This window comes from Streptomyces sp. NPDC057424, assembly GCF_042803315.1.
Classification (GTDB): Bacteria; Actinomycetota; Actinomycetes; order Streptomycetales; family Streptomycetaceae; genus Streptomyces.
Map to the genome: position 1 here is coordinate 1 of NZ_JBHVCP010000038.1, position 81132 is coordinate 81132.

The 81132-nt window shown below is 72.4% G+C and carries 77 protein-coding genes and 4 pseudogenes; 41 read left to right on the plus strand and 40 right to left on the minus strand.

Annotated elements, in window-relative coordinates:
* Positions 1-94: 94 nt before the first annotated feature.
* A complete protein-coding gene (locus ACFU3E_RS26105) occupies positions 95-544 on the minus strand; it encodes a hypothetical protein (RefSeq protein ID WP_384162895.1) in 450 nt (149 codons plus the stop codon).
* A gap of 264 nt (positions 545-808) precedes the next feature.
* Between ACFU3E_RS26105 and ACFU3E_RS26110 the strand changes: the two genes are divergently transcribed.
* Complete coding sequence (locus ACFU3E_RS26110) at positions 809-2005, plus strand: hypothetical protein (RefSeq protein WP_384162898.1); 1197 nt, start codon at positions 809-811, stop codon at positions 2003-2005.
* Between the two features lie 63 nt (positions 2006-2068).
* On the opposite strand, the gene ACFU3E_RS26115 is transcribed toward ACFU3E_RS26110, so the two are convergent.
* The 3 genes and pseudogenes from ACFU3E_RS26115 to ACFU3E_RS26125 all read right to left on the minus strand — a co-directional run.
* Positions 2069-3622, minus strand: a complete 1554-nt coding sequence (locus ACFU3E_RS26115; protein ID WP_384162901.1) for a serine/threonine-protein kinase — start codon at positions 3620-3622, stop codon at positions 2069-2071.
* A complete protein-coding gene (locus ACFU3E_RS26120; RefSeq protein WP_384162904.1) occupies positions 3619-4416 on the minus strand; it encodes a serine/threonine protein kinase in 798 nt (265 codons plus the stop codon). Before ACFU3E_RS26120 ends, ACFU3E_RS26115 begins: the two co-directional genes overlap by 4 nt.
* 103 nt (positions 4417-4519) lie before the next feature.
* Positions 4520-4965 (minus strand): annotated as a pseudogene (locus ACFU3E_RS26125) (SAM-dependent methyltransferase); the annotation flags it as partial.
* A gap of 22 nt (positions 4966-4987) precedes the next feature.
* On the opposite strand from ACFU3E_RS26125, the pseudogene ACFU3E_RS26130 reads away from it, so the two are divergent.
* Positions 4988-5113 (plus strand): annotated as a pseudogene (locus tag ACFU3E_RS26130) (class I SAM-dependent methyltransferase); the annotation flags it as partial.
* Positions 5114-5173: 60 nt separating this feature from the next.
* Here the strand turns inward: ACFU3E_RS26130 and ACFU3E_RS26135 are convergent.
* Entirely contained in the window at positions 5174-6076 is a 903-nt protein-coding gene (locus ACFU3E_RS26135; protein WP_384162907.1) for a hypothetical protein, read from the minus strand.
* A gap of 345 nt (positions 6077-6421) precedes the next feature.
* Between ACFU3E_RS26135 and ACFU3E_RS26140 the strand changes: the two genes are divergently transcribed.
* Both ACFU3E_RS26140 and ACFU3E_RS26145 read left to right on the plus strand, forming a co-directional pair.
* The gene (locus ACFU3E_RS26140; protein WP_384162910.1) at positions 6422-6871 is read left to right on the plus strand and encodes a spore-associated protein; all 450 of its coding nucleotides are present in this window, start codon (positions 6422-6424) and stop codon (positions 6869-6871) included.
* A 197-nt stretch (positions 6872-7068) separates the two neighbouring features.
* Positions 7069-8835 (plus strand): FAD-dependent oxidoreductase, encoded by a 1767-nt coding sequence (locus tag ACFU3E_RS26145; protein WP_384162913.1) that lies wholly within the window; start codon positions 7069-7071, stop codon positions 8833-8835.
* Positions 8836-8857: 22 nt separating this feature from the next.
* Here ACFU3E_RS26145 and ACFU3E_RS26150 read toward each other — a convergent pair whose 3' ends face one another.
* On the minus strand, positions 8858-10246 hold the full coding sequence (locus tag ACFU3E_RS26150) for a glycoside hydrolase family 43 protein (RefSeq protein ID WP_384162916.1): 1389 nt from the start codon (positions 10244-10246) through the stop codon (positions 8858-8860).
* Positions 10247-10487: 241 nt separating this feature from the next.
* Here ACFU3E_RS26150 and ACFU3E_RS26155 point away from each other — a divergent pair, with 241 nt between their 5' ends.
* Together ACFU3E_RS26155 and ACFU3E_RS26160 are read left to right on the plus strand one after the other, a co-directional pair.
* A complete protein-coding gene (locus ACFU3E_RS26155; protein WP_384162919.1) occupies positions 10488-11915 on the plus strand; it encodes an amidase in 1428 nt (475 codons plus the stop codon).
* Between the two features lie 59 nt (positions 11916-11974).
* Complete coding sequence (locus ACFU3E_RS26160; RefSeq protein WP_384162922.1) at positions 11975-12421, plus strand: type II toxin-antitoxin system PemK/MazF family toxin; 447 nt, start codon at positions 11975-11977, stop codon at positions 12419-12421.
* On the opposite strand, the pseudogene ACFU3E_RS26165 reads toward ACFU3E_RS26160, so the two are convergent.
* A pseudogene (locus ACFU3E_RS26165) lies at positions 12384-13231 on the minus strand (TIGR02452 family protein). The gene ACFU3E_RS26160 and the pseudogene ACFU3E_RS26165 sit on opposite strands and share 38 nt — an antisense overlap.
* Before the next feature lie 291 nt (positions 13232-13522).
* Here ACFU3E_RS26165 and egtA point away from each other — a divergent pair.
* The 5 genes from egtA to ACFU3E_RS26190 all read left to right on the plus strand — a co-directional run bounded on the left by egtA (position 13523) and on the right by ACFU3E_RS26190 (position 18273).
* Positions 13523-14824 (plus strand): ergothioneine biosynthesis glutamate--cysteine ligase EgtA, encoded by a 1302-nt coding sequence (gene egtA, locus ACFU3E_RS26170; protein ID WP_384162925.1) that lies wholly within the window; start codon positions 13523-13525, stop codon positions 14822-14824.
* A complete protein-coding gene (egtB, locus tag ACFU3E_RS26175) occupies positions 14821-16158 on the plus strand; it encodes an ergothioneine biosynthesis protein EgtB (protein ID WP_384162928.1) in 1338 nt (445 codons plus the stop codon). The genes egtA and egtB overlap by 4 nt, the downstream gene beginning before the upstream one ends.
* A complete protein-coding gene (gene egtC, locus ACFU3E_RS26180) occupies positions 16158-16985 on the plus strand; it encodes an ergothioneine biosynthesis protein EgtC (RefSeq protein WP_384162931.1) in 828 nt (275 codons plus the stop codon). Before egtB ends, egtC begins: the two co-directional genes overlap by 1 nt.
* Entirely contained in the window at positions 16982-17944 is a 963-nt protein-coding gene (gene egtD / locus ACFU3E_RS26185) for an L-histidine N(alpha)-methyltransferase (protein WP_384162934.1), read from the plus strand. The genes egtC and egtD overlap by 4 nt, the downstream gene beginning before the upstream one ends.
* Positions 17945-18057: 113 nt before the next feature.
* Positions 18058-18273 carry a dodecin gene (locus ACFU3E_RS26190; protein ID WP_384162937.1) on the plus strand — a complete coding sequence of 72 codons (216 nt, stop codon included), beginning with the start codon at positions 18058-18060 and terminating at the stop codon, positions 18271-18273.
* 33 nt (positions 18274-18306) lie between these two features.
* Here ACFU3E_RS26190 and ACFU3E_RS26195 read toward each other — a convergent pair whose 3' ends face one another.
* Positions 18307-18825: a hypothetical protein gene (locus ACFU3E_RS26195; protein WP_384162940.1), complete on the minus strand. Its 519-nt coding sequence runs from the start codon at positions 18823-18825 to the stop codon at positions 18307-18309.
* Between the two features lie 415 nt (positions 18826-19240).
* On the opposite strand from ACFU3E_RS26195, the gene ACFU3E_RS26200 reads away from it, so the two are divergent.
* The 3 genes from ACFU3E_RS26200 (at position 19241) to rpmF (ending at position 21551) form a co-directional block, all read left to right on the plus strand.
* The gene (locus ACFU3E_RS26200; protein WP_384162943.1) at positions 19241-19687 is read left to right on the plus strand and encodes a DUF485 domain-containing protein; all 447 of its coding nucleotides are present in this window, start codon (positions 19241-19243) and stop codon (positions 19685-19687) included.
* Entirely contained in the window at positions 19681-21276 is a 1596-nt protein-coding gene (locus ACFU3E_RS26205) for a cation acetate symporter (protein WP_384162946.1), read from the plus strand. The genes ACFU3E_RS26200 and ACFU3E_RS26205 overlap by 7 nt, the downstream gene beginning before the upstream one ends.
* A gap of 104 nt (positions 21277-21380) precedes the next feature.
* Positions 21381-21551 (plus strand): 50S ribosomal protein L32, encoded by a 171-nt coding sequence (gene rpmF / locus ACFU3E_RS26210; RefSeq protein WP_384162949.1) that lies wholly within the window; start codon positions 21381-21383, stop codon positions 21549-21551.
* On the opposite strand, the gene ACFU3E_RS26215 is transcribed toward rpmF, so the two are convergent.
* Positions 21534-22244: a DNA polymerase beta superfamily protein gene (locus ACFU3E_RS26215; RefSeq protein WP_384162952.1), complete on the minus strand. Its 711-nt coding sequence runs from the start codon at positions 22242-22244 to the stop codon at positions 21534-21536. The two genes, rpmF and ACFU3E_RS26215, sit on opposite strands and share 18 nt — an antisense overlap.
* 134 nt (positions 22245-22378) lie before the next feature.
* On the opposite strand from ACFU3E_RS26215, the gene ACFU3E_RS26220 reads away from it, so the two are divergent.
* Positions 22379-23365, plus strand: coding sequence for an LLM class flavin-dependent oxidoreductase (locus ACFU3E_RS26220; RefSeq protein ID WP_384162955.1), 987 nt, complete (start codon positions 22379-22381; stop codon positions 23363-23365).
* Between the two features lie 11 nt (positions 23366-23376).
* On the plus strand, positions 23377-25722 hold the full coding sequence (locus ACFU3E_RS26225) for an ATP-binding cassette domain-containing protein (RefSeq protein ID WP_384162958.1): 2346 nt from the start codon (positions 23377-23379) through the stop codon (positions 25720-25722).
* A gap of 46 nt (positions 25723-25768) precedes the next feature.
* Here ACFU3E_RS26225 and ACFU3E_RS26230 read toward each other — a convergent pair whose 3' ends face one another.
* Positions 25769-26584 (minus strand): lysophospholipid acyltransferase family protein, encoded by an 816-nt coding sequence (locus ACFU3E_RS26230; protein ID WP_384162961.1) that lies wholly within the window; start codon positions 26582-26584, stop codon positions 25769-25771.
* Entirely contained in the window at positions 26584-27351 is a 768-nt protein-coding gene (locus ACFU3E_RS26235; RefSeq protein WP_384162964.1) for a GNAT family N-acetyltransferase, read from the minus strand. Before ACFU3E_RS26235 ends, ACFU3E_RS26230 begins: the two co-directional genes overlap by 1 nt.
* Positions 27352-27562: 211 nt before the next feature.
* On the opposite strand from ACFU3E_RS26235, the gene gvpO reads away from it, so the two are divergent.
* Genes gvpO through ACFU3E_RS26275 form a run of 8 tightly spaced genes read left to right on the plus strand, consistent with a single transcriptional unit; the run spans position 27563 to position 31156 of the window.
* Entirely contained in the window at positions 27563-27886 is a 324-nt protein-coding gene (gene gvpO / locus ACFU3E_RS26240) for a gas vesicle protein GvpO (protein WP_384162967.1), read from the plus strand.
* 37 nt (positions 27887-27923) lie between these two features.
* A complete protein-coding gene (locus ACFU3E_RS26245; RefSeq protein ID WP_384162970.1) occupies positions 27924-28400 on the plus strand; it encodes a gas vesicle structural protein GvpA in 477 nt (158 codons plus the stop codon).
* Positions 28397-29164, plus strand: a complete 768-nt coding sequence (locus tag ACFU3E_RS26250; protein ID WP_384162973.1) for a GvpL/GvpF family gas vesicle protein — start codon at positions 28397-28399, stop codon at positions 29162-29164. The genes ACFU3E_RS26245 and ACFU3E_RS26250 overlap by 4 nt, the downstream gene beginning before the upstream one ends.
* Positions 29165-29168: 4 nt before the next feature.
* The gene (locus ACFU3E_RS26255) at positions 29169-29432 is read left to right on the plus strand and encodes a gas vesicle protein GvpG (RefSeq protein WP_384162976.1); all 264 of its coding nucleotides are present in this window, start codon (positions 29169-29171) and stop codon (positions 29430-29432) included.
* Positions 29429-29773, plus strand: coding sequence for a gas vesicle protein (locus tag ACFU3E_RS26260; RefSeq protein ID WP_384162979.1), 345 nt, complete (start codon positions 29429-29431; stop codon positions 29771-29773). Before ACFU3E_RS26255 ends, ACFU3E_RS26260 begins: the two co-directional genes overlap by 4 nt.
* Positions 29770-30621, plus strand: coding sequence for a GvpL/GvpF family gas vesicle protein (locus ACFU3E_RS26265; RefSeq protein WP_384162982.1), 852 nt, complete (start codon positions 29770-29772; stop codon positions 30619-30621). Before ACFU3E_RS26260 ends, ACFU3E_RS26265 begins: the two co-directional genes overlap by 4 nt.
* Complete coding sequence (locus ACFU3E_RS26270; RefSeq protein ID WP_384162985.1) at positions 30618-30866, plus strand: gas vesicle protein; 249 nt, start codon at positions 30618-30620, stop codon at positions 30864-30866. Before ACFU3E_RS26265 ends, ACFU3E_RS26270 begins: the two co-directional genes overlap by 4 nt.
* Positions 30863-31156 (plus strand): gas vesicle protein K, encoded by a 294-nt coding sequence (locus ACFU3E_RS26275; RefSeq protein ID WP_030851265.1) that lies wholly within the window; start codon positions 30863-30865, stop codon positions 31154-31156. The genes ACFU3E_RS26270 and ACFU3E_RS26275 overlap by 4 nt, the downstream gene beginning before the upstream one ends.
* Before the next feature lie 79 nt (positions 31157-31235).
* Here ACFU3E_RS26275 and ACFU3E_RS26280 read toward each other — a convergent pair whose 3' ends face one another.
* From ACFU3E_RS26280 to ACFU3E_RS26290, 3 genes are read right to left on the minus strand one after another with little or no spacing between them, the layout of a single operon-like run.
* Positions 31236-31982, minus strand: coding sequence for a succinate dehydrogenase/fumarate reductase iron-sulfur subunit (locus ACFU3E_RS26280; protein ID WP_384162988.1), 747 nt, complete (start codon positions 31980-31982; stop codon positions 31236-31238).
* On the minus strand, positions 31979-33937 hold the full coding sequence (locus ACFU3E_RS26285; protein ID WP_384162991.1) for a fumarate reductase/succinate dehydrogenase flavoprotein subunit: 1959 nt from the start codon (positions 33935-33937) through the stop codon (positions 31979-31981). The genes ACFU3E_RS26280 and ACFU3E_RS26285 overlap by 4 nt, the downstream gene beginning before the upstream one ends.
* A 2-nt stretch (positions 33938-33939) precedes the next feature.
* The gene (locus tag ACFU3E_RS26290) at positions 33940-34647 is read right to left on the minus strand and encodes a succinate dehydrogenase (RefSeq protein ID WP_384162994.1); all 708 of its coding nucleotides are present in this window, start codon (positions 34645-34647) and stop codon (positions 33940-33942) included.
* Between the two features lie 82 nt (positions 34648-34729).
* Between ACFU3E_RS26290 and ACFU3E_RS26295 the strand changes: the two genes are divergently transcribed.
* The gene (locus ACFU3E_RS26295; RefSeq protein WP_384162996.1) at positions 34730-35614 is read left to right on the plus strand and encodes a LysR family transcriptional regulator; all 885 of its coding nucleotides are present in this window, start codon (positions 34730-34732) and stop codon (positions 35612-35614) included.
* 106 nt (positions 35615-35720) lie between these two features.
* Here ACFU3E_RS26295 and ACFU3E_RS26300 read toward each other — a convergent pair whose 3' ends face one another.
* The 4 genes from ACFU3E_RS26300 to ACFU3E_RS26315 all read right to left on the minus strand — a co-directional run bounded on the left by ACFU3E_RS26300 (position 35721) and on the right by ACFU3E_RS26315 (position 40728).
* Positions 35721-37865 (minus strand): putative bifunctional diguanylate cyclase/phosphodiesterase, encoded by a 2145-nt coding sequence (locus tag ACFU3E_RS26300; RefSeq protein WP_384162999.1) that lies wholly within the window; start codon positions 37863-37865, stop codon positions 35721-35723.
* Positions 37862-38674, minus strand: a complete 813-nt coding sequence (locus tag ACFU3E_RS26305) for an SAM-dependent methyltransferase (protein ID WP_384163002.1) — start codon at positions 38672-38674, stop codon at positions 37862-37864. The genes ACFU3E_RS26300 and ACFU3E_RS26305 overlap by 4 nt, the downstream gene beginning before the upstream one ends.
* Positions 38675-38999: 325 nt before the next feature.
* A complete protein-coding gene (locus ACFU3E_RS26310; protein WP_384163005.1) occupies positions 39000-39989 on the minus strand; it encodes an SCO0930 family lipoprotein in 990 nt (329 codons plus the stop codon).
* Between the two features lie 292 nt (positions 39990-40281).
* Positions 40282-40728 carry a hypothetical protein gene (locus tag ACFU3E_RS26315; RefSeq protein WP_384163008.1) on the minus strand — a complete coding sequence of 149 codons (447 nt, stop codon included), beginning with the start codon at positions 40726-40728 and terminating at the stop codon, positions 40282-40284.
* 28 nt (positions 40729-40756) lie between these two features.
* On the opposite strand from ACFU3E_RS26315, the gene ACFU3E_RS26320 reads away from it, so the two are divergent.
* From ACFU3E_RS26320 to ACFU3E_RS26330, 3 genes are all read left to right on the plus strand, one after another.
* The gene (locus ACFU3E_RS26320; protein WP_384163010.1) at positions 40757-40888 is read left to right on the plus strand and encodes a hypothetical protein; all 132 of its coding nucleotides are present in this window, start codon (positions 40757-40759) and stop codon (positions 40886-40888) included.
* A gap of 32 nt (positions 40889-40920) precedes the next feature.
* Positions 40921-41685: a DUF4239 domain-containing protein gene (locus tag ACFU3E_RS26325; protein ID WP_384163013.1), complete on the plus strand. Its 765-nt coding sequence runs from the start codon at positions 40921-40923 to the stop codon at positions 41683-41685.
* 225 nt (positions 41686-41910) lie between these two features.
* Positions 41911-42450, plus strand: a complete 540-nt coding sequence (locus ACFU3E_RS26330; protein ID WP_384163016.1) for a hypothetical protein — start codon at positions 41911-41913, stop codon at positions 42448-42450.
* A gap of 112 nt (positions 42451-42562) precedes the next feature.
* On the opposite strand, the gene ACFU3E_RS26335 is transcribed toward ACFU3E_RS26330, so the two are convergent.
* Positions 42563-43048 carry a hypothetical protein gene (locus tag ACFU3E_RS26335; protein ID WP_384163019.1) on the minus strand — a complete coding sequence of 162 codons (486 nt, stop codon included), beginning with the start codon at positions 43046-43048 and terminating at the stop codon, positions 42563-42565.
* 350 nt (positions 43049-43398) lie between these two features.
* Between ACFU3E_RS26335 and ACFU3E_RS26340 the strand changes: the two genes are divergently transcribed.
* Positions 43399-44067, plus strand: coding sequence for a class F sortase (locus ACFU3E_RS26340; RefSeq protein WP_384163022.1), 669 nt, complete (start codon positions 43399-43401; stop codon positions 44065-44067).
* Between the two features lie 39 nt (positions 44068-44106).
* On the opposite strand, the gene ACFU3E_RS26345 is transcribed toward ACFU3E_RS26340, so the two are convergent.
* Positions 44107-44952 carry a polysaccharide deacetylase family protein gene (locus tag ACFU3E_RS26345; RefSeq protein ID WP_384163025.1) on the minus strand — a complete coding sequence of 282 codons (846 nt, stop codon included), beginning with the start codon at positions 44950-44952 and terminating at the stop codon, positions 44107-44109.
* An 89-nt stretch (positions 44953-45041) separates the two neighbouring features.
* Positions 45042-48326: a bifunctional lysylphosphatidylglycerol synthetase/lysine--tRNA ligase LysX gene (lysX, locus tag ACFU3E_RS26350; RefSeq protein WP_384163028.1), complete on the minus strand. Its 3285-nt coding sequence runs from the start codon at positions 48324-48326 to the stop codon at positions 45042-45044.
* A 90-nt stretch (positions 48327-48416) separates the two neighbouring features.
* On the opposite strand from lysX, the gene ACFU3E_RS26355 reads away from it, so the two are divergent.
* Positions 48417-48878, plus strand: a complete 462-nt coding sequence (locus ACFU3E_RS26355) for a universal stress protein (RefSeq protein WP_384163031.1) — start codon at positions 48417-48419, stop codon at positions 48876-48878.
* Between the two features lie 131 nt (positions 48879-49009).
* Here ACFU3E_RS26355 and ACFU3E_RS26360 read toward each other — a convergent pair whose 3' ends face one another.
* Positions 49010-50164, minus strand: coding sequence for a CapA family protein (locus tag ACFU3E_RS26360; RefSeq protein ID WP_384163034.1), 1155 nt, complete (start codon positions 50162-50164; stop codon positions 49010-49012).
* 221 nt (positions 50165-50385) lie between these two features.
* On the opposite strand from ACFU3E_RS26360, the gene ACFU3E_RS26365 reads away from it, so the two are divergent.
* The 3 genes from ACFU3E_RS26365 to ACFU3E_RS26375 all read left to right on the plus strand — a co-directional run bounded on the left by ACFU3E_RS26365 (position 50386) and on the right by ACFU3E_RS26375 (position 52390).
* A complete protein-coding gene (locus tag ACFU3E_RS26365) occupies positions 50386-50931 on the plus strand; it encodes a sigma-70 family RNA polymerase sigma factor (RefSeq protein ID WP_384163037.1) in 546 nt (181 codons plus the stop codon).
* A 153-nt stretch (positions 50932-51084) separates the two neighbouring features.
* The gene (locus ACFU3E_RS26370) at positions 51085-51594 is read left to right on the plus strand and encodes a hypothetical protein (RefSeq protein WP_384163040.1); all 510 of its coding nucleotides are present in this window, start codon (positions 51085-51087) and stop codon (positions 51592-51594) included.
* 151 nt (positions 51595-51745) lie between these two features.
* Positions 51746-52390, plus strand: coding sequence for a zf-HC2 domain-containing protein (locus ACFU3E_RS26375; RefSeq protein ID WP_384163043.1), 645 nt, complete (start codon positions 51746-51748; stop codon positions 52388-52390).
* A 153-nt stretch (positions 52391-52543) separates the two neighbouring features.
* Here ACFU3E_RS26375 and ACFU3E_RS26380 read toward each other — a convergent pair whose 3' ends face one another.
* The 3 genes from ACFU3E_RS26380 to ACFU3E_RS26390 all read right to left on the minus strand — a co-directional run bounded on the left by ACFU3E_RS26380 (position 52544) and on the right by ACFU3E_RS26390 (position 56798).
* Positions 52544-53407: an Fpg/Nei family DNA glycosylase gene (locus ACFU3E_RS26380; RefSeq protein WP_384163046.1), complete on the minus strand. Its 864-nt coding sequence runs from the start codon at positions 53405-53407 to the stop codon at positions 52544-52546.
* 22 nt (positions 53408-53429) lie between these two features.
* Complete coding sequence (locus tag ACFU3E_RS26385; RefSeq protein WP_384163049.1) at positions 53430-55517, minus strand: SpoIIE family protein phosphatase; 2088 nt, start codon at positions 55515-55517, stop codon at positions 53430-53432.
* Between the two features lie 78 nt (positions 55518-55595).
* Positions 55596-56798 carry a DUF6777 domain-containing protein gene (locus ACFU3E_RS26390; RefSeq protein ID WP_384163052.1) on the minus strand — a complete coding sequence of 401 codons (1203 nt, stop codon included), beginning with the start codon at positions 56796-56798 and terminating at the stop codon, positions 55596-55598.
* A gap of 144 nt (positions 56799-56942) precedes the next feature.
* Between ACFU3E_RS26390 and ACFU3E_RS26395 the strand changes: the two genes are divergently transcribed.
* On the plus strand, positions 56943-58364 hold the full coding sequence (locus ACFU3E_RS26395; protein WP_384163055.1) for a lipase maturation factor family protein: 1422 nt from the start codon (positions 56943-56945) through the stop codon (positions 58362-58364).
* Here ACFU3E_RS26395 and ACFU3E_RS26400 read toward each other — a convergent pair.
* The 5 genes from ACFU3E_RS26400 to ACFU3E_RS26420 form a co-directional block, all read right to left on the minus strand.
* On the minus strand, positions 58352-59185 hold the full coding sequence (locus ACFU3E_RS26400) for an amidohydrolase family protein (protein WP_384163058.1): 834 nt from the start codon (positions 59183-59185) through the stop codon (positions 58352-58354). The genes ACFU3E_RS26395 and ACFU3E_RS26400 overlap by 13 nt on opposite strands.
* A complete protein-coding gene (locus tag ACFU3E_RS26405; protein WP_384163061.1) occupies positions 59182-60177 on the minus strand; it encodes an aldo/keto reductase in 996 nt (331 codons plus the stop codon). The genes ACFU3E_RS26400 and ACFU3E_RS26405 overlap by 4 nt, the downstream gene beginning before the upstream one ends.
* The gene (locus ACFU3E_RS26410) at positions 60174-60929 is read right to left on the minus strand and encodes an SDR family NAD(P)-dependent oxidoreductase (RefSeq protein ID WP_384163064.1); all 756 of its coding nucleotides are present in this window, start codon (positions 60927-60929) and stop codon (positions 60174-60176) included. Before ACFU3E_RS26410 ends, ACFU3E_RS26405 begins: the two co-directional genes overlap by 4 nt.
* Complete coding sequence (locus ACFU3E_RS26415; protein ID WP_384163067.1) at positions 60926-62269, minus strand: L-fuconate dehydratase; 1344 nt, start codon at positions 62267-62269, stop codon at positions 60926-60928. The genes ACFU3E_RS26410 and ACFU3E_RS26415 overlap by 4 nt, the downstream gene beginning before the upstream one ends.
* Positions 62270-62340: 71 nt before the next feature.
* Positions 62341-62469 carry a hypothetical protein gene (locus tag ACFU3E_RS26420; RefSeq protein ID WP_384163070.1) on the minus strand — a complete coding sequence of 43 codons (129 nt, stop codon included), beginning with the start codon at positions 62467-62469 and terminating at the stop codon, positions 62341-62343.
* A gap of 168 nt (positions 62470-62637) precedes the next feature.
* Here ACFU3E_RS26420 and ACFU3E_RS26425 point away from each other — a divergent pair, with 168 nt between their 5' ends.
* On the plus strand, positions 62638-63342 hold the full coding sequence (locus ACFU3E_RS26425) for a FadR/GntR family transcriptional regulator (protein WP_384163073.1): 705 nt from the start codon (positions 62638-62640) through the stop codon (positions 63340-63342).
* Positions 63343-63441: 99 nt separating this feature from the next.
* Here ACFU3E_RS26425 and ACFU3E_RS26430 read toward each other — a convergent pair whose 3' ends face one another.
* Positions 63442-63915, minus strand: a complete 474-nt coding sequence (locus ACFU3E_RS26430; protein ID WP_384163076.1) for a carboxymuconolactone decarboxylase family protein — start codon at positions 63913-63915, stop codon at positions 63442-63444.
* 299 nt (positions 63916-64214) lie between these two features.
* Here ACFU3E_RS26430 and ACFU3E_RS26435 point away from each other — a divergent pair, with 299 nt between their 5' ends.
* The 3 genes from ACFU3E_RS26435 (at position 64215) to ACFU3E_RS26445 (ending at position 67357) form a co-directional block, all read left to right on the plus strand.
* The gene (locus ACFU3E_RS26435; protein ID WP_384163079.1) at positions 64215-65240 is read left to right on the plus strand and encodes an alpha/beta hydrolase family protein; all 1026 of its coding nucleotides are present in this window, start codon (positions 64215-64217) and stop codon (positions 65238-65240) included.
* 146 nt (positions 65241-65386) lie between these two features.
* Positions 65387-66730, plus strand: coding sequence for an amidase (locus ACFU3E_RS26440; RefSeq protein WP_384163082.1), 1344 nt, complete (start codon positions 65387-65389; stop codon positions 66728-66730).
* A gap of 207 nt (positions 66731-66937) precedes the next feature.
* Positions 66938-67357: a VOC family protein gene (locus ACFU3E_RS26445; RefSeq protein ID WP_384163085.1), complete on the plus strand. Its 420-nt coding sequence runs from the start codon at positions 66938-66940 to the stop codon at positions 67355-67357.
* Here ACFU3E_RS26445 and ACFU3E_RS26450 read toward each other — a convergent pair.
* Together ACFU3E_RS26450 and ACFU3E_RS26455 are read right to left on the minus strand one after the other, a co-directional pair.
* Positions 67329-67859, minus strand: coding sequence for a GNAT family N-acetyltransferase (locus tag ACFU3E_RS26450; protein WP_384163089.1), 531 nt, complete (start codon positions 67857-67859; stop codon positions 67329-67331). The genes ACFU3E_RS26445 and ACFU3E_RS26450 overlap by 29 nt on opposite strands.
* 57 nt (positions 67860-67916) lie before the next feature.
* Positions 67917-68090: a hypothetical protein gene (locus ACFU3E_RS26455; protein WP_190050609.1), complete on the minus strand. Its 174-nt coding sequence runs from the start codon at positions 68088-68090 to the stop codon at positions 67917-67919.
* A gap of 458 nt (positions 68091-68548) precedes the next feature.
* Here ACFU3E_RS26455 and ACFU3E_RS26460 point away from each other — a divergent pair, with 458 nt between their 5' ends.
* Positions 68549-68998, plus strand: coding sequence for a hypothetical protein (locus tag ACFU3E_RS26460; RefSeq protein ID WP_384163092.1), 450 nt, complete (start codon positions 68549-68551; stop codon positions 68996-68998).
* 24 nt (positions 68999-69022) lie between these two features.
* Here ACFU3E_RS26460 and ACFU3E_RS26465 read toward each other — a convergent pair whose 3' ends face one another.
* The 6 genes and pseudogenes from ACFU3E_RS26465 to ACFU3E_RS26490 form a co-directional block, all read right to left on the minus strand.
* The gene (locus ACFU3E_RS26465; RefSeq protein WP_384163095.1) at positions 69023-70525 is read right to left on the minus strand and encodes an SDR family NAD(P)-dependent oxidoreductase; all 1503 of its coding nucleotides are present in this window, start codon (positions 70523-70525) and stop codon (positions 69023-69025) included.
* 104 nt (positions 70526-70629) lie between these two features.
* Positions 70630-71973 (minus strand): wax ester/triacylglycerol synthase family O-acyltransferase, encoded by a 1344-nt coding sequence (locus ACFU3E_RS26470; protein ID WP_384163098.1) that lies wholly within the window; start codon positions 71971-71973, stop codon positions 70630-70632.
* A gap of 144 nt (positions 71974-72117) precedes the next feature.
* Positions 72118-73199: pseudogene (locus ACFU3E_RS26475) on the minus strand (glycoside hydrolase family 2 TIM barrel-domain containing protein); the annotation flags it as partial.
* Positions 73200-73269: 70 nt separating this feature from the next.
* Positions 73270-74490 carry a glucose-1-phosphate adenylyltransferase gene (gene glgC / locus ACFU3E_RS26480; RefSeq protein ID WP_384163101.1) on the minus strand — a complete coding sequence of 407 codons (1221 nt, stop codon included), beginning with the start codon at positions 74488-74490 and terminating at the stop codon, positions 73270-73272.
* Between the two features lie 51 nt (positions 74491-74541).
* Positions 74542-75693, minus strand: a complete 1152-nt coding sequence (gene glgA, locus ACFU3E_RS26485; RefSeq protein ID WP_384163104.1) for a glycogen synthase — start codon at positions 75691-75693, stop codon at positions 74542-74544.
* Positions 75694-75732: 39 nt separating this feature from the next.
* A complete protein-coding gene (locus ACFU3E_RS26490; protein ID WP_384163108.1) occupies positions 75733-76488 on the minus strand; it encodes a (2Fe-2S)-binding protein in 756 nt (251 codons plus the stop codon).
* 210 nt (positions 76489-76698) lie between these two features.
* On the opposite strand from ACFU3E_RS26490, the gene ACFU3E_RS26495 reads away from it, so the two are divergent.
* Entirely contained in the window at positions 76699-78039 is a 1341-nt protein-coding gene (locus ACFU3E_RS26495; protein WP_384163111.1) for a DMT family transporter, read from the plus strand.
* Here the strand turns inward: ACFU3E_RS26495 and ACFU3E_RS26500 are convergent.
* Positions 78029-79255, minus strand: a complete 1227-nt coding sequence (locus ACFU3E_RS26500) for a transglycosylase family protein (RefSeq protein ID WP_384163114.1) — start codon at positions 79253-79255, stop codon at positions 78029-78031. The genes ACFU3E_RS26495 and ACFU3E_RS26500 overlap by 11 nt on opposite strands.
* Before the next feature lie 352 nt (positions 79256-79607).
* Here ACFU3E_RS26500 and gndA point away from each other — a divergent pair, with 352 nt between their 5' ends.
* The gene (gene gndA, locus ACFU3E_RS26505; protein WP_384163117.1) at positions 79608-81047 is read left to right on the plus strand and encodes an NADP-dependent phosphogluconate dehydrogenase; all 1440 of its coding nucleotides are present in this window, start codon (positions 79608-79610) and stop codon (positions 81045-81047) included.
* Positions 81048-81132 lie beyond the last annotated feature (85 nt).

Below are 81132 nucleotides of genomic sequence, written 5' to 3' on the forward strand. Positions count from 1 at the left end.
GCCACCGGGAAACCGGTGGCCCGCCACAGGCGGGTGGACGCCGAGGGGGCGGACCGGAGTTCCGGCCGCCCCCCCGTGCGGTGTGTCGTGCGGCTCAGTACCAGGCGGTGTTCACCAGGTCGTGGCCGTCGCACGAGAGCAGGGCGCGCGAGACGCGGCCGTTGAGGTTGTTGCCCATCTTCGTGTAGGCGTAGTTGATGTTGGCGTCGACGGTCTCGGAGACCCAGCCGTCATTGCGGCCCACGCTGCTGTCGGAACGCTGCAGAACGGCCACGCAGCCGGGCCGGGAGTTCTCGATCCGGGCGAACGAGCCGCACTTGTCGGAGTAGAAGTACTTCAGGGCCATGCCCTCGGCGTGCAAGGTGGGCCCGATCTGCCGGAACGAGCCCGTGCAGAACGAGGTGGTGGGGTACTGCCCCTCCATGCCGTAGAGCCCGTAGTTGCCGCCCGAGTACGGCTGGGCCTGGGCGGAGGCCGGAAGGAGCGCCATCACCGCGGCGGTAGCCCCCGCGGCCAGCAGTGTCCTGAGTGATCGGCGGCTCATGAGCCCTCTTTCGTGGGTCGACGGTGATTCCGGTCGTGAGCGGCGACCGGGCCCCCGGCCGGCCGTCGTCCGCTCGCTGGTCGTGACCGTACGGGGCGTCACCGCACCGCCGACACCTGACACTTATCAGGGTCGGGGCCGCAGGTCGCCCCGCTCTGCCGGAACCCTGACATTCGTCAGGACCACCCGCCCCGCCCGGGCTCCTATCGTGGCGACGCGGGCCACCACCCCGTGGGACAACCGGGTGATCCAGGAAGGGCAACCATGCGCATGCTCCTGCGTGGCGCCGCCGCGCTCACGGCCGTCGTCACGGTCGCGTCACTCACGAGCGGTGCGGCAGCACACCCCCGGGCGGAAAAGGCCGCCACAGCCGACGGGACCGTCCGCACGTCCGAAGCCGCCCGGATCCCGCCCGGCGTCACCGCCGGGGTGGCCGTCTTCGACCGCCGGGCCGGTGCGTTCACCGAACAGGTCAACGAGAGCGCGCAGTTCCGGTCCGCCTCGGTCGTCAAACTCCTGCTGACGCTGGACTTCCTGTGGGACCGCGGGCCCGACTACACCGTTCCCCCGGCCGACCGCGCCCGGCTGGAGGCGATGCTGCGCGGCAGCGACGACGACGCCGCGAACCACTACTGGTCGACGTACGGCGGCTCGGCGATCATCAACCGGATGACCGCCCGGCCCTCGCTCGGTCTGCGCGACACGGCGCCACCGCCCGCCGAGTACGCGGGCTTCTGGGGCTACACCGCCCTTTCCGCCCGGGACACGGTGGCGATCTACCGGTACATCCTGGAGAAGGCGCCCGCGCCCGTCCGGGACTTCATCATGGACAACCTGCGCCGCTCCACCCGCTGCTCCTCCACCGACGGCTTCGACCAGCACTTCGGTATCGCGGGGTCGTTCGAGAGGCCCTGGGCGGTGAAGCAGGGCTGGGCCGGGAAGTACGGGAAGGGCACATGCGGCTCTGCGGCGGCGCCCTCGGGAACGCGGGCGGAGTCGGCCGCCCCCGCTCCCCGCGCCGCGGACGTGGACCTCACCAGCCCCGCACTGCACACCACCGGCACGGTGGGCGCGGACGACCGCACGATCGTGGCCGTGCTGACACTGCACCCGGTCGGCACGTCGTACGGCACGGCGTACACCGATATCGGCCGGCTGACCCGCTCGCTGAACGTGCCGGGCGGAGTACGGCCCGCCGGAACCTGGTTCGGCACCTGGGGTGAGCTCGTGAGCGTCCGCAAGGGCCCGACCACGGACGGCGAGCGGATCACCCGGCTCCCCGCCGGGGTCGAGGTGCTGGTGGGCTGCCAGACCCGGGGCCAGGTGGTCGACGTGCCGCCCTACACCAACGAGTGGCGGGCCTATCTGCCCCAGTACGGGGGCTACATGTCCAACATCTACATCAGCTCGCCGGACAACCGGCTGCCGAACGTCCCGGAGTGCGGCTCGCCGCGGCCGTGACGGGAACGGGGGACGAGCGGTGGGCGGGGCTGCGGCTCCGCCCACCGCTCGCGTTGGTGCGGTTCAGCCCTCGTACTCGGCGAGGTAGCGGAGCACCTTGTCGACGTGCGGCCGTACCCGCTCCGGTACGCCGCGCTCCTCGATGACGGTGCGGTCACTGGTGCGGTAGCCGGCCGCGACGAGCGCGGGAAGGTCCTTCTTCGGCAGCCCGGCCTGCTTGAAGCGCTGGTCGAGCCAGCACACGTACAGACTCATGGTGGCGATCGCGTCCGGCGGCGACATGTGGTCCTTGTCGCCGTCACCGTCCCCGTCGACGGCCCAGGCCCGGAACACCGACGGCGTCCACATGGCGATGCCGTACTCCTCGCTCTGCGGGCGGGAGGCCTCCGCGTCGAAGTTGCTCTCTGCCTTGAGCAGCGCGGCGAGCAGGGCGGGCGTGATCTCCTCGTCGGTGCAGCGGTGGGCCGCGCGGGCGATGACGGGGCGCAGTTCCCGGGGTACGTCGGAGTTCTCGGGAATCTCACCGGCCGGCGGTCCGGCCGTACCGGTGGCGGTGGGGGCGTCGCGGGCGGACTCGTCGTCCTGGGTGCCGCCGCCTCCGCCGAGCAGGGCCGCCCCGGCGATGGCGGCGGTGGTCAGGACGACCAGTCCGGCCGCGACAGCGGGTACCAGGCGTCTTCGGCGGCGGGGCGGGCCGCCGGTGACGGCCTCGACCCGGGCCGCGACACCCTGCGCCGTGTGCGGGAGGCGGGCGGCGTGGTCGGGGGCGAGGCAGTCTGCGATCAGCCGGCGCATGTCCTCGTCGAGGCCGGCGTCGAGCCGCAGGGGCGCGGTGCCGCGCGCGTAGGTCTGGGCGGCGAGCGAGCGGGCCCGGGCCGTCGCGCCCGGGAAGGGGTGGAGGCCGCCGGTGAGGACCTGGTGGGCGAGAACGCCGAAGGCCCAGATGTCGGCGGTGGGCCGGACGACGGCGCCCTCGGTGCCGGTGCGCTGGGACCACCACTCCGGCGGCAGGTGGTCGAGGGTGCCGAGCGGCGGCAAGTGGGCGTGTGTGCCATCGAGTTCGGCGGCCAGGCCGAAGTCCGCCAGCCACACCTGCCCGGCCGGCCCCAGCAGCACGTTGGCGGGTTTGAGGTCGCCGTGCACCCAGCCCGCGTCGTGCATGTGGGCGAGTCCGGCGGCGACTCCGCGCAGGACGCGGTCGGCGTCCGCGATCGGTCCGCCCGTCCCGGCCGCGTCCAGCACGTCCTTCAGGCTGGCCTGGGCCCGGTCCATGACCAGCGCGATCGCGCCGTCCAGGGCGGGCAGTCCGGGTGCCTCGACGGGGCACACAGCGTGGGTGCGGACGAGGTGGGGATGGTCGGCCTTAGCGCTGAACCGGACCTCGCGTGCCACGAGTTCACCGAGCGCCGCACGCTGCCCCGGCCCCAGGGCGCCGGTCGGAAGCACCTTGATGGCGACGGGCGTGCCGTCGGCGACCGTACGGGCCTCGTACACGGTCCCCCAGCCCCCGGAACCGATGACCGCGCCCACCTCCCAGCCGTCGATGCGGAAGCCCTCCGGGAGCCCGGGCGGGCGAGGGGCCTCCAGGTCGTCGTCCCGTTCCCCGGGCGTCGTCATGCGCCGGCCTCCTGCGGGTGGGCGAGGCGGCCCGCGCCGCGGGGCGGAAGCAGGCTGAGGTGCTCCTCGCGGACCAGGCCGAAGCGCAGGGCGACGGAGGCGAGCCGGGTGCGCTTGGCGCCGGTGCGGCCGCCGTCGGCCGCGGCCGGGGCCTCCTCACCGAGGTCCAGGCGCAGTTTGGCGAAGGAGAGGTAGTCGATGTGGTAGTTGACCGCGGAGCGCGTCAGGTCCCGGCAGGACTCCAGCGGCCGCAGTCGCTCCACGATCTGCCCGACGCCCGGCAGCGCCGAGTCGGAGGGGTCGCGCAGGCGGGGCTCGCAGAGGGCCACCAGGACGAGGAAGTACTTCGACGTCGGGTCCAGGGCGAAGGGGTGCACGGTCTGTTCACCGCCGCCCGGCACGGACTGCTCGCCGAGATAGGCGTGCTGCGGTGCGAACACCTTGAACGCGGCGGTGCCGGACAGGGCGGGCAGCACCACACGGGAGAACTCGAAGGGCACGGGCGCCCCGAGCCGCCCGGGCGCGACGGTGAGGTACTCGCCGGCTCCCTCCAGGTTCTCCACCACGTACGACACGCTGCGGCTGAAGTTGGACAGCCGCCAGTAGTCCCCCGCGGCTTCCAGCTGCCCGGCCCGCCGGGAGATCCCGGGGTCGGTGAGGACGATGCGGACCCCCGCCCCGCCGCGTCCGAAGTCCGCGATGTCCCCCGGCCCCAGGTGGATCAGTTCGGGACTGCCCGTCTCGTCCGCACCCCACCGGGCGGTACCGGGCAACTGCACGATGATTGTTTCCACGCGGACTCCCCCGCTGATGTCGCCCCCGATTTGGTCGCGAGGATTGTACGGTCGGCTGCCGCTTGCCGCGGAGTGGGCGCGGCCGCCCTCGGGCGGTGGTTTCCGGGCGCTGTGCGACGAACACGAACTCCCGGCCCGGCGCGTCACGCACGTCCTCCACCACATGACCCTGCGCGGCGAGTTCCTCCTCCACCTCGCGCCGCTCGCGAAAGCGCAGCGTCGATTCCGACGTCGACGGCCGCCCGTCCGCGGCGAACCCATGGGTCCGCGGGAACGTCAGCGGCGGTCCGCTCACGTCGAGCAGACGGCCCGGGACCCGAGGGCGCCGACGCCGGGCACGTCCGTCCCGCCGTACGTGGCGGCGCGGTTCCACTCCTCCCAGGCGCGGCGGGCGGGTCTCCGCGTCGCAGACACCAGGCGCCCGCCGGGCCGCAGCGCCGCCCGGACTCCTCGCAGGGTCCTTCGCCAGTCCTCCGGGCCGGTGATCGCCTGGGTGGCGTTGCCCTTCATCGTCGCGTGGTCCGCGGTGAGCGGCGGCAGGGCCGTCGCACCAGCTCGGCGCCCGGACGAGGCGCGGAAGGCGCTCGACACCGGCTGCGGGACAGGGGTGTTCGCACGACCGGCGGCCCCAAGCGGCATCGAGGTCGTCGGTGTCGATCCCGCCGGGGCGTCCCTGGACGTGGCGCGCGGCAAGCCGCCATGCGCCCACGGTACGGAGGGCGGCTGCGGGACGGTCACCACCGGTGGCCGCGCGCCCTCAGCCGAGGCAGATGACGAGCAGGCAGAGCTCCTCGGACTTCGAGTCGGCGGGAGCCGTCTGGGGCGGGGTGGTCGCCGCGGGCGGAGGTGTCGAGGTCGGCTGCTGTGCGTCCGATCCGGACCCGGCGGCCGGCGGTGACGTGGGTTCGGTGGTCTTCGACTCGGCCGAACCGCCGGTGACCGTGTCGACGGTGTTCGTGACGGTCTTCCGCTGAGGCGCGGTCGTCAGGGGCAGCTCGCGGGGTGTTGCGCCCTCGTCCGTCCGCGTGTCGGCCGGCGTGGTGCGGGGGTCGGCGGCCCGGGACTGCTGGTGGCGCGAGGCGCGGTCGGCGTGCGGCGGAGTCGTGGGGGTGGGGGCGGAGCGCGGGGTGTCGGCCCGGCTGGGCGTCGGTTCGGTGTACGTCGGCACCTCCCCCGAGGCGCCGCCCATGGTGGTGTCCTCCGGCGTCGCGGCGGCCTGCACCCCTGGCTTCGCGTTCCCGTTCATCGCGGCGACGGTCAGACCGCCTCCGACGAGCGCGACCGCCGTCGCCACCACGGCCCGGCGCTGGTTCTTCTTCCAGCGGGCCATCTGACGGCGCCGGGCCGCCCGCCCCTGAGGCCGGGCTTCGATGCCCTCGGCCGTGCCGGTGTCCGGGGAGTCGAACCCGTCGGACGAGCCGGGGCCGGGGTCCTCCTGCGTACGCGCGGGGGTCTCGTCCCACACGGTGCCGTCGTGCCAGGTGCCTGTGTCCGCCGGGTACTCCCAGGTGGCCGGTCGCCCCGGGGCCTCGACGGGCGCTGGGGCCGGGCCGGAGCGGCCGTCGACGGCACAGGGGGCGATGTCCGGGGCATAGGCGCCGCACCCCGGGCAGACCAAGGCGCCGTTGAGGTGCCGACGGCACGAGGAGCAGTAGTCCATGTGTGGTTTCCCGATCTGGCTGTTCCGGCGGCACGCCGGCCGCGCCTGGTCACGTTCGCACGTGGGATCGAGCCGTAACGCTAACGAGACTTTGAAAGGGCGGTGTGCAGCCTGTGTGACACCCCTGCACAGATCCTCTGGATCTCGCGTGTGCCACAAGTGACCCGTGAGTAAAACGGTCGAAGTCCGGGAACGCTCGGGCAGCCCGGCCCCGGGCAGGCGGCCCCCGCGCACAGTCACCCCCAACTCCCCCAATTTTCCTGCGAACTGACGCACAACCCTTTGGACGCTCCGAGGGTCACACCATGCAGGAGCAACCACCTCGAAGAGTTGCAAGGGGGAAATATGCGATTCACCCGTTCCATCGTGGCCGCGTCCGCCGTGGCGGCACTGTCCGTGGGGACCATGACCGCCCTGGCGTCGCCGGCCTCGGCCGCACCCAACACCACCCCGCAGAAGGTCTGCGGAAGTGGGTACAAGACGGTCAACTCGGCGACCGTCGGCTCGCTGGGGACCGTCTACCTGACCTACAACGCCTCCAACGGCCAGAACTGTGTCGCGACCATCCGCAACAATCCGGGCAAGGCCGTGAACATGTCCGCCTGGATCTACGTCCCGGACACCGACGAGAGCCACTACGACGAGGGCCTCTTCACGTCGTACGCCGGTCCGACCTACGTCCAGGGCAAGGGCCACTGCGTCGACTGGGGCGGCAGCATCGCCAACACGTACGTGCAGGTGTACGGCTCCAACTGCGGCTCCCTGAAGGAGCACCGGGTCACCTTCACCCGCTGACCCCCTCCAGCCGGGCCGCCACTTCCCCCGCATCACGGGGGAAGTGGCGGCCCGGTCTCGTGCACGCCGTCCACACCGGGGCGGAACGGCCCCGGTGAGTGATGCGACATCAAGCCAAAGTGGCGCCGGCCGCCTTCCGGGATCGTCACCTCACCCCTATCGTCGTGCGCCGATGTTACCGACGGTAAGGGGTGGCGATGAGCGGCACCACGCGCAGAACGTTCCTGGGCACCGCCGCGGCCGCCGCCGGCGGCGGGGTCGCCCTCGGGACCCCACAGCGGGCTTCGGCCGAGAACGGCGCAGCGGCGCAGACCGTGGCCGTACTGGGCGGGGGCGTCGCCGGACTCACGGCCGCGCACGAACTCGCCGAGCGCGGCTTCCGGGTCACGGTCTACGAACGCAAGGCGCTGGGCGGCAAGGCGCGCAGCATGGACGTACCGGGCAGCGGCACGGGCGGCCGCCGCCCCCTGCCGGGGGAGCACGGCTTCCGCTTCATCCCCGGCATCTACCACAACCTGCCCGACACCATGCGGCGCATCCCGGTCCCCGGCAACCCCAACGGTGTCCACGACAACCTCGTCGCCCCCAAGGAGATGCTGTTCGCCCGGTCGGGCGGCCGCGAGGACATCCGGGTCCCGCTGCCCTGGCCCGGCAACACCCCGGCCGAACTCACCCCCGACGAGATCCGCCGCGCCTTCACCTCGGTCCTGGACACGGCCTTCAACCTCCCCCTCCACGAGGCCCTCTACTTCGCCAACCGCTTCCTGGTCTTCCTCAGCAGCTGCGACGAGCGCCGCGACGACGTATGGGAGCGGACGCCGTGGTGGGACTTCGTACGGGCCGGACGGATGTCCTACGACTACCAGCGGATCCTCGCCGTCGGCATCACCCGCAACATCGTGGCCACCAAGGCGGAGGAGGCCAGCACCCGTACGGTCGCCACCCTGCTGGAGGCCTTCGCCTTCAACCTCCTCGGGCGGGGCGCGGACGGACCACTGGACCGGATCCTCAACGCGCCCACCAACGAGGCCTGGATCGACCCCTGGGTCACGTACCTGAGGTCACTCGGGGTCGAGTTCCGCGTCGGCTGGACCGTACGGGACCTGACCCTGGGCGGGGGTGTGATCGCCGGGGCCGTCGTGGAGGACCCCGCGGGAGCGCGCCGGACCGTCACCGCCGACCACTACATTTCGGCGATGCCGGTCGAACACGCCCGCCGCACATGGAACTCCGCCGTACGAGCCGCCGACCCCCAACTGGCCGAGTGCGACCGGCTGGAGACGGACTGGATGACCGGCATACAGTTCTATCTGACCGAACGCACACCGATCCTGCACGGCCACCTCGACCTCATCGACTCCCCGTGGTCGCTGACCGCGATCGCCCAAGCCCAGCACTGGCCGGGTCACGACTTCCCCGCGGACTTCGGCGACGGCACGGTCGCGGACTGTCTGTCCGTGGACGTCTCCGAGTGGGACCGCCCGGGCATCCTGTACGGCAAGACGGCCAAGCAATGCACCCGTACCGAAGTCGCCCGCGAGGTGTGGGCACAGTTGAAGGCGGCGCTCAACGACAGCGGCCGTACGGTCCTGAAGGACTCCGTGCTGCACTCGTGGTTCCTCGATCCGGCCGTGGACGGACTCGGCACGCCACAGCCTGTCAACGAGGAACAGCTGCTCATCCATCCGGTGGGGACCTTCCACCACCGCCCGAGGTCGGTCACGAGGATCCCCAACTTCTTCCTGGCCGGCGACTACGTGGCCGTACCCATCGATCTCGCCACCATGGAGGGCGCCAACTCCTCGGCCCGGCAGGCCGTCAACGCCCTGCTGGAACAGATCGGCTCGACCGCCGAGCGGTGCACGGTGACCCCCTTGTACCGGGCCCCCGAGCTGGAGGCGCTCAAGCGGCACGACCGCACCCGGTACCTCCTGCGGCTGCCGAACGTCTTCGACGTCGGGTGAAAGCAGGCACGACAGGTGCGGGTCAGGCCCACGATGTCACTGGCGTGAACGAACTGTCCTGGCGGAACTGACCGGTTCCGTCGGAACGGTCCACGCGGAGCTGGTAGGCGTAGTGGCGCAGGTAGTGGCCCGGGTAGTTGTACGACTCGAAGCGGACGGAACCCGAGGCCGTGCCGGTGCGGAGGATGAACGTGGCGTCCTCGGCAAAGGTGCTCGTGCCGTCGTTCGGGTCGAAGCGGGCGCGGAAGTCCCAGTGGCGCAGGTAGTTGCCGGCCGCGTCGCGGAAGGAGCAGCCGCTGCCGTCGGCGAGTCCGGCCACGACCGTGAAGGTGGCGGCCCGCTTCTCGGCGGTGCTGCTGGAGGCGCTGACGACGGGGAGGTTGAGCAGGGAGGACTGCTGCTGCCAGTAGCGGGTGGTGTAGTTGGCCGAGCGGAAGGAGCGCGTGACGTTCCGGGCCAGGGCCGGACCGCCCCCGACCGTCTCCTTGACGACCGTGAAGTGCCGTGCGGTGCCGGAGATCGCGGGCAGCGCGGCCGGTGCCGACCAGGTGGCGAAGGTGTCGTGGCTGTCGCTGTAGTAGTAGTTCCCGTCGCCGTAGCCGTCGAAGAACATCCGCCAGCCGCCGTTGTCGAGCTGCACCAGGGCCGGACCCTCGCGGTAGCTGCCCCAGCCGGCCCAGTCGCCCGTCCGGCGGATCGTGTACGGGCCGGTGAGGTTCGGGGCGGTGGCGTACTCGATGTACTTCGTCGTCTCGTTCTTCGGGAAGGCGTGGTAGGTCGAGCCGGTCTTCACGATGAACGTGTCGATGTGGTTGGCGCCGATCCCGGAGAGGGCGACCGGTGAACTCCACGCCGTGAGAGCCGGGTTGGCGGCTCTCAGCAGATACGGGGTGAAGATCCACTCGTCGTTCGTGGTGGAGCAGGACACGATGACGCTCACGCTGCCGTCGCTGTCGACGAACCACTCGGGCGCCCAGGCACGGGAGAGGCCGGCGATCGGCACGGTGTGGTCGTACAGGAACGTCCAGTTGACGCGGTCGGAGCTGCGGGCGAAGCCGATGGTCGTACTGCGGTCCTGCCAGGTGCGCGTGGTGTAGGTGACGTAGTAGTAGCCGTCGGTGTGTCTGATCACGCTGGCGTCGCGGATCCGGCCCGCGGGCGGTGTGTACGCGGAGGAGCGCAGCAGCCGGAAGTCGGTGGCGTCGTCCGACTGGTAGACGTTGACGGTGCCGTCGTTGCTGTTGAGGAACGGCACGATGGTGTAGCGGGTGGCCGAGCCGTTCGGGGGTGCGGCGGCCAGGGCGCTGCCGAGCAGTCCCGGGGTCTCGCCGAGCAGGACCGCCGAGGCGGGCAGGGCGGCCAGGGCGCGCAGCAGCGTGCGGCGGGACGGGGCGGCGGGGTGTGGGGTCACGGACGGCTCTCCCTAGGACACCAGGATTCGGTATACCGAACAGAGTTCGGCAACTCGATCAGAAGTGGGGGCTCAGAACGTAAGGGCGAGGCGGAGAGCCGTCAATGGTTTGAACAGGGGCCGATGTGCCCAGTGAGAAAGATGCGGCCGGTGGGTGAACGTCCACTGCTGTCGTCGGCATTCCGCCATCGGCCACCGGACGTTACCGTTCGGTAGACAAGCCGCTTCCGGAGGTGTCCGTATGACGCTCGACCGTAGCGAAGGCCTGGCGGAGACCGCCCGTGCGCTGGCCGCCGGGGAAGTGACGTCGCGGGCCCTGGTCGAGCGGACCCTGGCGCGGATCGAGGCGACGCAGGGGAGCCTCAACGCCTTCCGGATCGTCCGGGCCGAGGCCGCGCTCGCGGAGGCCGACGCCGCGGACCGGGAACTGGCCTCCGAAGGCGCGCAGAGGCCGCTGCTCGGCGTCCCCGTCGCTGTGAAGGACGACATGGACGTGGCCGGTGAACCGACCGCGTTCGGCTGCTGCGGGGAGTTCCCGCCGGTCCCCGAGGACGGCGAGGCGGTGCGGCGGCTGCGCGCGGCCGGGGCCGTGATCATCGGCAAGACCAACACCTGCGAGTTCGGGCAGTGGCCCTTCACGGAGGGACCCGCCTTCGGCGCGACCCGCAACCCGTGGAGCACGGACCACACACCCGGCGGTTCCTCGGGCGGGTCGGCCGCCGCGGTCGCCGCCGGTCTGGTGCCCGCCGCGCTCGGCTCCGACGGTGCCGGTTCGGTGCGGATCCCGGCCGCGTGGACGCATCTGGTCGGCATCAAGCCGCAGCGCGGCCGTGTCTCGACCTGGCCGCGCGGCGAGTCGTTCCAGGGCATCACCGTCAACGGCACCCTGGCCCGCACGGTCGCCGACGCGGCCCTGCTGCTGGACGCGGCGAGCGGCAACCACCCGCAGGACCCGCACCAGCCCCCGGCCCTCGGCGTGTCCCGGGCGGTCGGCCGCGACCCCGGGCGGCTGCGCATCGCGCTCGCCCTCAAGCCGCCCTTCACGGCGGTGCCCGCCCGGCTCCTGCCCGAGGTGCGGATCCGGGTGACCGAACTGGCCGAGCGGCTCGCCGCGCTGGGGCACTTCGTCGAGGAGGCGGACCCGCCGTACGGGCAGATCGGGCTGACCTTCGTGCCCCGTGCCACGGCCGGGATAGCCGAGCGCGTGGGCGAGGCGCCCTTCCCGGCCCTGCTGGACCGGCGCACCCGGGACGCCGCCCGGCTGGGCCGGCTGCTCGGCGGGGCCCCGCTGCGGGCGGCACGGCGGGCGGAGACCGTGCTGCACCGGCGCATCGGCGGGTTCTTCACGTCCTACGACGTCGTCCTCGCGCCGACGACCGCCGCTCCCCCGCCACGGATCGGCGCCCTGCTCGAACTGAGCGGGTTCGCCACCGACCGGGCGATGATCGCCGCCTGCCCGTACGCCTGGCCGTGGAACGTGCTGGGCTGGCCCGGGGTCAACGTGCCCGCCGGCTTCACGCCGGACGGACTGCCGGTCGGCGCGCAGTTGCTGGGCCCGGCGAACAGCGAGCCGCTTCTCGTGCAGGTGGCCGCGCAGTTGGAGACGGAGCTGCGCTGGTCCGAGAAGTGGCCGTCGCCGCCGGTCACGGCACGTTCCGCTGCCGCCTGAGCCACGGCGACGGTGACCCGGGCGGCGTGCTCGGGTGGGCAGCCTCTAAGGTGCCCCCCGTGAGCACGTTTGCCGACGAGAACGTCCCCGGCCGTCACGGCCTTTCCGCCACCGTCCAGGCCGACCCGCGCGAGGTGGGCCGGGTCCGCACGGAGTACTCCCCCGCGCACGACGGCGACCCGGATCCCGGGGAGATCGTCTGGACGTGGGTGCCCTATGAGGAGAACGACGGCCGCGGCAAGGACCGCCCGGTGCTGGTGGTCGCCCGCGAGCCGGGCGGCACGTTCCTCGCGGTGCAGTTGTCCAGCAAGCGGCACGACGGCCACCGGGAGTGGGTGCCGATCGGCGGTGGGCCGTGGGACCGGACGGGCCGGGACTCGTGGGTCGACGTGGACCGGGTGCTGCGCCTGCACGAGGACGGCATGCGCCGGGAGGCCTGCGCCCTGGACCGCATGCGGTTCAACCTGGTCAGGCGCCGCCTGCAGGAGCGCTACGGCTGGAGCTGAACGTCTCCTCGAAGGCGCTCAGCACAGCACGCTCCCGCGTCCGGTCCAGGATCCCGAACACCACGTGCGCGAACGTCTCCGCGAACCGGCCGCCGTGCCCCAGCAGCGCACGGAACGCCTCCGCCACCTGGGCGGGGTCGTTGCGGAACACCCCGCAGCCCCAGGCGCCCAGGACGAGCGTGCGGTAGCCGTGGGCGGCGGCCGTCTCCAGGACGCGTTCGGCCCGGGCCGCGAGGGCCCGCGGCAGTTCGGCGGCCCGCTCGGGCGCCGTGCGGAGCACCACGCCCGCGTTGGGCGCCGGCGAGGTCAGGAAGCCCGCGGTGTACGGCTCGGCCAGCAGGCCGCCCCGGTCGTCACGGAAGACGGGCACGGCCGGCGAGTGGATGACACGGTCCGTGGAGAAAACGTGGTCGCGGTGGGCCCGGTGATGATCGCAGAAGGCGCGGGCCTCGAGGAGGCAGGTGTGGAGCGCGGAGGCCCGGCACAGTGCCTCCTCCTGGGCCTGGGCGCCGTTCAGATGGCCGCCGCCTGGATTCCGGGCCGAGGCGAAGTCAGCACGGCCACGGTCCCGCCGAGCCGACGGGCGGCCTCCGGGCTGCTCTCGCCCGTGACCTCGACCAGCGTCTCCCGCGTCCCCGTCACCCGAACGGCGGGCGCCGGCACAGGTTCCGGTCCGTACAGGCGCGTGCCCTCGCGCGCCGCCCGCAGTTCTTCCGCGATCGAGACCTCGCGCCAGTCCGGCGCGCGGTAGGCCCCGGCCGCGACGATCTGCTCGGTCTGCCGCGCGATACCGCGCAGGCGCGCGCTCACGACGCGACCCCCGTACGCGCCGTGAGCGCCTGCCGCGCGGCTCTCCTTGTCGTGCTCACGCAGGCATCGTGGGTGATTCCGGACCCCCGGTGCAACACAGTTTTCGCCAGGGGAGAACACCCGGGAAAGTTCCTGGAAACACCGGGGCAGGCCGCATGACCGCCCGGGCACGCCCCGCTTCGCCCCCTTGTGCCGAGCGACGTGAGCGTCTTGGGTGGGACGGGTGATCCCGGCCCGGGCCGCCGAAGAGCCCGGACCGGTGGCATGGTGGAATCTCAGGAGGATCCCGACATGTCCGATACGGCACGTGGCTGTACCCGGCCACGCACCTCACTGTCCGAAGCCGAGGTCGAGGCCCTGGTCCGCGGCATCTGCTTCAAGACCGGCCCACCGCGCCGCCTCGGTGTCGAAGTGGAATGGCTCGTCCACGAGCTGCGCGCACCGCAGCTCCCCGTCACACCCGAACGACTCGAAGCGGCCTACGCCGCACTGCGGACCGTGCCTCTGAGATCGGCGCTCACCGTGGAGCCCGGCGGCCAGCTGGAGCTGAGCTCGCCCCCCGCCGCCTCCCTGACGGAGTGCATCGGTACCGTCTCCGCCGACCTCGACGCCGTCCGCGCGGTTCTGCGCCTGGACGGCCTCGCCCTCGTCGGCCTCGGCCACGATCCCTGGCACGAACCCCGCCGGTTCCTGCGCGAACCGCGCTACGACGCCATGGAGGCGTGCCTGGACCGCACGGGTCCCGCCGGCCGCGCCATGATGTGCACCTCGGCCTCCGTGCAGGTGTGCCTGGACGCCGGCCACGAGGAGCCCGGGCCGCAGGGCCTGGTGCGGCGCTGGTGGCTGGCCCACCATCTGGGCGCGGTGCTGGTGGCCGCGTTCGCCAACTCCCCGCTCGCCGGGCACCGGCCGACCGGCTGGCTGTCCACCCGGCAGCTGACGTGGACCCGGATCGGCGCCGGCCGGGCGGGCGGACCGCGGCTGGACACCGACCCGCGCGGCGCCTGGGCCCGGCACGTGCTGGACTCCCCCGTGATGTGCGTACGGCGGGACGGCGGGCCCTGGGACGTCCCCGAGGGGCTCACCTTCCGGGACTGGATCCGTACGGGCGTGCCCCGGCCGCCGACCCGGGAGGATCTCGACTACCACGTCACGACGCTGTTCCCGCCGGTGAGGCCGCGCGGCCATCTCGAACTGCGCATGATCGACGCACAGCCGGGAGACGACGGCTGGATCGTGCCGCTCGCCGTGACGGCGGCGCTGTTCGACGACCCGGAGGCCACCGAGACCGCCTACCGGGCCGTGAAGCCGCTGGCCGAGCGGACGCTGGGGCTGCCCGCGCCGCACAATCCGCTGTGGCTCGACGCGGCCCGCAGCGGCCTGGCGGACGCGGAACTGCGCGAGGTGGCCGTCACGTGCTTCACGACCGCGCTGGACGCCCTGCCCCGGCTCGGCGCCTCCCCCGAGGTCATCGAGGCCGTCACGGCCCATCTGGACCGCTATGTCGTCCTGGGCCGCTGCCCCGCCGACGACCTGCTCGACCGACAGCGCGGCACGGACGGTCGCGCCCACGGGAAGGACTTCCGCCCATGACCGACACCGACCCCGCTGTCGACGCCGGGACCGTCGACCCCGAGGTGCTCCGTGAGCGGGCGGTCGCCTCACTCGTCGTCGCACGCGACCGCACCACCCTGCTGACCAGCTGCGTGGAGGAGCCCGACCTGACCGCGCAGCACTCGCCGCTGATGTCGCCGCTGGTGTGGGACCTCGCGCACATCGGCAACCAGGAGGAGCAGTGGCTGCTGCGGGCCGTCGCCGGGCACGAGGCGATACGCCCGGAGATCGACGGCCTCTACGACGCCTTCGAGCACCCGCGCGCCGAGCGGCCGAAGCTGCCCCTGCTGTCGCCGGCCGAGGCCCGCACCTACGCGGCCGATGTGCGGGGCCGGGCTCTGGACGTGCTGGAGCGGGCCGCGTTCCACGGGACCCGGCTGACGGAGGCCGGCTTCGCCTTCGGGATGATCGCGCAGCACGAACAGCAGCACGACGAGACCATGCTGATCACCCATCAGCTGCGCACGGGCCCGCCGGCCCTTGCGGCGCCCGACCCGGAGCCGGCGCCGCTGTTCACCGGTCCGTCCGAAGTCCTCGTCCCGGGCGGCCCGTTCACGATGGGCACCTCCGGCGAGCCGTGGGCCCTGGACAACGAACGCCCCGCGCACCGGCGCGAGGTGGCGCCCTTCCACATCGACACCACCCCGGTGACCAACGGCGCCTACCAGGCGTTCATCGAGGACGGCGGCTACGACAACCCGCGGTGGTGGACGGCTGACGGCTGGGCTCACATCCTCAAGCACGGCATCACCGCCCCGTTGTTCTGGCGGCGCGAGGGAAAGCAGTTCCTCAGGCGCCGGTTCGGCGTCACCGAGGCCGTCCCGCCGGACGAGCCGGTGCTGCACGTGTGCTGGTACGAGGCCGACGCCTACGCCCGCTGGGCGGGTCGCCGGCTCCCGACCGAGGCCGAGTGGGAGAAGGCGGCCCGGTACGACCCGGCCGGTGACCGCTCGATGCGCTACCCCTGGGGTGACGCCGACCCGGGGCCCGAGCACGCCAACCTCGGCCAGCGGCACCTGCGTCCTGCCCCCGCCGGGAGCTACCCGGCCGGTGAGTCGCCGCTCGGCGTACGGCAGTTGATCGGCGACGTGTGGGAGTGGACGGCGAGCGACTTCCTGCCCTACCCGGGGTTCAAGGCGTTCCCGTACAAGGAGTACTCGGAAGTCTTCTTCGGGCCCGACCACAAGGTGCTGCGCGGCGGTTCGTTCGCGGTGGACGCGGTGGCCTGCCGGGGCACCTTCCGCAACTGGGACTACCCGATCCGGCGGCAGATCTTCTCCGGGTTCCGCACGGCCCGGTCGGAGGACGTCTGATGTGCCGTCATGTGGCGTACGTGGGGCCGCAGGAGACACTGGGCCGGCTCCTCGTGGAGCCCCCGCACGGACTGCACCGGCAGTCGTGGGCGCCCCGGCACCAGCGGTACGGGACGGTCAACGCCGACGGATTCGGCGTGGGCTGGTACGCCGACGGCGACCCGGTGCCGGCCCGCTACCGCCGGGCCGGGCCGATCTGGGCGGACCTGTCGTTCGCCGATCTCGCCCGCGTCGTACGGTCCACCGCGCTGCTCGCCGCGGTGCGCGACGCCACCCTGTCGGGCGCGGACGCGGAGGCGGCCGCGGCCCCGTTCGCCGCCGGGACCTGGCTGTTCAGCCACAACGGTGCGGTCCGGGGCTGGCCCGGCTCGCTGGCCTCGGTGTCCCGGACGCTGCCGCACCAGGACCTGCTGTCCCTGGAGGCCCGCAACGACTCGGCGCTCGTGTGGGCGCTGGTGCTGGCGCGGCTGCGGAGCGGCGACGAGGAAGGCCAGGCGATGGCCGACACGGTCCTGGAGGTCGCCGCCGCGGCCCCGGACTCCCGGCTCAACCTCCTCCTCACCAACGGCGACACCATCACCGCGACCGCCTGGGGCGACGCCCTCTGGTACCTCACCCGGCCCGGCGGCGGCACCGTCGTGGCCTCCGAGCCCTACGACGACGATCCGCACTGGCAGGAGGTCCCCGACCGCACCCTGCTCGCGGCGAGCCGCACCGACGTGCTGCTCACGCCGCTGAAGGAGCCGACCGACGCCTCCGTGCCCTCCCCCACCCCCGGCTCCGCCCGAGCGGCGGGACCCCCATCGCTGAAGGAGCCCCGTACGTGAGCCCGTTCCACCTCACCCGCACCCTGCCGGAGGACGCCACGGACGCCGCGCTGCGCGCCGATGTCCACCGGGGCCTGACCGGCCGCCCCAAGACCCTGCCGCCGAAGTGGTTCTACGACGCGCACGGCAGCGACCTGTTCGAGAAGATCACGGAACTGCCGGAGTACTACCCCACGCGCGCGGAGCGGGAGATCCTCCTCGCGCGCTCCGGCGACATCGCCGCGGCGACCCGGGCGCGGACCCTGGTCGAGCTCGGCTCCGGCTCCTCCGAGAAGACCCGGCATCTGATCGACGCCCTCACACACCTGCACACCTACGTCCCGGTCGACGTCAGCGAGAGTGCCCTCAGCCAGGCCGGGCAGGCGCTGGCCGCCGAGCGGCCGGGGCTGGACGTGCACGCGCTGATCGCCGACTTCACCGCGGAACTGACCCTCCCGGACACGCCGAGGCCCCGGCTGGTGGCGTTCCTGGGCGGCACGATCGGCAACCTGCTGCCCGCAGAGCGCGCCGCGTTCCTGGCGTCCGTACGCGCCCTGCTCGCCCCGGGCGACGCCCTGCTGCTGGGCACGGACCTGGTCAAGGACGAGGAGGTGCTGGTCCGGGCGTACGACGACGAGGCCGGGGTGACGGCCGCGTTCAACAAGAACGTCCTGAGCGTGATCAACCGGGAGCTCGGCGCCGACTTCGAGCCGGACGAGTTCGGCCATGTGGCGCGGTGGGACGCCGAGCACGAGTGGATCGAGATGCGGCTGCGTTCCCGTACGGCACAGACGGTCAAGGTGCCGGCCCTCGATCTCGCCGTCGGTTTCGCGGCGGGTGAGGAGATGCGGACCGAGGTGTCGGCGAAGTTCCGGCAGGAGGGTGTGCGCGCCGAACTGTCCACGGCGGGACTGGAGCTGACCCACTGGTGGACGGACGGCCCGGGCCGGTTCGCACTGTCACTGAGCGTGGCGAGCTGACACCGGTGATCCTGGGGCGGTGGCAGCGGGAGACGACATCTCGCGATTCGCCGCCGCTTGGGGCACGGTGGAGGGACACGTGGCACTCCCGTCACTGGAAGAGGAGCAGCGGCATGTCAGACCACACCTACCGGGTCACGGAGATCGTCGGCACCTCCCCCGACGGCGTCGACCAGGCCATCCGCAACGGCATCGGCCGGGCCGCGCAGACGCTGCGCAACCTGGACTGGTTCGAGGTGACGCAGGTGCGCGGCCAGCTGGAGGACGGGCAGATCGCGCACTGGCAGGTGGGCCTGAAGGTGGGCTTCCGGCTGGACGAGTCCGAGTAGGCGGACACGGTCCGCCGGCGGTGCGGTCCGGGCTCAGGTCCGCCCTTCCCGCTCCTGCGCCGCCTTCATTTCCGCGGACCGGGTCACCCAGTCGGCCCGTACGACGATGAAGCCCGCGCGCCGGGCGTCCTCGCAGACCAGTTCGTCGTCGTCCACGAGGACGCGGATCTCGCGCGTGCGGGCGAGCCGCCGCAGGATCTCCAGCTTGGTGAACCGGGCGGGCCGCCGGTCACCTCTTCCCCCGCCCGGCCCCCCTGCGTCTCGCCGCATGTACACGCGCCCTTCGGGCAGCCCCTGGGCGGCGAGCCAGTCCAGCGTGTCGCGCCGGCAGCGCTCGGGCCGCCCGGTGAGGTAGACGATCTCGCACTCCCGCGCGCTCTCCCGGAGCAGCGCGATGCCCTCCGGGGCCGGCGGGTCCTGCGGCGCCGCCGAGAAGAACCCGTCCCAGTCCTTCGGCCTGCGCTCCAGGAACCCCTGCCGGTGCGTGGTGTCGGCGAGCGTGTTGTCCAGGTCGAACACGGCCAGCGGGGCCTTGCTGCGGTGGTCACTCACGCTGCCCAGCCTAAGCGCATTTGAGACAGCCTGAACCGGAAAATGGTCCGTACTGTTCTCCCGCCGTCCCTTTCGCGCAGGCCACCGCAGTACGGGTGCCCCTTCGGCGGGGCGTGAACGCGCCATGGGAACAGGTCGATCGACCCTCACAGTTGATGGCTCAAGGACAGCACTGACATACTCCGCTCTCAGCCTCGCCACCACCCGTGGCCGGGGCTTGTCGGGGATCTCCACACAGAACCCCGAGGCCGTCCGCGTGAATCCGAACAGCGAGCTTTCCGGATTCACGAGCCCCCCACAGAGCCCGCACCCCCACCGCGCGTCCGGCATCCCTTCCCCCTGCCCGAAAACCGGACGCGCCCACTGACCCGACGGGGTCGAGTGCGGGGCACGATGCAGCGAAGAAGGTGCGCCTGTGCCCGAATATTCACCACAGCGGGAAGACACTCCCACATTCCCGCTTCCGCACATCGAACATACTCCGCCGTCTCGTATATCCGACCTTCCCGAATTTCACTCTCTGCGCCACGCACAGCGCCGGTTCGGCATCAGGGCGACCCTCCTGTCCGTCGGCGGATTCCTGCTGTATGTACTGCTGTCGAGTTTTGCCCCCGCGATGATGAACCAGCCGCTGTTCGGCCGCCTCACGCTCGGACTCACCCTCGGTCTCGGGCAGTTCGTCGTCATGGGCGTGACCGCTTGGTGCTACGTCCGGCACATGCGCACCCGGGTCGATCCGCTCGCCCGCGGCCTGCGGTCCCGGCTGCACGAGACCGGGAGCCGCCGCGCCCGCTCGGCCGCGTCCCCCCAGGGGGCCGGGCAGCCGCTCCGGCACGGAACGAGAGGGTTCCGCACATGGTGACCGCCGCCGCCATCGACGACAGCAGCCTGCAGCTGACGTTCGTCCTGTTCCTGACCGTGGTCGTGATCACCCTGTTCATGGCGCTGCTGACGGCTCCTCAGCGCGACGAGATCAGCGAGTTCTACCTCGGCAACCGCGCCATGTCGCCGCTGCGCAACGGCCTCGCGATGTGCGGCGACTACCTGTCCGCCGCCACCCTGCTGGGGAGCACCGGGCTGGTCGCCCTGACCGGGTACGACGGACTGATGTACCTCGGCGGCACCACCGTCGCCTGGATGATGGTGCTGCTGCTGATCGCCGAACCCCTGCACCGTACGGGCAAGTTCACCCTCGGCGACACGGTGGCACTGCGCCTGCCCCGGCAGCAGCGCCCGGTACGGGTGGCGCTGGCGGTCTGCATCCTGGCCATCGCCACCCTCTACCTGGTGGCCCAGCTCGTCGGCAGTGTGGCCCTGCTGACCCAGTTCACCGGTGTACCGAGCGACACCACCCGCACCCTGTGCGTGGTCGTGATCGGCGCCTTCGTGATCCTGTACGCCTCCCTCGGCGGCATGCCCGGCGCGACGGTCATCCAGATCATCAAGGCCGTGATGCTGCTGGTGGGCGTGCTGTTCACCGCGGGCTGGGTGCTGCACCACTTCGACTGGAACCCCAACGCGCTGCTGGAGAGGGCGTCCGAACGCAGCGGTTCGGGCCTGAGCTTCCTCGAACCGGGGCTGCGCTACGGCGGCACCGTCAGCAACAAGCTGGACTTCCTCAGCCTCGAACTGGCCATCGTGCTCGGCCTCGCCGCCCTCCCGCACGTGCTGATGCGGCTGCTCACCCCGCGCAACAGCGGCGTACTGCGCTCCTCCGTGCTGTGGGCCGTCGGCCTGGTCGGCGCGGTCTGCCTCGGGGCCGGCATCATGGGGCTCGGTGCCACCGCGCTGCTCGGCCGGGACACCATCGAGAGCACGGACCGCACCGGCAACGCCTCCGTCCTGCTGCTCGCCCACGAGCTGGGCGGCAGCGTCCTCACCGCACTGCTGACCTGTCTGGCGTATCTGACGCTGCTCGCCGTGGCGGTCGGCCTCACCCTGGCCGCGGCCTCCTCCCTCGCGCACGACCTGTACAGCGAGGTGATCCGCAAGGGCCGGGCGAGCGAGACGGAGGAGCTGACCGTCGCCCGGCTGTCCGGGGCGGTCATCGGCGTCCTCGGCGTCCTGCTGGCCCTCGTCGCCTGGGGGGCGAACACCGCGACGCTCGCCTTCCTGGCCTTCGCCATCGCGGCGTCCGCGATCCTGCCCACGATCATCTACACCCTCTTCTGGCGGCGCTTCAGCGCGAAGGGCGCCCTGCTCAGCCTGTACGGCGGCCTGCTCTGCTCCGTCCTGCTGGCCACCTTCTCCCCCGTCGTCTCCTCGACCCCGGGCTCGTTCTACCCGGACGCCGACTTCGCCTGGTTCCCGCTCCAGAACCCCGGCATCGTCTCGATCCCGGCGGGCTTCCTGCTGGGCTGGCTCGGCACGGTACTGGACAGGGGCCCGGCCGAAGAGGCCTCCGCGCACGAGGAGTTCGAGGTGCGGATGCTCGTGGGCGCCGACACCTGACACGCCTGTCCGGGACGGCGGTGGCCGGGCGCCGGGACGCACATTGTTAATGGGATCCATTTTCATGTAGCGTCCTCGGTGCCCGACCACCGAGGAGGAGTCCCATGGCTGTCCCGAAGCGGAAGATGTCCCGCAGCAACACCCGTCACCGCCGCGCCCAGTGGAAGGCCGCCACGCCGGCACTGGTCCCGGTCACCGTCGACGGCGTCCGTCACCTGGTCCCGCAGAACCTGGTCAGGGCCTACGAGCGCGGGCTGCTACGCCCCGGCGGCTGAGCTCGCGGCCGCCGTGGCGCACTGCGCCCGGACCCGGCGCAGCCAGGCCTCGACCGGCGCCTCGTCGGGCTCGTCCGGCAGCGCCGTGGGGCCTTCGTCGAAGGCGGCCTCGTAGTGCCTGAGCAGCGGCAGGGCGACGGACGGGTCGGCGGCCACGCGCTCGCCGAAGGCGTGGTACTCGTCCGGGTTCTCGACGCGGATCGTCAACCGCCCGGTGATGTACAGCTCCAGGCCCTGCCCGCACAGCCGTTTGAGATGCCGGGCGTGCTTCGCGGTGCGCCCCCGGGTGTCGGCGGAGAACGAACCGTCGCCGCGCGCCTCCAGCCGCCGGAACTGCTGGGTGGCGTACCCGAGATAGGCGTCCCTGACACGCCGGGCACACAGGAACGACTCACGGATGCCGATGAGCTCGTCGCCGAGGGGGGTGCGCACCTCGTACAGCTCGTCGGGGAGCCACACCAGCTCCATCGCGGTCGGGTTGCCGCCGAGGGCCAGCCGGCACCACTTGGCGGCCTCGTGCAGGGTGCGGTCCGGCGCCGTACTGACGTGCGATTCCTTCGGCCGGCGCAACCCGTGCAGCTCCTCGGTCGGCACGGCGAACAGGCCGAGGCGGTCGATGTCCGAGCCCGGGCGGGCGAGGCCGTAGGCGGTCGATCCGACGATGCCGGAGAGCAGGACGTTGGGGACGGTCACGGTCGGCCGCCTTTCGCTACAGGGTTCCGGAACATTGTCCTGACGTGCCTCGACGCGGTCACCCGGTTTTCCCGGCGGTGGGGTCCCTGCACGGCGGTGGAATACCCGCGGCCCCGCCCGGCGTAGAACCCGGTATGGATCCCGTGCGCCTGTCCGTCCTCGACCGCTCCCGCACCCGCGAGGGGCACACCCATCCCGAGGCGCTGCGCGACACCGTGCGGCTGGCGCAGGAGCTGGAGGGCCTCGGCTACCACCGGTTCTGGGTCTCGGAGCACCACGGTGTGCCCGGGGTCGCCGGCTCCGCGCCGGCCGTACTGGCCGCCGCCGTCGCGGGCGCGACCCGGACGATCCGGGTCGGCACCGGCGGGGTGATGCTGCCCAACCACCGGCCGCTGGTCGTCGCCGAGCAGTTCGGGGTGCTGGAGTCGCTGTTCCCCGGGCGGATCGACATGGGCCTCGGCCGGTCCGTCGGTTTCACGGACGGGGTGCGCCGGGCCCTGGGCCGCGACAAGGGCGATGCCGAGGACTTCGAGGCCCAGCTCGGGGAGCTGCTCGGCTGGTTCTGGGGCACCTCACCCACCGGGGTGCACGCCCGTCCCGCCGAGGGCCTGAGCGTGCCGCCGTTCGTGCTGGCCATGGGCGAGGGCGCCGGCATCGCCGCCCGTGCGGGCCTGCCCATGGTCATCGGCGACCTCGGGAACCGGGACAGGATGCGGCGCGGCATCGACCACTACCGCGACCACTTCCGCCCCTCCTCCTGGGCTGCGGAACCCTACGTCGTCGTCTCGGGCACCATCGCCGTGGCCGGCACCCCCGAAGCGGCCCGGCGGCTGCTGATCCCCGAGGCCTGGTCCATGGCGCATTCCCGCACCCGCGGCACCTTCCCGCCGCTGCCGCCCGCCGAGCGCGTGGAGGCACTCACGATGACCGGCAAGGAGCGCGGCTTCTACGAGTCCGGCCTGTCCGGCCACATCGCCGGGACCGAGGAGCAGGTGGCGCACGAGCTGGGGACGGTACTGAAGGAGACGGGCGCCCAGGAGGTACTGGTCACGACCAGTTCGTACGACCGTGAGGCCCTGCTGGACTCCTACCGGCGGCTGGCCGCGATCACCTCCGGTTAGAGTCGTTCCCCATGCACGACCGCGACCCCCATGACCCGTTCGTCCGTGTCCGCGGCGCCCGCGAGCACAACCTCCAGGGCATCGACGTCGACATCCCCCGGGACGTGCTGGCCGTGTTCACCGGCGTGTCCGGCTCGGGGAAGTCGTCGCTGGCGTTCGGCACGATCTACGCGGAGGCGCAACGGCGCTACTTCGAGTCGGTCGCGCCGTACGCACGCCGGCTGATCCACCAGGTCGGCGCGCCGAAGATCGGGGAGATCACCGGCCTGCCCCCGGCCGTCTCGCTCCAGCAGCGGCGGGCGGCGCCCACCTCTCGTTCCTCCGTCGGCACCGTCACCAACCTCTCCAACTCCCTGCGGATGCTGTTCTCCCGGGCCGGCACCTACCCGCCCGGCGCCGAGCGGCTCGACTCCGACGCCTTCTCGCCCAACACGGCGGTGGGGGCGTGCCCGGAGTGCCACGGACTCGGGCAGGTGCACCGTACGAGCGAGGAACTGCTGGTCCCCGACCCGTCGCTGTCGATCCGCGACGGGGCGATCGCCGCGTGGCCGGGTGCCTGGCAGGGCAAGAACCTGCGGGACATCCTCGACGCGCTCGGCCACGACGTGGACCGGCCGTGGCGGGAGCTGCCCGCCGGCGAGCGGGAGTGGATCCTGTTCACGCACGAGCAGCCGGTGGTCACCGTGCACCCGGTCAGGGACGCGAACCGTATCCAACGGCCTTACCAGGGCACGTACATGAGCGCCCACCGGTACGTGATGAAGACGTTCTCGGACTCCAAGAGCCCGGCCCTGCGGGCGAAGGCCGAGCGGTTCCTCACCAGCGCGCCCTGCCCGGCGTGCGGCGGCAGCCGGCTGCGCCCCGAGGCCCTGGCGGTGACCTTCGGCGGCCGGACCATCGCCGAACTGGCGGCACTGCCGCTGGTGGAGCTGGCCGCGGGCCTCGACGCGACGTCGGAGGCGGCCCGGGTCCTCACCGACGATCTGAGGTCCCGTATCGCACCGGTCGTCGAGCTGGGTCTCGGCTACCTCAGTCTCAACCGGACCGCTCCCACCCTCTCCGCGGGCGAACTGCAGCGTCTGCGCCTCGCCACCCAGCTGCGCTCCGGCCTGTTCGGGGTGGTCTACGTCCTCGACGAGCCGTCCGCCGGACTGCACCCGGCGGACACCGAGGCGCTGCTCACGGTACTGGAGCGGCTGAAGACGTCCGGGAACTCGGTGTTCGTGGTGGAGCACCACCTCGACGTCATGCGGGGCGCCGACTGGCTGGTGGACGTGGGTCCGGACGCGGGCGAGCACGGCGGGCGGGTGCTGCACAGCGGCCCGGTGGCCGAGCTGGCCGGTGTCGAGGAGTCGGCGACGGCCCGCTATCTGTTCGACCACTCCGCGGTCCCGGCCCGGGACGTGCGCAAGGCCAGGGGGTGGCTCAGGACCGGCCCGATCTCACGGCACAACCTGCGCGGTGTGACAGCGCAGTTCCCGCTCCGCGTGTTCACCGCGGTGACGGGGGTGTCCGGCTCCGGCAAGTCCACCCTCATCGGCGAGATCACCGAGGACTCGGCGGGCGTGGGCCGCCTGGTCTCGGTCGACCAGAAGCCGATCGGCCGCACCCCGCGCTCGAACCTCGCCACCTACACGGGCCTCTTCGACGTCGTACGCAAGGTGTTCGCGGCCACCGACGAGGCCCGCGAACGCGGTTTCGGCGTCGGGCGGTTCTCCTTCAACGTGGCGGGCGGGCGCTGCGAGACCTGCCAGGGCGAGGGGTTCGTCAGCGTGGAGCTGCTGTTCCTGCCGAGCACCTACGCGCCGTGCCCGGACTGCGGCGGGGCCCGCTACAACCCGGAGACGCTGGAGGTGACGTACCGGGGGCGGACCATCGCGCAGGTGCTGGATCTGACGGTGGAGAGCGCGGCGGACTTCTTCGCGGACACCCCGGCCGTGGCGCGCAGCCTCGGCACCCTGCTCGACGTGGGTCTGGGCTACCTCCGCCTCGGCCAGCCCGCGACCGAGCTGTCCGGCGGCGAGGCCCAGCGCATCAAGCTGGCGAGCGAGCTGCAGCGCGGCCGGCGCGGCCACACCCTCTACCTCCTCGACGAGCCCACGACCGGCCTCCACCCGGCCGACGTGGACGTCCTGCTGCGCGTCTTGCACGGCCTCGTCGACGCCGGGCACACCGTGGTCGTCGTCGAGCACGACATGTCCGTCGTCGCGCGCGCGGACTGGGTGATCGACCTCGGCCCGGGCGGCGGCGACGCGGGCGGCCGGATCGTTGCGTCGGGCCCGCCGCGAGAGGTGGCCCACGCAGCGGAGAGCCGCACGGCCCCCTACCTGGCGCGCACACTGTCCGGGAGCCGCTGAGGCACGTCTGGTGCGGGCAGGCGCGGGACGCCGGGCCGGCGCCCGCTCACGCCACGAGCGCCGTGTGTGTCCGAGCCGGCGCGAACGCCTCCCGCGGTTGTGCCGAACGGGCGAGGGCGCGGCGGTCGGGGCTGCTGCCCGGTGGGACGGGGGCCCGTACCTCGACCTCCGCGATCAGGCCGCGGGCCGTAGCCACCCGCCACAGGGAGGCGAGCAGCGTGTCCTCGCCGACGTACGCCGGCGCCGTCGTGGCCGTGCCGTCACGGAGCCGGTAGCCGATGCGCACCGGCTGGACCGGTACGCCGGCGTCCAGGGCGGCCTGGAAGACGGCCGGGCGGAAGGCGCCCTGGGCCCGGCCGCACCAGGTGCTGCCCTCGGGGAAGGCCGCGACCGCGGCGCCCTCGCGCAGCGCCCCGGCGATCCGGGCGACCGTGTCGGGGAGGGCGCGCAGCCGGTCCCGGTCGATGAACAGGGTGCCGCCGCGCGCGGCCAGCGCCCCGGCGAGGGGCCAGCGCCTCACCTCGGTCTTCGCCAGCATCCGGGCGGGCCGTACGGCGGCGAGCAGCGGGATGTCGAGCCAGGAGATGTGGTTGGCGACCAGCAGCAGTCCGCCGGTGGGGGCGGCGGCACCGGTGATCCGGACCCGGACCCCCGCGGCCCGCGCGATCCACCGGCACCACCGCCGGACCAGGGACGCCGGAATCCGGCCGCCGAAGGGCGTCAGCGCGATCCCCGCGAGGAGGAGCAGGAGGACCCCGGTGAGCCGCAGCACGGCCCGCGGCACGGCCCGCGCCCGCACGGCCGCCGACGCCTCGACACAGGCCCGCGGCGTGCAGGGCGCGGTGGGCAGCCAGGCGCTCATCAGGCCGGGACGAGGGAGAGGAAGTGGCGCAGATAGCGCGCGTTGACACGGCTCATGGGCAGCAGGACGTACAGGTCGGCCACGCCGAAGTCCGGGTCGTGGGCCGGTTCGCCGCACACCCAGGCACCGAGGCGCAGGTAGCCGCGCAGCAGGGCGGGCAGTTCGACCCGGGCGGCGGGCGCGGGGCCCGGCGTCCACGGCAGCAGCGGCCGCACCCGGAACTCCTCGGGCGAGAGGTGCTTGTCGCTCACCCGGTCCCAGGTGGCGGACGCGAGGGTGCCGCCGTCGGCGAGCGGGACGGAGCAGCAGCCGGCGAGCCACTCGTGGCCGCGGTCGACCATGTAGCGGGCGATGCCCGCCCAGATGAGGCCGATGACCGCGCCGTCACGGTGGCCGGGGTGCACACAGGAGCGGCCGACCTCGACGAGCCGCGGCCGGATCCCGTCGAGCGCGGTCAGCTCGAACTCGCCCTCGGAGTACAGCCGCCCGGCGACCGCCGCGCGCTCCGGCGGCAGCAGCCGGTAGGTGCCGACGACCTGGCCGGTCGTCTCCTCCCGGACGAGCAGGTGGTCGCAGTACGCGTCGAACAAGTCGCCGTCGAGGCCCGGCCGCGGGCCGGTCAGCAGGGCGCCCATCTCCCCGGCGAAGACGTCGTGACGCAGCCGCTGGGCGGCACGCACGTCCTCCTCGTTCCGGGCGAGGGCGACGGTGTAGCGGGTGGGGGCCGTGGGCTGCGCGGGGCGGTCGACGGTCAGTACGCCGGTCATGGCTCTCTCCTGGTCACGGGCTGGTCGGTGAGGCGGGGCGCTGAGGGTGTCGTGGGTCCTGCGCCTCTGTTCTCCCGATGCCGGCTGACCTTCGCGTGTCATGTGCAGAGAGAACGGGTGTGAGGTTGCTGAACGGCTCGCGCCCGCGAGCGCGGCCCGGATGGCCTAGCCGGACACGCGCGCACCGGCTCCGGCGGCAAGAGTGAACTGCATGACAGGACCCGGAGCCGGTGAGCGACGAAGTGGCTCGGCCACGTCCACCAAGCGCCGACGCACCGTGCGCGGTGCCGGGGAGGCCGCCCGGCGTGCCGCCGAGGCGCTGACGGAGTTGATCAGTCATCGCCTCGAAGGGGTCTCCGCGGTGTGCCGGGGCGAGGACGACGGCTGGGTCGTCGACGTCGACGTGCTCGAACTGGCACGCATCCCCGACACCACCAGCCTGCTCGCGACGTACCGCGTGGAACTGGACTCGGCGGGCGAGCTGGTGCAGTACCGCCGGATCGCGCGCTTCCGGCGCGGCGCCCAGGACCAGTGACCGGCCCGTCGCAACCGCTGACCGGAAGGACCGCCGCATGACCGTCTACAGCGACGAGATCGTCTGTGCGCCCCGCGCCGGAACCCTCTACGACGTGCTGGAGCTGATTCTCGACCGCGGCATGGTGATCGACGTCTTCGTGCGCGTCTCGCTCGTCGGGATCGAGATCATCAAGATCGACGCGCGCATCGTGGTCGCCAGCGTCGACACCTACCTGCGCTTCGCGGAGGCGTGCAACCGCCTGGATCTCGAGAACGACCCGCGCTCCAAGACCGTGCCGGAGCTGTTCGGCGGGCCGGTCTCCAAGGCCGTCGGCAAGGCGGGCGCCAAGCGCGCCGCCGGTTCCCTGACCGACAAGGTGCGCGACGTCCTCACCCCGGACGACGACACCGAGGACGACGTGGAGGCCGAGGAAGCCGAGGCCCGCACCGAGCGCGCCCCGCGGCCGGCACGCAAGCGCCGCAGTGACGACGACCGCCCGCGGCCCCGGCGCCGCAAGGCCGAGGAGGAATGACCGTGACGGCGACAGCCGACCTCACCACCGCCGGCACGCTCGGCACCCTGTACGTCTACGGCATCGCCCCCGCGGGCGTCCGGCCTCCTGAGGCGCCGGGGGTGGACGGGGCGGCGGTGCGGCTGCTGACCGAAGCCGGGCTGTGCGCGGCCGTCTCGGACACCCCGGCGTCCGTCCGGGCGCGGCGCCGGGACCTGATGGCCCATCAGGCGGTGCTCGGGGAACTCGCCGCGCAGGGCCCCGTCCTGCCCATGCGGTTCGCCGTCGTCACGCCCGACGCGGAGGCACTGCGCGGCCAACTGCGTACCGGCCGCGCCCACTTGGCGGCACAGCTCGACGTGGTACGGGGCTGCGTCGAGATGAACGTGAAGGGCGCCGTCGTGCACGAGTACTTCGCCGACCTCGTACGCCGGGACGACGCCCTGCGCGCGCTCGCCCGCCAGACCCGGCACCGCCCCGGCTACGAGGCGAACGTGCGGCTGGGCGAGGCGCTGGCCCGGGGCGTGGCGCGCGAGGCCCGGGGCGCGGCACGGGAGGTGCTGGCCCGCCTGACCCCGCTCGCCGTGCGCACGGCGCAGGGACCGGTCGACGACGAGCAGGTGCTGAGCACGTCGTTCCTGGTGCGTTCCGCCGACGAACAGCGCTTCCGGCAGGCCGTGGCCGCGCAGGCACGCGATGCCGGCGACAGGCTGGCCCTGAGTGTGACCGGTCCGCTGCCGTGCTACAGCTTCGTCGACGCGCAGTCCGCCACGGCAGGCCGGTGACACGGTGGGACTCGTGAGCGGGCTCCTGCTGCTGCCGCTGGCCCCGTTGCGCGGCACGCTCTGGGTCGCCGACCACCTGCTCCAGGAGGCCGAACGCCAGAGCGGCGACCCGCGTGCGGTGCAGGCACGCCTGGCGGCACTCAACCGGGCCCTGGAGGAGGGCGCCATCGACGAGGCGGCCTTCGAGGAAGAGGAGGAGCGGTTGCTCGCCCGGCTCGACAGTCCCGTCCGGTACGCCGGCCGTCCGCACCGCGGGGGTGATTCGTGACCGACGTCGGCACCTGGCCCGCGGGCCCGGGAGCGGAGCCGGTCGGGCCGCCCACCGGCAGCCTCGCGGACCTCCTCGAACGCGTCCTGGACAAGGGCATCGTCATCGCGGGCGACATCAAGATCGACCTGCTCGACATCGAACTGCTCACCATCCGGCTGCGCCTGTTCATCGCCTCGGTCGAGACCGCGAAGAAGGCGGGTATCGACTGGTGGGAGACGGACCCGGCGCTGTCCTCGCGCGCCGCGCGTGACGCCCTCGCCGAGGAGAACGCGCGTCTGCGGGCCCGTCTGGAGGCCCTGGAGGAAGCCGATCCCGACACCGCGGAGGTGGTCCGATGAGCACGGCCCGGGCCGGCCGGGCGACCGCGACGGAACCGGACGTGCCGCGCCCCACCGTCACCTGTGTGTTCGCCGTGACGGACACGCCTCCGCCGGACGAGGTGCTCACGGTGACGCCGGGCCATGACGGCGGCGGTCCGCTGCGCGTCCTGGCCGCGGGCGCGCTGCATCTGATCGTGCAGGACGTTCCCGCCGCGGCCTTCGGCGAGGAGGCGCTCGCGGAGCGGTTCAACCGGCCCGAGGAGCTGGAGCGCTGCGCCCGCGCCCACCACCGGGGGGTGCAGACGGCCGCGAGCGCGGGGCCCGTCGTGCCCCTGCCGATGGCGACGCTGTATCTGGACGACCGCAACGCGGTACGGGCCGTGACCGCCCGGGAGGCGTCCCTGCGCGTCCTGCTGGACCGGCTGCGCGACCGTACCGAGTGGGCGGTGAAGGTACACGGCCCCACAGCCGAGCGCGTGCCCGGTGCCGCAGGGGACGGACCGGCCGACGGGCGGGCGTACCTGCGCCGGGCGAGCGCTCGGCGGCGCACCGAGCGCGAGATGCGCGAGTGGGCCCTGGCGCGGGCCGACGCCGTCGACCGGGAGTTGCGGCGGTACGCGGTCGCAGCCACCCGGCACCGGCCGCAGAGCGAGCAGCTGACCGGCAGGAGCGTCCCGCAACTGCTCAACGCGGCCTACCTGGTCGACGACGGCCAGCGCGCCGGGTTCCTCCGGGCGGTCGGCGAACTGGCCCGCGACGCCCACCGTACGGCCGTGGAGGTAACCATGTCAGGGCCATGGATCCCGTACTCCTTCACCCAGTCGGACGAGGTGGAGTGCGGCGCGCACCAGGAGGTCGGCGCATGACCGTGCCCGTCGCGGGCGGGACCGGCCGCACCGCGGTGCCGTGGGACGGCCCGGAGCCGTACGCGCCCGTGGGCGTGCCGCTCGTCGACCTGCTCGACCGGGTGCTGGCGACCGGTGTCGTGGTCAGCGGCGATCTGGTGCTGGCCATCGCCGATGTGCCGTTGGTGCGGATCTCCCTGCACGCCCTCCTGGCGTCGGTCAGCGACCGGGTGCCCGCGCCCTGGCCGGACAGCGGGCCGCTGTGACCGCGCCGCGCACCCACGCGCTGGACCTCGATCCCGAGCGGGTCACGAACGACCTGGCGGCCCTGGTCCTGACCGTGGTGGAACTCCTGCGACAGCTCATGGAACGCCAGGCGGTGCGCCGTTTCGACGAGGGGACGCTCAGCGCCGAGCAGGAGGACCGGCTCGGTACCGCGCTGATGCTGCTGGACGAGCGCATGGACGAGCTGTGCGCACAGCACGGGCTGCGGCGCAGTGACCTCAACCTGGACCTCGGCCCGCTGGGCCCGCTCCTCGCCGATCCCGGCCCATGACAACGCTGAGGGGCGCCGGGAACTGCGCGATCAACCACGACGCGCCCGCAGCCGCCGGCGCTCCGTGCCCGCGACGGCGCTACCGCTTGACCTTCCGCGCCGCCCGCAGCCACTCCTTGTTCATGCGCGTGATGGACATCAACGGGATGCCCTTCGGGCAAGCGGTGGCGCACTCACCGGCGAGCGTGCACCCTCCGAACCCCTCCTCGTCCATCTGCTCCACCATGTCCAGCACCCGCGTCTCCCGCTCGGGCGCCCCCTGCGGCAGCACGTTCAGATGGTTGATCTTCGCCGACGTGAACAGCATCGCCGCCCCGTTCGGGCAGGCCGCCACACACGCCCCGCATCCGATGCACTCGGCGTGCTCGAAGGCGAAGTCGGCATCCGGCTTCGGCACCGGCGTGGCGTGCGCCTCGGGAGCCGCCCCCGTCGGCGCGGTGATGTACCCGCCTGCCTGGATGATCCGGTCGAACGCGGACCGGTCCACGACAAGGTCCTTGATCACCGGGAACGCCGACGCCCGCCACGGCTCCACGTCGATCGTGTCGCCGTCCTCGAACGAACGCATGTGCAACTGGCAGGTCGTCGTGCGCTCGGGCCCGTGCGCGTCGCCGTTGATGACGAGCGAACACGCCCCGCAGATGCCCTCGCGGCAGTCGTGGTCGAAGGCGACGGGGTCCTCGCCCTTGACGATGAGTTCCTCGTTGAGCGTGTCGAGCATCTCCAGGAAGGACATGTCGGGCGAGATCCCGTCCACCTCGTACGTGGACATCGTGCCGTCGGCGTCGGCGTTCTGCTGCCGCCAGACGCGCAGGGTGAGCCTCATGCGTAGCTCCGCTGGGTGGGGTGGACGTACTCGAAGACCAGGTCTTCCTTGTGCAGCACCGGAGCCTCGCCCGTGCCGGTGAACTCCCAGGCGGCGGCGTACCCGAACTCCTCGTCCCTGCGGGCGGCCTCGCCGTCCGGAGTCTGGGACTCCTCGCGGAAGTGGCCGCCGCAGGACTCCTCGCGGTGCAGCGCGTCGAGACACATCAGCTCGGCGAGTTCCAGGTAGTCGACGACGCGATTGGCCTTTTCCAGGGACTGGTTGAACTCCTCTCCGGTGCCGGGCACCTTGATGCGCCGCCAGAACTCCTCGCGGATCTGCGGGATGCGTTCCAGCGCCTTGCGCAGCCCCGCGTCGGTGCGGGCCATGCCGCAGAACTCCCACATGAGTTCGCCGACCTCGCGGTGGAAGGAGTCGGGGGTGCGGTCGCCGTCGACGGACAGCAGCAGGTCGAGCCGGTCCCGGGTCTCGGCCAAGACTTCCTGGACGACGGGGTGTTCGCCGGTCACCGCGTCGTGGTGCGGGTTGCGGGCCAGGTAGTCGCTGATGGTCGAGGGGAGGACGAAGTAGCCGTCCGCGAGTCCCTGCATCAGCGCGGAGGCGCCCAGCCGGTTGGCGCCGTGGTCGGAGAAGTTGGCCTCCCCGATCGCGAACAGCCCGGGGATGGTGGTCTGGAGGTCGTAGTCGACCCACAGGCCGCCCATCGTGTAGTGGACGGCGGGGTAGATCCGCATCGGCACCTCGTACGGATCCTCGTCGGTGATCCGCTGGTACATGTCGAAGAGGTTGCCGTACCTGGCCTCGACGGCCTTGCGTCCCATGCGCTGGATGGCGTCGGCGAAGTCCAGGTAGACGCCCTGGCCGCCGGGGCCCACTCCCCTGCCCTCGTCGCAGGCGTTCTTCGCGGCGCGCGAGGCGATGTCGCGCGGGACGAGGTTGCCGAAGGACGGGTAGATGCGCTCCAGGTAGTAGTCGCGTTCGTCCTCGGGGATCTCGTTCGGGGGCCGGCGGTCGCCCTTGGCCCTCGGCACCCAGATCCGCCCGTCGTTGCGCAGCGACTCGCTCATCAGCGTCAGCTTGGACTGGTGGTCGCCGGTGCGCGGGATGCAGGTGGGGTGGATCTGGGTGAAGCAGGGGTTGGCGAAGTGGGCGCCGCGCCGGTGGGCCCGCCAGACGGCGGTGGCGTTGGAGTTCATGGCGTTCGTCGACAGGTAGAAGACGTTGCCGTAGCCGCCGGAGGCGAGCACGACGGCGTCCGCGAAGTACGTGGCGATCTTCCCCGTGATCAGGTCCCGGGCCACGATCCCGCGTGCCCGCCCGTCGACGACGATCAGGTCGAGCATCTCGGTCCGCGGGTGCATCTCGATGTTCCCGGCCGCGATCTGCCGGCTGAGCGCCTGGTAGGCACCGAGGAGGAGCTGCTGGCCCGTCTGGCCCCGGGCGTAGAAGGTGCGCGACACCTGCACGCCGCCGAAGGACCGGGTGTCGAGCAGCCCGCCGTACTCACGGGCGAAGGGCACGCCCTGGGCCACGCACTGGTCGATGATCTCGACGGAGATCTGCGCGAGGCGGTGGACGTTGGACTCGCGGGCGCGGAAGTCGCCGCCCTTGACGGTGTCGTAGAACAGGCGGTGGACGGAGTCGCCGTCGTTGCGGTAGTTCTTCGCCGCGTTGATGCCTCCTTGCGCGGCGATGGAGTGGGCGCGGCGGGGCGAGTCCTGGTAGCAGAACTGGACGACCCGGTAGCCCTGTTCGGCGAGGGTGGCCCCGGCGGAACCGCCGGCGAGGCCGGTGCCGACGACGATCACGGTGTGCTTGCGCCGGTTGGCGGGGTTGACCAGCTTGGCCTCGAAGCGGCGTTTGTCCCAGCGCTCGTCGACCGGCCCGGACGGGGCCTTGGTGTCGACGACCGGCTCACCGGTCGCGTAGGCCGTGTACTCGCGGTAGGAAGTCATCTTCAGCTCACCACTCCGGTCATGACGCCCACGGGTACGGCGATGAAACCGGCCGTGAGCAGCAGCGCGAGGACGTCTGCGACGGTCTTCAGGGCGCGGTCGCGGGTGCGGCTGCCGACGCCGAGGGTCTGGGCCGCGCTCCAGAAGCCGTGCCGGATGTGCAGGCCGAGCGCGAGCATCGCGACGATGTAGACGACGTTGCCGTACCAGGTGGAGAAGGTGTCCACGACGTTCTGGTACGGGTGGCCCTCCTGGAAGCCGCCGGAGTGCACGGTGCCGGTCGTCAGGTCGAGGATGTGCCAGACGATGAACAGCCCGAGGATGATGCCGCCCCAGCGCATGGTCCGCGTCGCGTAACTGGCCCGTGCCTTCTTGTGCACGTACTTGTCCGGCCGGGCCCTGATGTCGCGGCGGCTGAGCTGGTACGCCGAGGTGGCGTGCGCGACGACGGCGACGACCAGCACGATCCGGACGAGCCAGAGCGTCCACTCGTAGTGCATGAACGGCTCGCCGACGGTGCGCAGCCAGTGCGCGTAGTGATTGAACTCGCCCGCCCCGAAGAAGATCTTCAGGTTTCCGATCATGTGGACGACCAGGTACAGCAGCATGATCAGACCACTGATCGCCATCACGGTCTTCTTGCCGACGGTGGAGTCCCACACGGTGCGTGCGAGGGACGGCCGTCGGTCCGTCCGCGTTGCCAGAGCCATGCCCAGCACGCTACGGACGTACAGCCGATCGGTCCAAGACATGGAGCGGCTTGAATCCATAGCCTGGGGCTATCGTGGGAGCATGCAGTTCCAGCAGCTCCAGTACTTCGTGGCCGTCGCCGAGACGCGGCACTTCACCCGGGCCGCCGATCTGGTCCATGTCGCGCAGCCGTCGCTGTCGCAGCAGATCAAGACGCTGGAGCGGGAGCTGGGTGCGGACCTGTTCCTGCGTGCCCGGGGCAACATCACGCTCACGGACGCCGGGGAGGCGCTCCTCCCGCTGGCCCGGCGCATCCTGGCCGACGCGGACACCGCGCGGCACGAGGTGCAGGAGCTGGCGCAGTTGCGGCGGGGGCGGGTGCGGCTGGGGGCGACACCGAGTGTGTGCACCGGTCTGCTGCCGGATGTGCTGCGGGCCTTTCACGACCGCTACCCCGGCATCCGGCTGCTGATCGAGGAGGGCGGCTCCCACGACCTGGTCCGCGAACTGGCGCGCGGCGCCCTGGACCTGGCCCTGGTGGTCCTGCCCCTGCCGACCCCCTCTCCCGCCCTCACGACGGTCGAGCTGCTGCGCGAGGATCTGGTCGTGGTCTCCTCGCCCGACGCCCCGAAACCGGGCCCGGGCCGGCGCACCGTGCGCATCGCCGACCTGGAGGGCGAACGCCTGGTGATGTTCCGGCACGGCTACGACCTGCGGGAGCTGACCGTGGCGGCCTGCCGGGCCGAGGGGTTCGAGCCGGACTTCGCGGTGGAGGGCGGCGAGATGGACGCGGTGCTGGGTTTTGTGCGGGCCGGGCTGGGGGTTGCCGTTGTGCCGCGGATGGTGGCGGCGAGGTCGGGTCGTGGTCTGCGGGTGACTCCGCTGGCCAGACCCGGCCTCCACCGCACGATCGCGCTGGCCCACCGCAGCGATGTGGCCCCGCCGAGGGCGGCCAGAGAGCTCCAGCGGATGCTGCTGGAGCGCTGACCTTCCCGGAGCGCCGTTGCGTGCCATCGCCGTTCGGGGCTGCGGCAGCGTCGCGGCCGGTCGCGCAGTTCCCCGCGCCCCTACAGGCGTTGCCCCCAGAAACCCCCTAGCCCGTGGCGTCCACCAACGCCAGTTCGTGCAGCCGCTCCGGCGGGCCCGGCCGCGCGTAGTACCAGCCCTGGGCCGTGTCGCAGCCGAGTACGCGCAGCTGTTCGGCCTGGGCTCCGGTCTCGACGCCTTCCACCGTCACCGCCAGGTCCAGGCTGTGGGCCAGCGAGACGATGCCTTCGACGATCTTCAGGTCGACGGGGTCCGCCGGGAACTGCTGCATGCTCTGGGTGAAGGACCGGTCCAGCTTCAGGATGCTGACCGGCAGCCTGCGCAGGTTGGCGAGGTTGGAGTACCCCGTCCCGAAGTCGTCCAGGGCGATGTCGACACCCATCTCGGCAAGCCGCCGCAGGGGCTTCAGCAGATCGTCGTCCGCGCCGATCAGCGCCGACTCCGTGACCTCCAGGCACAGCGCGTCCGGCTCGACGCCCGTGCGCTCCAGGATGTCGATCGTGTCCTGGACCAGCCCGGGATGCGTCAACTGGCACGGCGACAGGTTCACGTTGATCCGCAGCGGCCCCACCGCCTCGACGCCACCGTGCAGTTCCCGCCACTCGCGGGCCTGGCGCACCGACTGCTCCAGGACCCAGCGACCCAGGGGCACGATCAGTCCGGTGTGCTCCGCGAGCGGGATGAAGCGGTCCGGCCCGAGCACCCCGTGCTGCGGGTGCAGCCAGCGCACCAGGGCCTCGGCGCCCCGGACGCTGCCGTCGCCGAGATGCACCAGCGGCTGGTACTCGATGAAGAACTCGCCCCGCTCCAGGGCCGTCGGCAGCGCCGTGGTCAGCCCGTGCCGGGTGATGACCCGGGCGTCCGCCTCCGGATCGGCGAGTTCGAAGCGGTTGCCGCCCGCCGACTTGGCCCGGTACATGGTGATGTCCGCGCTGCGCAGCACCTCCGCCGGGCTGCGTTCCCCGGCCGGGCCCTCGACGATGCCGATGCTGCCGCGCACGGTCAGCTCCCGGCCGTCGACGCTGATCGGCGCGAGCAGCGCGTTCATGATGCGCCCGGCGAGTTCGTCGACCTCCCGCTGGGTGTCGGACCCGGTGGTCAGCGCCACGAACTCGTCGCCGCCGAGCCGCGCGACCATCTCGCCGGGCGCCGTGGCGCAGGACTGCAGCCGGTCGGCGACCTCCACCAGCAGCCGGTCGCCGGCCGCGTGACCGAGACTGTCGTTGACGGTCTTGAAGCCGTCGAGGTCCAGGTAGCACAGCCCGAAGCGCTGGCCTTCCCCGGCGCCCAGTGCCTTCTCCAGGCGCTCGAAGAAGAACGTGCGGTTCGGCAGCCCGGTCAGCGCGTCGTGGGTGGCCTCGTAGCGCAGCCGCAGGTTGAGCAGCCGCCGCTCGGTGGTGTCCTCCATGAGGGCGAGCTGGTACTGCGGTTCACCGTCGGCGTCGCGCAGCAGGGAGACCGTCAGGTTGGTCCACAGGACGGTTCCGTCGGGGCGGTAGAACGCCTTCTCCAGGTGGTAGTGCTCCCGCTCGCCGCGCACGAGTTCGTCGTAGAGCCGCCAGGTCTGCGGAGCGTCGTCGGGGTGGGTCCACTCCCGGACGTTGCGGCTGCGCAGCGCATGCTCGGAGACCCCGAACATGCGCAGCAGCGCACCGTTGACCTGCAGTATGTTGCCCTCGAGGTCGGCCATGCCGATTCCTATGGCCGCGCCCTCGAAGACGGCGCGGAAACGCGCCTCGCTCGCGTGCAGGGCCTGCGCCACCACGCCCTGCGCCTGGAGGGCGGCCTGCGCGATGGCCTCCTGCTCGGCCAGGGTCCGCTCGCGCAGCGCCCGGGCGAAACCGGCGGCCATCGCGTGCTGCAGCCGCGCGCACCGCGCCCGCAGGCCCTCCTGGTCACCGTCGCCGCCGCAGTACAGGACCAGGTAGGCGTCGACGCAGTCCAGGGTGCGGCTGAGCGCCTCGGGGTCGGTGCAGTGCGCGTCCACCAGAGCGGCACCGACCGCCCTGCCCGCCTCGGAGTCGAAGGTCCGGGCCAGCAGCCCCTCGCTCAGCCGCCGGGCCAGGGGCAGCAGTTGCCCCTCGAACTCGGGGCGGGTCGACGACGTCGAGGTCACCGGGAAGACGGCCCGGCTCCAGATCGTCGCGAACCGGCGCAGTCTGTCCTCCGGCCCGTCCGGTTCCGCGATCACGCCGTACGCCCCACGCCCGCGAACCCGGAGAACGCATACGGATCCTCGTCCTCCGATGCGGTGTCGGGCCGCCAGCGCGGCATCGCCACCAGTCCGGGTTCCACCATGTCGTACCCCTCGAAGAACCGCGCGATCTCCTCGCGCGAGCGCATGATCAGCGGGTTGCGGATGTCCTCGTACACGTCCACCGCACCCCCGGCCCGCTCCGGAGGCAGCGGAATCCCCTCGTAGGAGGCGTGGGTGAGCACGAGCAGGCTGCCGGGCGCGAGCGCCTCGCCCAGTTCGGCCACGGCCCCGTACGGGTCGTCCTCGTCTTCCACGAAGTGCAGTATGGCAACGAGGAGCAGTGCCACTGGCTGATTCAGGTCGATCAGCCGCTCCACCTCGGGACTGCGCAGGATCTCCTGTGGCTTGCGCAGGTCCGCGGCGACGACACCCGCGTCGTCGTCGCCCTCCAGGACCGCCTGGCTGTGCGCCACGGCCACCGGGTCGTGGTCGACGTACACCACGCGCGCGCCGGGCCGGGCGTCCCGCGCCACCTCGTGCACGTTGCCGAAGGTGGGGATGCCGGAGCCGATGTCCAGGAACTGCGAGACGCCCTGGTCGGCCGCGTAGCGCACGGCGCGGCGCATGAACGCGCGGTTGGCCTGCATGATCTTGGGGAGTCCCGGCATGAACTTTATGGCCCTGCGGGCCGCTTCCCGGTCGACCTCGAAGTTGTGCGATCCGCCCAGGTAGTAGTCGTACATCCGGGAAACGCTGGGCACCGATATGTCGATGCTCCGTGGGGCCCAGGCGGGACGCTCCATCGATCTCTCCAAGGCGTAGGCGATCCGGTGTTCGAGCAGAGGCTACTGATCGCCCGCCAATGGAGCGACCCGAAACGGAAATTGACCATCCGTTCCCGGTCACTGCCTGCGGCACGTGCCGAATTGATACCCCTCCGCATGTCCTTCGAACGTATGACGAACAGTGTCCGCGGCATTCCGGAGAGTTCCGGTCCGGAAGGGGAAGAGTGTGAGGAATTCGATGAGTTCAGGGGATGCACGGCAAATCGGTCCGCCCCTCCGTGTGGCACGGAGGGGCGGACCGATCGGTACTGCCGGGTGGACGATCAACCCTGGGGAGGCACTTCTACTTCTCCGACGCGCCGACCGGCTTTCCGTCGGGTCGGATGGCGTACCAGGTGCCGCCGACACCCTGGCCGTTGGTGTCACCGGCCTTCTTGTCGCCCGCGAAGGTGTAGATCGGGATGCAGTCGATGGTCTGCTGCTTGATGCCGTCAGGGCGGTCGAAGACGACGTAGCCCCGGTTGGGAGTGGACCCCTGAAGGTCGATCCCCTTGGTGTCCTTCTCGTCGACCGGTGCGATGACCGGCCACTTCTCCAGGCAGTCCCCCGTGCACGCGGTCTTCATCGGCCACTGCGAGTCCTTCATGAACCGGTAGACCGTCATGCCGTTCTTGTCGATGACGATCTCGCCCAGCTTGGGGTCGTTGCGGGTGGACAGCCCGGGCAGCGCCTCGGCGCCACCGCCGGCCGCGCCGCCCTGCGCCTTCTTGCCGTCGGGGGCCAGCGCGTACCACTTGCCGCCCACCCCCTGGCCCTTGACGTCACCGGCGTTGACGTCCTTGGCGAAGCGGTAGGCGGGCCAGCCGCCGACCGTGAGCTGCTTGGTGCCGTCGGCACGGGTGACCGAGCCGAGCAGCGCCTTGTCGATACCCTCGCCGGCCTCGGCGTCGTCGGCCGGAACCGGCGGCCAGGTCTTGGCGCAGTCGCCGTCGCAGTTCGACTTGGGCGGCTGCTCGGTGTCCTGGTCGAACCGGTACAGGGTGAGACCGAGACTGTCGGTGACCACCTTGCCGACCTTCTCGGCGGTGGAGACGGACAGCTTGCCGGCGGGGTTGGACGGGCTGGAGGGGCTCGGCGCGGCCGGCTGGCCGGTCGCGGCGCCGCCTGCTCCGGTCCCGGTGCCCGCACCGATGTTTCCGTAGTCCCCGGGCGCGGCCGTGGCGCCCACGTTCTGGCTGGCCGCCGGTGGGCTGTCCTGACCGCACGCCGTCGTCAGCGCCAGGACCGCCGCAGCGCTCGCCACGAGTGAGGCGCTCCGCCAGGAGGTCTTCATCGTCAACTCCCCATAATCGCAAGGGTGTTGCAGCGCCCTGCTGCGCCGCCGCACGACCATGAGTACGCACGGGGGCGGCGATTGTGTTCAACGGCCGGTCACATTTCTTTTCCGGGACCCGGGGCGAGCCCGTTTCTCCTCGCGCAGACGTGCACATCGAGCCCCCTGTGGGCGACCGCCGATCAAACCAGTGACACCCGGATATCCCTCTTTCGGGGCAATCCCCTTGCGCTGGGGCACGTCCGGGCGGCACAGGGCTCATGATCTTCGTCGTGCATGGACCCCTCTCGACTCAACCCGCCCTTGCGGCACGGGCCTTGGCGGCGGCGGCGCTGGCCTGGGCGCTCGTCGGCGCGCCGGCCGGGGTCGCGGTGGCCGACGCCTGCGCGTACGCCTCGACGGGGCCGGACGGCACCGAGGCGGTGGCGTACGCCGGAAGCAAGAAGACCTGGCCGACCAAGCCGCCGTGCCCGGCACCCACGCCGAGCCCCTCCCCCACGCCGACCCCACCGCCGCCGAAGCCGACGCCCCCGCCGAAGCCGACGCCGGACCCGCCGCCGCCACCCAAGCCCCCGCCCCCGAAGCCCCCGCCCACGGAACCCGCCCCCACGGCCAGACCCGAGCCGCCGCCTCCGCCGCCGGACACGCCGCGCCCGGCACCGCCCCCGCGCCGGCCGGCCCCGAGGCCCGTGCCGCCGGCGCCCGCTCCTCCGGCACCGGCACCGGCTCCGTCGGCCACCCCCGCGCCACGTCCGTCCGCGAAACCCGTGCACTACCCGCGCTACCGGGCCGCGCCGCCCCGGCCACGGCGGGCGAACAGCACACTGTCGCCGCTCACCTTCGTCCTGCTCGTCACGGTGCCCGCGGTGGTGGCCGTCGCCGCGCTGCGCGCGCGCTGAGCCCTGAAGCCCTGAAGCCCTGGAGGAACCTCTTGCCGGAATGGCTTGTTCTCACCCTCGCGATGCTGGCCGCCTGTGCCGTGGTGGTCATCATCACCTTCGTACGCCACCGCGCGGCGCCCGACGACGAGGACCCCAATGAGACTCCGGACGTCATCGAGTACATGACGATGTGGATCGGCGTGGTCTACGCCATCGTCCTGGGCCTGGCGATCGCCGGTGTCTGGGAGGGGCGCAGCGCCGCGCAGGACCACGTCCAGGCCGAGGCGACCGCGCTGCACGAGGTCTCGGAGCGGGTACGGGTCTATCCGGCCGAGGAACGCGACCGCATCCGGGACGACATCCGGACGTATGTGAGCCATGTGGTGACCACCGAGTGGGACACCATGGCCGACAAGGGCGAGGTCACCGAGCGCGGCGCCGAGCTCTTCGGGCGGATCCGCCAGGACGTCACCGACTACGAACCGGCGACGGACTTCGAGGCCCAGGCCTACCAGCCGCTGCTGGACCAGGTGACCGCGGCGAACCAGGCCCGGATCGCCCGGGCGGAGTCGACCGGGGAGACCATGCCGGGTGTGGTGTGGTTCGGGCTGATCGCCGGGGCCGTCGTCACCATCGGGATGATCTTCGCGCTGCAGATCCGCAGAACGGCACGCGAACTGGTCCTGGCCGGGCTGTTCTCGGCACTGATCGCCTTCCTGCTGTTCCTGATCTGGGACTTCGACTCGCCCTACAGCAGGGGCGTGACCGCCTCCGCGGACCCGTTCCTGAGCCTCTTCCCGGGCGTCGGGGACTGATGGCGCCTCGCACCACGGATCGCGGCGGAGGGACGCGCGACACACCGTCGCCGTCCCCCGGCCGCCCCAACGGCGTTCCCCCGGGCGGCCCACACCCGTGCCCCATTCGCGCTACTGCGATCGCGCCGCCGCGCGGGTCTTCTTAGCGTTTCGGGCATCGAGGTGCATTTGTGACGTGAGCGGAACAGGTCCGCGGCTGCTCCTCGGGGACCCGGAGGATTCCACATGCGCGCGATATGCGTCGCTTCGGCCGTACTGCTGGGCGCCGGCGCCCTCACCTCCTGCGTGCCCGCCGCCGACGCGGCGATCCAGACCGATTTCGGCTTCAGCGTCGAGCCCTCCACCGTCGCGGCGGGGGGTCAGGTCACCCTGCGGGTGGTACGCAACGAGGCGTGCCAGGGGGAGGCCGCGGTCAACTCACCGGTCTTCGACGTGGTCACCATCCCGCCGGAGGAGTCCTGGGCGACGGCCGTCGTCGACTGGGACGCCAAGCCCGGCGCCGTGTACGACGTGGAGTTCGAATGTGACGAGTCGAACGGCACAGCGCGTCTGACGATCGCGGGCGGCCGTCCGACGCACCACCCCACGCACCACCCCACCCTCCACCCGACGCGCCACCCCCACAAGGGTGTGCACGCCGGTGAGGGCGGCACCGTCGCCGGCTTCGACCTCAAGGAGATCGGCCTCGGCGCCGCACTGATCGCCGGGTCACTCGGCGTCGCCTACCACTTCTCGCGCCGCCGCACCGACGAGGACTCCGGCTGACACATCCCACGCCCGCAGGTCTTCGCCCCGGCTCCCCCTCACCAGGGGGAGCCGGGGCGAACACCGTTCACGTGCGGGACGACGACTCGTCGAAGAAGCGCGGAGCGAGGCGTCAGATACGCCGCTCGGCCCGGCGGCGCATCCAGAACACGCCGCCGCCGACGACCGCCGCTGCCACGAGACCACCGCCGATGGCCATGTCGGTCGGAGTGGCACCGGTGGTGCTGCTGCCACCGATACCGCCGCGGACACCACCGATGACGGTGAAGGCCTGCGGCTTGGTCATCTTCCTTCCGTTGCACTCGACCGTGATGTCGTACGGCCCCGGGCGGGCGTTGCTGTTGATGGTGGCGGTGCCCCTGGCCCTCTCGTTCGGGCCGGAGACGCGCGACAGACTCGTCGGCGAGAACGCTCTGGACGTCGCCGTACCACCGTTGCGGCAGCCGTCGACCGTGATGGTCAGCTGGCCGCCGCGGGCGATCACGCCCGGCAGGGCGACGATGTTGCTGGGCGTGTCCCACGCGACGGCCGCGGGGGCGGAGAGGCCGAGGGCGGCGACCGCTGCGCCGGCGACCGCCAGGGCACGAGTGTTACGCATGTGAACCTCCGCGGAAGACGCCCCGGGACCCGTCCCCGGTCGATCGGCGAGAAAGCGCCTCCCAGAAAGACAGTCAGTTGCCTTGCCGTGAGCCGCATTTCGGGAATGGTCCGTCCTGGTGAGAGAAGGCGGTGCGGGAAAACCGCACAATCGGCTATCGCCGCAGGTCACAGGCCGTCAGAAATTTCCTCAGGGCGGCAACTCGGATGGCGCACCTCCTCTCCCGGAAAGCCCCTTCCGGCCCCGCGCCACCCGTTCGCCCTCGCCCCGTCGCCGGTTTCGCGCCTGCCGCTTAGCGTTCTGCTATGCGCGATTGACACGGCGACGGCCGCGTCGAGAGGGGATGGCGAATGTCTGCGTCCGAGCTGGCCCAGGCGGAAGAGGAGGCGCGGCCGAGGAAGCGCGCCCCGTGGGGCGTGATAGCGCTGGTTCTGCTGACCGGCCTCGCCCTCATCCGGAACGGTTCGGGGGAGTTCGACGAGGGCCCGCCACAGCCGGCGACGGCGGCCGCGGCGGACAGCCGGGTCCCCGGCGGCACCTTCGCCGGAACCGTACGGCCCTTGCCCTACGCCCTCCCGGACCGGGTCAGGATCCCGGCGATCCAGGTCGACGCACCGATCATCCCCGTGGGCCTGGACGCGGACGGCTGGGTCGGCGCGCCGCCGCCGGAGGACCCCAACCTGGCCGGCTGGTTCACCGGTGCCGTCACCCCGGGCGAGAAGGGCACCGCGGTCGTGGTCGGGCACGTCGACAACCAGCAGGGCCCCGCCGTGTTCTACGGACTCGGAGCCCTGAAGAAGGGAAATCGCGTCGAGGTCGCCCGGCAGGACGGAAAGACCGCCGAGTTCGAGATCTACGGCATCGAGGTGTTCGAGAAGGACAACTTCCCCGGCGACCGCGTCTACGCGTCCAAGGGCGCGGCGGAACTGCGGGTCATCACCTGCGGTGGTGGTTTCTCCAAGCAGGAAGGCTACGCGGGGAATGTCGTCGCGTTCGCCCGCCTGGTCGAGGTGCGCTGAGCGCTCCCGGCCGGGCGGGCGAAAGCCCGACGGTGTCCCTCACGCGTAGCGCCGCCTGGGCACGGTGACGTGGTAGCCGGAGTCCAGCAGCTCGGGCAGATAGCGCCGCAGGGCCCGCACACTCTGCGAGCGGTCGCCCCCGGCGTCGTGCGAGAGCACCACGACACCGGGGGCGGCGCCGTGTTCGACCCGCTTCGCGATCGACCGGATCCCGGGAGTGGTCCAGTCGAGGGTGTCGAGGGTCCAGGCGAGCGGTTCCATGCCGAGTTCGGCGCCGATCTGGAGGGCGGCGCGGTTCCAGGCGCCGTAGGGCGCGCGGAACCACTCGGGGCGCTCCCCGTAGGCGTCCTCGATGACGTCGCTGGTGCGTTCCATCTGGGAGCGGATCTGCCGGCGGGTGAGGCGGGTGAGCAAAGGGTGGGACCAGGTGTGGTTCCCCACCACGTGGCCCTCGTCGGCCATCCGGGCCAGCAGCTTCTTGCTGCCGGCGACCATCTCGCCGCACACGAAGAACATCGCGCGCACGTCGTACTCGGCCAGGGTGTCCAGGATGTCCGGGGTGTAGCGGGGATCGGGCCCGTCGTCGAAGGTCAGCACCATGGTGCGGCCCCGGCCGGACACGCGCAGCAGCGGTTCGCGGCGGACCAGGGTCCGGCGGGGTGCGGCACGCGGCGGGCCGTAGCCGGTCAGGGGCTGCAGCCGGTACGCGGAGGACTTGACGGGGCGGCGGGCCTGGGGTCCCGCGGCCGGGGCGGAGGTGAGGGGTCCGTCCCCGGTGACAGCGGTGACCACTCCGGCCGTCGCGGCCGCTCCCACGGCGCCGGCGCCCGCGATCAACGCCCGGCGCCGGGTGAGCAGCCGGGTGAGCAACTGATCCTTCTTCATGACTCATCAGTCGCCCGGCGGAAGGCCGACGCACACGAGCAACACCGGGGTGGCGGCACACTTTCATCCGTTCGGCCCACGCAGGTGGGTCAGCGGCGGCGCACCAGAGGGAAGGGAAGGGTCTCGCGGATCGTCAATCCGGTGAGGAACATGACCAGCCGGTCGACGCCGATTCCGAGACCGCCGGTGGGCGGCATGGCGTACTCGAGGGCGTCGAGGAAGTCCTCGTCGAGTTCCATCGCCTCGGGGTCGCCCCCGGCGGCGAGCAGGGACTGGGCGGTGAGGCGGCGGCGCTGCTCGACGGGGTCGGTGAGCTCCGAGTAGGCGGTGCCGAGTTCGGTACCGAAGGCGACGAGGTCCCAGCGCTCGGCGAGGCGCGGGTCGGTGCGGTGCTGCCGGGTCAGCGGGGAGACCTCGGTCGGGAAGTCCTTGTAGAAGGTGGGCAGCCGGGTCTTCTCCTCCACGAGCCGCTCGTACATCTCCAGGATGACGTCGCCGTGGCCGTCGTCGGCGGTGTACGGCACGCCGGCGCGGTCGCAGAGCCGGAGCAGCCCGGGCAGTTCCGTGCCGGGGTGGATCTCCTCGCCCAGGGCCTCGCTGACGGCGCCGTAGACGGTCTTCACGGGCCACTGCCCGGAGATGTCGTACTCCTTGCCGTCCTTGTGGGCGACGGGCCTGCCGAAGGCGGCGGTGGCGGCGCCCTGGACGAGTTCGCGGACGAGGTCGAGCATCACGTCGTAGTCCGCGAAGGCCTGGTAGGCCTCCAGCATCGTGAACTCGGGGTTGTGCTTGTAGGAGACGCCCTCGTTGCGGAAGGTGCGGCCGAGTTCGAAGACCTTCTCCAGGCCGCCCACGCACAGCCGCTTCAGATACAGCTCGGGGGCGATGCGCAGGTAGAGGTCGAGGTCGTAGGCGTTGATGTGGGTGGTGAAGGGGCGGGCGTTGGCGCCGCCGTGGATCTGCTGGAGCATCGGCGTCTCGACCTCGAGGTAGCCGCGTTCCAGCAGGCCCTGGCGCAGGGCCTGGACGGCGGTGGAGCGGGCGCGGATCACCTCGCGGGCGTCGGGGCTCGCGACCAGGTCGAGATAGCGGCGGCGGACCTTGGCCTCCGGGTCGGCGAGGCCCCGGCGTTTGTCGGGCAGGGGGCGCAGGCACTTGCCGGTGAGCTGCCAGGAGGTGACGAAGACGGTCGGCTCGCCCTTGTCGCTGACGCCCGCCTGGCCGGTGACGGTGATGTGGTCGCCGATGTCGGTGTCGGCGGTGAAGCGGTCAAGGGCGGGCCCGGAGCGGTCGCGGGTGAGGGCGAGTTGGTGGTCGCCCGACCAGTCGCGCAGGACGACGAACACGATGCCGCCGAAGTCGCGGACCAGCATGATCCGGCCGGCGACGGCGACCTGCTCGCCCTGCCGGACCTCGGCGAGGGTGTGGGTGCGGGCCGGGATGCCCACCGGGTAGGGGTCGGTGCCGTCGGCGCGCAGCCGGCCGAGCTTGTGGTGCCGGACGCGGACCTGGTCGGACAGGCCGGAGAGGGGGTCGGCGGGCTCGGTCCCGTCCCCTCCGGCGAGGCCGAGCGCCGCCAACGACGGCAGCCCCTCCGTGGTGGCGGGCCGCTGCCCGCCCTTCGGGTGCCCCTTTCCCCACAACTTGCGCATCGACGGTACGGAGACGAAGCCCTCGGCGATGCCGGAGGCGAGGCCGACCCGGGCGAGGGAGGCGGCCTCCGCGTAGCAGAGGAAGCGGGGGTACCACCCGGGGTGGTACTTGGCGTTCGAGCGGTACAGGGCCTCCAGTTGCCACCACTTGGAGAAGAACAGCAGCAGACGGCGCCAGAGGCGGAGCACGGGTCCCGCGCCGATGCGAGCGCCCTCCTCGAACACGGAGCGGAACACCGCGAAGTTCAGCGAGATCTTGCGCACGCCCAGTTTCGGGGCGGCGGCGCACAGTTCGGCGACCATGAACTCCATGACGCCGTTGGGGGCGGCGCGGTCACGGCGCATCAGGTCCAGGGAGACGCCGTCCTTGCCCCAGGGCACGAAGGACTGGATGGCGAGGAGCCGGCCGTCCTGGTCGAGGGCCTCGGCGAGGAGGCAGTCGCCGTCGGCCGGGTCGCCGAGGCGGTCCAGGGCCATGGAGAAGCCGCGTTCGGTCTCGGTGTCGCGCCAGGCGTCGGCGCGTTCGACGAGCTGCCGCATCTCCTCCTCGGAGAGGGTGGAGTGGCGGCGGACGCGGCAGGTGACGCCCATCCGGCGGACCCGGTTGACGGCCTGACGGGTGACGCGCATGTCGCGGCCGTCGAGGTCGAAGTCGAGGACGTGCAGGATCGCTTCGTCGCCGAGCTGGAGCGCGCCGAGGCCGGCGCGGACGAAGGCCCGGGCGCCCTCTTCGGAGGCACCCATCACGGCCGGGACCCAGGCGTGGCGGCGGGCCACCTCCTGCCAGGCGGCGATGGCGTGCGGCCAGGCCTCCCGGTCGCCCACCGGGTCGCCGCTGGCCAGGCACACGCCGGCCTCCACGCGGTAGGTGACGGCGGCCTTGCCGCTGGGTGAGAAGACAGCGGCCTTGTCGCGGCGGGTGGCGAAGTAGCCGAGGGAGTCCTGGTCGCCGTAGCGGCCGAGGAGGGCGCGGATGCGGGCCTCCTCGTCGTCGTGCAGGGCGGCTTCCAGGCGCTGGGAGCGGAACAGGGTGGCTGCGGCGTTCAGCAGGGCGAGCGCGCCGAACAGGCCGAGCAGGAAGAACAGGGCGTGCGGCGGGCGGCCGTCGAAGCTGCCGGCGGGCACGAGGCCGCCGCAGACCCGGTTCGCGGCCCAGGCAAGGCGCTCGTTCCCGGGCAGGCTGCCCGGGAACGCCTCGACCAGGGCCCAGCCGACCAGGATCGCCACGGCCAGGCCCGCCACCAGGACGGCGAGGGCCCGGCGGACGGCGGCACGGCGGGAGGCGGCGTAGAACTCTCCGCGGGCGACGATCAGCAGGACCAGGGCGAGGCCGCACACCGCGAAGGAGGGGACGGACTCGGCGAACTCGCCGACGGCCATGCCGAGGATGTCGGTGAGGACCAGCAGGCCCAGGTAGACGACGACCAGCCACCAGGCGATCCTCTTTCGGGCGCCGGTCGCGGCGGCGAGCAGGAACAGGAAGACGGCGTAGGCGAGGTTGGCGCTGACCGGGACGAGCAGCAGGTCCAGGAAGCGGACGAGCGGGCGCAGTCCGGTGCGCAGCGGGGGGATCAGCGCCAGCAGGGCGCAGAGCAGACCGAGGGCCGCGAAGAAGACGGCGAAGCCCTCGGGGACCCGGCTCAGCGAGCCGTGCTCCCGGCGGGGCGGCCGTATCGCGCCTGAGGTGTCGTCGGCCGTCCCGGTGTCCGCGATGACGCTCATGCTTTCGACTCTAGGAACACCCGCGCCTCCTCGCCCGTCGAGCGCTCCCGCCCCGGCGGGGGGACCAGGGCGTTCCGATAGCCTCGCGGCGTGACGGAACAGCACTCCCCTCGGTTCGAGCGGGGCACGGACGGGCCGAAGGTGATCGTGGCCGGGGTGGACGGCTCCGACTCCTCCCTGCGGGCGGCGGCCTATGCCGCAGGCCTGGCCCGGCGGCAGCGCGCGCTGCTCGCCGTGGTGTACGTGCAGCCGGTGCTTGCGGCGGGCGCGGCGCTGGGGGCGCCGGTGCCCGGTGCGACGGACGAGATCGCCGAGGACCTGGTGGCGCAGATCCGGGACGCGGCCGAGCGGCTCAAGGGGATGTTCGAGGTCCGCTGGGAGTTCCACACGTTCCGCGGCGACCCGTACCACGGCCTGGTGACGGCGGCCGACGAACTCAAGGCGGACGCGGTGGTCGTGGGCGCCTCGGAGCAGGCGGGCCACCGCATCGTCGGCTCGGTGGCGGTACGCCTGGTGAAGGCGGGGCGGTGGCCGGTGACGGTGGTGCCGTAGCGGGGCCCGGGTCTCCGGTCGGCAGACAGGGGGCCCGCCGGGGCCCGAGGCCGCTGTGACGACTTCTCACGCCTTCGACGGGGGCCTTCCCGCGATGGCCGAAGCACGGTCCGGAGCGGCCGGAGCAGGCGCTACTCCCCCATCACCAGTCCGTCCCCGGCCGCGCCGCGGCTGAGCACGACGTCGCGGATCCGGTCCCGGACGGCCCGGACGTCGGCGCCCTGGGCGATCGCCCGGTTGAGGTTCACGACCCGGCCGGCGTCGACGTCGAAGAGCTGCGGGACGAACTCCGCCTTCGTCACCTCCCAGCGGTCGCCCGGTCGTGCGGGAGGTGCGAAGGTGAAGCGGCCGAGGGTGGACTGGTTGCCGCGCGGGTCCTTGGCGCCTTCGTGGTTGGTCATCTCGCCGGCGATCTGGTCGCCCATGCCGTAGACGACCCAGGTGCCGTTGACCTTCTCGTAGGCCTGCGGGACGTGCGCATGGGTGCCGAGGATCAGGTCGATGTCGGGGCGGCCCCCGGTGCGTGCGGTGGTGAGGTTCCGGGCGAGGGACAGTTGCCGGCCGTCCGGGGTGTCCTGCCACTCGGTGCCCCAGTGCAGGGAGACCACGACGACGTCGGCGCCCGCCCGGCGCGCGGCCCGGGCGTCCTCGATGATCCTGGCCTCGTCGATGAGGTTGACGGCCCAGGGCTGCCCGTCCGGGAACGGGAAGCCGTTGGTGTCGTAGGTGTAGGCGAGGTGGGCGATCTCGGCCGGGCCCGCTCGGAGGACCGTCGCCGTGCGTGCCTCCTCCTCGCTGCGTGCCGATCCGGCGTGCCGGACGCCCGCGCGGTCGAGGGCGTCGAGGGTGCGGCGGATGCCGTCGGCGCCGTCGTCCAGGGTGTGGTTGGAGGCGGTGGAGCAGCCGTCGTAGCCGGTGACGGCGAGGGCCCGGGCCACCTCGGGCGGGGACTTGAAGGTGGGGTAGCCGGTGTAGACGCCGTCCGCGCCGTAGACGGTCTCCATGTGGCACAGGGACACGTCGGCACGGGAGACGACGGAGCGGATCCCGGCGAGCATCGGCCGGAAGTCGTAACCGGTGCCGCCGGCGTCGAAGCGGGCCCGGTCGATGATCGAGCTGTGCGGGAGGACGTCACCGGAGGCGACCAGTGTGAACCCGCGGGGCCCGGCGGCGGCGTGTGCCGGGCGTCCGCGGTCGGGCTTCTCGGGGCCGCGGGCCTGGCAGGCGGCGCCTGCCGCGAGGACGACGGTCAGGGCCAGGGCGATCTGTCGACTGCGTGCGAGCATGCATTCACCCCACTGTGGGCGTTGTGGTCGTATTTACACACCATCAGGAAAGAAGGCATGCGGCGTCCCACGCGACTCCGACACGCTCATCAGCCCCTCCGGCACCCACATGGCCGGGCACCCGACCGTTCGTCGAACCGTTCGTCGACGCGATCGACCGTCCGCCGCACAGCCGGGTACGTGCCCTGTGCCGGGGCCACGCCCTGCGGTGGCATACGGCCATGACGGCCGGATCCACTCTCTCGAACGGAACGACCGCCGAGCACGAGCTCGCCGCACTGCAGCGGGAGCACGGCCGGCCCCTCTTCGCGCTGCTGCTGCGCCTCTGCGACGGCGACCGGCAGCGCGCGGAGGACCTGGTCCAGGAGACGCTGGTGCGCGCCTGGCAGCACCCCGAGGCCCTGCGCGCCGAGGACTTCGACTCCGTACGGCCCTGGCTGATGACCGTCGCACGGCGGCTCGCGATCGACGCCCGGCGCGCCCGGCAGGCCCGGCCGCCCGAGGTCGGCGACGCGGTGCTGGAGAACGCGCGGGTCATGTCCGACCACGCCGACCGGGCCGCGGCGATGCTCGACGTCCGCCAGGCTGTGAAGACACTCACTCCGGAGCACCGTGAAGTCCTGGTGCTCGTGTACTTCCAGGGGGCGAGTGTGGCGGAAGCCGCGGCGACCCTGGGGATTCCGCCCGGTACCGTGAAGTCCCGCGCGTACTACGCGCTGCGCGCCCTGCGCAGGGTGCTACCGGGATACGCCGCCGACCTGCGGTGAAACCAATGGATGGGTCAAGCCTCCGTAAAGCGCCTTGCCGATGACCCCGGTTGAGTAATCGGCTGTTCTCATCCGTGTTCCGGAGGGGGCCGTCAGCGTCCCCCGGGGCCCGGTGTCGGGCGACGCGCACGTACCGGAGGAAGGCAGGAAGGGATGCTGGACAGAGAGCAGGGGAGCACGGACGGTGCCGACGGCGAACTGACCGTCCCCATGGCATGGTTGTACGCCGAGTACATCGCCGACGAGCTGCTGCGGACCGGCGATCTGATGCCGCCGACGTCCTTCGAGTTCCGCGCCGGGCGTGATGCCCTGGCGCTGACCATCTTCCTGTCCGACACCGACGGGGAGCTGTCCGGTATCCGGGTCGTCACCCAGCTGGAGACGTGGCTGTCGCTGACCGCGTACGACCAGCCGTGGCAGGAGTGGGTACGCGAGCGGCTGGCCGAGCTCGCCGGCGCCGCCCGGCCGGGCCGCCCCGCGCCGGACCTGGGCCTCGCGGAGGAGGCCTGGCGCTGGTTGCAGGAGACGGAGCTGCTCGCACCCGATCTGAACGCGGTGCCGGGGGGCGCTCCGGTGGTCGGGGAGGACGAGGGGCCCAAGGTCTGGACGCCCGCCTGGCAGCTCGGACTGCCGCTGGGACACCTCGCGATCCATCTTTTTTAGATTTCTGCGGCCCCGGACCAATCCGGGGGCCGGAGGGCTCCGAATCCTTTGGTTGCGATTGTGTCACCGGCTTGAGTGATTCCGCTGCCTGGTCCGTACCGGTGGGAGCAAGGAGTAACCCCACCCGCACCCAACGGTACGAGGATTCGGCATGAGGTCCCTGGAGAGGCATCGCGACGTCGCGGCCTACGCGCTCGGCGTGCTGGACGAGGCGGAGGCCTTCCGCTTCGAGGACCACCTCATGGAGTGCCCTCGGTGCGCCGCAGAGGTGACGGAATTCGGCCCGACGGCACGGCAGTTGATGCTGTACCGGCGGTCGACGCCCCGGTTCGTGCACCCGATGGCGCAGCCCGGGCCGCGCATGCTGGACGCGCTGATGGCCGAGGTGGCGACCCGGCGCCGGGCCGGACGCAGGCGTCTGCTGTTCGCCCTGGCCGCCTCGGTGGTCTTCGCGGCATCCGTACCGGGCATCGCGATGATGGCCGAGGGCAGCGCCGAGGAGCCCCGGACCCTCGCGGCGACCGACACGCGCACGGGGGTGTGGGCGCAGGTCACCGCGGAGGACGAGGCCTCGGGCAGCCAGGTGGAGCTGAAGGTGAAGGGCGCCTCGGGTCCGCGCGCCTGCCACCTGGTGATCGTCGGACGCGACGGCACCGAGGAGACCGCGACCAGCTGGCACGGGCCCGGTCACGACGACCCCGTGATGGCCAGCTCCTCCCTGCATCCGGGGGAGATCGCCCGCTACGAGATCCGCTCGGCGGCCGGCGACGTCCTGTGGCAACTCCAGCCGAGCTGACCATCCGTCCGCCCCTCACCGACGTCGCCTTCCCCCCCTTCTCGTCGGCGCCTGCGCACCCGGCCCATGCGGCAGCCCGCCGGCCGGCTGCGGGACGACGCGACCATCCTGCTCTTCGGGTGGTCGCCGCCCTCCCGGTGACGCGGGCCCGGGTCACTTCAGCAGGCGGGACATCCTGCGGTCCGCCAGCGGCTTGCCGCCCGTCTGGCAGGTCGGGCAGTACTGGAGCGAGGAGTCGGCGAAGGACACCTCGCGGATGGTGTCGCCGCAGACCGGGCAGGGCTCGCCGGTGCGGCCGTGGACGCGCAGTCCGCTCTTCTTCTCGGCCTTGAGCCGCCCGGCCGCCACGCCCCGGCAGCGTTCGACCGCCCCGGTGAGCGTGTCGCGCAGGGCCGCGTACAGCCGCCCGGTCTCTTCCTCGCTCAGGGACGCCGCCAGTTTGAAGGGCGACATCTTCGCCGCGTGCAGGATCTCGTCGCTGTAGGCGTTGCCCACGCCGGCGATCAGGCTCTGGTCCCGCAAGGCGCCCTTGAGCTGCCGGCGTTCACCGGCCAGGAGTTCCGCGAGGCGCGGTTCGTCGAAGTCGTCGGCGAGCGGGTCCGGGCCGAGCCGGGCGACGCCCGGGACCTCCTGCGGGTCGCCCACGACGTACACCGCGAGCCGCTTCTGGGTGCCGGCCTCGGTCAGGTCGAACCCGGCGCCGGTCTCCAGGGCCACACGCAGCGCGAGAGGGCCCCGGCCGGGGCGGGGCGGGCCGTCGGGGAGGCGGTCCTTCCAGTGCAGCCAGCCCGCGCGGGCCAGGTGCGTCACCAGGTGCGGGCCGTCCGCGGTCCTGAGGTCGAGGAACTTGCCGTACCGGCGTACGGCGGCGACCTCGTGGCCCTCCAGCGCGGACAGGGGCGGTGCGTACGTCTTCAGGACGCTGATCGCCACGGGCAGCACGCGTACGATCTCGTGGCCGACGAGGTGCTCGGTCAGGAAGTCCTTGAGCGCCTCGACCTCGGGGAGTTCCGGCATAGGTCCAGAGTGCCACGCGGGGTCAGTCGTGGTCGGGCACCACGAACTCGCACCACACGGCTTTGCCGCCGCCCCGCGCCTCCACGCCCCACACGTCGGTGAGCAGCTCGACCAGGAGCAGGCCCCGCCCGGAGACGCCCGAGTCGCCCGCCTCCCGGCGGCGCGGCAGGGCGCTGGAGGAGTCCTCGACCTCGACGCGCAGCCTGCGTTCGGAGCCGGTGAAGGCCCGCAGGGTGACGACGGCGGAGCCCTCGGTGTGCATCAGGGCGTTGGTGATCAGCTCGTCGGCGACCAGTTCGATCTCGTCGGCGCGCTCGCCCGCTCCCCAGCCGGTGACAGCGGTGCGGATCATGTGCCGGGCCTCGGCGAGGGCCCCGGGGTCGCCGGGGGCCACGCGCCGCTGGAGCCGGCGGCCGGACCGCGGGCCCTCGGGGCCGCGCCGGCGCAGCAGGAGCAGCGCCACGTCGTCGTCGCCACCACGCTCGGCCGCCACGTCGATGAGCCGGTCGGCGAGGTCCCGCACGTCCTCGGGGCCGGTGTCGACGAGCGCGGTGAGGGTACGCATGCCGTCGTCGAGGTCGGCGCCGGGCTGCTCCACCAGCCCGTCGGTGCACAGCAGCAGGGTGTCGCCGGGGTCGAGCTCTATGGTGCCCACGGGGTAGTCGAGGCGGCCGAACTCGGCGGACAGGCCGAGCGGCAGCCCACCGGGGACGGTGATGCGGCGGCAGGTCCCGTCGGTGTGGCGCACCAGCGGGTCGATGTGGCCGGCCCGGACCATCTGGAGCACACCGGTGGACAGGTCGGCCTCCGCGTAGAGGCAGGTCGCGGAGCGGTCGGTGTCGAGCTCGTGCAGGAAGACGGAGGCCCTGGCCATGACGGTGGCCGGGGGGTGCCCCTCGGCGGCGTAGGCGCGCAGCACGATGCGCAACTGGCCCATGACGGCGGCCGCGTGCGTGTCGTGGCCCTGGACGTCGCCGATGACGGCGCCGACCCGGCCGCCGGGCAGCGGGATCAGGTCGTACCAGTCACCGCCGATGTCCCGGCCGACGGAGCCGCCGATGGTCGCGGCACGGTAGCGCACGGCGACGTCGGCGCCGGGCACACTCGGGATGGTCCGGGGCAGCATGGCCTGCTGGAGGCCTTGCGCGAGGTCCATCTCCTGCTCGTAGAACATGGCCCGCTGCAGGCTCTGCGCGATGCTGCTGCCGAGGGCGACGAGGATGTTGCGTTCTTCGGACGTGAACCCGTAGCGGTCGCTGTAGAGCAGGCCCATCGCGCCGATCGGCCGGGCCTGGACGATGAGCGGCAGATAGGCCGCCGAGGTGATGTCGAGGTCGGTGATGTGCGGCCACAGGATCGGGTAGCGCTCGGCGAACTCCTGCGGTGACTCGATGAAGCACGGGGCGAGGGTCCGTACGGCCTCGCTCATCGGGTAGGGCTCGTCGATCCGCGTCACGCGGGTGCCGGGCACGAAGCTGTCCGAGGGGCCCTCGGCGACCAGGCGGATGCGGCCGGCCTCGACCAGGCCCATGACGAGGCTGGTGGCGCCCAGGTGGGTGAGGCCGTGGGTGTCCTTGAGGACGTCGATGACGTCCTGGACGGTGCGGGCGTGGGCGAGGGCGGCCGTGGTGAGTTCCACGACGTTGGTCTGTTCCCGGCGGGCGTCGTCCTGGGCGGCCTGGTCGCGGCGGGCGTCGCTCTCGCCGAGTTCCCGGGTGGCGTCCCGGACGATGCCGATGATGCGGCGGGGCCGTCCGGTGTCGTCGCGGCGGATGTAGCCCTGGGTGTGGGTCCAGCGCAGGGTGCCGTCGCGGCGGCGGATGCGGAAGTAGGCGCCGTAGTTCTCGCTGCCGTCCTTCAGTGCCTGGGAGACCGCTGTGTCCAGACGCCGGGACTCGTCGGGCGGGACACGCTTGGCGAGGGTTTCCGGGTGGTCGTCGTACTCGTCGGGGCGCACGTCGAGGACTTCGTGGGCCTGGGCGTCCATCTGCATCAGGCCGGTGTCCAGGTCCCAGTCGAAGCTGCCCATCCGGTTGAGCGCGAGGATCGGGTCCGGGTGGGCGGGCCAGTCGTCCGGGAGGGACAGGGCGCTCGCTCCCCGATCAGCCATGGGCCCACCTTGCCAGGATTCGTCCGATTCTTCGACTGGATGTGCCGAGTGTACGAGCCGCTCCGCCGGATCGGGCCCTCAGTCGGGGAAGACGTCCGTGGGGCTGCCGGGGATGCGTGTGGCGGCCCGGTCACCGGGAATCAACCCGCCGCCGTCGGGCGGATCGGGGTTGTCCGGGACGGCGTCGGGTCCGACCTCGTCGGGGCCACCGGGGTCCTCCGGGGCAGCCGGCCGGTCGGGAAGCGGGGCGGTCTCGCCGGCCGGTGGCACGGCCGCGTCCATGTCCCCGCCCGAGTCCGTGTCCACGCCCATGTCCCCGTCCATGTCGGCGTCCGTGTCCGGGAGACTCACGTCCCAGGGGGACGCGCCGCCCGGGCCGGGGTCCGGGTACGGGTCCGTTTCCGGCGGGATGTGGGTCCGCCGCGGGGACGGCGGCCGGGCCGGCTCAGGGGGTCTGGTCGCCCAGGCCGGTGGCGGCAGGGCCCGGTCGTGGCGTACGTCGTGGCCGGTACGGCGTTCGATCCAGGTCCGGGCGGTGACGTCGATGATCGTGAAGTCGGTGAGGGCCCGCGGGGCGGGGGTCACGGCGACCACCCCACCGGGCCGGTAGCCGGGCCAGGGGGTGCCCCGGGTGACCGGCGTGCCGCGCAGCTCGCCCGGCGGGCGGAGCGGGTTGCCGCAGGCGCAGCGGACGCGCGGCACACCCCGGTCGTCGACCAGGACGGCGGTGCCGGCCTGGAGGACGGACTGGTAGCGGGTGATCCGTCCGGCCCGGAAGCCGTGGCCGGTGACGCGGGTGTCGGCGCGCAGCACGACCGGGGTCAGTGCGCGCACGCGGTCGGGGACGGACGCCGGGGAGATGCCCGCGACTTCGGCGAAGGCGCGGCCCCTTTCGGGGGCGCGGGTCAGGTGACCGATCTGCCGGCCGATGTCACAGCTGCCGGACCGCTCGGTGCCGCCGTACAGGCCGGGCGTTCCGCCGGAGAGGGAGCGCGGTCCGCTGGAGGCGGCGAGGGCCCGGCCGGCGCCGGCCGGTGTTCGCGGGCCGGGGGGCGGGGTAACCGCCGGGAGGGCCGTGGACCGCGTGAAGGGGTCGGGGCCCGGAGCGGCGGCCGGCTGGAGAAAGAGTTCACCACCGGTGCCCACGTCGTCGCCGCGGCGGGTGGTGTCGCCGTGACGGGTGGTGTCGCCGTGACGGGTGGTGTCGCCGCCGCAACCCGTGAGGAGGAGCGCCGCCGAGAGCACGCAGGCCAGGACGAAGGTCCCGGTGGGTGTCCGCACCTCGTCCTCCCGCTTCACTCGACCCGTTTCGGGCCATTCATCACTATTGTTTGCTTCGCTCACTTGGGTCACGCAACCGGAGCGGCGCTGCACGGAGCGTGACACCCGGATCGGGCGCCCGCACCGGAAGGAGGCCCCGCGGCCGTGGAGTGGTTCACCGCATCCGACTACTGGCTGACCCGGCTGGTCTTCCAGCGGGCGCTGGCCGCCGTGTACCTGGTGGCGTTCCTGACGGCGGCGCTCCAGTTCCGCGCGCTGATCGGGCGGCGCGGCATGCTGCCGGTCCCGCGGTTCGTCGAGCGCGTGCCGTTCGGGCGGGCGCCGAGCCTGTTCCAGTGGCACTACTCGGACCGCTTCTTCGCGCTGTGCGCCTGGGTGGGCTGCGCGGTGGCGGCGGCGCTGCTGGCCGGGCTGGACTCGCTGCTGCCGCTGTGGGGCGCCATGCTGATGTGGCTGGTGCCGTGGGTGCTGTACCTGTCGATCGTCAACGTCGGGCAGACCTGGTACTCGTTCGGCTGGGAGTCGCTGCTGCTGGAGGTCGGTTTCCTCGCCGTGTTCCTCGGCAACGACGAGGTGGCGCCGCCGGTCGTCGTGCTGTTCCTGCTGCGGTGGATCCTGTTCCGGGTCGAGTTCGGCGCGGGGCTGATCAAGATGCGCGGCGACGCGTGCTGGCGCAAGCTCACCTGCCTGGACCACCATCACGAGACCCAGCCGATGCCGGGCCCGCTGAGCTGGTTCTTCCACCATCTGCCCCGGCCCGCGCACCGCGCGGAGGTGGCCGCGAACCACCTCACCCAGCTCGTGGTGCCGTTCCTGCTGTTCACCCCTCAGCCCGTGGCGACGGCCGCCGCGTCCCTGATGATCGTCACCCAGCTGTGGCTGGTGCTGTCGGGCAACTTCTCCTGGCTGAACTGGATCACGATCGTGCTGGCGCTGTCGGCGGTGCGGTTCCCGGCCGATCCGCCGGACGTGCCCGGCGCCCCGCTCTGGTACGCCGTGGTGGTGCTCGCGGTGTCCGCGCTGCTGGTGGGCCTCAGCTACCAGCCGGTCCGCAACATGCTCTCGCGCCGCCAGGTCATGAACCGTTCCTTCGACCCGCTCCATCTGGTCAACACCTACGGGGCCTTCGGCAGCGTGAGCCGGGTGCGGTACGAGGTGGTGGTGGAGGGCACCGCGGACGACGTGCCGCGTGCGGACTCGGGCTGGCTGGAGTACGAGTTCAAGGGCAAGCCCGGCGATCCCCGGCGCTGGCCACGCCAGTTCGCGCCCTACCATCTGCGGCTCGACTGGCTGATGTGGTTCGCGGCCCTCTCCCCCGCCTACGCCGACCCCTGGTTCGGGACGCTGGTGGAGCGGCTGCTGGAGAACGACCGGGACACCCTGAGGCTGCTGCGCCGCTCGCCGTTCCCGCCGGACCGGCCCCCTCGGTACCTGCGCGCCCGCCTGTTCCGGTACCGCTACACGACGTGGCGCGAGCTGCGGGAGACGGGCGCGTGCTGGGAGCGGACGTTCGTACGGGAGTTCCTGCCGCCGACGCGGCTGGCGGAGCCGCTTCAGAGGCCGTAGACGCGAGTGGCGGTGGCATCGAGGATCTGCGTGTGGTCGTGCGGATCGGTCAGCCGGCGGGTGAGGTCCAGGGTGGCGCCGTACGTCACCGCCAGGGTGGACACCGGCCAGTCCGAGCCGTACATCAGCCGCCCGGGCCCGAAGGCCTCCAGGGCCACGTCGGCGTACGGGCGCAGGTCCTCGGCCGTCCAGGAAGTGAGGTCGGCCTCGGTGACCAGGCCGGACAGTTTGGCGACCGTGTTGGGCAGGGCGGCGAGGGCACGCAGGCCGGTCGCCCAGGGTTCGAGGGCGCCGGAGGCGACGGGTGGTTTGCCCAGGTGGTCGAGGACGAAGGTGAGGCCGGGCAAGGAGGCGGCGGCCCGGACGCAGGCGGGCAGCTGGTGCGGGAGCACCACCAGGTCGTACACCAGCCCGGCGTCGGCGACGGCGGCCAGCCCGCGGCGTACGTCCGGGCTCAGCAGCCACTCGGGGTCGGGTTCGCCCTGGACCTGGTGGCGGATGCCCTTGAGGTACCGGCCGCCGGGGAGGGCGCGGAGCCGGGCGAGTTCGTCGGTGATGCCGGGGTGGGTGAGGTCGGTCCAGCCGACGACGCCCGCGATCAGGTCGTGTTCGGCGGCAAGGGCCAGCAACTCCGGGGTCTCCTCGGGCACGGTGATCGTCTGGACGAGGACCGTACGGGCCACTCCGGCCGCTCTCGCCTCGGGTTCGAGGTGGTTCATCGCGAAGTCGCGGCGCAGCGGGAGGAGTTCGGGTCCGGTGATCCAGTCCTGGTCCCGCACGGACAGGTCCCACACGTGGTGGTGGGCGTCGACGACGGTCATGACGGCTCCTCCGGCGCCCCGCCGGGGACCGGTGCGTCGGCGGGCAGCAGGCCCTCGGCGCGCAGGTCCTGCCAGAACCCGGCGGGTACCCGGGCGTCGAACTGGTCGGCGCAGTCGCGCACTTCGCGTGCCGAGCGGGCGCCGACGAGGACGCTGGCGACGGCCGGGTGGGCGGCGCAGAAGGCCAGGGCGGCGGCGCGCAGCGTGGTGCCGTGGCGGCCGGCGACGGATTTCAGACGCAGGGCGCGGTCGACCAGTTCGGAGGGTGCGACGGTGTAGTCGTACCTCGCGCCGGGTTCGGGGTTGGCCAGCAGGCCGGAGTTGAAGGCGCCGCCGATGACGACGGACGTGCCGCGTCGACGGGCCGCGGGCAGCAGGCCGGTGAGGGCGCTCTGGTCGAGCAGCGTGTAGCGGCCGGCGCACAGGACCACGTCGACGTCGGTGTCGCGGACGAAACGGGTGAGCATATCGGCCTGGTTCATTCCGGCGCCGATCGCGCCGACCACGCCCTCGGAGCGGAGCCTCTCCAGCGCCGGGTAGCCCTCGCGGAAGGCCCACTCGGCGTGCTCGTCCGGGTCGTGCAGGTAGACGACGTCGACCCGGTCGAGGCCGAGGCGTTCCAGACTGGACTCCAGTGTGCGGCGGATGCCGTCGGCGCTGAAGTCCCACGCCCGGCGGTGGGTCGCTGGCACGGCGAAGCCACCCGCCAGATCGTCGCCGCCGCCGTCCGAGGGTTCCAGGCGGCGGCCCACCTTGGTGGAGACGGCGTACCGGTCGCGGGGCCGGTCGCGCAGGGCGGCGCCGAGGCGGCGTTCGGACAGGCCGAGGCCGTAGTGCGGGGCGGTGTCGAAGTAGCGGATGCCCCGCTGCCAGGCGGCGTCCACGGCCTCGTGCGCCTGCTCCTCGCCGACCTCGGTGTACAGGTTGCCGAGGGCGGCGGCGCCGAAGGACAGGGCGCTCACCTCGACGCCGCTGTCGCCGAGCCGGTTCACCGGGCCACCGGGCGCAGTCGCAGACCCTGCATGCCACCGTCGACGGCGAGTGCGGTGCCGGTGGTGGCGCCGGACAGAGGGCCGGCCAGGTAGGCGACGGCGCCCGCGACCTCGGCCGGGGAGACCAGTCGGCCGGTGGGCTGGCGGGCCTGCAGGGCGGCGCGTTCGGCGGCCGGGTCCGGTGCCGCGTCGAGGAGGCGGCCGACCCAAGGGGTGTCGACGGTTCCCGGGTTGACGCAGTTGACGCGGATGCCCTCCCGGACGTGGTCGGCGGCCATGGCGAGGGTGAGGGAGTACACGGCGCCCTTGGTGGCGCTGTACAGGGCGCGCTGCGGCAGGCCCGCGGTGGCGGCGACGGAGCAGGTGTTGACGATCGCGGCGTGCGCGGAGGAGCGCAGGTGGGGCAGGCAGGCGCGAGTGGTGCGGACCATGCCGAGCACGTTGACGTCGTAGACGCGGTGCCACTCGTCGTCGGGGTTGTCCTCGACGGTGCCCTGGGCGCCGATGCCGGCGTTGTTGACCAGGATGTCGAGGCCGTCGAGGGTGGCGACCGCGGTGGCGACGGCCGCGCGTACGGACGTGTCGTCGGTGACGTCCGCGCGGTAGCCGAGCAGGGGCCTGTCGAGCGGCGACGGGTCCAGGTCGAGGACGGCGACGCGGGCGCCGCGCGCGGAGAGGAGCTCTGCGGTGGCTCGGCCGATGCCGGAGGCGCCGCCCGTCACCAGGGCCTTCAGACCTTCGAAGTCGCTCATTCGGGCTGCTCCTTCTTCGTCGCGTCGAGGTCGGCGGCCCAGAACTCGCCGCCCGGGTAGGTGTACCGTGCCAGCGACTCGGGCCGCATGGCCGCCGAGAACCCCGGCGCGGTGGGTGCCGTGTACCGGCCTTCGCGGATCACCACCGGGTCGAGGAAATGGTCGTGCAGATGGTCGACGTACTCGATGACGCGGTCCTCGGTGGTACCGGTGAGGGCCACGTAGTCGAACATCGACAGGTGCTGGACGAGTTCGCACAGGCCGACACCGCCCGCGTGCGGGCAGACCGGCACGCCGAACTTGGCGGCGAGCAGCAGGATCGCGAGGTTCTCGGGGACGCCGCCGACGCGGGCCGCGTCGATCTGGACGACGTCCAGCGCGCCGGCCTGGAGGAGCTGCTTGAAGACGATCCGGTTCTGCACGTGTTCGCCGGTGGCGACCTTCACGGGGGCGACGGCCCGGCGGATCGCCGCGTGGCCGAGGATGTCGTCGGGGCTGGTGGGCTCTTCGACCCAGTACGGGTCGAACTCGGCTAGGGCCTTCGTCCAGCGGATCGCCTCCTCGACGTCCCAGCGCTGGTTGGCGTCGACGGCCAGGCGGAGGTCCGGGCCGATGGCGGAACGCGCCACGCGGCAGCGGCGGATGTCGTCGTCGAGGTCGGCGCCGACCTTGAGCTTGATCTGCCGGAAGCCGTCGGCGACGGCCTCGGCCGCGAGCCGGGTGAGCTTGTCGTCGTCGTACCCGAGCCAGCCCGGCGAGGTGGTGTAGGCGGGGTAGCCGCGCTCCAGCAGGCGGGCCGTGCGTTCCGCGGCGCCCTGCCGGCCCCGGCGCAGGAGGGTCAGGGCCTCCTCAGGGGTGAGGGCGTCGGTGAGGTACCGGAAATCGACCTGGCGGACGATCCATTCGGGGTCGGCCTCGGCGAGCAACCGCCACAGCGGCAGTCCGGCGCGCTTGGCTGCCAGATCCCACACGGCGTTGACGACGGCGCCGATCGCCATGTGCATCACACCCTTCTCGGGGCCGAGCCAGCGCAGCTGGCTGTCCCCGATCAGGTCGCGGTCGAGGGTGGAGGGGTCCGCGCACAGCTCGTCCAGGTCGCGGCCGACCAGGTGTCCGCGCAGCGCCTCGATCGCGGCGACCTGCACCTCGTTGCCCCGCCCGATGGTGAAGGCGAATCCGTGCCCCTCGTGCCCGTCGGACGCGTCCGTGCGCAGCACGACGTAGGCCGCCGAGTAATCGGGGTCCGGGTTCATCGCGTCGGAACCGTCGAGCTCGCGCGAGGTGGGGAAGCGGATGTCGTGGGTGTCGACCGCGGTGATGCGGGCGGGCGTCGGGGACACGGAGGTCCTTTCGGGTCGGGTGCGGTCGGGGTGCGGTCAGGCCTGGGCGTGGCCGGTGGCGCCCCGGGCGATCAGCAGGGCGAAGGCAGCAGGGGCAGCACCCTCCCGACCTCGCCGGTGCCGTCGCCGACTCCGGCGGCCAGGGCCGGGACGCCGAGGCTCCGGGACGTGCTCCGCTTCCGCACTGTGCTGCCGGGCATCTCAGGGCGCTCCCATCCGACCGGTGTTCCAGCAGATCCCGCATATTTATCAGACCACTTGCCAGGTGCGGAACACCTCAGCGGGCAGTTTTTCCCACTTCTGGCTCATAGTGGTCCGACCACTCTGCTGGCTAGACTGCGCCGGAGCGCTGTGATCGGAGGAGTGGCATGGGCGACGAGACAGCCCCGCAGAAGGGCACCGTGACGCAGCGCGCCATCGAGCGGATCAAGGCGATGATCGGCGAGGGCCGCCTGGAGCCGGGCCAGCGGTTGCCGACCGAGCGCGATCTGGCCGCCCAGCTCGGCATCTCCCGCAGTTCGATGCGGGAGGCGATCCGCGCGCTCACGGTGCTGGGCGTGCTGGAGGCCCGGCACGGCTCGGGCATCTACGTCACCCGGCTGGAGGCCGGCGACCTGCTGGAGACCTTCGGTGTCGTGGCGGATCTGTCGCGTGGCCCGCAACTGGTGGAGCTGCTGGAGATCCGGCGGGTCCTGGAGTCGACTGCGACGGCGCTGGCGGCCGCGCGGATCACCGCGGATCAGCTGGCCGAGGTGGAGAAGCACCTGGCGGCGATGAACGCCACGGACGATCCGGAGGAGATCCTCGCCCACGACCTGGCCTTCCACCGGGAGATCGCGGCGGCCGCGGGCAACGAGACCATGGCCGCGATCCTGGAGGGCCTGTCGTCGCGGACGTTCCGCGCCCGCGTCTGGCGCGGCTACCAGGAGGAGGGCGCCTTCGCCCGCACCCGTCGCGAACACGCCGCCATCCACCGCGCCCTGGCGGCCCACGACCCGGAGGCGGCCCGCACGGCGGCTGCCGCGCACGTCGGCGAGGTGGAGGAGTGGCTGCGAGCGCAGCTCGGCCCCTAGTGCCGCGGCAGGCACCGTTCGCCCCCGTCGCGGCTCCTTGACGGGCAAACGGTGCCTGCCGCGGCACCAGGTGTTGTCCCAGGTCCCGGTGCTTCGCGGTTACTGGAACTGACCGGGCTGGTAGTCGCCCGCCGGCTGCTCGAGCATGACGTTCAGCCGGTTCGCGGTGTTCATGAAGGCGATCAGAGTCACCAGCGCCATGAGCTGTTCCTCGTCGTAGTGCTTGGCGGCCCGCTCCCAGACCTCGTCCGGGACCCCGCCGGAACCGTCGGCGATCCGGGTCCCCTGCTCGGCCAGTTCCAGCGCGGCGCGCTCGGCCTCGGTGAAGACCGTGGCCTCCCGCCAGGCCGCGACCAGATGGAGACGTACGGCGCTCTCACCCGCGGCGGTGGCCTCCTTGGTGTGCATGTCGATGCAGACCGCGCATCCGTTGATCTGGCTCGTGCGGAGCGAGACGAGTTCCCGGGTGGCGGCCGGCAGCGGTGACTCCACGACCAGCCGCCCCAGGGAGGAGAACTGCTTGACGACCTTGCTCGCGCTCGGGATGGCGAAGACGTCCAGTCGTGCGCTCATGGTGAGCTCCTCTGCCGTTGTCGGTGCGTACACCCCTATGAGGCAGCGGCTCATCACGATGTGACACGGACGAACGTGACCTGCGTCTCCAGCTGCCCGCCAGGCGCTCCGCGGCCGGAGCGTCACCGGCTCGAACGGCTTCGCTCCAGATCGGCGGCCCCCGTGCCGAGGACGGTGGTGGGGCGGGCCTCGTCGACCACCAGCCGGAGGAAGGCGCCGAAGACGGGGCCGCCCGGGGCGCAGAGGGAGCGGACGGGCCGGGCCTACCGTCACGTGCGCGGCGGGGTCACACTGACCGTATGCGGCTTCGGGGCACCGCCTGCGCGGCCGCCGGACTGCTGCTGGCCGTCGCGACGGGCTGCACCGGCGGTACGGAGGGCGGCGCGCCCGATGCCACCGCGTCGCCGGCCCGGGCCACCTCGGAGAGCCCCCGCGGCACGCCCACCCCCACCCCGGCCGACCCCGTCTCCCTCCAGGCCCTGATGGGGCGCGAGCACACCGGCTCCTCCTTGCGCCTCGGCGCGGTGCTCGACCGCACCTCCGCCTACACCCGCTACGCCGTCACCTACGAGGCGAACGGCCTGACGATCTCGGGGATCATGAACATCCCGGAGGGCAAGGGGCCCTTCCCGGCGCTCGTCCTGGCGCACGGCTACATCGACCCGGACGTCTACTTCAGCGGCCAGGGCATGCCCCGCGAGCAGGACCGCCTGGCCCGCAGCGGCTATGTCGTCCTGCACACCGACTACCGCAACCACGCCCGCTCCGACAAGGACCCGGACAACAACGTGAACCTGCGCCTCGGCTACACCGAGGACGTCATCGGCGCCGCCCTGGCCCTGCGCGACTCCGGGCGCCCCGAGATCGACGGCGACCGCATCGGGCTGTTCGGCCGGTCCATGGGCGGCGGGGTCGTCTACAACACGCTGGTCGTGGCGCCCGGTCTGTTCGACGCGGCGGTCGCGTACGCCCCCGTCAGCGCACGGCCCGAGGAGAACATCGACCACTTCCAGCGGCCCGACGGCGACCCCGTGGTGACCGAGATCGAGGAGAAGCACGGCACGCCGGAGGAGAATCCGGCCTTCTGGCGCGGGGTGACGCCCCTCACCCACGCCGACCGCATGACCGAACCGCTGCTGATCCAGCACGGCACCGCGGACGGCACCTGCCCCCTCCGGTGGTCACGCGAGGCCGCCACCGTGTTCGAGAAGGCGGGCAAGGACGTAGAGCTCCGTACGGTCACCGGCGAGGGGCATACGTTCGGGCCCGGGTGGGCGCCCTCGATGAACGTCACGGAGGCCTTCTTCGAGCGCCGTCTGCGCTGAACCGGTCGCACCGGATTCCCCGCCCCCCTCCGGTGCCGGCCCGGCACCGGCATGGTCGGCGACCTCGACGCACGGTCCTCCACGGGTGCACAGTTCTCCCTACGTACTCGTCAGTAAGTCCGCCCTCTCCCCTCCGAGGAGCCGCTGTGACCACCTGGGCCGGCCGTACCGCCGCCGAGATATCCGCCGCCGTACGCGAGAAGCGGGTGACGCCCCGCGAGGTGGTCGCCGAGCACCTGGACCGGATCGAGCGGCTCGACGCCCGGGTCGGGGCCTTCCGCGCGGTGCGCGCCGAGGCGGCCCTGGCCGAAGCCGACGAGGTGGCGGCGCGCGGCGACTTCGCCGAACTGCCGCTGGCCGGGGTGCCCGTGGCCGTCAAGGACAACCTCGCCGTGCGCGGCGAGGCCCGGCGGATCGGCTCGGCCGCGACACCGCGGACGCCGGCCGCGCAGGACCATGTGACGGTGGCCCGGCTGCGGGCGGCGGGCGCGGTGGTCGTGGGGCTGACGAACGTCCCCGAACTGTGCGTCTTCGGCACGACGGACGGCGTGCTGGGCATCACCCGCAACCCCTGGGACCCCACGCGTTCGGCGGGCGGCTCGTCGGGCGGCAGCGCGGCCGCCGTCGCCGCCGGGATGGTGCCGATCGCCCTCGGCAACGACGGCATGGGGTCCTTGCGCATACCGGCTGCCAACTGCGGCCTCGTCACGATCAAGCCGGGACAGGGGGTGGTCCCGACCGGTGACGGGGACGGCACCTGGTTCGGCCTGTCGGAGAACGGGCCGCTCGCCACGACCGTCGAGGACGCCCGCCTGATGCTCTCGGTCCTGGCGGGCACCGAACCCGGCCCCGTGGCCGCGCCCGGCGTCCTCAGGATCGCCGTGTCTCTGCGCAGTCCGCTGGCCGGCGTCACCATCAGCCGTCCGTACGCGGCGGCCGCCCGGGACGCGGCCGGGCTGCTGATGCGTGCGGGCCATCAGGTCCGGCGCGCCGACCCGCCCTACCCGATGTCACTCGCCACGACGTCCCTGGCCCACTGGACGGCGGGCACCGCCGCGGAGGCCCGGCCCCTCGACCCCCGGCTGCTGACGCGACGGACCCGCGTCCACGCCCGGCTCGGGCGGCCGTTCCTGCGCAGCGTGAGTTCCGGGGCGGGCCGGGAACAGCTGCGCCGGCGACTGGAGCCGTTCTTCACCGAGCACGACGTGCTGCTCACGCCCGCGCTCGCCCGCCGCTCCCCGAAGGCCGGCCCCTGGCACGAGCGGGGCTGGCTGAGCAACGTGCTGGCGAACACGAACTACTCGCCCCTGACGCCCGCATGGAACCTGACGGGCTGGCCCGCCATGTCCGTCCCGTACGGAACTCTCCCCTCCGGCACCCCGTGCGCCGTGCAGCTGGTGGGCCGCCCCGGAGCGGAGTCCCAACTCCTGGATCTGGCGCGGCAGCTGGAGGAGCGAAACCCGTGGCAGCGGACGGCTCCGATGGACTAGGGTCGGCCGGGTGACTGCCGGGTCGGCCGTAGGCCATGCACGAGTGAGGCGCCCGGCCTCGGCGTGAGCGCGGCGGGGGTGACCCCGCCCGGGCCCGTCCGGGAGCCGGAGAGGGCACGCGCCCCGCCTCTCGTTCTTCGTGTCTTCATTCCCGCGCCCTCAGCGGCGCTTCCTCACGGACCCCGAGACCCGGAGACGAACCCACGCATGTCCCACACCCAGCACACCACCGAACTCCCGACCACTCTCGCCCACTTGAACCACACCGCCGTCTACGCCTCGGACCGCCTGCTGTCGGCGGAGTTCCTGGCTGCCGTCCTGGGACTGGAGGTCGGCGCCCCCTTCGGCCCGTTCCTGCCCGTCGACCTGGGCAACGGCGTGACCCTCGACTACTACGAGAAGACCGACGAGCCGATCCAGTCGCAGCACTACGCGTTCCTCGTGCCCGAGGAGCGGTTCGACGGCATGATCGACCGCCTGGAGGCACTCGGCGTCACCTACTACGCCGACCCGAGCCACACCCGGCCCGGCCGGGTCAACGACCTCTTCGGCGGTCGCGGCGCCTACTTCGACGACCCGGACGGCCACAACATGGAGATCATGACCCGGCCGTACGCCCGGCCCTGACCGTCGTGGGCCCGTTGCCCTGCAGCGCCCGGTACATGATGTGCAGACCCACCCGGCCGTGCCGGGGGTGGTCGAACGCGTCGGGCACGGTACCGAGGATCGTGAAGCCGAGGGAGGTCCACAGTGTCACGGCCGGGTTGGTCTCGACGACGGCGTTGAACACCATGCCCCGGTATCCGGCGTCCCGGGCCTCGGACAGGAGATGCTCGGCGAGGGCACGGCCGTAGCCCCGGCCGCCCTGGGCGGGGTCGACCATGAATCCGGCGTTGGCGATACGGGCGGCGGGGCCACCGTAGTTGGGGGTGAGGAAGGCGGAGGCGACGACATCGCCGCTGTCGTTCTCGACGACCCAGACGCGCTTCGCCGGGTTCATCCACAGGACCCGGGCCTCCTCCGCGGAGGTGCCCGGGTCCCAGGTGTAGGTCTCGCCCGCGGCGACGATGCGGTGCCAGAACGGCCAGATGCGAGGCCAGTCGTCAGCCGTTGCTTGCCTGATCAGCATGGTCGTGAGTCTGACACGCCCATGTGCTGCGATCGCGGTGGGGGCTGCCGCCCGCCGTCAGTCGACGCTGGGCAGGATGTGGGGCTCTGCGAGGTCCTCCTCATAGCCCGCGAGGCGGATGGGGGCCGAACGGGCCCACACGTCGAGACTGCCGAGCTCGTCGGCCCGTCGGCCGGCGCGCTCGCCGCGTTCCTTGGGGCGTTGATCGCGCTTCGTCTTCTCCGGTGTCACCGCGCACTCCTTATGTGTCGGTCACCCTCGGGACGTACGCGCCGGTCCTGCTGCGCCTGACGCCCGCTCGGGCCTCTATGTCAAATGCAGTTCGGACGCGGTGGCGCCGGTCGACTCACGGGAGAGCAGGCCGTGGTGAACCGGCTGGTCCCATGACGGACCGTGGGTGTGGGTAGGACCCCGTGCTGCTGTCCGTCCGCATCAGAGTAACCAAATGAGCGGGGCCCCGCTCGATGGGGCTGAAAACAACCGGTAACGATCGCGCGTCATCCCGCGTTCAACTCCGGTTTACGTGCCGATTCATAACCTCTCGGGCATTTTGGGAATCACTCGAACGGCGTACGTCGACGCGGGCGCTTTCCAGACGTTACGCAGTTCAAGTGCCGTTGGCCGACTCGCAAGCTCGCCATGCTCTGCTGCCGTACGGCAACGGCTGTCTCGCTGGAGGACTGACGGGCATGGAGCTGCGCAGCGTCGAAGAGCTGATGGATCTGCTGTACGCCTGCCGGGGCACCTGGGACATGCCGGACCGCGCCCGCCCGCCGGTCGACCTGCACGACCACGCGCTGCGGACCGCGGCGCTGCTGCGCCGCGGCCGCCCGGCCGACAAGGAGCTGCACGTCGCGGGCCTGGTGCAGCCCGTCGGCGGGCTGCTGTGGCCGGGCGACCCCGCCGGGCGGGCGGACCACACGGCCGACGCGGTGCGCGCCCTGCTCGGTGGCCGGGTCTCGCGCCTCGTACGCTGCTGCCCCCGGCGGGACGCCCCGGCCGACGACGACCTCCTCACCCTGCGCCAGGCTTCGGAGGAGGGCCGTACGGCCGGCTTCGACGCCGGGGTCCTGGAGGACTGGCGCACGGTCCTGGAACTGCTCGCGGCACGCAATGCGCGCCTCGGGGCCGTCGACTGACGACCCGTCACGGGAAACGCGCGACTACCACTTGCCGGGGGCGTAGTCCTTCATGAAGACCCCGTACAGGTCCTCCCCCGCCTCGCCCCGCACGATCGGGTCGTAGACCCGGGCCGCACCGTCGACCAGGTCGAGCGGCGCGTGGAACCCGGCCTCGGCGAGCCGCAGCTTGTCGTAGTGCGGCCGCTCGTCCGTGATCCAGCCCGTGTCGACCGAGGTCATCAGGATTCCGTCGGTCTGGAACATCTCCTGCGCGCTGGTCCGCGTCACCATGTTCATCGCGGCCTTCGCGGCGTTGGTGTTGGGATGTCCCGCGCCCTTGTATCCGCGCCCGAACACCCCCTCCATCGCGGACACGTTCACCACGTAGGCGCGTCCGCTCTCCGCCTTCTTCGCGGCCTCGGCCATGGCCGGCCGCAGCTTGCTGATCAGGATGAACGGCGCCGTGTAGTTGCACAGCTGCGTCTCCAGCAGCTCCACGGGCGAGATCTGCTCGATCGTCTGCACCCAGGTGTTGGAGTCGACCACGTCGGGCACGAGCCCGCCCGCGTCGATCGCCGTCCCGTCCAGGTGCCGTTCGACGCTGGCGTTGCCCGCGACCAGGGCGAGGTCGGCGACCTGCTGGGCGTCGAGGCCACTGGTACCGAGGGGCAGTGCGGCGATGCCGTCGACCGCGCCGGAGTTGAAGGCGCCGATGACGTGGTGGGCCGGCAGCTCACCGGCGGGCAGCGGGGCGCTCTCGCCCTCGACCAGCGCGGCATAGGCGGAGGGCTGCCGGCGCACCGTCTGCGTCGCGTTGTTGACGAGGATGTCGAGCGGGCCCGCCTCGGCGACCTGGTCGGCGAGGGCCACGGCCTGGGCCGGGTCGCGCAGGTCGATGCCGACGACCTCCAGGCGGTGCATCCAGTCCGCGGAGTCGTCCATCGCCTTGAAGCGGCGGATGGCGTCCTTCGGGAAGCGCGTGGTGATCGTGGTGTGCGCGCCGTCGCGCAGCAGCCTCAGCGCGATGTACATGCCGATCTTGGCCCGGCCGCCGGTGAGCAGGGCGCGCTTGCCGGTGAGGTCGGCGCGGACGTCGCGCTTCTCGCGGTTCACACGGGCGCAGTCCGGACAGAGCTGGTGGTAGAAGTAGTCGACTTCCACGTACCGGGACTTGCAGGTGTAGCAGGAGCGCGGGCGCTGGAGTATCCCCGCGATCCTGCCCTCCTCGGTGTTCGACGACGGCAGCAGGCCCTCGGTCTCGTCGTCGATGCGCTGGGCGGAGCCGGTCGCCGTGGCCTCGGTGACCGCCTTGTCGTGGGCGGTCTTGGCGGCCCGGCGCTCCTGGCGGCGGCGCTGCTTGACCGTGCGGTAGACGCCCGCCGTGGCCCGGCGCACCGCGATGGCGTCCGGGTGGTCGACCTCCAGCTTGTCGAGTTCCTCGAGCACGCTGAGGCAGACGGCCAGGCGCTCCGGGTCGATGCCGGGTCCGTACGAGAGCCCGCTCGCCTCGTCCATGGCCTGCGGGCCGTCCTCTGTCACCGTCATCGCCGCTGTCGTTCCCTGCTCTGCCGTCGCGGCACGCCGGTCGCGCCCGCTTTCGAAGGGCGAATTTTACGGAGCGCGGGGCCGCACCGCCAAACTCGCCTTGATCACGGCCGGCAGGCCTTGATCAGCGTCGCCACCTCTTTCGAGACCGCCGAGGCGAACAGGTCGAGGTCGGGGGCCGCCTCCCCGTCGGCGACGAGGCCGTAGTGCACGCTCCCCCGGTACGTCGAGACCGCGACCGCCAGGGAGTGGCCGGGGGCCAGCGGGGCGAGGGGGAAGACAGCGGTGAGGGGGTGGCCGCCGAGCTTCAGGCCCAGGCTGGGCAGGGGCACGCTGGTGACCAGGAGGTCGAACCAGAGCCGGGCCGCCTGGCCGACCAGGGGGCCGCCGAGCCGGTGGGCGAGGGCGGGGACGTGGTCGGCGAGCAGGGCGACGGCGCCCGCGCCCCGGTTGGGGCCGGCGTCCTTGTTGCGGTCCATGGCGTCCCGGACCGACGCGAGGCGGGCCAGCGGGTCCGGGTCGTCCACCGGAAGCCGTATCAGGTACCCGGAAAGCCGGTTGCCCTGCGGGTACGCGGTGCGCGGGCGTCGGTTGGAGACGGGGATCAGGGCGCGGGGCGCGACACCCTCACTGCCGTCGCCGCGCTCGTCGAGCCAGCGGCGCAGCGCGCCCGCGACGACGGCGATGAGGACGTCGTTGACGGTGCCGCCGACGGTCTTGCGGATCCGGTGCACGTCGTCGAGGTCGAGCACGACTCCGGCGGTGCGGCGGGTGCCGCTCGGCTCGCAGGTGAGCGCGGGGGTGGAGCGCACATCCAGGGAGGAGAGGGCGACGGAGGCGCCGATGTCCAGGGCGCGGCCGATGTCGGACAGGGCGCCGCGCATCATGCCGGGCAGGTCGCGCACGTCCGGCAGCAGGCCGCGCGGAGGCTGCGCGGGGCGGGGCCGGGGTGCGGGCAGGTCCATCGGGTCCATGACGCCCGCGGCGAGGGTCAACGCCCGCAGCCCGTCGGCCAGGGCGTGGTGGAACTTGAACAGCACCGCGAAACAGACCCCGTCCTCGCCCGGCAGCACGTGGGCCTCCCAGGGCGGCCGGGCGCGCTCCAGCGGACGCCCCATGAGCCGGCCGGCCTCCGCGTGGAAGTCGGCGGTCGGGGCGTGCAGCCGCACATGGTGCAGGGGGTCGAAGTCCGGGTCCGCCTCGCGGGCCGCGCCGCCGAAGGCGTGCGGGCGGCGCAGGGCGGAGGGCAGCGGCTGCCACACGTCGCGGATCCGCATCCGCAGTCCGGGGACACCGGCGGCCCGGGCGGCGAGCAGGTCCGCCGCGTGGGCTCCCGCGGTGGGTGAGTGTGCCGAGAAGATCCCGAGCGCGCCGAGGTGCATCGGATGGTCGGCGGACTCGAGGTTCCAGAACGCCAGGTCGAGAGGAGCGAGCAGATCAGCAGTCAAGGGCTTGCCTCGCGTCGACGACGGGTGGGTGAGCAGTCAATCGCCCCCAGCCGATTACGGTCAAGTACGATCAGGCTACGTACAGTTAACAGCGGATTAAGTCCCGCCCCGGTGAGAGGGACGGGACTTATGGTGCATGTGCGGTCAGTCCAGCACAGGTTGCGCCGCCGGGCACCCCGTGGGAGTCACCCGGGAGGCGTCACGGATCAACGCCTCGTGCGCGGCCTTCAGCTCGTCCGCGTCGGGTTTCAGCACCGCGCGGTCGTAGGCGAGGAAGCCGTTCAGCTCACCCTCGACGTCCGCGACCTGGGTGCACAGGGCACCGTTGCCGCCCTCGCAGACCAGCGCCCGGACCTCGTCCAGCTTCGCCAGGCAGCCCCTCGGTGCAGGTCGCCGGGCCGACGTCGACGTAGGACTGCTGCACCGGCCAGGCGTGGCCGGGCACCGCGAGGCCCAGACCGCCGTACTCACCGCCCACCAGGGCACGCTCCCCGTCGGGGCAGGGGCAGGGCCGGGCTGGGGTAGCCGTGCTCGTCCATGAGGTCGCCGGTGCCGCCGTCGGCCCCGAGGTTCGGTCCGGACTGGCCGTTGACGCGGCGGGTCGGGTCCCAGGCCTTGGCCTGCTCGGCGACCCGGCCCACGTCGTACTGGCCCCAGCCCTCGTTGAAGGTCACCCACATGACGACCGACGGGCTGCTGACGCGCTCGTCGATCATCTCCTTCATCTCGCGCTCGGAGCGGGCGCGGGACGTGGCACCCGGGTTCACCCCGGCCGTCATCGCGGGCATGTCCTGCCACACCAGCAGCCCGAGCCTGCCGGCCCAGAAGAACCAGCGGTCCGGCTCGACCTTGATGTGTTTGCGGACCGAGTTGAAGCCGAGCCGCTTGTGCGCCCTCAGGTCATGGGCCAGGGCCTCGTCCGTGGGCGCGGTGTGCAGGCCGTCGGGCCAGAAGCCCTGGTCGAGGGTGGCCGTCATGAAGACGGGCTCGCCGTCGAGGGCCGTGCGCGGCACGCCGTCGGTCTTCTTCACGGCGATGGAGCGCTTCCCGAAGCAGCTGCCCACCCGGTCTGCGCCCACCTGCACCTTGAGTGGGTAGAGGAAAGGGTCGTCGGGCGACCAGAGGCGGGGGGGGCCGTGGATGGTCAGGGTCAGTGGCCGGCCGGTGCGCCCGCTCGCCGTGGCCACCTTGCGCCGGTCGTCGTACGCCGTCGCGGTGATCGGTACGGGGGTCGCATGGCAACACGCATTCCGCTCTTCGTCCAGAGGCAGGACAAAGTCCCCGTGCATGGTCGCCTCAGGTGACCAACTGCCCCTTCCCCAGGGCGATGACGCCGCCCTTGGACACCGTGTACAGCTCCGCGTCCCGCTCCGGGTTGACGCCGATGGTCGCTCCGGGAGGCACCTCGACGTTCTTGTCGAGGACGGCGCCGCGCACCACCGCGCCCCGGCCGATGTGCACGTTGTCGTGCAGCACCGAACCCTGCACCACGGCCCCCGGATCGACCACCACACCCGGCGACAGCACCGACCGCGTGACCTGCCCGCGCACCAGACAGCCGGCGCTGATGATGGACTCGCTGGCGATGCCGCCCGCGTTGAAGCGAGCCGGCGAGAGCTGGTACGAGTGCGTGTAGATCGGCCAACTGCGGTTGTACAGGTTGAAGGCCGGGCGCTCGGCGATCAGGTCCATATGCGCTTCGTAGTAGGCGTCCATCGTCCCGACGTCCCGCCAGTAGCCCTGGTCGCGGGTGGTCTCGCCGGGTACGTGGTTGGCGCTGAAGTCGTACAGCGCGGCCTCGCCCCGGTCGGTGAGCTGAGGCAGGATCGAGCCGCCCATGTCGTGGACGGAGGACTCGTCCTCCGCGTCCCGCCTGAGCGCCTCGATGAGGGCCTTGGTGGTGAAGATGTAGTTGCCCATCGAGGCGAAGACGCACGCCGGGTCGTCCGCCAGCCCCGGCGGGTCGGCCGGCTTCTCCAGGAAGCGCTCCACCGTCTGCCCGTCCGAGCCCGGTGTGATCACCCCGAAGGACGAGGACTCGGTGCGCGGCACCCGGATCCCGGCGACCGTCACCCCCGCACCGCTCTCGATGTGCTGGGCGAGCATCTGGCGGGGGTCCATGCGGTAGACGTGGTCGGCACCGAAGACGGCCACGTACTCGGGGCGCTCGTCGTAGATCAGGTTCAGCGACTGCAGGATCGCGTCGGCGCTGCCCAGGTACCAGCGGGGCCCGAGGCGCTGCTGGGCGGGGACGGGGGTGACGTAGTTCCCGAGCAGGTTGGACATCCGCCAGGTCGTGGTGATGTGCCGGTCCAGCGAGTGCGACTTGTACTGCGTCAGGACGCAGATGCGCAGGACGTCGGCGTTGACGAGGTTGGACAGGACGAAGTCGACCAGGCGGTACGTGCCGCCGAAGGTCACCGCAGGTTTGGCACGGTCCGCGGTCAGGGGCATCAACCGCTTGCCCTCGCCGCCCGCCAGCACGATCCCCAGGACCGAAGGACCACCACCACGCATGGCCGCTCCCCTCACGCCGATTTCCCGATGCCTGCCCCCGACCAGCACGCACTAAGCCTGTTTGACGATCTCCTCGTAGAGCCGGACCGTGCGGCGGGCCACCGCGTCCCAGCCGAACTCGCCGACCGCGCGCTCCCGCCCGGCCTCACCCATCCGCCGGGCGGCCTCCGGATCGCCCAGGACGGTGTCCATGGCCCGGGCCAGACCCGCCTCGAAATCGTCGCCGGGCGGGACGAGCAGGCCCGTCCCGCCGTCCTCCACGACCTCGGGGATGCCGCCGACCGCCGAGGCCACCACCGGCGTGCCGCAGGCCATCGCCTCCAGGTTCACGATGCCGAGCGGTTCGTAGACCGACGGGCAGACGAACAGCGCGGCGTGCGTGAGGAGCTGGATCACCTCCGGACGCGGCAGCATCTTCGGAATCAAGAACACGCCGTCGCGGACCGCGCTCAGCTCCCCGAACAGCTCGCGGAACTCCTGGTCGATCTCCGGCGTGTCCGGTGCCCCCGCGCACAGCACGACCTGTGCGGCCGGGTCGATGTCCCGCACCGCGCGCAGCAGGTGGGGCACGCCCTTCTGCCGGGTGATCCGGCCGACGAACAGCACATAGGGGCGGGAGCGGTCGAGTCCGACACGGTCCAGGGCGTCCGTGCCCTGGTCGGGCCGGTACAGGCTCGTGTCGATGCCGTTGTGCACGACGTGGACGTTCTCCGGGTCCAGCGCCGGGTAGCAGCCGAGGATGTCCTCGCGCATGGCTCCGGAGACGGCGATCACCGCGTCGGCGGCCTCGATCGCGGTGCGCTCGGCCCAGCTCGACAGCTCGTAGCCGCCGCCGAGCTGCTCGGCCTTCCAGGGGCGCAGCGGCTCCAGGGAGTGCGCGGTCATCACGTGCGGGATGCCGTACAGCAGCTTGGCGAGGTGGCCGCCGAGGTTGGCGTACCAGGTGTGGGAGTGGACCAGCTCGCGGCCTTCGAGGGCGGCGGTCATGGCGAGGTCGACGGAGAAGGTGCGCAGCGCGTCGTTGGCGCCGTCGAGCGCGGACCAGGGCCGGTGGCGCAGCACGCCGTCGGCGCGGCCCTCGCCCCAGCAGTGCACGTCCAGGTCGGCGAGCGATCTGAGCTCGCGGGCCAGGAACTCCACGTGGACGCCTGCACCGCCGTACACATCCGGCGGGTACTCCCGGGTCAGCAGTCCCACTCGCACCCGCAACTCCCTGCTCTCAGCGGCCGTTCCCTTTCATGGTCACCCAGATGGGGCGTGTGGGGAAGAGCGGGGAGGCCGTGGGAAGCAACAGTCGCCGCAGACGCCCCCGCCGGGCACCCGGTAGTACAGGCAGCAGCTGCGGCGCCGGAAGGCGGTGCCGGCGAGGGTTCCGGCGCCGGTGAGCAGGGGGTGGGTGAGGAGTTCCACGGTCAGGAAGTGGGCCCGGGCGGCGACGTCCGTACGGCCCTGCCGCCGGGCCCAGCGGTCCAGTTCCCGGGCGGCACCGGCCAGCGCGGAGGCGGCGTTGCCGCGCAGCAGGCCCGGGGCGATGTGGTGGTGGGTGCGCAGGGCCGCAGCCAGCGGGACGAGGTGGCCGTGCAGGACGACATCCGCGAGGGTCGGCGCGTCCCCGGGGAGCGGCGTCACGTCCGGGAGCCACAGGTCGTCGGGGGCGCTGCCGTCGGCGTCCCAGTGCAGCAGCCGGGCGTCGAGGTCGGGGACGCGGCCGTACAACGCGGCGCAGCCGAGGGCGACCGACCAGAGCCGGGCCGCGAGCCCCTGGTGGGTCACGGACGCGGCGACGCGCAACTCCGGAGCGCGCAGGGCGGTCGCGACCTTGTGCACACGAAACATCAGCGGATTTACCGATACATCCGGTGACGTGTCGGCGTAGGCCTGTGCGAGAGTGGGAAGAGACCCGGCCGATGCTCCTTCCGTGCGCAGCACGAAGAAACCGGCGAGCGGGCGAAGCGCGGCAAGGTCGGGGTCGAGGTCCACGAAGAGCAGTAGTACCAAGCCCCCTAAGGGATGCGACCCGGTGGCCCCCGACCGGACTCGCCCACCCTGGGGATGACGGGGCTCCCCTCGTACTCCATCGGCAGTAGGACCCAATGAGTGCTCAGGGACGACGACGGGAAGACCTGGACACGGCAGGGTGTTGGTCATGAAAGCCCACCTTTCGCCGCGCCGGGCCGAGCGCCCCCGCCTGACGCAGAGGAGCAGCCGATGAGCGCCCTCGCGTTGTCCGTCCTCCTGTCCCTCGTCTCCGCGTTCGCCTACGCGGGCGGGGCGATCGTGCAGGAGCGGGTGGCGGAGTCCTCGCCGGGCGAGCAGTACGCGCCGCTGCGGCGGCCGGGCTGGTGGGCGGCGGTCGCGCTGAACGGCCTCGGTGGGCTGCTGCACGTGGTGGCGCTGGCCTACGGGCCGCTGAGCCTGGTGCAGCCGCTCGGCGCGCTGACCATCGTGGTGGCCCTGCCCATGGCGGCGCTGTTCGTCGGCCGCAAGGCCGGTGCCACGGCCTGGCGGGGCGCGATCATGGCGACGGTGGGACTCGCCGGTCTGCTGTCCCTGGTCGCCGCGGCCGACGCGCGGTCGCTGGACACGGCTCAGCGGGTGGCCGTCGCCGTCGTCACGGCCGGTGCGCTCGTGGCGCTGATGATCGCCGCCCGCGCGGCACACCGGCACCCTGCGGTCCGCAGCATGCTGCTGGCGACCGGTTCCGGCATCGCCTTCGGCATGTCCTCGGTGTTCACCAAGACCGTCGCGGTCGACTGGACCGGCGGCGTGTCGGCGGCGGACGTGCCGTCCCTCGCCGTGATCGGTGTCCTGGCCACAGCCGGCATGCTGCTGTCGCAGGCCGCCTACCGGGGCGCCGGCCTCGCGGCCCCGCTGGCCACACTGACGGTCGTGAACCCGGTGGTGGCGGCCGCGGTCGGCATCACGATGTTCGGAGAAACCTTCCGCTATGGCACGACGGGCACGGCGCTCGCGCTGAGCTGTGGTGTGGTGGCGGCGGGCGGCCTGATCCTGCTGACGACGGAGCGCCTGGCGCACGGGCAGCCGGCCGCCGTCCCCGGGCCTGCGAAGGAGCCGCTCGGGGCGGGTGTGCGGGACCTGCAGGCCGAGGGCCGGAGCCGAGTGCCGGGGACTACGGGCGTTGGCCGCCTGCCCGGGCCGGTGGGCGGACCGGAGATCCTGAGCACCGTGCCCGAGCCGGTCCCTGCCGGTGCGCAGCCCCGTCCCGCCGGTGCGCGGCTGCTGGTGCAGGGTGTGCTCGTACCGGGGCCGGGGCCGGGGCCGGGGGCAGCGGCCGCGGTGCTCATGCCGAGGCCGGAGGAAGCGGCAGCGGTACGTGCGCCGGAGCCCGTCGCGGCCGCGGTGCCCCTGCCGGGGTCGGGGGCGGCTGCGGTGCCTGCCGGGCAGGATGCCCCGTACGAGAGCGGGGAGCCGTCGGTGGCGGCCAGGGCCTCCGAGGACGAACGCCCGCTCTCCTACGTGCCCTTCTACGGCATCCCGTACGTCCCGCTGCCCACGGTCGACCGGCGCCGCATGCGCATCAGATCCTGACGCCGCCGGCCCGGAGGTACGCCACCGGGTCGACGTCCGAGCCGAAACCGGGCCCCGTCCGCACCTCGAAGTGCAGATGCGGGCCCGAGCTGTTGCCCGTGGAGCCGGAGCGGCCGATGCGCTGGCCGGCGCTCACCGACTGCCCGTCCCGGACGGAGATCGCGGACAGGTGGGCGTACTGGCTGTAGCGGCCGTCGGCGTGCCGGACCACGACCTGGTAGCCGAACGAGCCGGCCCACCCCGCGCTGACGACACTGCCCGCCGCGACCGACTTGACCGACGTTCCCGTGGGCACGGGGAAGTCGATGCCGGTGTGGTAGCCCTTCGACCAGGAGGAGCCCGCCTTGCGGTAGGGCGTCCCGAGGGAGGCGCCGACGGGGGCGACGAGACCCTGCCGGGTGGCCGTGGACCGGCCCGCGCGCTCCTTGCTCTCGTCCTTGGACCGCTCTTCGGGCCGCTCCTTCGACCGCTGCTTGGCGTGGTCCTGGGCCGGCTTCTTCGGCGACGGCTCGGCCGACGGCGTCGGCCTGGGCACCGGTCGCGTCTTCGTGGCGCCCTCGCCGCGCAGCGCGAGGCGCTGGCCGGGCACGATCAGATCGGGGTCGGACCCTATGGCCGAGCGATTGGCGGCGTACAGGCCCCGCCATCCGCCCCGGACGTCCTGGTCGTCCGCGATGCCGGAGAGGGTGTCGCCGCGGACCACGGTGTACATCTCGGCGTTGCCCGCCCGGGACTGCGGCGTGGACTGCGGCCGTACGTCCTCGATGGAGGTCTTGGCCCGCTTCTTGCCGTCCGTCTTCGCACTCGGGCCGGCCGGCCGGATGTCGGGCTCTCCGCCGCCCCGGGTCAGTCCGGCCCGTACGGAACAGACCGGCCAGGCGCCCGGGCCCTGTCCGTCGAGCACCTTTTCCGCGACGGCGATCTGCTGGTCCTTGCTCGCCAGGTCCGCGCGTGCCGCGTAGGCGCGGCCGCCGTAGGCCTCCCAGGTGGACTGGGTGAACTGCAGTCCGCCGTAGAAGCCGTTGCCGGTGTTGATGCTCCAGTTGCTGGTGGACTCGCAGGCGGCGACCTTGTTCCAGGTGTCCACGTCCGCAGCCTGGGCCGTGCCGGCGCCCATGAACGGCAGTGCCATACCCGCGCCGCCCGCCGTGACGGTGAGTGAGGCGCGGTTGATCCTGTTCGGCTGATACCGGCGGTGCCGACCGCGTACGGCCATCGAAAGCCCCCCCTAGACATGCGTCAGGAGGGGCAAAAGTAAGCGCTGCGAACCGGCCAGAACAAGACGGCTATCGGCCGCCCGGGAGTCCAAGTGGCCGGTATGAGGCCCCTGTTGCGCGACGTGCGCCACGGCGGTGCACCGTGTACGGCCCACCGTGCGCGGGTGCGGCGTGCGCGGGGACGCGTACGTCGGCTGAGTGCGCCGGGGCTCCCGTCCGTATCAGCCTGCGCGACGCCGTGCGACCCGCGCGTGCGGACGAAGTAGCGGCACGTCAGGATGGTCGACGGGAGATGCCGGTGGGCACCACCCACCGGCAGCACCGGTACCGAGGTCTTTAGGAGCGAACCGAATGAGCAGTACAGCGCAGATCGGCGTCACGGGTCTCGCGGTCATGGGCCGCAACCTCGCCCGCAACTTCGCCCGCAACGGCTACACGGTCGCGGTGCACAACCGGACGCCCGCGCGCATGCACGCGCTGGTGGAGGAGTTCGGCGGGGAGGGTGAGTTCGTCGCGTGCGAGAGCGCGAAGGACTTCGTGGCGGCGCTGGAGCGGCCGCGGCGGCTGGTCGTGATGGTGAAGGCCGGCGAGCCGACGGACGCGGTGATCCAGGAGTTCGCGCCGCTGCTGGAGCCCGGCGACATGATCATCGACGGGGGCAACGCGCACTTCGCGGACACCCGGCGCCGGGAGCGCGACCTGCGCGAGCAGGGCATCCACTTCGTCGGCATGGGCGTCTCCGGCGGTGAGGAGGGCGCGCTGAACGGCCCGAGCATCATGCCGGGCGGCCCGAAGGAGTCCTACGACTCGCTGGGCCCGATGCTGGAGAAGATCTCGGCGAAGGCGGCGGACGGCTCGCCGTGCGTCTCCCATGTCGGTCCGGACGGTGCCGGGCACTTCGTGAAGATGGTGCACAACGGCATCGAGTACGCCGACATGCAGCTCATCGGCGAGGCGTACCAGCTGCTGCGCGACGTCGCCGGGTACTCCCCCGCCGAGATCGCGGAGATCTTCCGGACCTGGAACCAGGGCCGTCTCGACTCCTACCTGATCGAGATCACGGCCGAGGTGCTGTCGCACGTGGACGCGGAGACGGGCAAGCCGTTCGTGGACGTCGTGGTCGACCAGGCCGAGCAGAAGGGCACCGGCCGCTGGACCGTGCAGATCGCGCTGGACCTGGGTGTGCCGGTGTCCGGTATCGCCGAGGCGGTCTTCGCACGCTCCCTGTCGGGCCACGCCGGGCTGCGGGAGGCTTCGCGCGGGCTGGCCGGCCCGAAGGCGCAGCCGATGGGCGAGGCGGAGGCCCGGGCGTTCGCGGACCGGGTGGAGCAGGCGCTGTACGCGTCGAAGATCGTGTCGTACACACAGGGCTTCCACGAGATCGACGCGGCCCGTGGCGAGTACGGCTGGGACATCGACCTCGGTGCGGTGTCCGCTCTGTGGCGGGGCGGCTGCATCATCCGCGCGGCGTTCCTCGACCGGATCCGCTCGGCGTACGACGCCCGGCCGGACCTGCCGAGCCTGCTCTCGGACGCGACGTTCGCGCGGGAGATCGCGGACGCCCAGGACGACTGGCGCGAGGTGCTGGTCGCCGCGACCCGCCAGGGTGTCCCGACGCCCGGTTTCGCCGCGGCCCTCGCGTACTACGACGCCCTGCGAGCGGAGCGGCTGCCGGCGGCGCTGACGCAGGGGCAGCGGGACTACTTCGGTGCGCACACGTACCGCAGGGTGGACCGTGCCGGGTCGTTCCACACGCTGTGGGGCGGGGACCGGTCGGAGACCTCCGCGTAGGCGCTGCCGCTGAGGGAAACGCGTGGGGCGGTGGACGGCGGTATGCGCCGGCCACCGCCCCGCTCGCGGACCCGGGTCAGGACAG

Bases quoted from the DNA above. Each gene is read 5' to 3' on its own strand.
- ACFU3E_RS26105 (WP_384162895.1), bottom strand. From the start codon at position 544: ATGAGCCGCCGATCACTCAGGACACTGCTGGCCGCGGGGGCTACCGCC.
- ACFU3E_RS26205 (WP_384162946.1), top strand. From the start codon at position 19,681: ATGGTGACCGCCGCCGCCATCGACGACAGCAGCCTGCAGCTGACGTTC.
- ACFU3E_RS26115 (WP_384162901.1), bottom strand. From the start codon at position 3,622: ATGACGACGCCCGGGGAACGGGACGACGACCTGGAGGCCCCTCGCCCG.
- ACFU3E_RS26135 (WP_384162907.1), bottom strand. From the start codon at position 6,076: ATGGACTACTGCTCCTCGTGCCGTCGGCACCTCAACGGCGCCTTGGTC.
- ACFU3E_RS26340 (WP_384163022.1), top strand. From the start codon at position 43,399: ATGTCTGCGTCCGAGCTGGCCCAGGCGGAAGAGGAGGCGCGGCCGAGG.
- ACFU3E_RS26270 (WP_384162985.1), top strand. From the start codon at position 30,618: ATGACCGTGCCCGTCGCGGGCGGGACCGGCCGCACCGCGGTGCCGTGG.
- ACFU3E_RS26230 (WP_384162961.1), bottom strand. From the start codon at position 26,584: ATGAGCGCCTGGCTGCCCACCGCGCCCTGCACGCCGCGGGCCTGTGTC.
- ACFU3E_RS26375 (WP_384163043.1), top strand. From the start codon at position 51,746: ATGAGGTCCCTGGAGAGGCATCGCGACGTCGCGGCCTACGCGCTCGGC.
- ACFU3E_RS26110 (WP_384162898.1), top strand. From the start codon at position 809: ATGCGCATGCTCCTGCGTGGCGCCGCCGCGCTCACGGCCGTCGTCACG.
- ACFU3E_RS26420 (WP_384163070.1), bottom strand. From the start codon at position 62,469: ATGCCCGGCAGCACAGTGCGGAAGCGGAGCACGTCCCGGAGCCTCGGC.
- ACFU3E_RS26245 (WP_384162970.1), top strand. From the start codon at position 27,924: ATGACCGTCTACAGCGACGAGATCGTCTGTGCGCCCCGCGCCGGAACC.
- egtB (WP_384162928.1), top strand. From the start codon at position 14,821: ATGACCGACACCGACCCCGCTGTCGACGCCGGGACCGTCGACCCCGAG.
- ACFU3E_RS26430 (WP_384163076.1), bottom strand. From the start codon at position 63,915: ATGAGCGCACGACTGGACGTCTTCGCCATCCCGAGCGCGAGCAAGGTC.
- glgC (WP_384163101.1), bottom strand. From the start codon at position 74,490: ATGCGTGGTGGTGGTCCTTCGGTCCTGGGGATCGTGCTGGCGGGCGGC.
- ACFU3E_RS26335 (WP_384163019.1), bottom strand. From the start codon at position 43,048: ATGCGTAACACTCGTGCCCTGGCGGTCGCCGGCGCAGCGGTCGCCGCC.
- rpmF (WP_384162949.1), top strand. From the start codon at position 21,381: ATGGCTGTCCCGAAGCGGAAGATGTCCCGCAGCAACACCCGTCACCGC.
- ACFU3E_RS26310 (WP_384163005.1), bottom strand. From the start codon at position 39,989: ATGAAGACCTCCTGGCGGAGCGCCTCACTCGTGGCGAGCGCTGCGGCG.
- ACFU3E_RS26225 (WP_384162958.1), top strand. From the start codon at position 23,377: ATGCACGACCGCGACCCCCATGACCCGTTCGTCCGTGTCCGCGGCGCC.
- ACFU3E_RS26370 (WP_384163040.1), top strand. From the start codon at position 51,085: ATGCTGGACAGAGAGCAGGGGAGCACGGACGGTGCCGACGGCGAACTG.
- egtA (WP_384162925.1), top strand. From the start codon at position 13,523: ATGTCCGATACGGCACGTGGCTGTACCCGGCCACGCACCTCACTGTCC.
- ACFU3E_RS26450 (WP_384163089.1), bottom strand. From the start codon at position 67,859: ATGCTGATCAGGCAAGCAACGGCTGACGACTGGCCTCGCATCTGGCCG.
- ACFU3E_RS26410 (WP_384163064.1), bottom strand. From the start codon at position 60,929: ATGAGCGACTTCGAAGGTCTGAAGGCCCTGGTGACGGGCGGCGCCTCC.
- ACFU3E_RS26400 (WP_384163058.1), bottom strand. From the start codon at position 59,185: ATGACCGTCGTCGACGCCCACCACCACGTGTGGGACCTGTCCGTGCGG.
- ACFU3E_RS26190 (WP_384162937.1), top strand. From the start codon at position 18,058: ATGTCAGACCACACCTACCGGGTCACGGAGATCGTCGGCACCTCCCCC.
- ACFU3E_RS26465 (WP_384163095.1), bottom strand. From the start codon at position 70,525: ATGACGGTGACAGAGGACGGCCCGCAGGCCATGGACGAGGCGAGCGGG.
- ACFU3E_RS26385 (WP_384163049.1), bottom strand. From the start codon at position 55,517: ATGGCTGATCGGGGAGCGAGCGCCCTGTCCCTCCCGGACGACTGGCCC.
- ACFU3E_RS26290 (WP_384162994.1), bottom strand. From the start codon at position 34,647: ATGGCTCTGGCAACGCGGACGGACCGACGGCCGTCCCTCGCACGCACC.
- ACFU3E_RS26280 (WP_384162988.1), bottom strand. From the start codon at position 31,982: ATGAGGCTCACCCTGCGCGTCTGGCGGCAGCAGAACGCCGACGCCGAC.
- ACFU3E_RS26250 (WP_384162973.1), top strand. From the start codon at position 28,397: ATGACCGTGACGGCGACAGCCGACCTCACCACCGCCGGCACGCTCGGC.
- egtC (WP_384162931.1), top strand. From the start codon at position 16,158: ATGTGCCGTCATGTGGCGTACGTGGGGCCGCAGGAGACACTGGGCCGG.
- gndA (WP_384163117.1), top strand. From the start codon at position 79,608: ATGAGCAGTACAGCGCAGATCGGCGTCACGGGTCTCGCGGTCATGGGC.
- ACFU3E_RS26145 (WP_384162913.1), top strand. From the start codon at position 7,069: ATGAGCGGCACCACGCGCAGAACGTTCCTGGGCACCGCCGCGGCCGCC.
- ACFU3E_RS26500 (WP_384163114.1), bottom strand. From the start codon at position 79,255: ATGGCCGTACGCGGTCGGCACCGCCGGTATCAGCCGAACAGGATCAAC.
- ACFU3E_RS26155 (WP_384162919.1), top strand. From the start codon at position 10,488: ATGACGCTCGACCGTAGCGAAGGCCTGGCGGAGACCGCCCGTGCGCTG.
- ACFU3E_RS26235 (WP_384162964.1), bottom strand. From the start codon at position 27,351: ATGACCGGCGTACTGACCGTCGACCGCCCCGCGCAGCCCACGGCCCCC.
- ACFU3E_RS26435 (WP_384163079.1), top strand. From the start codon at position 64,215: ATGCGGCTTCGGGGCACCGCCTGCGCGGCCGCCGGACTGCTGCTGGCC.
- ACFU3E_RS26365 (WP_384163037.1), top strand. From the start codon at position 50,386: ATGACGGCCGGATCCACTCTCTCGAACGGAACGACCGCCGAGCACGAG.
- ACFU3E_RS26345 (WP_384163025.1), bottom strand. From the start codon at position 44,952: ATGAAGAAGGATCAGTTGCTCACCCGGCTGCTCACCCGGCGCCGGGCG.
- ACFU3E_RS26380 (WP_384163046.1), bottom strand. From the start codon at position 53,407: ATGCCGGAACTCCCCGAGGTCGAGGCGCTCAAGGACTTCCTGACCGAG.
- ACFU3E_RS26425 (WP_384163073.1), top strand. From the start codon at position 62,638: ATGGGCGACGAGACAGCCCCGCAGAAGGGCACCGTGACGCAGCGCGCC.
- ACFU3E_RS26140 (WP_384162910.1), top strand. From the start codon at position 6,422: ATGCGATTCACCCGTTCCATCGTGGCCGCGTCCGCCGTGGCGGCACTG.
- ACFU3E_RS26220 (WP_384162955.1), top strand. From the start codon at position 22,379: ATGGATCCCGTGCGCCTGTCCGTCCTCGACCGCTCCCGCACCCGCGAG.
- ACFU3E_RS26445 (WP_384163085.1), top strand. From the start codon at position 66,938: ATGTCCCACACCCAGCACACCACCGAACTCCCGACCACTCTCGCCCAC.
- ACFU3E_RS26265 (WP_384162982.1), top strand. From the start codon at position 29,770: ATGAGCACGGCCCGGGCCGGCCGGGCGACCGCGACGGAACCGGACGTG.
- ACFU3E_RS26285 (WP_384162991.1), bottom strand. From the start codon at position 33,937: ATGACTTCCTACCGCGAGTACACGGCCTACGCGACCGGTGAGCCGGTC.
- lysX (WP_384163028.1), bottom strand. From the start codon at position 48,326: ATGAGCGTCATCGCGGACACCGGGACGGCCGACGACACCTCAGGCGCG.
- ACFU3E_RS26330 (WP_384163016.1), top strand. From the start codon at position 41,911: ATGCGCGCGATATGCGTCGCTTCGGCCGTACTGCTGGGCGCCGGCGCC.
- ACFU3E_RS26495 (WP_384163111.1), top strand. From the start codon at position 76,699: ATGAGCGCCCTCGCGTTGTCCGTCCTCCTGTCCCTCGTCTCCGCGTTC.
- ACFU3E_RS26295 (WP_384162996.1), top strand. From the start codon at position 34,730: ATGCAGTTCCAGCAGCTCCAGTACTTCGTGGCCGTCGCCGAGACGCGG.
- gvpO (WP_384162967.1), top strand. From the start codon at position 27,563: ATGACAGGACCCGGAGCCGGTGAGCGACGAAGTGGCTCGGCCACGTCC.
- ACFU3E_RS26360 (WP_384163034.1), bottom strand. From the start codon at position 50,164: ATGCTCGCACGCAGTCGACAGATCGCCCTGGCCCTGACCGTCGTCCTC.
- ACFU3E_RS26460 (WP_384163092.1), top strand. From the start codon at position 68,549: ATGGAGCTGCGCAGCGTCGAAGAGCTGATGGATCTGCTGTACGCCTGC.
- ACFU3E_RS26305 (WP_384163002.1), bottom strand. From the start codon at position 38,674: ATGGAGCGTCCCGCCTGGGCCCCACGGAGCATCGACATATCGGTGCCC.